We start from the raw sequence: 112,321 nt of genomic DNA, 5'->3' as shown, positions 1-112,321 counted from the left end.
AGGCTCTTGACCGCGGCGTGTGCGACGAGGTGCGCCGTGCCCCCGGCCACCGCGCCGGTCCCCGCCGCCAGCACCATGAAGCCCAGCTGCGCCGAGGTCGAGGCCGCCAGCAGCTGCTTGAGGTCGGTCTGGGCCAGGGCCACGGCCCCCAGCAGCAGCGCCGTGACCGCCCCCGTCCAGGCGGCCACCGGTGCCGCCCAGCCCGTGGCGGCGAGCAGAGGCTGCGTCCGCAGCAGGAGGTAGGCGCCGGCGGCGACCATGGTGGCCGAGTGCAGCAGCGCGGAGACCGGGCTGGGACCCGCCATCGCACGCGACAACCAGAACGAGAAGGGCAGCTGCGCCGACTTGCCGAGCGCCGCGGCGAGAAGCCCCACCGCCACCACGTGCGGCCAAGCCCCGGCGGCCCCTTCCAGCCCGTCGAGGGAGAGCGTTCCGGCTCCGGCGAAAGCCGCTCCCGCGGCCAGGTACAGGCCGAGATCCCCGGTCCGGGTGGTGAGGAACGCGGTGTCCGCCGCGCGCACCCGGGCGGACTCGTGCCACCAGAAGCCGATCAGCGCGTACGACATCGCGCCCATGACCTCCCAGGCCATGAGGAGCAGCAGCAGGTCGGTCGCGGTGACGGTGACCAGCATCGCGGCCGCGAACACCAGCATCAGGCCGAAGAAGCGGCCGCTCGGCGGCATCTCCCCGGCGGCGAAGACCAGGACGGCCAGGGCCACCGCCGCCACCGTCACCACCAGCACCGCCGACAACCCGTCCACGGCCATGCCGACCGGGAGGCCGGCGAGCATCGGGGCACGGACCGAAGGCCGCAGCACCGCCGCCGCGACGGCCAGCGCGGTGGTGACGGCGGCCACCGCCACCGCCACCGCCGGAGCCGGACGGTCGGCGCGCCGGCCGCCCAGCGCCAGCAGCCCGCCCGCCGCCATCGGCAGCGCGGGCAGCACCCATCCCAGCGCGCTCATCCCTTCAGGTCTTCCGCGCCCTCGGTCATGTCGACCTCTCCGGCGCGGAACGACGCGGTGACGACGGCGAAGCCCATCGCCATCTCCAGCGCCATCACGGTGATCGCCACCAGGACGAGCACCTGCCCGTCGGCGGCGTCCGGGGTCACGTGGTACCAGAACGCCGCGCCCGCCAGCACGATCGCGTTGACCATGAGCTCCAGTCCCATCATCACCATCACGATCGACTGCTGGGACAGCGCCCCGTACAGGCCGACGGCGAACAGCGCGGAGGCCGTCAGGAGGAACGCCTGCAGGGTCACGGCGCACCCCTGCCCGGGTCGGCGGGGCGGCGCGCGTCCAGCCGGTCGCCGTAGCGGTCGTAGCGGCCGCGACGGGTCGCGAGCACCACCGAGGAGATCATGGTGGCGAGGATGGCGACGCCGACCAGCATCATCACCGCCATCTTCGGACCCATGACCGCCTCGCCGAGGGCGAAGGTCGTGTCGCCGGCGGGCGCCCCGCGGCGCGGCGGCCAGGGCGTCAGGAACACCCCGGCCGCCAGCGCGGCGAAGACCGCGGCGGAGACGGCCGCCGCGCCGCGGCGGTTGTGCACCATCGCCATCGGCATCAGCCCGGCCGGGTTCATCATGTACATGACCATGAACACCGCCATGACCAGCATCTCCATGATCATCATCAGCACGACCAGCAGGCCCAGATAGGGCAGGTCGACCAGCAGCAGCTCGGCGCCGACGCACAGGAACGACACCAGCAGCGCGAACGTGGCGCGGGCCATGGAATCCACGGCGAACACCGCGATCCCGCCCGCCACGGCTCCCGCCGCGAGCACCCAGAACGCCACCACGTCCACGGACGGCTCCTCACAGGACGACGATGCCCACCACGAGCATCTGCAGCAGCACGGCGGGGATCAGCACCGTCCACGCCGCCTCGGCGAACCTGTCCATCCGCACCACCGGGAACCGGCGGGCCGCCCAGACCAGACCGCCCAGCACCACGGCCGTCTTGACCAGCGACCACGCCCAGGCGGGCAGCAGCGGCCCGGCCCCGCCTCCCAGGAAGAGCGGCACGGAGAACGCCGACGCCACCGCCAGCAGCGCGTACCGGCCCGCCAGGAAGAACAGGCGGTCCGGGCCGGACGGCTCCACCACCGCGCCCCCCGCGGCGTCGTCGGCCACGGGGTGGGCCAGCGGACCCCAGAACGCCATGGCCAGCACCGACAGCAGGTAGACGGCGAAGGCCACCGGCATCCACACCGCGAACCACAACCCCTGCTGGGCCTGCGCGATCTCGCCGACCCGCAACGACTGCGCGCCCAGCGCCGCGGTGATGAGTGCGAACATGTGCGGCAGCTCGTACGCCAGCCCCTGCGCCAGGAACCGGTAGCCGCCGACCAGCCCGAACGCCGAGTTCGAGCCCCAGCCGACCAGCCACACGGCCGCCCAGACCGCGACCTCCATGGCGTTGAACCACACCACCCCGACCGCGGGGTCCATCACCATCACGTCCCCGAGCGGCACCACCATGGCGGCCAGCAGCGCGACGGCCGGAAGCAGCACCACGCCCGCCCGCAGCAGCAGCCGGTCGGCCGCCACCACGGTCCGCGGGGGACGCAGCAGCAGCCGCGCCGCCTCCCGCAGCGGATCGGCGGCGGCCCGCAGGGCACGGGGGCGGCCCGTGTCCCGCGCCGCCAGGACCGAATCCCACCCGGCGGCCCCCAGCGCCAGCCCCGCCATCACCGGCGGCAGCACGACGACCGCCCACACCGCCCCCGGCTCACGCATGGACGGCCACCGCCGCGGGACGGTCGAGATCCGGATCCAGGCTCGCCACGATCAGCCGCGCCGCACCCAGATCGGCACCCGCCAGCAGACCCGGCAGCAACGACACCGGCACGGCACCGGGCACACCGCGGGCTTCGTCCGCCGGATCCAGTGGAGTGGGATCGCCGAGCAGGTCCATGGCGGTCCGCGCTTCGACGAGCAGCGCGTACAGCCGGTCCGCCGCGTCGCCGACGAGTAGCGCGGAGGCGGCATCGATCGGTCCCAGGTCGCGCAACATCCAGCGCAGTGTTCGGGAGCGCAGGACGCTGTCCGACAGCTGTGCGAACCGCGGCGCGAGCCGTTCCGGCGGGTGGTCGGCGAGCAGGTCGTCCCGGAGCCATCGGGCCTGGCCCGCCGCCCGCGGCCAGCCCGCCACGGACAGCAGCCGCCCCAGGGTGTCCAGGCAGCGTGCGGCTCTGCGCCGCTCCGCCGCACCGCGCGCCACCGGCTCTCCGTCCCGGGCCGCCGCCCAGGGCTCCGTCCAGAAGGAACCGCCGCCCACCCCCGCGCAGGTCTCCACCTCGGCCCGCTGCACGACGTCCCCCTGCATCTCCGTCCGGACGACCAGACCCGTCGGCCAGTCCGCCAGCACCGGGCCGAGCTGCACATGGAGCACATCCAACTTCAGCCCGTCACGGTCCGCGCCCTGCCCCGCCATGTCCAACCCGGCGACCTTCCCGCCGTGATGCCCATGCCCGGACTTCCCGTGACCGTCGTGATGTTCGTGTCCGAATTCCTGGTGGCCGCCTTGCTCCTCCGCCAGGTTCTCCTCGGCCCGGAGAACGCGGTGACGGCGGAGGTCGGCCAGTTCGTGTTCCGCCTGTTCGAGGAGCGGAAGAAGATGCTCCCGTTCGGGAGCGACCGCTCGGATCCGGGCACGCGGCGGGGGGACCTCGTTCCACACCCGGTCGATCGCCTGCTCCAGGTCCGGGCCCGGCCGCCCGCAGACCACCAGGACCGAGCACGCCGCCGGAGACGCGACGCTCCGCCAGCCCCGCTCGCGCAGCACCGCCTCGACCGCGAGGCGGACGGCCGTTCCCCCCGGCGCGGTGACGACGAAGACGGGAGGCCGCACGGCGGCGAAGCGCGCCAGCCGGGAGATCACGCCCACCGCAGCGCACCCTCCCGCCAGGCGTAAAGCACCCCGACCAGGATCAACCCCAGAAAGATGAACATCTCCACGACGGCCGTGACGCCGACGGCCGAGACCACCACCGCCCACGGGTACATGAAGACCATCTCCATGTCGAAGGCCAGAAAGACCATCGTCAGCGCGTACCAGCGCGCGTGGTAGCGGGACACGGCGTGCTCCCGCGGCACCCCTCCCGACAGAAACGGCAGAGAACGGTCGGCTCCCGGCAGTCCCGCCGCGGCCGAGAAGGCGTAACCGGCCACCACGAGGACACCGAGCAGCCCCAGATACGCCACGACCACCGCATACGGCTGCACGGCCCTCCCCCCGAAGAGTCACCACCTCCGGGCACTACCCCTCTCCCCGGGAGGAAAACGGCCGGAGCACACCGGGCGGCTTTCATCGGCTCGCAGATGATCTCGCAGCCGTTGCCGAAGATCGCCGCACCAGGGACAAAGCGGACATGGGCGGTGTCGGAGCGGTGGTCCTGCGGGGGGCGGGTCGCCAGGTGGCGACGAGGGCGGCGGCGAGGAGGAGTTCGGCGATGTCGCCGCCGTAGTACATGATCTCGGCGCCGCCGCGGATCTGGGCGATGGGGGCGTGCACGTGGAGGAAGTAGCCGCCGTACATCAGCTGGGAGATGACGGAGTGAGCCGCGATGGCGGCGCCGAGGACGACCAGGCGGGTCCGCACGCCGGGTCGGGCGGGCGCGGGGTCGGGGCCGGCGATGACCCAGGCGAACAGGCATCCCGCGGCCAGGAAGTGGGCGTGCAGCAGCCAGTGTCCGGCCGGGTGGGCGGTGAGGGTCTCGTACAGGGGCGTGAAGTACAGCACGGCGAGGCTGCCGTTGCTCAACGCCAGCGCGGTGAGGGGGTGGGCGAGCAGCCCCATCGGCCTGCCGCGCAGTAGTCGGGTCAGCGTGCGGGCGTCGCGGGCGGGCAGCGCGCGCAGCAGCACGGTGACGGGGGCGCCCAGCACCAGGGCCAGCGGTGCGTACATGCCGATCAGCAGGTGCTGGAGCATGTGGCCGCGGAAGTCCTCGTGGGCCAGGGGAGCCAGGGGCGGGAGCAGGGCCGCGGCGAGCAGGGCGCATCCGGTCAGGAAGGACGCCGTGCGCCGCCGGGGCCATGGACGGCGTCCCGCGCGGGCAGCCCGATGTACCAGAAGCAGGTAGAAGGCCGCCAGCAGCAGCGCACCGGCCGCCGGCAGCAGCGCAGCCCAGGAAACGTCGTGCGCGGGCGCCGAGTGGTCGTGCATCAGGTGTTCCCGTGCCGGGCGGAGACACCTCCGGGATCGGTGACGGGGTCGAACGGCCTGCCCGACCGCTGCAGCAGGTAACCAGCGGCGATCAGCACGGCGCCCAGGACCAGGAAGCCCAGGTCCCACCACAGCTGGTGGGGGCCTGCGAGCACGTGGTGGACGCCCAGCAGGTGGTGGTCGACGATGCCCTCGACGAGGTTGAACAGTCCCCACCCCACCAGAATCCATCCCCACAGCACCCGTGAGGTCCACACCCGGAGCCGCCGGTGGGTCACCCGCGCGTACAGCGTCGCCAGGCCGATCAGCACCGCCAGCCAGCACACCGTGTGGAACAGGCCGTCCCACACGGTGTTCATCTCCAGCCCGGAAACGGTGTGCGGGTTGTAATACCGCACACCGATGTTGTCGGTGTTGGTGCTGCTGAGCATGTGGTGCCACTGCAGCACCTGGTGCAGCAGGATCCCGTCGACGAATCCGCCGAGCCCCACTCCCAGGACGATCCCCGGCAGCCGCAGGCTCACCGGCTCATCGGTGACTCCGCTTCTACCTGTGGCACTGGCCATTCCCGTCCCCCCGAGCATCCCCGGACCCCCGCCCGGAACCGGACATCATTTCCTTCCACCTCTATCCCGGAACCGGCCTCGGCAACCTCGGGGACCTGAACGGGGTTCAGTGGGCGTTCGCTCTCCGGGGCCCCGCGGGCCGGACGAAGGCCGCGCGCCGCCGTTCGGCCTCGGGGCGGATGACGCAGTCCTCGGCGTGGTCGTTGATCAGCCCCATGGCCTGCATGAACGCGAACATGGTGGTGGGGCCGACGAACCTCCAGCCCTTGCGCTTGAGGTCTTTGGACAAGGCGACCGACGCTGGGCAGACGGAGGCGGTCTGGGGCGGGGGGAGATCGGCGGGGGCGGGCTCGTAGCGCCAGACGAAAGCGGCCAGCGACCCTTCCCGATGCAGGAGTTCCTCAGCGCGGCGGGCATTGTTGACGGCCGCTTCGATCTTGCCGCGATGCCGCACGATGCCGCTGTCCTGGAGCAGCCGCTCGACGTCGCGCTCGGTGAAGCGGGCGACGGCGGAGATGTCGAAGCCTTGGAAGGCGGCGCGGAAGTTCTCACGCTTGCCCAGGATGGTGCGCCAGCTGAGCCCGGCCTGGAAGCCCTCCAGGCACAACTTCTCGAACAAGGTGCGGTCGTCCCCGACGGGAAAGCCCCACTCGGCGTCGTGGTAGGCCAGCAGTTCGGGTGCGGAAGTGCTCCACGCACACCGCGGTGGCGCGGAGCCGGTCATCTGCGGGGGACTTCCCATCACGGTCCTCGTGTCATCACTCGTTCTCAACGGATACGAGGACAAGTGTCCTACGAGGCGCCGGCCCGCGGACCGGCTGCTTACCGGTGTCTTACGAACCGCCTTCAGCGGTGGTCCGGCAGGGGAGAGCGCGTGTTGGCTGGGACACGACCGCGCTCACCCTTGTCTGGAGATCCGATGCCCCGTCGTGCTGTCGTTGCCGTTCTGCTGGTCCTGGTGGTCGCCGCCGGAGCCGGGCTCTATCTTTTCCAGCCATGGAAGGCGTTCACCGATACCACGGTGAACGAGGCGCTGCCGGTCGTCTCCGCGCCGGCGACCGCGCCGGAGAAGGACTCGGGACCGATGGAACTCACGGAAGGGAGTTTCGTCACCCACGACCACGACACCAGCGGCACGGCCCGCACGATCCGGCTCGCGGACGGCGGCCAGATCCTGCGGTTGGAAGATCTGCGCACCTCCGAAGGGCCGGATGTGCGGGTCTACCTGTCCACCCGGTCGGCCCGGGCGGCGCGGGAGGGACTGGGAAGCGGAGCGGTCGAACTCGGCGGGCTCAAAGGCAACCTGGGCGATCAGAACTACACTGTCCCGGCCGATACTGATGTGTCCAGGTTCCGCAGCGTCGTGATCTGGTGCGAACGCTTCTCGGTCTCCTTCGGGGCCGCCGACCTCTCCACCGTGAAGAGCTGATCTTTTGACCCTCCGCCCTGTCGCCGCCGGCCCTGTTCTGGTCGTGGAGGACGATCCGACCGTCGCCGAGGTCGTCACCGGCTATCTCGCCCGCGCCGGATACCAGGTCGCGCACGCCGCCGACGGCCTCGCCGCCCTGGAGATGGCCGCGGCGCTGCGGCCCAGGCTGATCGTGCTGGATCTGATGCTGCCCGGCCTGGACGGCCTGGAGGTGTGTCGTCGGCTGCGGACGGGCCACGGGCCGCCGGTGCCGGTGGTGATGCTGACCGCGCGCAACGAGGAGGCGGATCGCATCCTGGGTCTCGAACTGGGCGCGGACGACTACCTGTCCAAGCCGTTCAGCCCCCGCGAACTGGTGCTGCGGGTGGCCTCGGTGCTGCGCCGCGCGGAGGCCCCGCCGCCCGCCCCCGCTTCGGAGGTGCTGCGGGTCGGCGAGCTGGTCGTCGAACCGGCGGCGCGGCGAGCCGAGCGCGGCGGCCGGCGGCTGGCTCTGACGGCGCGTGAGTTCGACCTGCTGGTCTTCCTGCTGCGCCATCCGGGCCGGGTGTTCTCGCGCGAGGAACTGCTGCGGCAGGTGTGGGGGTGGGACTTCGGCGACGCTTCGACCGTCACCGTGCATGTGCGACGGCTGCGGGAGAAGGTCGAGGACGACCCGGCCGCGCCGAAGCTGATCAGCACCGTGTGGAGCGCGGGCTACCGTTTCGACCCGCCCGCGGACAGGACGCCGCAGTCATGACCGAGTTCCTGGTCATCGTGGGTCTGGCGGCGTCGGGCGCCCTGCTCACCGGGCTGCTCGCCGTTCCCGCCATTGCCCTGCTGCGCCGCCGCTCGGTCGTGCTGTCGATGTTCGCGGTGGCCGCGCTGGCCGTGGCCGCGATGGCTGCGGGCACGATCGCGGTGGCGCTGGAGATGTTCCTGTCCGGTCACGACTTCAAGGTGGTGCTGATCGTGGTCGCCGTGTCGGGGGTGTTCTCCCTCGGAGCGGCGCTGCTGTTCGGGCGCCGTATCGCCGCGGGCAGCCGGGAGCTGGCGGAGGCGGCGCGCGCCTTCGGCAGCCGGGCGGGCTTCGTGGCGCCCGCGGACCCGCCCATCGCCGAACTCGCCGCGCTCGCCGCCGCGCTGGAGGAGACCGGTTCCCGGCTGAAGGCGGCACAGGAACGCGAACGGGCGCTGGACGCCTCCCGGCGGGATCTGATCGCGTGGATCTCCCACGACCTGCGCACCCCGCTGGCCGGGCTGCGCGCGATGGCCGAGGCCCTGGAGGACGGTGTCGCCACCGAGCCCGACCGCTACCACACCCGCATCCGCACCGAGGTCGAACGGCTGTCCGGCATGGTCGACGACCTCTTCGAGCTGTCCCGCATCCAGGCCGGGTCACTGGAGCTGACCTTGGCCCGCGTCTCGGTCTACGACCTGGTCGACGACGCCATCACCACCGCCCGGCCGCTGGCCGAACAGCACCGGGTACGGCTGCGCGACGGCGGCGTCACGCCCCTGCCGGTCCGGGTCGACGCGCACGGCATCACGCGCGTGCTGGGAAACCTGCTGGTCAACGCCATCCGGGCGACACCGGCCGACGGCACCGTCGCGGTGAGCGCACGCCGCGAAGGCGACCTGGTCGTGCTCGCGGTCGAAGACACCTGCGGCGGCATCCCCGAACAGGACCTGCCCCGCGTGTTCGACACCGGCTGGCGAGGCGGCCAGGCCCGCACCCCCACCCCCGACCCGGCCACCGCGGCCGTCCCCGCCGCGCACCAGCGCCGACACGGAGACACCGGCGCAGGCCTGGGACTCGCGATCGTCCGCGGCATCACCGAAGCCCACTCCGGCCACGTCTCGGTCCGCAACACCCCCGCAGGCTGCCGCTTCGAACTCTCCCTCCCCACAGCCGACCGACCGGAGAGCGGATGAGGACGCCCGGACAGGCACTGCCCGCGCAAGGCGTAGGCGGGGCGGTCAAGGACCGATGCCCTCGCTCAGGCGGCGGAGGCAGGTGCGGATGAGGTCGGGGAGGGGGAGGTCGGTGGCGCGGCGGGCCCAGAGCTCGGCGGAGGTGGCCAGGGCCGTGGTGGCGGCGCCGGCGTAGAGGCGGGGGGTGAGGTCGCGGGCGGGGTTGGCGCCGGTGCGGGCGGCGATGACCTCGGTGAGGCGCTGGCGGCCGCGTTCGAACATGATGAGGTTCTGGGCGAGCATGGTCGGGCGGTCGTTGACGGCCTGGAGGAGGACGGCGAAGTCGTCGCGGTCGCCCATGATGGCCGGGAGCGCGGCGGGCAGGACCTGCATCAGGCTCTCCCAGACCGGTTCGCCCGGGGGGCGGTCGCCGACCTGGTCGGCGAGGGTCAGGTAGCGCTGGGCGAGTTCGTCGACGATGGCCTCCTCGACGCCGGCGAAGTAGTTGCGGAACGTCCGCGAGGAGACTCCCACCGCCGCGGCGACCGACTCCGGGGACACCGAGTCCAGCCCGTCGCTCAGCATCGACGACCACGCGGCGTGGCTCAGCGCCGCCCGCGTCGCGACTTTCTTGCGCTCCCGCAGGGGAAGTTCAGAGGTCATGTCCCGCACCGAAAATATTTCCAATATTGAAAACTTTCCAAACTGGAAGCTATTGTAGCCGATACGGCGAGACCGGCCGGAACGCGGTGGAAGGCTCACGCGGGCCGGGCCCGCGGCACCCCCCACCGGAGCCGGAGGAGACATGAGCAGCAACGCCGTCTACTGGGACCCCTACGACCCGGCGTTCACGGACGACCCCTACCCCACGTTCCGGCGGCTCCGCGAAGAGGCGCCGCTGTACTACAACGAGAAGTACGACTTCTACGCGGTGAGCCGCTACGACGACCTCGCCGGCGGACTGCCGGACTGGCGCACCTTCTCCTCCGCCCGCGGCGGCATCCTCGAACTGATCAAGTCGGGCATCGAGATCCCGCCCGGCACGCTCATCTTCGAGGACCCCGAGGCCCACGACATCCACCGGCGCCTGCTCGCCCGCGTCTTCACGCCCCGCCGTGTCGCCGAGCTCGAACCGCTCATCCGCGAGTACTGCCGCGGCTGCCTGGACCCGCTGGTCGGCGAGGAGCGCTTCGACCTCGTCGCCGCCGTCGGCGCCGAGATGCCGATGCGCGTCATCGGCATGCTGCTGGGCATCCCGGAGTCCGACCAGGCCGCCGTGCGCGAGTCGGCCGACGAGAGCCTGCGCACCGAGGAGGGCGGGCAGATGGACTTCAAGGGCGGCGCCGTCCTCAGCAACGAGATCTTCGGCGACTACATCGACTGGCGCAGGTCGCACCCCTCCGACGACCTGATGACCGACCTGCTGAACGCCGAGTTCGAGGACGAGAACGGCGTGACGCGCACCCTCACCCGCGACGAGGTGCTCACCTACGTCACGGTCGTGGCGGGCGCGGGCAACGAGACGACCGGACGGCTCATCGGCTGGGTCGGGTCCGTGCTGGCCCGCCACCCCGAGCAGCGGCAGGAGCTCGTCGACGATCCGTCCCTGATCCCCGGCATGCTCGACGAGGTCCTGCGCTACGAGCCGCCCGGCCCGGCCATCGGCCGGTACGTCACCCGCGACGTGGAGTTCCACGGGCGGACCGTGCCGGAGGGCAGCGCCCTCATGTTCCTGGTCGGCGCCGCCAACCGCGACGAGCGCCGCTACCCCGACCCCGACCGCTTCGACATCCGCCGCTCAGTCGGCCACCAGATGACCTTCGGCTACGGCGTTCACTACTGCCTGGGCGCCAACCTGGCACGGCTGGAGGGGCGCGTCGCCTCCGAGGAGATCCTCAAGCGCTTCCCCCGCTGGGACGTGGACTGGGACAACGCCAAGCTCGCCTCGACCTCCACCGTCCGCGGCTGGGAGACCCTCCCGATCGTCATCGGATGACGGGAGGGCTCACCCGGCGCGCAGTTCGGCGAAGGCGTCCTCGGTCAGGGGACGGGGAGCACGGCCCGGTTCGAGCAGGACGACGGTGCAGGCAGCGTCCCGGGTGAGCGCGGTGGTGAGGCTGCCGTCGGCGAACTGCACGAAGGAGCCGCGGAGGGATCTGCCGACCGCGACGAGCTGAGCGTCCATGGCCGCGGCGTGGCGGGCCAGGGCACGGCCCGCCGCGGCGTGGTCGCCGACGCTGGTGAGGATCCTGCCGTCGGCGGCCATGCCGCGGGCGGCGAGCCGGTCGAGGTGGGCCTGGACCGTGGCGCGCGCGGCGTCGGCGATCTCGGCGGCGTTGCCGGTGGCGATGAACAGCGCGTTGCCCAGGTCCCATCCGGCGCGGAAGCCGACGATGCCGTCGATCGAGCCGGACAGGCCCGCCGAAGCGGCGAACAGGACGATGATCGCGAGTCCGGCGACCAGGGTGCGCTTGGCGCCCAGAACGCTGGAGACCCGGCCGACGACGAGCATCGCGACCGCGGTGACGGGCAGGCAGCCGGTGAACAGCAGCGAGACCTGGCTGGGCGTGGCGTCCAGGCCGATGCCCATGAACGAGATGACGTCAGCGGATGGCCCTGACCCAGCGCTCCAGGACGGGAAGCACGCCGCGCAGATCGCCATCGTCCACCGCGACGGCCGCGGCCGCCCGTGCTCCCGGCGAGGCGTTGAACGCCACGCTCAGCCCGACGGACGCGAACAACGGCAGATCGGAGCGGCTGTCTCCGACGGCCCCGCACGAGCGCGGGTCCAACCCCAGCTCCCGTGCCCGGTCCAGAGCGAAATCCCGTTTGTCGTACTCGTCGAAGTGCCGGGCGACACGGCCCGTGAACCGGCCGCCGGCGGTCTCGAGCCCGGGCCCGCAGAACCCGTGGAACCCGAAGCGGCCGGCCAGATGGCCGCCGACCGGCGACCAGGCGAGGGTCGCCAGCACGGGCACCAGCCCGTTCCCCCGGCACCAGGCCAAGGTCTCGGCGATTCCGCCGACCAGCGGAAGCCCGTCGAGCCAGGCGGCCACCCGTTTCTCGGAAACCCCCGCCCAGCCCGCGGCGTCCAGCTCGGAGACCTGCCGGTTGTCCAGGGCTCCGGCGGCGTAGGCGTCCTCGGCTTTGACCAGCTCGTCCCGATGGCCGAGGAAGCCGGCCAGGAAGGCCGACGAACTGGTGCCCGGGACGAGGGTGCCGTCGACGTCGAAGAACACGGCACCCGCGTGACCGGAGGAACGCACCGACCAAGGATGTCATTTCTCCGGGTTTCGGGGTTCAGTCGGCCGTCAGTTTCACGGAGGGCGGGGGTGTTCCCGTTGGGGGGACCTGCAGGGTTTTGAGGGAGAAGCTCAGTAGGTCCTTGAAGACCGGTGCGGCCACGGTGCCGCCGTAGTAGCCCTTTCGGGGGTTCTGCAGGACGATCTGGACGATGACCTGGGGGTCGTCGGCGGGGGCGAAACCGGAGAACATGCCGGTGTAGCCGTCGTAGCCGCCGAGGGAGCCGTCCTTGTTCTTCTTGGCGGGGTCGTAGCGGTTGGCGGTGCCGGTCTTGCCCGCCACGCGGTAGGGACCGAGCCGGGCCTTCTCGGCGGTGCCGTGGTCGACGGCGGCTTCCAGCATCGTGGTGAGGCGGCGGGCGGTCTTCTCGGTGATGACGCGGCGGCTCGCCGGGGGAGGGGCGGGCACGAAACCGTCTCGGTCGTCGTAGGTGCCCGCGATCACCGTGGGCGTCACCCGGACGCCGCCGTTGGCGATCGTCGCGTAGACGCTCGCCATCTGGAGGGAGGTGACGGAGATGCTCTGGCCGAAGGAGATCGGGTAGCGGTCGGTGCCGCTCCACTCCTTGGGGTCCTTGAGCAGGCCCGCGGACTCGCCCGGCAGGTTCACGCCGGTCTTCTCGGCGAACCCGAACGCCCGCAGGTAGTCGTAGAGGTCCTGCTTCGCCAGCGGCTCGCCGGCGAGGATCGTGCCGACGTTGCTGGACTTGGCGATGATGTCCGCGAAGGTGAGCCGCTCGGTCCCGTGGAACTCCGAGTCGCGGAACTCGCGGTCCGCGCGCTGGATCCGGTAGGGCACGGTGAACCGCTGCTCGGGCGTGACCAGGCCCTTGTCCAGCAGCGCCGCCGCCGTGACGATCTTGCCGGTCGAGCCGGGCTCGAACGAGACCTGCACGACCGGGTTGGCCAGCGCGGACGGCTCGGCCTTGGCGTACTCGTTCGGGTCGTAGGTCGGGGCGGAGGCCATGGCCAGCAGCCGCTGTTCGGGGGTCATGACCACCGCGGTGCCCCACTCGGCCTCGTGGTCCTCGACGGCTTGGGCGATCAGCTCCTCGGCCTTCCACTGGACGTCCTGGTCGATCGTGAGCCGGAGGCCCTGCCCGGCGACGGGCTTCTTGGTCCGGCCGCCGGACATCGGGATGCGCTGCCCGCTCCCGCCGAGCTCGACGGCCTGCCAGCCGTCGGTGCCCTTGAGCAGCTCGTTGTACTGGTACTCCAGGCCCTCGCCGCCGTCGCCGTCGGCGTTGACGAACCCGATGAGGTTGGAGGCGACCGTGTCGGCGGGGTAGGCCCGGCGCGACTCGGGGAGGGTGCCGATGCCGCGGAAACCGAAGGAGGTGATCAGCTCCGCCTGCTCCGGGGTCACCCGGTGGGCCAGCTCGACGTACTGCGTGTCCGGTTTCGTCAGGCCGGTCAGGACCCTGCCGGGGTCGAGGCCGAGGGCGTCGGCCAGCCGGTCGGCGATCTCCCGGCGGCGGGACCGGTCGATCTGGGTGGGGTCGGCGAAGACGCCGAAGGCGGCCTGGGTCATGGCCAGCGGAGCGCCGTTGACGTCGGTGATGGTCCCGCGCTCGGCGATGAGGTCGATCTTGTTCATGCGCTGGGCGAGCGCCTGCTCGGTGTATTGCCCCGACGTGATGATCTGGATCCGCGTCAGGCGTCCGGCGAACAGCGACAGGACGAACGCGACGGCCAGCAGGCCCGCGTTGAGCCGCTTCATCGGGTTGGTCAGCCGTATCGGGGGACGGCGCCGGGGCCGGCGGGGGCGCGGCCGCGTCACGGCACGTCCGGCACTCGCCGCCCCGGCGCGGCGGGGCCCGGACGGCCACCTTCCGTATGCGGCCCCACCCATGGTCACGACCTCCTCGTATGCGCGTGTCGTCCATCATGATCTGAAAGATCATCTTCGGGCCGGAGATTCGCCCGAAAGCCAAACCGGCGGGCGGCCGACCGACGGGGTGGTACTCGTCGCACCCGGTTCCACCCGAGCCGGATCTTCGAGATCATCACCGAGATACCGGGACGAACGAACGGGAGCACAATGGCCACGACCGCGACCGACGACGGATACACGCTGTGGTACGAGGCACAGGGCGAAGGACCCGGCATCGTCCTCCCCTCGCGGATGCGCGTCGAGCACTCCGCGCTGGCCGCCGCCCTGGCCGCGCACGGATACCGGGTGGTGCGCTACAAGCCCCGGCAGGTCGTCGGCGCGATGGAGGCCGAGGAGGAGTCCGGCGGCCCCTGGGACCCGACCGCCTGGCGCACCTATCCCCTGGAGCAGGAGGTCGCCGACCTGCACACCGTGGCCGACGCCGCGGGCGTGGGGGACTTCGTCCTGGCCGGCTACTCGGGCATGGCCGCCCTGGCGGGTTTCCTGGCCCCCGCCACCGGGCGGGCGGCGGGCCTCATGATCGGCGGCTTCCCCCTGCTGAGCGACTACGGCTACTGGCTCGGCTACGTCGAAGGCGCCCGCACCGCCTTCCTGCAGGCCGGACGGCGGGACAAGGCAGACGAGCAGCACCTGGGCGTCCTGCTCTACCGGCAGTGGGCGGCCCGCGACGACGTCCCGGCGCTCCGCGCCCTCAAGGGACCGAAGATCCTCTGGTACGGCTCCCGCGACAGCGAACCCGAATGCCGCATGTACGACTACACCGGCGGGAGCGCCATCGCCCGCCGCATCACCGAGCACACCGGAAAGCTGCGCCACGCGGGCTTCGAGGTCATCGAGCTCGAAGGCCTGGACCACATCGCCGGCCTGGCCGCCACCGACGTGATCGTCCCGCGTCTGACCGCCGCCCTGGCCGCGGCGGGCTGGTGAGGGCCGCTCCCGGCGGGAACCCGTCGGTCAGGGGTGGGGGAGGGCGCCGACGAGGCGGAGGGCGAAGTCGCTGTACTGCCAGACGACGGCGTCCTCGCTGAGCTCGCCGCCTTCGCGGTACCAGGCCGAGAGGCCCATGCCGAGGTCGAGGATGGCGAAGGAGGCCAGGCGGGCGGAGGTCACGTGGAAGCGGCCGGCGGCGACGCCGTCGTTGACGAGCTCGCGGAAGCGCCTCTCGTACTCGGCGCGCAGGGCCAGGACCCGGTCGCGGTGGGGTTCGGTGAGGCTGCGGATCTCGCGGTTGCCGACGAAGGCCTCGAGGCGGTGCCGGGCGTGGTAGCGCACGTGCGCCTCGGTGGCGCGGCGCAGGCGCTCGGTGGGGTCGTCGACTCCGACCACGGCGGTCCGGTGGAGGGCGAGCAGCTCCTCCATCGTGGTGGTCATGATCTGGGCCAGCAGTTCCTGCTTGGACGCGACGTGCTTGTAGAGGCTCGGGCCGCGGATGCCGACCGCGGCGCCGATGTCGGCCATGGTGGTGGCCTCGTATCCGCGGCGGGTGAACAGCTCCAGGGCCGCGGCGCGGATGTCGTCGGACCGGCTCAACTTCCCTCCCCTTGTGGCTAACACAAGATAGCCGATGAGGAGGCGGGGGATCCCCGGTCTTGGCTCGGCGAGGGAGGGCCATTAGGATCCAGGCTAATACTCATTAGCCTTTTTGCGAGGTGTCATGGCAGTCGACCTCACCCAGGACCAGCCCGTGGCGGAGCTGGTGCGGCGCACCGCGGAGTTCGTCCGCCAGGTGGTCGTGCCCGTCGAGGAGCGCGAGCGCGGGGTGGCGCGCTCGGAGGAGGTGCGGCTCGAGCTGCAGCGGGCCGCCAGGGAGGCGGGGGTGTTCGCCCCGCACGTGAGCGCCGAGTACGGCGGGCACGGGCTCGACATGCGGAGCCGGGCCGCGGTGTTCGAGGAGGCGGGCTACTCGCTGCTGGGCCCGCTGGCGCTGAACATCGCCGCGCCCGACGAGGGCAACATGCACATGCTGGAGCTCATCGCCACCGAGGAGCAGAAGGAGCGCTACCTGCGGCCGCTGGCGGCGGGGGAGGTCCGGTCCTGCTTCGCGATGACCGAACCGGCCCCCGGCGCGGGCTCCGACCCCGCCGCGCTGAGCACGCGCGCGGAGCGGGTGCCCGGCGGCTGGCGCATCGACGGCCACAAGTGGTTCATCACCGGCGCCGACGGCGCGGGCTTCGCGATCTGCATGGCCCGGACCTCGGGCGAGCCCGGCGAGGCGGGCGGCGCCACCATGTTCCTCGTCGACGCCGACAACCCCGGCATGAAGATGGTCCGCCACATCGAGACCCTCGACGAGAGCCTGTACGGCGGCCACATCGAGATCGTCTTCGACGGCTGCGTCGTGCCGGACGAGGCGGTGCTCGGCGAGGTCGACGAGGGGTTCCGCTACGCGCAGGTCAGGCTGGGCCCGGCCCGGATGACGCACTGCATGCGCTGGCTCGGCATCGCCCGCCGCGCGCAGGACATCGCCGTGGCCCGCGCCGCCGAACGGCGCCTCTTCGGCTCCCGGCTGGGCGAGCTGGGCATGGTCCAGCAGATGATCGCCGACAACGAGATCGACATCGCCGCGGCCCGCGGCCTCATCACCCAGGCCTGCTGGGAGCTCGACCAGGGCGGCCACGCCTCCCAGTCCGTCTCGATCGCCAAGACCTTCAGCGCCGAGGCCGTCTGGCGGGTCGTCGACCGCTCCCTGCAGATCTGCGGCTCCCTCGGCGTCTCCGGCGACATCCTCCTCAGCCGCTTCCTGCGCGAGGTGCGGCCGTTCCGCATCTACGACGGCCCGTCCGAGACGCACCGCTGGGCCATCGCCCGCCGCGTCCTGCGCCGGCACGACAAGGAGGCCGGCCGATGAGCGCCGAGGCGGCGACCCTGGACGGGCTCGACCTGCCCGCGCTCGAACGGTTCTTCGCCGAGCGGGTCCCCGGATTCGGCGGGCGGCTCACCGCCGAGCTCGTCCAGGGCGGCCGGTCCAACCTGACCTACCGGCTCTCCGACGGGCGCAGCACCTGGGTGCTGCGCCGCCCCCCGCTGGGCGGCCTCACCCCCTCGGCCCACGACATGCGGCGCGAGTACCGGGTCGTCGCCGCCCTGTCGGACACCGGCGTCCCGGTGGCCCGCGCGGTGGCCCTGGCCGAGGAGGACGTGCTCGGCGTGCAGTTCGCGGTGGTCGAGTACGTCGACGGCACGGTGATCCGCACGATCGACGAGCTGCACGCCCTCCCGCAGGAGCAGATCACCCGCTGCGCCCACGGCCTGGTCGACGTGCTGGCCCGCCTGCACGCCATCGACCCCGCCGAGGTCGGCCTGGCGGAGTTCGGGCGCCCCGAGGGCTACCTGGCCCGCCAGGTCGGGCGCTGGCACGACCAGTGGCAGCGCGTGCGCACCCGCGACCTCGCCGACATCGACCGGTTGCACGAGCGCCTCGCCGCCGCCTGCCCCGCCGAGAGCGGCGCCTCGATCGTGCACGGCGACTACCGCATCGACAACGCGATCCTCGACCCCGCCGATCCCGGCACGGTGCGGGCGGTCGTGGACTGGGAGATGGCCACCCTCGGCGACCCGCTCGCCGACCTGGCCCTGCACCTGGTCTACGCCGACCCCGCCTTCGCCCCCGTGCTGGCGGGCGCGGCCGCCTCGACCAGCCCCCGCCTGCCCGCCACCGCCGACCTCGCCGAACGCTACGCCCGCACCAGCGGCCGCGACCTCGGCGACCTGCAGTTCCACCTCGCCCTCGGCTACTTCAAGATCGCCGTCATCGCCGAGGGCATCCACGCCCGCCACCGCCAGGGCATGACCCGCGGCACCGGCTTCGAGACCGTCGGCCAGGCCGTCGCCCCCCTCACCGCCGCCGGATTGAAAGCCCTGGACCAGGGCGTGTGAGGGCGGGCGCCGTGCGTGCCGTCACTCCATGGCGGTGATGACGCTCAGATCCCGGGGTCGGCCGGCGGTCTTCGCCGGTTCCTCGGGGTCGAGGCCGAACAGGTCGTGCAGGGCCTCGCCTCCCGCGGGGGTGAGGCGCAGGGCGCGGCTGGAGCGCAGGGGGACGAGCCACTCCTCCCGGGTGAGGTGGTCCAGCAGGAGGCGGCCGGCGAGCCCCGCGAGGTGGGTGCGGCGTTCGGTCCAGTCGAGGCAGGGGCGGGTCAGCGGCCTGCGGGGGCGGGAGGGCAGGTCCTCGCCGAGGAGGCGGGCGAACCAGGCGCGGCCCTGGTCGCTGACGGACAGGTCGTCCCCGTCCAGGGCGCCCAGGGCCACCAGGCGGGTGGTGAGGGCGACGCCGAGGGTTCCGGCGAGGTGGTCGTAGCAGGTGCGGGCGAAGGCCAGGTTCTGTTCGGCCCGGTGGGCGCGCAGCGAGTCGGGCCTGGCCTTCGGGGGAGGGGAGAAGGCGACCAGGCTCTCGACCAGCGCGGCGGCGGACGGGTCGGTGAGCCGGACGTAGCGGTGCCTGCCCTGGCGCTCCTGTGTGAGGAGGCCGCCCTCCACCAGCGCGGACAGGTGCGCGGTGGCCGTCGAGGGGGCGACCCCGGCGTGCCGTGCCAGTTCGCCGGCCGTCCACGCCCTGCCGTCCAGGAGGGCCAGGCAGAAGGCGGCTCTCGTGTCATCCGCCAGGAGCTTGGCTACGGGGATCGTCATGCCTCCATCATCGCCCGACGACACTTCGGCGGGGACCGAAAGGAACCGTGGCTAGCGTTCTCCGCATGAGAGACGTCCCCGGCACGATGCGGCAGAAGAAGACCGGCGAGAATCGGTTCGCCAGGTTCAAGGCGTTGCACCACGCGGCCGAGCCGCTGCTGCTCCCCAACGCCTGGGATTACGCCTCCGCGGCGGCGCTCGAGGCCGCGGGGTTCGCGGCGGTGGGCACGACGAGCCTCGGTGTGGCGGTCGCGGCGGGCAAACCGGACGCCCAAGCCGCCGCCCTCGAGGAGACGATCGCCCTGGCCGGGGTGCTGGCCCGGCTGCCGTGCCCGGTGACGGTCGACCTGGAGGCCGGGTTCGGCGACCCGGCGGAGACGGCGGACCTGGCGGCGAGGCTGGCCGCGCTGGGGATCGCCGGAGTCAACATCGAGGACGGACGGCCCGACGGCTCCCTCTCCGACCCCGAACGGCTCCGCGCCACGGTCCGCGCGGTCAAGGAACGTGTCCCGGACCTGTTCGTGAACGCCAGAACCGACGCGTTCTGGCTGTCGGCACCGCACCCCCTGGAGGCCGCGATCACCCGGATACGGGCCTACGCGGAGGCGGGCGCGGACGGCGTGTTCGTCCCGGCGATCGTCTCCGACGAGCACATCGCCGCGGTGGTCGGCGCCGTGGACGTGCCGGTGAACGTCCTCTTCCTGCCGGACCACCACACGGTCTCCGGCCTCGCGTCCCTGGGCGTCCGCCGGATCAGCATGGGATCCCTGCTGTTCCGCGCGGCCCTGGCCGCCGTCCTCCGAACGGCGAACGCGGTCCGGACCGGAGAGGAGATCACCGAGAAGATCCCCGGATACGCGGAAGTGAACGACCTCGCCGCTCCCCTGGAGAGCCGTCCATGACGAACCCGGTCGACGCGGTGACCAGCCCTGACCCCTACCCCTACTACGCCGGGCTCGTCGCCGAGCGGCCGCTGGCCTTCGATGAGGAGCTGGGCTCGTGGGTCGCGGCCGGGGCGGCCGAGGTCGCCGCGGTCCTGCGGGCTCCGGGGCTGCGGGTACGCCCGCCCGCCCAGCCGGTTCCTCCGGGCATCCGGGGCACCCCGGCGGGCGAGGTCTTCGGCTCTCTCGTGCGGATGAACGACGGGGAGACGCACACCCGGCTGAAGTCCGCGGTCGGTGCCGCGCTGGCGAGGGCCGACGCCGGGTCGGTCCGCGGACTCGCCGACGCGGCCGCACGGCAGACCTTCGGAGCGGCCGGGCCGGACCTCGACGAGCTGATGTTCGCCGTCCCCGCGCGGGTCGTCGCCGGACTGTGCGGGCTGCCGGAGAAGGAAGCGGACGACGCGGCCCGGCTCGTCGGGGACTTCGTCAAGTGCCTGAGGCCGGACGCGGACTCCGCTCGCCTCCGCGAGGCCGACGCCGCGGCGGAGAGGCTGCTGGCGATGTTGAAGCCCGGCACCCGAACCGGGGACGATCTGCTGGCCGCCCTCGTGAGCGCCTCGGCGCACGCCGCGCTGCCCTCGCTCGACCAGGTGGCCGGCAACGCGGTGGGCCTGCTGTCGCAGACCTACGAGGCGACCGCGGGGCTGATCGGCAACACGCTCCTGGCCGCGGCCCGGCAGGAGGGGAGCCCCGGTGCACTGACGCCCTTCGTGCTGGAGGTCGCCCGGCACGATGCCCCCGTCCAGAACACCCGGCGGTTCGCCGCCGAGGCCGTCCGCTGCGGCGGGGCGGTGATCGAGCCGGGGCAGTCCGTCCTGGTGGTGCTCGCCGCGGCCAACCGCGACCCGGCCGCCAATCCCGAGCCGCACCGGTTCGCCCCGGAACGGACGGAGGCCGCCGTGTTCACCTTCGGCGAGGCCGCCCACCGATGCCCCGGCCGGGACCTGGCGGTCGCGATCACCGCGGGGACGGTCGGCGCGCTGCTCGACACGGGCTTCGACCCGGCCTCCACGCTGCCGCCTCGGCCCGCCTACCGGCCCTCACCCAACGCGCGGATCCCCGTCCTGACCACCGGGTGAGCCCGCGGGAGGCGACCTCCGCCTGCCGCGGCCCGCGGGTCACGTCGGGTCGGCGGGTTTCGGGGCCGCCGCGCGGTGGAGGGTGAGGTGGACGACGGAGTCGGCACGGGCGGTCAGGCGGTGCAGGACGCCGGTGTCCAGGTGGAGGGTGGTGCCCGGCTCCAGGAGGTGCCGCGTGGTCTGCGAGCCGGTGATGACGTCGAGGTCGATGGCGCCGGAGACGCCGCTGATCAGGATGGGTCCGGGGGCGCGGTGCTCGTCGAGGACCTGGCCCTCGCGGAAGCTGAGGCGGATGAGGGTCAGTCCCTCGCCGCGCAGCAGCCGCTGGATGTGCGGGACGTCCCCGTCGCGGGGTTCCCAGGCGGTCGTGTCGGTGACGAAGATGCTCATGCGGACGGCTTCCTGTTCGTCGGTCGTTCGGACGGCGCTCGGCCGTGGGGCGGGCGCTCCTACAATCGGGGGGACGGACGCGGGAGGAGCGCGATGGCATCCAGGCAGCGTGACAAGGTGCTGGCACTGGTCCGCGACTCCCTCGAGCCGCTGGACGCGCCGGTCATCGCACAGGCGCTGGACGTCCACGTCACCACGGCGCGCTTCCACCTCAACGCGCTGATCGACGCGGGCCTGGTCGAGGGCGTCGCGCTGCCCTCGGAGACCGTGGGCCGGCCGCGCAAGGGGTACGCGGCCGTCGGTACCGACCCCGCGGCGCCGGTGCTGCGGGCGCTGCTGGCCCAGCTCGGCGACACCGCAGAGGCACGGCGCGCGAAGGCCGCCGCGGCGGGCCGCGCCTGGGCCGACGGCATGGCGGTGGCGGCACCGGACGGCGCCGGCCTGCCGGATCCGGTGACCGTGGTCACCGCGGCCCTGACCCGTCTGGGCTTCCAGGTGTCCTCGACCGTCTCGGCCTTCGGGGTCCACGAGATCCGGATGTGCGACTGCCCGCTGCGCCGGATCGCCCGCGACGCCCCGGAGATCGTCACCGGCGTCCAGCAGGGCATGATCGAACGCGTTCTGGAGCGCTGCTCTCCGGCCCTCGCCGCGCAGTACACCGTCGAGGTCGGCCCCGACGCCGCGGCCGGCGACTGCGGCGTCACCCTCCGCCTGGCCCGCACGACGACACTCCCCGCTCCGCCCGCCACCGAACTCCCTCTCATTTAAATGAGACAGCTTCAGCCGGTTGGGTAAGTCTGTTCTCCGCCTGTACCTGCGATCTTCCACGCCGGGTACGGCAGAGTCAACTGCTGCAAATGTGAGAAAAAAGGAAAACGGTCCCCCGGGTCGGACCAGCTAGTGATCTACAATGTAAAGGCGTCGGGTGGAAATGCGGTGGGAGCAGCGGCGAGATCCGGAGCAAGGCCCAGGGCGTGCAGAGCAAGCGCAGCGGCGCCCAAGGCCGTGCCGTCGGTCGCCGACGCCAGGACGGCCGGACGGTCGATCGCGGTGGTGACGACCTCCTGCCAGAGGGGGGAGCGGAAGGCGCCGCCGGTGAGGAGGACGGTCTGCACCGGGTGGACGCGGTCGAGGTCGGTGACGATCTCGGCGAGGCGGGTGGCGGCGGCCTCCAGCGCGGCGCGGACGAAGTGGGCGCGGGTGTGGCGCGCGGTGATGCCCAGGAAGGCGCCGGTGAGGTCCGGACGCCACAGGGGCGCCCGTTCGGGCAGCAGGTAGGGGAGCATGACGAGGCCGTCGCAGCCCGGAGGCACCCGGGCCGCGAGTTCGAGCAGGTCGGCCTCGCGGCGCGGGTCCGGTGCGCGGTCGGCGGCGAACACCTCGCCCGCCCAGCGAGCCAGGCCGCCGCCGTTGCTCAACGCGCCGCCGACCACCCAGGCCGCGTCCGTCAGGGCGTAGCTGAACAGCCTGCCTTCAGGGTCGGCGAAGGGACCGGGACGCAGGAGGCGGACGGCGCCGCTGGTGCCCAGCGAAAGGCTCGCCACGCCGGGGGCCGTCGCGCTCGTCCCGAGGTTGCCCAGGGGGCCGTCGGCGGCGCCCGCCACGACGGGAGTGCCCTGCGGCAGGCCGGTGGCGCGAGCCGCGTCGGCGGACAACTGCAGCGTCGCGGTGGTGGGCAGGACGGCCGGAAGCTGCTCGGAGCGCACACCGGCCAGCCGTAGAGCCGCGGGATTCCAGTCGCGCCGGTTCACGTCGAGCAGTCCGGTGCCGGAGGCGGACGACAACTCGGTCGCGAGTGTGCCGGTCAGGTGCAGCAGGACCAGTTCCTTCAGCCCGGCCCACCATCGGGCGCGCGCCCAGAGCCCCGGCTCGTTCTCCCGGAACCACAGCAGTTTGGCCAGCGGGGTCATCGGATGCATCGGCGCGCCCGACACGCGCCGCACCGCTTCGGCCTCGCCGGATTCCAGCAGTCGCTGCGCCTGCGCGGCAGCCCGTCCGTCCGCCCAGGTCAGCAGGGGAGTCAAGGGGAGACGGCCGGAGTCCAGCGCGAGCAACCCGTGCATGGCCGTGCTCACGGACACCGCCAGCACCTCGCGGCCCGCGCACGCCGCCGCGCACTCGGCCAGCGCGCCGAGCACGGCCGTACGTAGGAGCTCGGTGTCCTGGGCGGGGCCGGGCGGGCAGTCCCGCGCGGCCGGGTACCGCCACGTCGAGCCCACGGCGAAGGCGACGGCCTTGACGGAGGTCGTGCCGACGTCGAGACCGATGACCACGCCGCTCATGCCGGCTCCGCGGCCCGCGCGGCGACCGCGTCGACCAGTGCGGCGTCCTCGCCCAGCCGCGGATCGAGCGCGGCGAGCACGGTACGGGTGGCCTCGCGCAGCGGTCCGGTCGAGGGCGGCGCGGCGGCGTCGCGCACGGGCGCGCCGTGCCCGCGCAGGTGCAGCAGCCAGGAGGCCAGAACGCGGATCGCGCCGGGCGGCAGTGCGCCTCGTGCGCGTTCGGCGCGCAGCACCGGCAGCAGTCGGACGGGCAGCTTCTGCGTCCCGTCCTCGGCGATCTTGGCGAGGGTGTGGCGGATCCCCGGGTCGGCGAACCGCGTCAGCAGAGATGCCCGGTAGGCGGCCGTCTCGGCCTCGGGGGAGTCGAGATGGCGGGCGGCCTCGTCCCACCACTGCTCCAGCCAGGCATGGCACACCGGGTCGGCTGCGGCCTCGGCGACGGTCGTGTGCCCGCGCAGCGGCCCGGCGTAGGCGAGTAGCGAGTGCCCTCCGTTGAGCAGCCACAGCTTGCGCCGCGCGTACGGGCCGGTGTCGGTGACGAAGCGGGCGCCGGCCTCCTCCCAACGGGGCCTGCCCGCCGGGAAATCACCGCTGAGCACCCACTCGGTGAACGGCTCGGTGACGACCGGCGCGGCGTCGGCTCGTCCTGTCGCCGCCGCCACGGCCTCGGCGTCCCGTTCCGTGGGCGAGGGAGTGATCCGGTCGACCACCGTGGTGACGTAGGAGGCGTGCTCCGCCGCGGCGCGCAGTCGCCGCGTCCCCGTCGCTTCGGCGAGCTCGCGCACGATCCGGGCGGTCAGCTCCCCGTTGCCGGGCAGGTTGTCGCAGGGCACGATCGCCACGGGCCCGCACCCGGCTCTCCGCCGCGCGGCGAGCCCGGCCAGCAGCCGTCCCGCCACCGTGGTGACCGGGGCGGACGGGTCGGCCTCCAGTGCCGCGGCGTCGGCCCGCACGTCCTCCCGGCCGAGGTCCAGGCCGCCGCTGGGCCAGGTGGCGTAGGCCGCCTCGGTGACGGTGAGCGTGACCGCCGCCAGCTCAGGGCGACGCCAGTAGGTCGACCACGCGGCGTGGTCGGTGCCCGCGTGCACGGCGCTGAGCGCGCTGATCACCTCGTGGCGGTCACCGTCCGGGGTCCGGGTGACCAGGGTGTAGAGGCAGTCCTGCGCGGCCAGCCGGTCGGCCGGCTCCCGGCGGCGGCCGGTGAAGGCGGCGACGCCCCAGGCCGCGGCGTCGGGGGAGTGCTCGGTGTACCAGGCCTGGTGGGCGCGGAAGAACCCGCCGAGGCCCAGGTGCAGGATCCGGACGGGGGCCGCCGGGCGTCCGTCCGCGGCCCGGTCCAGCGGCCGGGTCACAGCTTGAACGCCTTCCTGGGGTTGGCGGTGACCAGTTCCACGGCGACCTCCAGCGCCTCGTCCTCCGCCAGCCGGTGCTCGGCGACCAGCTCGGCGAGGAAGCCGCAGTCCAGCCGCCGGGACATGTCGTGCCTGGCGGGGATGGAGCAGAACGCCCGCGTGTCGTCGACGAACCCGGAGGTCCGGGAGAACCCGGCGGTCTCGGTGACGGCCCGCCGGTAGCGGCGGATCGCGTCGGGCGCGTCCAGGAACCACCAGGGCGCACCCGCGTACACCGACGGGTAGAACCCGGCCAGCGGCGCGATCTCGCGGGAGAAGGCGGTCTCGTCCAGGGTGAACAGGACGAGCTGGAAGCCCCGCGCCGTTCCGTATCGTTCCAGGAGGGGGCGCAGGGCGTCGGTGAACTCGGCGCGCAGCGGGATGTCGTGCCCGGTGTCGTGGCCGAAGCGCCGCAGGGTCGGGGTGTGGTGGTCGCGGCGCACCGCCGGATGCAGGGTCATCACCAGGCCGTCCTCGCACGACATGCGCGCCATCTCCAGCAGCATGTGGCGCCGGAACGCGGTGGCCTCGGCGGCGGTGGCCTCCCCGGCGAGGGCGGAGCGGTAGATGCGGGCGGCCTCGGAACGGGTCAGCGGATCGGTGCGCGGGTCGGCGTGGCTGTGGTCGGCGGAGGTGGCTCCGTGCGCGGCGAAGTACCGGCGGCGCTCCTCCAGGGCGCGGATGTAGCCGTCGTAGCCGGAGGTGTCGACGCCGGCCGTCTCGCCGAGGCGGGCGACCAGCCCGGTCCAGCCGGACGGGCCGGGCTCCAGGTAGCGGTCGGGCCGGAAGGTCGGGATCACGCGCGCCGTCCAGGCCGGGTCTTCCGCCAGCGCCCGGTGGGCGGCCAGATCGTCGCAGGGGTCGTCGGTGGTGGCCAGCACCTCGATCCCGAACCTGCGGAACAGGGCTCTGGGCCGGTAGGCGGGGTCGGCCAGGCGCTCGGCGATCCGGTCGTAGCCGCAGTCGGCGGTCTCCGCGGTGAGCGGCCCGGTGACGCCGAAGATCTCGCTGAGCTCCGCCTCCAGCCAGAAGCGCACCGGCGTCCCGCGGAAGACCGTCCAGTGCTCGCACAGCCGCCGCCACACCCGCCGGGCCTCGGGCTCGGTCAGGGGCTCCTGCCCGACGCCCAGCTCCTCCAGCGCGACCCCGGCGGCGTGCAGCAGCCGGGTGACGTAGTGGTCGGGGGAGACCAGCAGGCTCGCCGGATCGCCGAACGGCGCGTCGTCCGCCAGCAGCCGCGCGTCGACATGGCCGTGGGGGGACAGGATCGGCAGGTCGCGCACGGCCTCGTAGAGCCGCCGGGCGACCGGGCGCACGTTCGGATCGGCCGGGAGGAGCCTGTCGGGGTGGAGGTAGGGCGGCATGCCCCGCATCGTCGGCGCTGCGGGATGGCGGCGGCAAACGGTTGCCATGTGTTGCCGCGTGGAATTGCCCGGGGCCGCACGGCCGTGGTCGGCTGCCGGGCATGGCCCAGCACATCGGAGAAGCCGGAACGGTCCTGGCCGAGGACCGGGTACGGGAGTTCGTCGCCGACCAGTTGGCGGCCGAGGACCTCGACGGGCGCAGCGTGTGCCTGGTCGTCCCCGACGCCACCCGCTCCTGTCCGCTGCCGCTGCTGCTCCGGGCGGTGCACGGTGCGCTGCACGGCCGGGTGAGCCGGATGACCGTGCTCGTCGCGCTGGGCACCCACGCCCCCATGGGCGAGGCCGAGCTCGCCGCGCACGTTCCGGCGCTGCCCGGCATGACGGTGCTGAACCACGTGTGGTGGGAGCCCTCGACGTTCGTCTCGCTCGGCGCGATCGGCGCCGGCCGGGTGGCCGAGCTGTCCGGAGGGCTGCTGCGCGAGGAGGTGGACGTGCGGCTCAACCGGGCCGTCGCCGAGCACGACGTGGCGCTGGTGATCGGCCCGGTGTTCCCGCACGAGGTCGTCGGGTTCTCCGGCGGCAACAAGTACTTCTTCCCCGGGGTGGCCGGGGCCGAGATCATCGACCTGTCGCACTGGCTCGGCGCGCTCATCAGCAGCGTGGAGATCATCGGAACCCGGGGCGTCACCCCGGTGCGGGCGCTGATCGACGAGGCGGCCTCCCTCATCCCGAGCCGGAGGCTTGCGCTGTGCGTCGTGGTGAAGTCCGGCTCCCACGATCTGCACGCGGTGTCCTACGGGACGCCGGAGGAGGCGTGGGAGGCGGCGGCCGAGGTCTCCTCCCGCGCCCACGTGCGCTACCTGGATGCGCCGGTCGACCGCGTGGTCTCGCTGATCCCCGCCAAGTACGACGACATGTGGACGGCGGCCAAGGGCTTCTACAAGCTGGAACCGGTCGTCGCCGACGGCGGCGAGGTCGTCCTCTACGCGCCGCACGTGCGGACGGTCTCCGCGATGCACCCGGAGATCGAGGAGATCGGCTATCACTGCCGCGACTACTTCACCGCCCAGTGGGACCGCTTCAAGCACCTGCATTGGGGCGTCCTGGCCCATTCCACCCATCTGCGCGGCGCGGGCACCTACGATCCCGAGCACGGTGAGCGCTGCCGGGTGCGGGTCACCCTGGCCACCGGCATCCCCGAGGACGTCGTCCGCCGGGCGAACCTCGGCCACCTCGACCCCGCCGCCGTCGACATCGGTGCCCTCTCCGCCGATCCCGGCACGCTCGTCGTGCCGCAGGCGGGCGAGGTCCTCTACCGGCTGCGATGAGCAGAAGCGCGTGGGTCGACGCCTCGGGCGGTGTCGCCGGGGACATGCTCCTGGCCGCGCTCCTGGACGCCGGCGCCTCACTGGAGGCGGTGCGGGCCGCCGTCGAGGAGGTCATTCCCGGCGAGGTGCGGATCGTGCCGGAGCAGGTCACCCGTGCCGGGCTTCGCGCGCTGCGCGTCCGGGTGCTCTCCGCCGCCGACGACCATCCGCACCGCGCCTGGCCCGGTCTGCGCGCCCTCCTCACCGGTGCCGGACTTCCCGGCCAGGTCCGCGACCGGGTGCTGTCGGTCTTCACCCGGCTCGCCGAGGCCGAGGCCCGCGTCCACGGTGTCCCGATCGAGGAGGTCCACTTCCACGAGGTGGGTTCGTGGGACTCCATCGCCGACGTCGTCGGCGTATGCTCCGCCCTTCACGACCTGGCCGTCACCGACCTGGCGGCCGGTCCCGTCGCCCTCGGCTCGGGCCGCGTCTCCACGGCCCACGGCCTGCTGCCCGTCCCGGTCCCCGCCGTCGCCGAGCTGGCCGCCGGGCGGCGGGTCCTGGCGGGAGGTGAAGGCGAACTGGCCACCCCGACCGGCATGGCGCTCCTGACCGCCCTGGCCCGCGAACGCCCCCGGCTGCCCCCGATGCGGCTGGAGCGGACCGGGGTCGGCGCGGGAAGCCGGGACACGCCCGGCCGCCCCAACACCGTGCGCGTCTTCCTGGGCGGCCCGGCCGAGGAGGCGGAGGCGCTCGTGCTCGAGACCAACGTCGACGACCTCGACCCCCGGGCCTGGCCGGACGTGCTGGCCTCCCTCCTGCGGGAGGGCGCGCTCGACGCGTGGCTGGTCCCGATCCTCATGAAGAAGGGCCGCCCCGCGCACACGCTGTGCGTGCTGGCCCCGCCCGCCCGCGCCGAAGCGCTGCGGGCAGAGGTCTTCCGCTCGACCAGCACCCTGGGCATCCGCGAGCGGCGCGTCGGCCGCACGGTGCTGGACCGCGGCTGGACCGACGCGGACGTCCTGGGAACCCGCCTTCCCATCAAGATCGGCCACCGCGGCGGTGTGATCGTGCAGGCGACCCCGGAGTACGGGCACGCCGCCCGGCTCGCCGCCGCGGGGGGGCTGCCCCTGCGCGCCGTCCTGGCCGCGGCGGCCGCCGCGGCCCACGCCGCGGGCCTGCTCCCCGGTGCGCCCGTGCCCCGCCTCGCCCCTGACCCTCCCGCCTGACGTACGGTCAGTCCGGCCGGGGAGCGGCGATCTGGGCGGCGAGGTGCCCGGCTCCGTAACCGTTGTCGATGTTGACGACGGCCACGCCGGGGGAGCAGGCGTTGAGCATGGACAGCAGCGGCGCCAGGCCGCCGAAGGCGGCTCCGTAGCCCACCGAGGTCGGCACCGCGACGACCGGAGCGGCCACCAGCCCGGCCACCACGCTCGGCAGGGCGCCGTCCATGCCCGCCGCGACCACCACCGCCCGAGCCGAGCGCAGCAGGTCTAGGTGAGCTAGGACGCGGTGCAGCCCGGCCACTCCGACGTCCACCACGAGAGTGCACGGACGGCCCAGGTAGCGGGCGGTCAGCTCGGCCTCGCGGGCGACCGGTAGGTCGGAGGTGCCGGCGGCGAGCACCACGACGAGCCCGCCGGAGGGCTCAGGCGGGTACGGAGGCCAGGCCACGAGCTGCGCCTGCGCGTCATGGCGGGCGTCGGGGAGTTCGGCGAGGACGGCGTGGGCGTGTGCGGGGTCGGCACGGGTGAACAGCGCCACCGCCGTTCCGTGCTCGCGCAGCTCGGCCGCGATCGCCCCGACCTGCTCGGGGGACTTGCCGGCGCAGTAGACGGCCTCGGGGTAGCCCCGGCGGGCGGTCCGATCGTGGTCGAGCCGGGCGAAGGAAGCCGGGGGGATCCAGCCGTCATCCATGCCGGACCCCCACCAGAGGCAGGGTGAAGGCACCCGACTTGATGCCTTCCAGGTCGACTGAGACCGTGCTGAACCCCGCCTCCCGGACGGCCGCCAGCACCCGTTCGCGCAGGTCGCCCACCAGCATCGGCAGCTCGCCGACCGGCACCTCGATGCGGGCGGTCTCCCCGTGGTGGCGGACCCGGCAGTCGGTGAAGCCCAATCCCCGCAGCGCCCGCTCGGCCCGTTCGACCTGCCCGAGCCTGCCGGGCGTCACCTCGGTGAAGTGCGGGATCCGGGAGGCCAGGCAGGGCGCGGCGGGCTTGTCCGCGCACGCCAGGCCCAGCGCGGCGGCGATCCGCCGCACCGCCGCCTTGTCCAGTCCGGCGTCGGCGAGCGGACGCCGCACTCCGTGCAGCGCCGCGGCCCTGCCGCCGGGCCGGTCGGGCCGCAGGACGTCGTCGGCGTTCTCCCCGTAGGCCAGCGCGGTGATGCCGTGTTTGGCCGCCACCTGCGCCGAGATCCGGGTGAACAGCTCGTCCTTGCAGTGGAAGCAGCGGTCGGGGCCGTTGGCGCGGTAGGCGGGAAGGTCGCCCTCAAGGGTGCCGACCTCCACGACCCGCACCCCGATTCCCTCGGCGACCAGATGGGCCGCCGACCGTTCGTCGCCCGGAAGGCCGGGCGAGACGCCGAGCACGGCGACGACCCGGCCGGCGCCCAGCGCCCGCACGGCCAGGGCCAGCAGCACGGAGGAGTCCACGCCTCCCGAGAAGGCGACGCCCAGCCTGCCGGGCGTGTCCAGGAGCACGGCGACCCGCTCGGCGGCCGCGGCGTCGGCGCCTTTCAACTCCGGGAACATTCAGCCGACGCTCGACGGCTTGCGGCCGCCGAGCTCCTTCCAGCGTCTCCGCAGGGCGTGCGCGGCGCTCTTGGGCCGCCGGTCGCGGGTGAAGACGCCCTTCTTGTTGCCGTCCACCCGGTGGATGCCGTTGGAGGTGGCGAAGTCCGCGAAGTTCCACACGTGCTCGCCGACGAACGCCTCGACGCGGTCGAAGACGCGGTGGTGCATCTCCAGGTAGGCCTGCTGGTACTCCTCGGTCCACGGGACGTCCCACACCGAGTGCAGGCCCGGCTGGGTGTCCGCGCCGTACTCGCCCATGATGATCGGCTTGCCGAACCTCTCGGCCCAGGCGCGCAGGTCCGTCTCCAGGTAGGTCTCGGCCGCGGCGAGGTCACCGGTCGCGACGTACCAGCCGTAGTAGCGGTTGAGGCAGACGACGTCGAAGAGGTCGGCGATCAGGTCGTTCCGCGAGCTGGCGAACATCACCGCCGTGTAGGACAGCGGCCGGGTCGGGTCGAGCTCGCGGGCCAGCGCGACCAGCGGCTCGAAGTACTCGCGCGCGCCCTCCTCGCTGGAGGACGGCTCGTTGGCCAGGCACCACATCACGACGCTGGGGTGGTTCTTGTCGCGGGCGACCAGCTCCCGCAGGTGCCGGGCGTGCGCCTCCCGGGTGGCCGCGCCGAACGTCTCCGGGGACCAGGTGGGGTCGTGCGCCCTGCCCGCCAGGCCGCCCTGGACGGCCAGGTTGAGGCCCACCGCGGCGGTCTCGTCGATGACGACGATGCCGTGCCGGTCGGCGAACTCCATGACCTCCTCGGCGTACGGGTAGTGCGAGGTGCGGAAGGAGTTGGCGCCCGTCCACTCCATCAGCTGGAAGTCGTGCACGAGGTAGGCGTCGTCGTGGCCCTTGCCCCGTACCGGCGTGTCCTCGTGCTTGCCGAACCCGGTGAAGTAGAACGGCTCGCCGTTGATGAGGAACCGCGTGCCGCGCACCTCGACCGTGCGCACCCCGAACGGCTCGGTGTAGGAGTCGGCGACCTCCCGGCCGTCGAGCACCTCGACGACCAGGCCGTAGAGGTAGGCGGCGCCCGGACGCCACAGGGTCACGTCCTCGATCCGCACGGTCCCGCTCGCGCCCTCGCCCGAGGCGACCTCGGCTCCCGCGGCGTCGAGCACCCGCACCCGCACCGGCGCGGGAGCGCTCGTCTCCACCGTGTAGCCGACCGTTCCGGCCGGCCCGTCGACCCCGGTGGTGATCGTGACGTCCGTGACGTGCACCTGCGGCGCGCTGTACAGCCACACCGATCGCGCCAGGCCCGCGTAGTTGTAGAAGTCGTGCAGGTACTTCTGCTGCCGTCGGCCGTCTTGGGCGACGGTGATGGTGCCCGGCGGGATCGTGGTGTTCGTCAGCTCGTTGCCGACCCCGATCGTCAGCCGGAACTCCTCGCCCGCCCGCACATGGCCGGTGATGTCGGCCTCGAACGGCGTGTAGCCGCCGATGTGCTCGGCGACCAGGACGTCGTCGACGTAGACCCGGCCCTCGTGGGTGGCGGCGTCCACCCGCAGGAAGATCCGCTCACCGGCCCAGCCGCGCGGCACCCGTGCCTGCCGCTGGTACCAGACCCAGCCCACGTGGTCGCGGATCGCGGGGTCGGTGAACAGGTCGTTGTAGCTGGCCGGGACGGCGGCTTCCAAAGGGGTGTCGAGCCGACCCTCCCAGGGGTCGTCCGGCACGGTCCCGGCGACGGCGAACCGCCAGAGGCCGTCCAGGCCGACCAGCTCGCGGGTCGGGGTGGAGCGGGGTTTCAACATGGCTGAGCTTCCTTACTTCCGCGACCGGTCACCGGTCGCGAGGGCGGCGGCGAAGGCGGATTCCAGGGCGTCGGGACGGTCGGGGAACCGGTCCAGGACGGTCCGCAGGCTCGTGTCGGGGGAGGCCTTGGCGGCGTGCGCGACCGGCAGGTGCGGGAGGTGCTCGGCGAACACCCGCTCCACCGCCGCCCAGACCTCGGCGTCGGACATCAGGGTCCTGATGGGGGTGGTCAGGGTGTGGCGGCGCAGCGGGTCGTAGCCCTCCGGCAGGTCGTAGGTCCAGGCGTGGGAGCCGGGGGGGACCACGGTCTCCAGCATGTCCGGATGCAGGGGCAGGGCGACCTCCGCCTCGGTGCCGGGCGGGACGGTGACCTCGACCGTCATCCGGCCGCCGGCGACGCGCCAGGAGACGGCGGCCTCGCCGTGGACGGTCAGGTGGCGCAGGGCGGCGTGGGTGAGCCCGATGCCGGGCAGGGGCGCGATGCGCATGCGGCGGTAGCCGGGCTCGATCGGGGTGAGGCCGCCGACGGTGGTGTGCAGCCAGTGCACGGACGCGCCGAGGGCGTAGTGGTTGAAGGAGGTCATCTCGGCCGGGTGCACGGTGCCGTCGGGGAGGAGGGCGTCCCAGCGTTCCCAGACGGTGGTGGCGCCCATCGTGACGGGATGGAGGAGGGACGGGGCGCCGGTCTGCAGCAGCATCCGGTACGCCTCCTCCAGGTGGCCGGTGCGGGTGAGGGCGGGCAGGACGTGCGGGGTCCCCGCGAAACCGGTGGATATCCGGTATCCGGCGTCGGTGACCAGGGCGGCGAGGCGGTCACCGGCCTTGCGCTCCTGGCCGGGATCGAGGAGGCCGAAGGCGATCGCCAGCGCGTAGGCGGTGACCGTCTCGCCGGCCAGGCGTCCGCCGGGAGTGGCGTACTCGCGCCGGAACGCCTCGCGTACCCGGTCGGCGAGCGCGGCGAAGTGGACGGCGTCGGCGTCCTCGCCCAGGATCCGCGCGGTCTCCGCCATCTCGCGGGTGGTCCTGGCCAGGTAGGCGCCGGCCACGAGGTACCTGTCGGTCTTGGCCGCGGCGGCGTTGTCGGCCGGGGCGTCGGGGTCGAGCCAGTCGCCGAACTGGAAGCCGCCGCTCCACAGGCCGTCGGCGTCCAGCCGCGCCTCGACGTCGCGGACGAAGCGGGTCATGGACGGGTAGGCGCGCCGCAGGATCCCGGTGTCGCCGTACTCCCGGTAGAGGGTCCAGGGCAGGCTGACGGCGACGTCCGCCCACAGGGCGGTGGGCTCGCAGGGGTTGTGCAACGCGTCGGGGACGACGAACGGGACGTATCCCAGCTCGCGCTGCTCGGCGGCGAGGTCGGCCAACCAGGAGTCCAGGACGCCGCGCACGTCGTAGAGGAAGGCGGCGGTGGGGCCGAAGGCGTTGATGTCGCCGGTCCAGCCCATGCGTTCGTCGCGCTGCGGGCAGTCGGTGGGCAGGCCGACGAAGTTGCCGCGCATCGACCAGACGGTGTTGGCGTGCAGCCGGTCGACCAGCGGGTCGGAGCAGTCGAACCAGCCGGTGCGCCTCATGTCGCTGTGCACGACGACGGCGGACACCTCGTCGAAGGGGCCGTCGATCTCGGCGTAGCGGAAACCGTGGAAGGTGAAGCGCGGCTCCCAGGTCTCCGTGCCGCCGCCGCGCAGGACGTAGCGGTCGACGGCCGCGGCGCGGCGGAGCGACCGGACGTTCAGCTCCCCGTCGGTGAGGATCTCCGCGTGGCGGATCGTCACGGTCTGCCCGGCCCGCCCGGTGGTGGTGAGCCGCACCCGGCCGGAGATGTTCTGCCCGAAGTCCACGATCGTCCTGCCGGACGGGCTCGTGGTGACGGCGACGGGGGCGAGCTCCTCGACGCGGCGGATGGGCTCGGCGGCGCGCGGGAACAGGGCGGCCGGATCCCAGTCGAACGGGTCGGCCGGAGACCATCGGGAGTCGTCGAACCCGGCCGTGCACCAGCCGTGCGGCTCCAGCCGCGCGTCATGGGTCTCCCCGTCGTACAGGCTGTGGCCGACGACGGCTCCGGGGGCGCAGGTGAAGGAGCCGTCGGTGCCGATGGTCTCGGTGCGGTCGCCGTAGTCCAGCTCCAGTTGGAGGAAGAGCGCCGGCCGGTCCGTGTAGTGGAAGCGGTCGGCGTTCTCACCGGAGCGCATCAGCGACTCGAAGCCGATCCGGCCCGCCGCCCAGCCCTCGCCGACGATCGCCCCCAGCGCGTTCGCACCCGGTTCGATCAGCCCGGTGACGTCGTGAGCGCTGACGGGCAGCCGGTGCCTGTAGGACGTCCAGCCGGGTGAGAGCACCTCATCGCCCACACGGGTTCCGTTCAGGTACGGCTCCACGATCCCCAGCGCGGTGACGTGCAGCAGCGCGCGTTCGGGCCGCCGGTCGACGGTGAACTCGCGGCGGAAGTACGGCGCGCTCCCCTCGGGCTCCCGGGGGAACGACGCCGCGACGAAACCGGCACGGTACTTCTCGTCCATGACCCTCTCTCAAACGTTGATCGCGTCGACCGGGACGGTCGCGGTGCATCGGATGTCGGCGCTGCTGAATCCGGCCAGGAGCGTGACGTCGCCCGCTTCGAGTCCGCGCCGCCCGTCGGGCAGCGTGTGGCACAGCCGCTCGACCGGCGCTTCGAGCACGAGGTCGGCCGACTCCCCGGCGGCCAGGGCGACGCGCTGGAACTGCAGGAGCTGGCGGACCGGGCGGACGACGCCCGCGTACTCGTCGCGGGCGTACAGCTGCACGACGGTCTCGCCGTCCCGCCGCCCGGTGTTGGAGACCCGGACGGGCGCCCGCAGCATCCCGTCGCGCGCCTCGGCCTCACCCGCGTGCCGGAGTTCGAAGGCGGTGTAGGACAGGCCGTGGCCGAAGGCGAACAGGGGGCTCTGGTCGTCCAGGTCGACGTAGGCGTAGGTGTCGCCGGTCGGGTGGTCGTAGCCGCTGCCGTGGCGGTGCCCGTGGTAGATCGGGACCTGGCCGAGGTGCCGGGGGAAGGAGGCGGGCAGCCTGCCGCCCGGGTCGGCCGTGCCGAACAGCGCCGCGGCGACCGCGTCCCCGGCGGCCTCGCCGAGCAGCGGCGCGAGCAGCAGCGCGTTGGACGTCCGCGCGACCCGCTCCAGCAGCAGCGGCCGTCCGGACACCACGACGGTGACGAGCGGCCTGCCGGTCGCGGCCAGCAGGCCGATGAGCTCCTCCTGATCGCCCCGCAGCGAGGGGGAGGCGCTGGAGCGGCCCTCACCGGCGGTGTTGGCGCCGACCCGCCCGGTCCGCTCGCCGACGACGGCGATGACCAGGTCGGCTCCGGCGACGGCGGCCTCGACCGCCGCGGCCGTCGGCGGCTCCCGGAGGCGAAGCTCCCCAGGGGCGCGTATGCGAGCTCCGGGTCGTGCTCGCGCAGCGCCTGAAGGACGGTGCGGGCCTCGGGGTGCAGGGCGCGTGCCATCTCCTCGAAGACCGGCTGGAGGGTGGGCAGGGGGGTGGTGACGATGTCGGTCGCGTCGAACGTCGCCGGGTCGGCTCCGGGGATCCGCCCCGACCGGACCGCCTTGATCGCGGCGGGCATCTCGGCGGCGGCCACCGAGGTGTAGGCGCCGAAGTGGACGCGCAGCTCGTCGGCGGCGGGCCCGGTGACCACGATCCGGCGCCGGCCCGGGGCCAGCGGCAGGACGCCGTCGTTGCCGAGCAGGACCGTGCCGCGGGCGGCGATCGCGCGCCGCACCTCGGCGGCCTCCGCCCGGTCCGGGCGCCGGCGGGGCGCGGCGGGCACGCCGGAACCGGGGACCAGTCCGGCCCTCGCCTTGATCTCCAGCACCCGGGCCACCGCCCGGTCGACCACCCGCTCGTCCAGACGGCCGCTCGTGACCTCCTCCACCAGGTGGGGGAAGTTCCGTGCCTGGGGCAGCTCGGCGTCCAGCCCGGCCGTGAGCGCCTTCGCCGCCGCCTCGCCCGGCTCGGAGGCGATGCGGTAGCGGGTCCGCAGCATGTCGACCGACTCGTAGTCGCTGACGACCAGGCCGGTGAAGCCGAGCTCGCCGCGCAGCAGCCCGGTCAGCAGCCAGTGGTCGGCCGCCGCGGGCACCCCGTCGACGTCATTGTAGGAGTTCATGACGACCGACAGTCCGGCCTCGGCGATCGAGCGGCGGAACGGCTCGGCGTACTCGTCGACGAGCGCGCGCCGCCCCAGCTGGGTGGTGGCCATGTTCAAGCCGCCCTCGGAGGCGCCGAAGCCCAGGAAGTGCTTGCCGGTGGCCAGCAGCCCCGTCCCCTCCTGGATCCCGCGGACGAACGCGACGGAGCACCGCGCGACCAGTTCCGGGTCCTCACCGTAGGTCTCGTGCACCCGCCCCCAGCGGGGGTCGCGGCCGAGGTCCATGACGGGGGAGAAGACGAGCTGGACCCCCAGGTCGCCCATGTGCGCGGCGGTGACCGACGACGCGCGCCGGACCAGGTCCGGGTCCCAGGTCGCGGCCTGCGCCCACGCCGTGGGGAACTGCTCCCCGGCCGCGTGCAGGAACCCGCTGATCCCCTCGAAGTGCACCAGCCCGCCGATCCCGAACGGCGAGACCTCCCGCACCGCCTCCTGGACCCGGGCGAGCGCGTCGCGCAGGCCGTCGGCGTCCTGGCCGAGGAACCACGCCAGCGACAGGTGCCCGACGCCGTGCGGGCACAGCTCGGCGAGCCGCCCTGTGTCCAGCCGCGGCCCGGTCCGCGGGTCGAAGGCCAGCAGGCTCGGCAGGCCGAGGCCGCCGAGCTGGGCGACCTTCTGGTCGAGCGTGAGCCGGGCGACCAGCCGGTCGATGTCGGACATGAAATACCTCAACGGATGCTCTTGATGCGGAACAGGACGGCGCCGCCCGCGACGGTGAAGACGCCCGCCGCCAGGTAGAGGAGGGGGTAGTTCTTCTCCCCGGCGCTCGCGCCGGCCGTCAGGACCACCGTCGCGGCGAAGGGCGCGACGGCGTGGGCGGCGCTGTTGGACAGCGTGTAGATGGCCATGTAGCGCCCGGCGTCGGTCTCCCGGTCCGGGACGAGGTCCAGGGCGATGGCCTGGTCGATGGCCGAGAACGCGCCGATGCCGAGATTGCACAGGGCGGACCCGGCGACGATGGCCGGCAGGTCCGGCGCGGCCGCCATGACGGTCGCGCCCGCCGCGAACAGGACGGCGGAGGCGGCCGCCAGGGGCAGGCGCCTGCCGAGCAGGTCGGAGGCGTACCCGCTGCCGAGGGCGCCCGCCATCGCGGCGAGGACGCCGACGCCGCCGAGCACCGCCACCGGCCCCGCGGCCTCGTCGACCGGCACCTCCAGCCGCCAGGCCAGGAAGTAGGCGGTGAACGCCGTGCTCAGGGTCAGGCCGCACACGAACAGGAACCGGCCCAGCAGGTTCCACGCGAAGTCCGGATGGCGGCGGACGTCGAAGAGGTACTTCCCGGCCAGCTCCCGCACCGTGAGGGGCCCCGGGGCGGGCAGGTCCCGGGCGTCCGGCTCGCCCACCCGCCAGACGAACAGCAGGAGGCCGGCCATGCCGAGCGCGCCGGGCACCAGGAACAGCAGATAGGGGTCACCGGACAGGTTCCCGGCGACGACGGCGCCGAGGATCGGCGCGAGCATCGCCACGAACCCGCCGAACCCGGAGATCCGCCCCCGCTGGGAGACCGGCACCCGGTCGGCCTGCGAGGCGACCAGGAGGGTGCCCGCCACTCCCCAGGTCAGGTACATCAGCACCCAGCCGCAGCCGAGCAGCAGGACGCCGGGCGCCGCGGCCAGCACCAGCAGCGCGGCCGTACCGCCCGCCGCGCCCCAGACCAGGAACGGGCGGCGGCGGCCCCACCTCGTCCGGGCGCGGTCGCTGAGCACCCCGAACACCGGCCCCGAGAGCACGGCGGCGGCCGAACCCGCCCCGGTGATGTAGCCGAGGTACTCCTCGCGGCCGGGCGCGATCTGCTCGAGCCGGATCGCCAGCGAGATCGCGATCGGGGTGACCAGCGCCATCTGGACGCCGAGCGCGGCCAGGACGACCAGCCGCATGTAGGACGCGCCGACCTTCGGCGGCTCCGCCGCCGTGCCGACGGCCTCGGCGACGCTCATCGCCCGGCCCGCACGGTCCGGACGGTGTTTCCCGCGCAGTCGCGGATCCCGGTGGCCACCAGGATCCCGTCGAGGGCGGTGCTCAGCGGTGTGCGGATCATGGGTGCCTCCTCGTTCGCGGCCGGGCCGGGGTCACGGGCGTCCGCGGCGGGCGGTGCGGCCGAGCCAGGCCAGGCTCGGCTTGGGGCGGCGTTCGAAGGTCCGGCGGTCCACGGCGATGAGGCCGAAGGTGGGCTTCCAGTGGCCCCACTCGAAGTTGTCCAGGGCGCTCCAGTGCAGGTAGCCGCGCACGTCCACCCCGTCGTCGACGGCGGCGAACAGGTGCTCCAGGGCTTCGGCGGTGTAGGCGACGCGGCGGGTGTCGTCGTCGGTGGCGATGCCGTTCTCGGTGACCAGGACGGGGGTGCGGCCGGTGCGCTCCCAGGCGTGGCGGACGGCGATGCCGAGGGCGTCGGGGCGGTAGGCGTTGCCGGTGAGGGTGGTGTCGGGCCCCCGGGGATGGGGGACGACGCCGTTCTCGTCGACGTCCTGGCTGGAGTAGGACTGCACGCCGATGAACTCGTCGCCGCGGGCCGCGTCCAGGTAGAGGTCCTCACGGACGTGGCGGATCCGCTCCAGCAGCTCCTCGTTGCCGGGGCGGGCGACGAGCGCCTGGCAGGCGACGGTCCAGCCGACCGCGGCGCCGGTGTGCTCCCTGAGGACGGCGCGGGCGGCGTGGTGCGCCTCGATCAGGCGCCGGCCGACCTCGGGGTCGGGATCGGGCAGCACCGGGCGGGCGGCGCCTTCGACGGTGGGGCTCATCCAGTTCCCGGCACCGCCGCCGGACTCCGCCGCGGCCCTGGCCGCGCGGCTCATCCCGACCATGAGGGCGAGCATGTTCGGCTCGTTGAGCGTGCAGACCCACTCGACCCCGTCGAGGATCTCGGCGGCCTTGCGGACGTAGTTCGTGAACCGTTCGACGCCGTCGTCGGCCATCCAGCCGCCGGCCTGGGCGAACCAGAGCGGGTGGGTGAAGTGGTGCAGCGTGACGACCGGCTTGAGGCCCAGTTCCAGGGCGGTGTCGATCATCCGGCGGTAGTGGGCGAGCTCGGCTTGCGAGAAGTGGCCGGGAGCCGGTTCGATCCGCGCCCACTCGACGCCGAACCGGTAGGCGTTCAGGCCCGCCTCGGCCAGGAGCCGCATGTCCTCGGCGTAGCGGTGGTAGCCGTCGCAGGCGTCGCCGCTGCGCTCCATGCCGGGCATGAGCTGCTCGCGCGCCCACCAGTCGCTGTTGACGTTGTTGCCCTCGATCTGGTGCGGCGCGGTGGAGGCGCCCCACAGGAAGCCGGGAACGGGTCGTGTCATCGGTGGGGATCCTTGCTGGAGGCGCGGGCTCGGCCGCGCGGCGCGGTGCCGCGGGGGTGTGACGGCCGTCTCAGGTGATATGAAAACAGTATTGCAACACTAATTTCAACTGTTGAGGCAGGATGATTTCGTGACAACTCAGACGAGTCGTGGTCCCTACGCGAAATCGGCGGCGGTCCGGCGCCGGGTCCTGGAGGCCTGCGTCGACGCGTTCGCCGAGACCGGCTTCTACGGCGCCACGATGAAGGACATCGCCAGGCGCGCGGGCATCAGCTACACCGGTCTGCTGCACCACTTCCCCCGCAAGGAGGACCTCCTCATCGCGGTCCTGGAGTTCCGCGGCGAGCAGAGCACCCGCCTCCTGGAGACCGCCGACGCGCTCGACCCCGCCGAGTACCCCCTGGAGGTGCTGCGCGGCATGCTCGCGGTGACCGCCGACAACGAGCGGAGCCCCGGCCTGCTGGAGCTCCACTGCGTGATGTCGGGCGAGGCCACCTCACCGGAGCACCCCGCCCACGCCTACTACACCGACCGCTACCGCAAGCTCCGCCGGTTCTACGCGGCCGCCTTCACCGCCCTCGCCGAACGCGGCGAAATCCGCTCCGAGTCCACCCCGGAGGCGCTCGCGGCGATGACGATCGCCCTGATCAACGGCCTCCAGACCCAGTGGCTCTACGACCGCGGCACCGTCGACATGGAGGGCTCCCTCCGCGCCTTCCTGGTCTCCGTCGTTCCCGCCCTGGCCGGGTGAGCGGCGGAGGCGTTCAGACGGTGCCGGTCCGTTCGGCCTCGGCGAGGCGGCGGCGGGCCGCGCGCCGCTCGGCCTGCGCGGCCGGGTCGGCGACGGGCGAGGCGAGCATGAGGCGCCGGGTGTAGGGGTGCCGGGGAGCGGAGGTGACCGGGCCCGCCGGGCCGGTCTCGACGATGTCGCCCCGGTGGATGACGCTGACCCGGTGGCACATGTGCCGCACGACGGCCAGGTCGTGGGAGATGAACAGGTAGGCGACCCCCGTGCGGCGCTGGACGTCCCGGAGGAGGTCCAGGACGCGGGCCTGCGTCGACAGGTCGAGGGCGGAGACGGGTTCGTCGCAGACGATGAGCCTCGGCTCGGGCGCCAGAGCGCGGGCGATGGCCACGCGCTGGCGCTGGCCGCCGCTGAACTCCCGCGGCAGGCGTTCGGCGGCGTCGGCGGGCAGGCCGACCCGGTCGAGCAGGTCGCGCACCCGCTCGCGCGCCGCGGCGGGGGCCGCCCCCTGGACGACGAGGGGCTCGCTGAGGATGTCGCCGACGGTCAGGGAGGGGTTGAGGGAGGAGTAGGGGTCCTGGAAGACCACCTGGATCTCGCGGGCCAGGGCGCGGCCCACCCGGCCCGCGAGCCGGGTGACGTCGCGGCCGCCGAACCGGATGGTCCCGCCGCCGGCCTCGACCAGGCCGAGGACGGCGCGGCCGATGGTGGTCTTGCCGGAGCCGGACTCGCCGACCAGCCCGTGCGCCTCTCCGGCGCCGACCGCCAGATCGACGCCGTGCAGGACCTCGACGGGTCGGGAGCGCCGTCCGCGCCCGGGGAAGGACACGCGCAGGCCGTTCACGTCGAGCAGGGGCGCGGTCACCATGTCGTCGTCCTCCCCAGGGGTTCGTCGGCGGCGACGGGGGCGTCGCCGCGCACGGTGTTCTCGTCGAGGATGGAGTCCAGGAGCATCCGGGTGTAGTCGTGCTCGGCCCCGCCGAAGATCTTCTCCGCGGTGCCGGTCTCGACGATCTCGCCGGTGCGCATGACGGCGACGCGGTCGCAGACGTCGGCCACGACGCCGAAGTCGTGGGTGACCAGCAGGACCGCCATGTCCATCTCCTCGCGCAGGTCGCGCAGCAGGTCGAGGATCTCGGCCTGGACGGTGACGTCGAGGGCGGTGGTCGGTTCGTCGGCGATCAGCAGGGCCGGGCGGCAGGCGACGGCCCCGGCGATGAGCACGCGCTGGGCCATGCCGCCGGAGATCTCATGGGGGCGGCTGCGGAAGGCGCGTTCGGGATCGGGGATGCCGACCCGCTCGAGCAGGGCCAGCACCCGCCTCCTCGCCTCGCCTCGGGAGGCTCCCGAGGCGGCGCGCACGCCCTCGACGAGTTGGGCGCCCACCGTGAACGACGGATCCAGGTTGGACATCGGCTCCTGCGGCACGTACGCGATCGCCCTGCCGCGCAGCCCGCGCAGCTCGGACTCCTTGAGGCCGAGCAGCTCGCGGCCGTCCAGGCGGATCGAGCCGCGGACGACCACCGCCTCCGAAGGCAGCACTCCCAGGACCGCGAACGCCGTCTGGGTCTTGCCGGACCCCGACTCGCCCACGAGCCCGAGCGTCTCCCCGGGCTCCAGGACCAGGCTCACGCCGCTGACCACCTCTTTCAGCTCTCCCGAGGGCGTCGGGTAGGCGATCGTCAGGTCCTCGACGGCCAGCAGCCCGGCCGGCGCGGCGCCCGTCGCGGCCGGGGCCTTCGGAGCGGGGATCCCGGCGGGCCTGCGCCGGGATCCTTCAAGGGCGTCGCGCAGCGCGTTCCCGAACAGCACCAGGCAGGAGGTGAGCGCGCCGAGCACGAGGCTGGGCCAGACGAACTGCAGGGGGGAGAGGTAGAGGTTGTGGAAGCCCTCGGAGATCATCGCCCCGAAGCTGGGGGTGGTGGCGGGCCCGACGCCGAGGAAGGCGAGGCCGGACTGGACGCCGATGGAGGAGCCGCACAGGAACGCGGTGGCGATGATGACCGGTCCGCGTACGGCGGGCAGGACGTGGCGGACCAGGATGCGCCGGTCGGACAGGCCCGAGACGCGGGCGGCGTCGACGAACAGCTCGTTCTTGACGCCCAGGACCTGGTTGCGGGTGATGCGGTAGACGCCGGGGGAGAGCAGCACCCCGAAGATCGCCATGGTGGTGCGGAAGTCGCCGCCGGTCAGGGGCATGAGCACGATGAGCAGGAGCAGCCCGGGGAAGGTCATCACCAGGCTGAACACCCACTCGGTGAGCGAGCGGAGGCGGTCGTGGTAGCCGCCGACCAGCCCGGCGGACACACCGATCACCAGGGCGATGCTCGCGCCGATGAGCGCGGAGACCGTGCTGGTGTTGATGGAGTGCAGCAGCCGTGCCCAGATGTCGCGGCCGCTGCGGTCGCCGCCCAGCGGGTAGCCGTCGGTGCCCGCGCCCGCGTCGATGTGGTCGAGCGAGGCGTGGTTCGGGTCATGGGAGGTGAGCACCGGGGCGAGCAGGCCGAGCACCACGATGAGCAGGAGCACGCTCGCGGTGATGACCGCCTGCGGGTCCCTCAGCAGCCTGCGCGCGGCCGACCTGCGGCGTACGGCGTCCTGCGGGGCGGTGGAGGCTGTCAAAAGATCCTCGCCTTCGGGTTGAGCCAGCCGTTCACGAGATCGACGGCGAGGTTGACGGTGACGACGAGGAGCACGGCGAACAGGGTGATGCCCATGATCGCGGGGACGTCGCCCTGCAGGGAGGACTCGAAGGCGTAACCGCCGAAGCCCGCGATCGCGAAGATGCTCTCGATGACGAGCGCGCCGCCGAGCATCGAGATGAACTCGAACGACAGGACCGTCAGCGCGGGCCCGGCGGCGTTGCGCAGGGCGTGGCGCAGCACCACCGACCGGGCGGACAGGCCGCGGGTGCGCAGCGTGCGCACGTAGTCCTTGCGAAGCTCGTCGACCATGGTGCCGCGCACCTGCGCGGTCAGCCCGGCGATCCCGGTGGCCACCAGCGCGATGACCGGGATGGTGATCGACCCGGCCCACCGGAGGGGATCGGCGGACAGGGGGGTGAAGCCGGTGGCGGGGAGCAGGTCCCCCCTGACCGAGAGCACGTAGACCAGCACGATCGCCAGCAGCAGGCTCGGGAAGAGGTTGCCGGCCAGCGAGGCGCCCTGGGCCACCCGGTCGACCGCGCCGCCGCGGGAGGCCGCCAGCACTCCGAGCGCCACGCTGATCACGACCGTGACCAGCAGCGCGACGACGACGATCGACATCGTCACGCCGAACCGCTGCAGGATCGTGTGCGCCACGGGCTCACCCGTGAACAGCGAGGTGCCGAGGTCGCCGCGCGCCGCGTGCACGAGCCAGTCGAGGTACTGGACGGGCAGCGGGCGGTCGAAGCCCAGCTCGGCCTTGAGCGCCCGGACGGCCTCGGGAGTGGCCGCCGGGCCGAGCCGGTTGCCGGCGATGCCGTCGAAGGAGGGGGCGAGCAGGAGGAAGGTGATCAGGGTGACCAGCACCGCGAGCACCAGTCCGGTGCCCAGGCGGCGCAGTACGTACAGGAGCATGAGCGGTTCGTCCTTCGGGGCGGTCCGGTGGGGGAGGGGACCGGGCGGTCCGCGTGCGGCACGCCCGGCCTCCGCTCAGCCGCCGGTGCCGAAGGCCCGGATCTGGCTGTAGGTGGAGGAGCCGTCGCCGAGGTACACCACGCCCTCGCCGGTCACCCAGGTGGTGCCGATGTAGAAGACCGGGGAGAACCAGCCGTTGTCGACCGCGAACGCGTTGACCTTCCGGTACGCCTCGCCCGCGGCGGCGGGGTCGGCCGCCTTGTTCGCCGCGTCGATCAGCTTCGTCAACTCCGGGTCGGTGCTGCCGAAGGGGTTGCGCTGGGAGCGGGTGCTGAAGAACAGGGTGCTCGTCACCGCGTCGCCGGCCAGGCCGTCGAGGATGAAGTACATCGGGTACTTCTTGGAGGAGAGCGCCGCGGCCTGCTGCTGGGGCGGCAGCGGGGTCCAGTTCACCTTGACGCCGATGTCGGCCAGGCTCTGGGCGATGGTCGGCTCGAACGCCTTGGTGACGGCGAGGCTGGGCATCGTCACCGGGAAGCCGTCGGGGTATCCGGCGTCGGCCAGCAGCTTCTTGGCGGCCGCGGTGTCGTGGGGGTGGGCCTCGTCCAGCCCGGGGTCGTGGGCGCCGCCGCCCTTGGGGTTGAACACCTGGGCCGTGGGCTGCCCGGAGCCGCGCAGGAAGGTCTCGGCGAGCTTGGTGCGGTCGAACGCCATGTTGATCGCCTTGCGCACCCGGACGTCCCCGAGCGGCTCGGCCACCTCGCCCGCGCGGTCGGCGAGGATCAGGCTCGCCACCGCGGTCGCCTTCACCGAGGTGATCCGCATGCCCTTGTCCTTCAGGGGCTGCAGCTGGGTGAAGTCGACGCTGCCGGCGTTGAGCTCGCCCGCCTGCAGGGCGTTGGTGACGGCCGAACGGTCGGTCATCACCCGGACCTTCACCGTCTCGAACGGGTAGGCGGCGGCGTTCCAGTGATCAGCGCGCTTCTTCAGCACGTACGTCGAGCCGGTGACCGTCGCCCCCTTGTCCAGGGTGTACGGGCCGGAGCCGACCGGATCGGCGGCTGCCTCCGGCCGGGTCATCGTCGCCGGATCGGCGATCACCCCGTTGAGGTAGGAGAGGTTGCTCAGCAGGGAGCCGTCGGGCCGCTCGAGCCCGATCACGACCGTGTCCGCGTCGGGCGCCTCGATCGTCTCGACGGCCGTCATGGCGAACTGGTTCGGTCCGGGCGTCCGGAGGAGCCGGTCCAGGCTCGCCTTCACCGCCGCCGCGTCCACCGGGGCGCCCGAGCTGAAGGTCATGCCCTTGCGGAGTTCGAGGGTCAGCGTCCTGCGGTCCTCGGAGTAGGCGTAGCTCTCCGCCGCGTTCGGCTGGATCCGCCCCTGGTTGTCGGTGTAGAGCAGCGTGTCGTACAGGGAGCTCCAGATGTAGGCGGACTGGCCGCCGTTGAGCTGGGTGATCTCGAAGGAGGGCGGGGTCCCCTGGACGGCGAGCGCGAGCTCCGCGGCGCCCTCGGACTTCGCGGACGGGTCCGACCCGCCGCCGCACGCGGCCGTCGTGAGGAGCGCCGTGGCGGCGAACGCGGCGAGGATCCGCGAGCGGTGCCGCACGGAGGGGGAGGGGGTGGTCATGGGGGCTCCTCGTCTGGTGCCTGAGGTGATCGCCCCGCTTTCTGGAGGCGCGTCGGCCATTAACGTTGTGTCCCCCGTCACCCGGCAAGCGGTTGCCATCAGTTGTCACCGCCCGGGAGCGAATCAGCGTTCTCTGCTGTGACATAGCATCTTCTTGTGGAAAAAGAGGGAGAATCCGCACCGGGTCCGGCCACCGGCCGGGCGGAACGGCCGCCGACGATCTACGACGTGGCCAGAGCCGCGGGGGTCTCCGCCTCGACCGTCTCCCGTGCCTTCGCGCGGCCCGGACGGGTCAACGCCGGGACCGTCGAGCGCGTGCGCCTGGTCGCGGCCGAGCTCGGCTACCGGGTCAATCCGCTGGCCTCCGCGCTGCCGAGGGGCCGCACCTCGATGCTCGCGCTGGTCGTCTCCGATGTGACCAACCCCGTCTACGGGGAGATCATCCGCGGTGCCGAGTCGGCCGCCGCGGAGGCCGACCACGTCCTGATCCTCATCGACGCCCAGGAGTCCGTCCGGCTCGAACGCGGCAGCCTGGAGCGGATCCTCCTGGGCGTCGACGGCGTCGTGCTCGCGGGCACCCGCATGTCGGACTCGGCGATCCGCACGGCAGCCCGGCGGCGGCCGGTGATCGTCCTCAACCGCGACGTCGCCGACGTGCCCGGCATCGTGCTGGACGACCGCCACGCGATGCGCCTGGTGGCCGAGCACCTGGCGGAGCTCGGCCACCGCGACGTCCTCTACATCTCCGGACCCGAGGCCTCCTGGGTCAACGGCATGCGCTGGAGCGGGCTGCGCGAGGCCGCCGCCGCACTCGGCCAGAAGGTCCAGCGGGTCGGCCCGTTCGTGCCCACCGTCGAGGGGGGCCGGCGCGCCGCGAGCGCGCTGGACGCCGGCAGGCCGACCGCGATCCTGGCCTACAACGACCAGCAGGCCATCGGCCTCATGCGCGTGCTGCAGTCACGCGGCATCCGGGTCCCCCACGACGTCAGCGTCGTCGGCTTCGACGACATCTATCCCGCGCGGATCGTCACGCCCGGCCTGACCACGGTCGCGGCGCCCCTCCGCGCCCAGGGCGAGGCCGCCGTGACCGCCCTCCTGTCGTCCCGTTCGACCCCGGTCCCGAGCAGGCCGATGACGCTCCCGGTCAAACTCATCGTCCGCGGCTCCACCGGCCGCCGCCGCCCCCTCCGCATCCCGCCCGTCGCGCTGCCGTAGCGGCCGCGCACCCCTTCAGATACAGGTTCTCGCAAGCGAGAATAGCACTCTCATTTTTGGAGATTCTGTGATGGTATCGGGGAGGTGCCGATGAGGGAGGGCTGATGGAGCTGGCGGGGCGTTCGGCGATCGTGGCCGGGGGTGCGGGCGGGCTCGGGAGCGCGACGGTGCGGCGGCTGGTCGCCGGAGGCGTCGGGGTGGTCGTGCTCGATCCGGACGGTGACGGTGCGGCGGCGCTCGCCGCCGAGCTGGGGGAGCGGGTGTCCGTCGTCGTCGGGGACGGCGCCGATGACGATGTCGTCCACGCGGCCATCGCCGCCGCGGGGTCGCTGGGCGTCCTCTCGATCGCCGTCAGCGCCACGGGTGTCGTCATCCGGAGCCCTCGGCTGGTCGGCGCGGACGGGTCGGTGATGGACAAAGAGGTGCTGCGCAGGAACTTCGAGCTCCATGTGATGGGTCCGTTCAACCTCGCGCGGCTCTGCGCCGCCGCGTTCGCCGCCAACGCGCCGGACCGCGACGGGCAGCGCGGTGTCGTCGTGCAGACGGCCTCGATCAGCGCCTTCGACGGGCAGGCCGCGATGGTGCCCTACGCGGCGGCCAAGGGGGCGGTGGTGGGCATGGTCCTCCCCATGGCGCGGGATCTGGCGCCGCTGGGCGTCCGGGTCTGCGCCATCGCGCCGGGCGCGTTCGCCACGCCTCGCCTGTCCTCGCCGCAGGCCCGGCGAGCGCTGATGGGCGACATCCTCTTCCCGGAACGGCTGGGCAGGCCGGAGGAGTACGCGCTGCTCGCCGAGTCCATCATCCGCAACCCCTATCTGAACGGCGAGGTCATCCGGCTCGACGGTGCCGCCCGCCTGGCACCGGAGTTCGGTGGACGGCGCTGACCGGGCCGGCGGCGGGTCAGCCCTCCTCCGGGACGGCCCCGTCGTCGAGGGGAGTCTGGAGATGGCGCTCGATCAGGGCCTGGAGTTCGGCGTGGCCCATGGTGAGGCCCAGGGTGTCCTCCAGGATCAGGGACCGGGAGATCGTCGAGATCAGCACGGTGAGGGCGAGCGGGGACAGGGTGCCGGAGTCGATGCCGCGCTCGGTGAGGTAGCGCTCGACGGCCTCCTTCTGGAGCGTGCGGAGCCGCTCGGCGTGCGCCGCGACCTCGCCGCGGACGGTCTTGCGGTGGTTGGCGAGCGCGATGAACTCCAGGTTCAGCACCGCGCCCTCGGGATGGCTGTTGTGGTCCCACAGCGTCTTCATGAGGCGGTCGGACTCCAGCGCGGTCGTCTGCGCCTGGATCTCCTGCTCGAAGCGCCGGCGCATCGTGGCCAGGAACAGGTCGTCGAGGGTGCGGAAGTAGTAGAGGACCAGCGCCGGCGCCACCCCCGCCTCGCGTGCGACCCGCCGCACGCCGACGGCCGCGTACCCCTCCTCGACCATCAGCCGTTCGACGGTGTCCAGGAGCAGGTGGCGGGTCTTGGAGTTCTCGGTGCCCATGCGGCGGGGAGCGGTCATGCCCCCATTTTCCTTGACGCCCCGGAGGCCCGGTGTTAAACAGTTGTTCAGCACCTGATGTGTCGGCCGTCACGTCGCAGCACGACCCGCGGAGATCCGAGAACGCACCACCGACCACGATCCGGAAGGCACGGCGATGACGACCGACGAGCTCTACTGGGACCCCTACGACGCGAAGTTCGCGCTGGACCCGTACCCGATCTACCAGCGGCTCCGCGAGGAACAGCCGCTGTACTACAACGAGAAGTACGACTTCTACGCCGTGAGCCGCTTCGCCGACTGCGAGCGCGGCCTGCCGGACTGGCGGACGTTCTCCTCCGCCCGCGGCGACATCCTGGAGATCATCCAGCTGGGCCAGGAGATGCCGTCCGGCACCCTGATCTTCGAGGACCCGCCGGTCCACGACATCCACCGGCGGCTGCTGTCGCGGGTCTTCACCCCGCGGCGGATCAGCATGCTGGAACCCCGGGTCCGGCGGTTCTGCACCGACGTCCTCGACCCGCTCGTCGGAACCGACCGCTTCGACCTCATCGAGGCCGTCGGCGCGGAGATGCCGATGCGCGTCATCGGCATGCTGCTCGGCATCCCCGAGGCCGACCAGCCCGCGATCCGCGACATGGCCGACGAGGCCCTGCGCACCGAGGACGGCGAGCGCATGCGGTTCAGCGGCGAGACCCTGACGAACGAGGCGTTCGGCGAGTACATCGACTGGCGCAGGGACCACCCGTCGAGCGACCTCATGACCGACCTGCTGAACGCCGAGTTCGAGGACGAGCACGGCGAGGTCCGCAGGCTCACCCGGGACGAGGTCCTCACCTACGTCACCGTGGTCGCGGCGGCCGGGAACGAGACGACGGGCCGGCTCATCGGCTGGATCGGCGCCGTGCTCGCCCAGCACCCCGACCAGCGGGCCGAGATAGCCGCCGACCCCTCCCTCGTCCCGGGGGCGATCGAGGAGATCCTGCGCTACCAGCCGACCGGCCACTCCATCGCCCGCTACGTCACCCGGGACGCGGACTTCCACGGACGGACGGTCCCGGCCGGCAGCGCCCTGCTCTTCATCGTCGGCTCGGCCAACCGCGACCCCCGCCGCCACACCGACCCCGACCGCTTCGACATCCGCCGCAACGTCGGCCAGCAGCTCACGTTCGGCCTGGGCGGCCACTACTGCCTGGGCGCCTCCCTGGCCCGCCTGGAGGGAAGGGTCGCCATGGAGGAGATCCTCAAGCGCTTCCCCGCCTGGGAGGTGGACTGGGAGGAGGCGAGGCTCGGCCAGACCTCCACCGTCCGCGGCTGGAAGACCCTCCCCCTCCTCCTGCGCTGACCGGAGACCCGAACGGAGGGGTAGGTTCTCGTGCCATGAAACCCCCCTCGGCCGGCAGCGGCGGCCACCTGGGCACCCCCCTCACGCTCCGGTCGGGTCAGGTCCTGCCCAACCGGCTGATGAAGTCGGCGTTGAGCGAGGGGCTCGCCGAGCCCGACGGCGCGCCCGGCACCCGCCTGGAGAACCTGTACCGCAGATGGAGCGGCGGCGGCTACGGCCTGCTGGTCACCGGCAACGTCATGGTCGACCGCAGGCACCTGGGCGAGCCGGGCAACGTCGTCGTCGAGGACGACCGCCACCTCGCCGCGCTGGCCCGGTGGGCCGGGGTCCACCATGAGCACGGCGGGCCGATCTGGGCGCAGCTCAACCACCCCGGCCGCCAGGCCAACCAGCGCACCGGGCGCAACCGCCCGGTCGCGCCCAGCGCGATCGCCGCGCGCGTCCCCGGCGCCGCCAGGCCGCGCGCCCTGCGCGACGAGGAGATCCGCGAGATCATCGAGCGCTTCGGCACGGCCGCCGCCGTGGTCGAGGCCGCCGGGTTCGACGGCGTGCAGATCCACGGAGCGCACGGCTATCTCGTCACCCAGTTCCTCTCGCCCAGGTCCAACCGGCGCGACGACGCCTGGGGCGGCGATCCGCAACGCCGCCGCGCCTTCGTGATCGAGGTCCTGCGCGCCGTCCGCGCGGCCGTCAGTCCCGGCTTCTCCGTCGGGATCAAACTGAACTCCGCCGACTTCCAGCGCGGCGGATTCACCGAGGAGGAGTCCCGCGGCGTCGTCGGCGCCCTCGTCGCCGAGGGCGTCGACCTCATCGAGATCAGCGGCGGCTCCTACGAGGCCCCGGCCATGATGGGCGTGATGGCCGAGTCCACCCGCGCCCGCGAGGCGTACTTCCTGGACTACGCCCGCACCGTCCGCGAGGTCGCCGGCGGGACGCCGATCGCCGTCACCGGAGGGTTTCGCACCCGCGCCGCGATGGAGCAGGCGCTCGCCGACCGCGACTGCGACATCATCGGCCTCGGACGGCCCGCCTGCCTCACCCCCGACGCGCCCAAGGCCCTCCTCGAACACGGCAGGGAACGGCTGGACGTCCCCGCCATCCGCATGGGCGCCCGCGGCCTGCTCGGCCGCGTCACCGACCTGCGCCCCCTGGACAGCGCGGTGAACCTGCAATGGCACGCCGAGCAGCTCCACCGCATGGGGGAGGGCCGCGACCCCGACCCCGCCCGGCCCTGGTGGCGCACCCTCGGCTCGATGGTCAGCAAGGGCCCCGCCGCCCTCCGCCCCAAGCGAAGCTGACCGCGGCGGCAGGGCGCGGCGGGGTCCGCGGCGCGGAGGGCTCCCGGCTCAGCCCGCGCCGAACTGCTTGGCGAGCTGGGGGTAGCGCATGGTGTGGGCGCCTCCGTCGACCAGGATCGTGTCCCCGGTCATCCAGGAGGACGCGTCGGAGGCCAGGAACAGGGCGGCCGAAGCGACGTCGCCGGGCTGTCCGCCGCGGCCCAGCAGGACGTTCTCCAGGTACTCGTCCTCGACCGGTGTGCCCTTGAAGCCGGCGGTGAGGGGGGTGTCGATGAGTCCGGGGGCGATCGCGTTGACCCTGATGCGGCGGGGGCCCAGGTCCATGGCGGCGACCTTGGTGAGCATCTCCACGCCGGCCTTGCTCGCGCAATAGGCGGCGAAACCCGAGGCGGGCTGCCGCGCGTTCAGCGAGGCGATGTTGACGATCGCGCCGCCGTCGGCCATCTGGAGCGCCTCGTGCTTGACGGACAGGAAGACGCCGGTCAGGTTCAGGTCGATGACGCGGCGCCATTCGGACAGGGGCAGGTCGGTGACGGTGCCGAAGGTGCCGGACCCGGCGGCGTTCACCGCGATGTGCAGCGGGCCGAAGGCGTCGGCCGCGGCGGTGACGGCCCGCTGCACCTGGTCCTCGTCGGTCACGTCCGCGGCCAGCCCCTGCGCCTGGCCGCCGATGTCGGCCGCGTGCCGGGCCACCGCCTCCTCGGCGATGTCGACCAGGGTGACGCGGGCGCCCGCCCGGGCCAGCACGCGGGCGCACTCCAGCCCGATGCCCGAGGCCGCGCCGGTCACCAGCGCGTGCCTGCCGTCCAGCCTGTCGCTCATGTGCTCTCTTCTCTCTGTCGGATTCTCGTCGGGAACGGGGGGGTCCGTTCGGTCACTACTTGAGGGGGATGTTCTGGTAGTACGGGACGACGATCTCGTCCGTGGCGTCGACGTCGCCCAGCATGGAGGTGGTCATCGGGTGCACGGCCTCGTTGGAGACGGCGACGTTGATGAGGGCGGGCCTGCCGGAGTCCAGGGCGCGGCGGACGGCGGGGCCGAGGTCGTCGAGCTTGTCGACGCGCTCGCCGTGGGCGCCGAAGGCTTCGGCGACCTTCTCGTACGGGGTGGGGGCCAGGCGGCTGATGATGTCGTTGCCCTTGCCGAACAGGACGTCCTGGCCGTGGATCGACATGCCCCAGGTGTCGTTGGACATCACCACGGTGACGACGGGCAGGCCGTGCCGGACCATGGTGTCGAGCTCCTGGATGTGGAAGCCGATGGCGCCGTCGCCGGTGATCTGCACGACGCGGCGGCCCGGCTCGGCGCGCTGGGCGCCGATGGAGACGCCCTGGCCGATGCCCAGGTGGCCCTGGTAGCCGGGGTTGAGCACGATCTCCGGCGCGGTCGCGGTCAGGGCGGAGTTGGTCCAGCCGGCGGTCTCGCCGCCGTCGGCGACGACGACGGCGCCCGGGTCGAGCGCGGCCATGACCTCCCTGGCGGCGTGGTAGGGGTGGATCCGGCCGTCGATCTCGGTGGGGGCGTCGGCGAACATGAGGTCGACGAGCCCGGCGGCGCCCACCACCTTCTCCGCCCACGCGGAGCGGTCCGCCCAGCGGCCTTCGCGGGCGGCGAGCAGGGCGGCGAGGGTCTCGGCTCCGTCGGCCTGCACCGCGACGTCGACCGGGGCCAGGCGCCCGATCTCCGCGGCGTCGGCGTCGACCTGGACGATCCTGGCGTCGTCGGGGAGGAGCGCCCCGGGGCCTCCGCCGGAGAAGAGGCTCAGCGGGAAGCCGAGCAGCATGACCGCGTCGGGTGAGCCGCCTCCCGTCATGCGCAGCGCGACGAGCGAGGCCAGGCCCCGGGCGTTCAGGGGGTGGTCGGCCGCGAGCCCGCGGGAGGCGGGGCCGCCCGAGAGCACGGGGATGCCGGTGGTCTCGGCGAACTCGGTGAGGACGTCGCGGTCCTGCCACCACAGTGAGCCCTCGCCCACGATGGCGACCGGCCTTTCGGCGTTCTCCAGCAGCGCCAGGGCGTCGGTGAGCGCCTGGCGGCCGGGGCCTGGGCGGGCGCCGATCCGCGGGTGTCCCGCGGGCTTGAGGTGGGCCTCGTTCACCGGGGTGAAGGCCACGTCGATGGGGAGTTCCAGGACGACCGGGCCGGGACGGCCGGACAGGGCGTGGCGGACGGCCAGTCCCACCAGGTCGGGGATGCGCTCGGGGGTGGTGATGCGGTGGGCCCACTTGGTGACCGGGGCGAGGGCGGCGATCTGGTCGAGGCCGCCCTGCAGCTCGCGGGTCTCGACCTCGCGCAGCGGGGGAGCGCCGATGACCACCAGCAGGGGGACGCCGTCGGCGTAGGCGTTGGTGATGCCGGCGAAGGCGTTGGCGAAGCCGGGCCCGCTGGTCACCGCGGCCACGGCGAGCCCGCCGGTGACCCGGGCGTAGCCGTCGGCGGCGTTGACCGCCGCGGCCTCGTGCCGGAAGTCCAGCAGCTCGATGCCGTTGTCCACGCAGCCCTTGAAGAACGAGTCCAGGTGGCCGCCGTGGAGGGTGAAGACGACCTCGGTCGTCTCGGCCAGCGTCCTGGCCAGGAGGGTGCCGCCGTTCAGGTGCATGAGGCTCCTCAGAAGTAGCAGTTTCTTGGCGGGGGGCTTCCGGGAAGGGTCCGCGCGGAACGCGGCGGCCTCGGCGCCTCAGGGAGGCGCCAGGCCTCCGAGCAGCACTTCCAGCACGTCTCCGGTGGCCTGCTCCAGGCTCGTCCCGGTGCGGCCGGTGACCCACCGGCCGGTGGCGGTGGCCATCCCCGTGACGATGAGCCAGGACAGGAACCCCGGCTCCAGCCGCGCGTCGAGCTCTCCGGACCGCTGCCCGTCCTCGACGATCTCCGCCACGAGCGCCAGCAGTTCGGGGTGCACGGGCGCGTCCCCGGCCGCCGAGAACAGGGCGGGACCGGCCTCGGAGAGGAAGGCGCGCAGCATCTCCCGCAGCGCGGGTCCCGTGGCCGTCCAGCTCGCCGCCAGGGTCTGCTGGACGACCCGCAGCCGCTGCACGGCGCCGGCGGCGGGCCGGGCGGCCGCGGCCTCGCGGGCGTCCCGGGCCAGCCGGTGGTTGAACTCCAGCAGCAGCCCGGCCTTGGCCCCGTAGATCCGGAAGAACGAGGCGCGGCCGACCTCGGCGCGTGCGCAGATCTCGTCGATGGTGACCTCGTCGAAGGACCGCTCGGCCAGCAGGTCCAGTGCGGCCGCGTAGATCTCGTCCCGCGCCCGCTGCCTCTTGCGCTCGCGCAGGTTCGGGGTCGGGGAATGCGGTGCGGACCTGCGCATCGGTGTCCCGGCCTCCTCATCGCGGGCGAACGATGATCTTGACGTGCTCGTCGGGGCTGTGCAGGTCGGCGAAGGCCTTCGCGACGCCGTCGAGGCCCACGGCGCCGGTGACGAAGGACTCGGCCTCGACGCGTCCGCTCGCCAGGAGGTCCAGGGCGTGGGCGAACTCGGCCTGGCGGTAGGCGAAGACGAAGGTCAGCGACACCTCTTTGAGGATGGCCGAGACCGGGGTGATCGTGTCGGGCGCGATGCCCACGCCGACGACGACGATGCGGCTGTGGCGGGGCACGCCTTCGATGATCTGCTGGATGAGCCCGGGGGCGCCGACGCACTCGAAGGCGACGACGTTCCCCGCGGGGACGTCGTCGGCCAGCAGGGGGGAGGGGGGCCGTTCGACGACGCCCAGGTCGGCCCACTTCTCGTAGGGGGAGGAGGTGGCCGGGTCCAGCACGACGTCGGCGCCCAGCCGCTCGGCCAGGGCGCGGCGGGCGGGGGAGAAGTCGGCGGCGACGACGGGGCCGTGGCCGTCGGCCTTCAACGCCGCGATGACGGCCAGGCCGATGGGGCCGCAGCCGATGACCAGGGCCGCGTCGCCGGGGGCGGGCCGGGCGGCGCGCACCGCGTGGACGGCCACGGCGAGGGGCTCGGTCAGCGCCGCGTGGTCGTCGGGCAGGCCGTCGGGCACGCGCAGCAGCAGGGACTCCTGCATCACCGCCCGCTGGGCGAACCCGCCGGGCAGCTCCGGGGACAGGCCCAGGTCCACCGGCCCGGCCGCGCCCAGCACGTGGGGCACCGACACCACGCGCGTCCCCGGGGCGAACCGCCCGGCCGCGCCCGGGCCGGTCTCCAGGATCTCGGCGCAGAACTCGTGGCCCAGGACGATCCGGGGGGCCTGGTCGCCCAGGCCGGCCAGCGCGTCGACCAGGTGCAGGTCCGAGCCGCAGATCCCGGCGGACAGCGGCGCGACCAGGACCTGCCCCTGGCCGGGCACCGGTTCGGGAACCTCTCCGACCTCCACGCCGCCGGCGGTGGTGAAAGCAGCGAGCACGGTTCCTCCCGAAGCAGAGATACTCGGGTACCAAGAGATACTGGAGTATCTTTTATATGACAAGAGGTTCGAACCGGCCGCTTCCCGATCTCGCCCGTCGGGTGCGTTTTCGGGGCCTCCGCCCGCCCGCGGCGCGTCCGCGGGCGGGCGGCGACGCTCAGAAGTCCACGGAGGAGGCGGTTCCGCCCGTGATGGGCGACGACCGGTTGGAGGGGAACTCCGGCCGGTGGTAGCCGTCGAAGCGCAGGTCGCCGTCGCGCAGCTCGCGGATGGTGAGGAAGTCGCCCTTGTAGCCCTTGTGGTCCCAGGGGCCGAACTGGATGTAGGTGCCGGGGCCGCCGTTGGTGGCGGGCATCCACCGGATCCGCTCGATGCCGTCCTTGACGTCCTCGGGTGTGGCCATGGCGGCGTTGCCGATGCCGTGGACGCCCGAGCGCGCGGTGTCGTAGGCCAGGGCGATGACCACGTTGCGCGAGACGCGGCCGAAGCGGGCCTCGAACCGCTGGATCATCGCCCGGTAGTTCGGGTTCTCGCCGGCGCCCTCGTGGCCGAGCTGGTCGACGCCGTGCCAGCCCTCCAGGCCCTCGGCCCATTTGTTGGTGTTGGAGTAGAACATGAAGGCGGTGCCCATGACGCGCGGCGGGTCCCAGTCCAGGGCCTTGAAGGCGTCGTGGAAGTGGAAGGTGGAGTAGCCGTAGCCGCCGTAGTAGATGGCCTCGACGCCCTGCTCGCGCATTTTGGCGAGCTGCTCCTTGAGGCCGCGGGGGTTGGGGCCGAGCTTGACCTCCCGCACGATGTTGACGCCGAGGCGGTTGGCCTCCTCGCGGAAGAAGTCGGCGTAGTCGCGTCCCGAGGAGCCCTGCTCCCAGAACATGCCGACCTCGGTGAAGCCCTTCTGCTTCATCCACTGGGCGCACATCACGCCTTCGCTGGGGATGTCGCCGTTGGCGATGGTGAAGTTGTACTCCGAGGCGTAGCGCCAGGCGCCGGTCCAGGCGATGCAGGCGACCTTGCGCTGGTTGACCAGGTTCTGGATGTTCAGCGAGTTGTCCGAGATCATCGGGCCGAGCACGACGACGCAGCCCTGGTCGCACAGCCACTCGTAGCCCTTGCGGACCTTGCCGTAGTTCTCCCGCGGCAGGCCGCGGGCGTCGGCGATGACCAGCTGGACCGGGCGGTCGTAGACGCCCTCGTTCAGCGCGTCCTCGATCGCCAGGATCGTGGCGTCGATCCAGTCGGCCAGGAGCTGGCCCAGCTCGATGTCGATGAGCACGCCGATCTTGACCGGCTCGAACGCGTCCCCCTGGCTCACCAGCCCCCGCGTCGGCGGATAGACGACGATGTTCTGGTACGCGCGCTCACCGACGCGGCCGCCGCCCTCGTACCACCGCTGGTTCCCCCAGTCGCCGGACTCGGCGGTGTCGACACCGGAGTGCACGGTGCACACCGCGCGGTCCTCGCGCGCGATGCCCGGATCCACGATCTCCGGGAACATGCGGTCCACGAGCTCTCCGCCGTGCGCGTCCCGGGCGGTCGCGTCGTCAGACATGGGCTCCTCCTTCGTGTGTGCGGTCAGGCATCGCCTATTTAATAATTTATATAGATGGCGAGTGGGAGAAGGCAAGGGAAGAGGGCGGTCACGGTTTCGATCCGGCGACCTCGGGCCGCAGCGGGCTCTCCTCTATCGAGCCCAGGCCATATGCAATATATGGAGTAGCTTGTCCTCCCGTCGGAGACGAGAACCGAGGAGGCCGGCCGGTGTTCATGATGCGTTTCGACATGCGCGCTCCGTCGACGGGGGCGCCCGCGGCGGAGCTCTACGCCGCCGCGCTCGAGATGGCCGGGTGGGCGGAGCGGCACGGGTGCCTGAACATCATGCTCTCGGAGCACCACGCCTCCGACGACGGCTTCCTGCCCTCGCCGCTGATGCTGGCCGGTGCGCTGGCGGCGCGCACCACGAGCCTGCCGATCACCGTGGCGGTCGTGATCCTGCCGCTCTACGAGCCGGTCCGCCTGGCCGAGGAGATGGCGGTGCTGGACATCATCAGCCGGGGCAGGGTGATGTACGTCGCCGGCGTCGGCTACCGGCCGGCCGAGTACGAGATGCACGGGGTGGACTTCCACCGCCGGGGGAAGCTGGCGGAGGAGAAGCTCAAGGTGCTTCTGAAGGCCAAGACCGGGGAGCCGTTCGAGTACGGGGGGCGGCGCGTCCGCGTGACGCCGCCGCCCGCGACGCCGGGCGGTCCGATGGTCGCCTGGGGCGGCAGCAGCCTCGTGGCCGCCCGCCGCGCCGGCCGGTACGGGCTGGGTTTCTTCGCCCAGAGCGGCGAGCCCGAGCTCCGCACCGCCTACCGGGAGGCCGCGCGTGCGGCCGGGCACGAGCCGGGCATGTGCGTCCTGACGCCGGCGGACACGCCGACGACCGTGTTCGTCGCCGAGGACGTCGACCGGGCGTGGGAGGAGCTCGGCCCGTATCTGATGCACGACGTTCTGAGCTACGCCTCCTGGAACGAGGGCGTCACCGGCACCGCCAGCCTGTCGGCGGCCAGGACGGCCGAGGAGCTGCGCGCCGAGAACCGCAGCCACCGCATCCTCTCGGTGGAGCAGGCGATCGCGTCGGTGCGGGCCGGCGCGCCGCTGGCGCTGCATCCGCTGGTCGGCGGCCTGCCGCCGGAGACCGCATGGCGCTACCTGCGCACGGTCGCCGACAGGGTGCTGCCCGCGCTGCCCTGAGCGGCACGCCGGTCTTCCGTCCTTCAGCCCTTCCGGGTACGGGCCTGCGTGGTCCCTCCTCATGGGACGGCCTTGTGGAATAAAATTAATCATATAAAATAAACATGACGGTTCGCCGATGGGGTGACGCCGCCCCGCTCTCCGAAGGCCCCGGCCCTGCGCCTGCCGGGTGGTTCGGGGGGCGGGGAGGGGTGAACGCTCCCTCCTCGGTTCGGGATCGCGGTGTGGGCACGTGCCAGATGGCGCGTGCCCACACTTGCGTCTTGCTTGCTTAGGCGCAGAGGTATTCATCTATCCGTAAGCCTCATGCGAAAGACATGCTCTTTCCTGATCCAGGAACCCTCTCCAGGAAAGCTATTGCATGATCCGGCGGGGTTGTGGCAGCCTTCGCGATGAGGCGCAGCTCACATCCGATCGCCTGCCCGCAGGCGATCTTCCGGCGTGTCGGAGTCTGACGATGCCTTCGTTCCCTTCCGGTAGAACTTCGAAGATCACCATCGGCCTGGGCGTGCTCTCCCTCCTCACGGCCTGCGCGAGCAACGGCGGCCCCCCTTCCGGGAACGGCGGCTCCCAGGGCGTGACGGACACCTCGATCAAGGTCGCCGGCCTGCTCACCAAGACCAGCTCGATCGGCTACTCCACGGCCGAGGCCGAGCTCGGCGCCAAGGCGCGCTTCGAGCGGGCCAACGCCGGGGGCGGCGTCAACGGCCGCAAGATCGAGTTCCTGGGCGCGGAGAACGACTCGATGGACCCCGCCACGGGCCTGGCCGCGACCCGCAGGCTGGTGGAGAAGGACGGGGTCTTCGCCATCGTCCCCGTCAGCGCGCCGAGCTTCAGCGGCATGGAGTACCTGGAGCAGAGGAAGACGCCGTGGTTCGGCTGGATCACCAACCCCGCCCAGTGCGGCCTGTCCACGGCCTTCGGCTACAACGGCTGCCTGACTCCCAAGCCCGGCGTCAAGCTCGCGCCCTGGTGGGGCGAGCAGATCACCGCCGAGCTCGGTGGCAAGGACAAGTCGGTGTGGCTGCAGGGCACCGACACCACCTCCAGCAAGGCCGGTACGGAGGCGATCCGCCAGACCTTCTCCGACACCGGCTTCAAGATCACCGGGGTGGCGAACACGGTGCCCGCCGGCGCCCCGCCGCAGGACTGGCTGCCCTACGTCAACAAGGTGAAGGCGGCCTCAGGCGGCGGGTGGCCGGACATCGTCGCGTCCATCATGTCGGGCGTCAAACACAACAACGGCTTCTACGCGGCCCTGAAGAAGGCGGGCTTCAAGGGAATGATCACCGACGCGACCAGCTACGACCCCAAGGTCCTGGCCGACCCGCAGAGCGTCGCGGCGCTCGAGGGCGTCTACGTCGGCCTGCAGGTGGCGGCGTTCGAGTCGCGGTCCCCGGAGGTCGAGCTGATGAAGCAGGACCTGCGCAGGACCGGCGGCCAGGACATCGTGTTCAGCCAGCAGATGGCGATCGGCTACTGGTCGGCGGACGTCTTCCTCAAGGTGCTGGAGAAGACCGGCGAGGACGTGACCCGCGAGAGCTTCCTGAAGGCCTCGGACGGCTTCTCCTACGAGAACGCCGGCTTCGGCAGGATCGCCTATCCCCGGAACAAGACGCTCTCCTCCGGGTGCGGCACCCTGGTGCAGATCGTGGGCGGCGGGTTCCGCGTCGCCCAAGAGCTGAAGTGCGTCGACCCCGTCGAGTGACCCCCTCCACTTCTGCCCGTCCGCCGCGGCGCCGGAGACGGTGCCGCGGCCGGCCGCACCCCGGGACTGATGCATGACGGAATTCATCTCTTACGTTCTCAGCGGCCTGGTGACCGGCGCGGTCTTCGCGCTCATGGCCTCGGGCCTCACCCTCACCTACGCGACGACCGGCGTGTTCAACTTCGCCCACGGAGCCGTCGGCTTCACCTCCGCGCTGGTCTTCTTCGAGCTCACCGCGGGAGCGGGCTGGCCCACCTGGCTCGCCGGCCTGGTCGCGGTGGCCGCCGCCGGTCCGGTGCTGGGCGGCCTGCTGCACAAGGTGATGTTCCGAAGGCTGGCGGCGGCCGGCGAGACCGCGCAGATCGTCGCGACCATCGGCCTGAACATCGCGCTGCCCGCGCTCGGCCTCGGCCTCATCGACCTGTTCAACGAAGGGTTCGGCCTCCGCCTTCCCAGCGTCACCGAGGGCGGCGCGGCCCGCGGCCTGGGTCCGCAGCCGGTCGAGACCTGGGAGGTGGCCGGCGTCGTGCTGGACTCCGACCAGCTCATCGCCTTCGCGGTCGCGCTGCTGATGGCGGCGCTGCTGTGGGCGCTGATGAGCCGCACCCCGCTCGGGCTGCGGATGCGCGCCGCGGTCGACCGCCGCGCGCTCGCCGAACTGCGCGGCGTGGACGTCGACCGGGCCTCGGCCCAGGCGTGGATGCTCGGCTCGACGCTGGCCGCGGTGGCGGGCGTGCTCGCCGTGCCCACCCTGGGCCTGGACTCCGCGGCCTTCCTCGTCCTGCTGTTCACCTCGGCGACCGCGGCGGTGTTCGGCCGCCTGGTCTCCATCCCGGTCACCTTCGCGGCCGGCCTCGCGCTGGGCGTCCTGCAGAACCTCGTCGCCGGATACGGGGACTTCGCGGAGAACGTCACGGGAATCCGGACGGCGGTGCCGGTCCTCCTGCTGTTCGTCGGCCTGATCGTCTTCAACCGCTCCCGCGACCGGGTGGCCGGATCCATCGCCGAGGATCCGCCGCCGCCCGACTACCTCGCCGGCCTGCCGCGGTGGCGCCGGATCCTGCCGTGGGGCGTATCGCTGGCGGCGCTGCTGGCGTGGACGTTCACGATCGGTGACTCCTACTGGGTGGGCGTGGTCTCCCAGGGCCTGCTGCTCGCGCTGGTCTTCTGCTCGTTCGTGGTCGTCACCGGCATCGGCGGCATGGTCAACCTCGCCCAGGCCGCCTTCGCCACGATGGCCGCGCTCACCGTGGGGCTGGCGCTCGACCGGGGGCTGCCCCTCGGGCTCGCGATCGTCCTGGGCGTCCTGGCCGCGGCGGCGGCCGGGGTCGTGGTGGCGCTGCCCGCGCTGCGGCTGGGCGGCAAGGTGCTGACGCTGGCCACGCTCGCCCTGGCGCTGCTGGCCGACCAGGTGCTGTTCCAGATCCCGGCGTTCGGCAACGACACGCTCGGCTGGCGGCTGCCCGCGCTCTCGCTGGGCTTCACCGACACCGACGACCCCCGCACCCGGGTGGTCCTGCTGCTGGCGCTGATCGGCGTGGTCGGGCTGCTCGTGCGCAACCTGGAGCACTCCGCGTCCGGCCGGGCGATCCTCGCGGTGCGCTCGGCGCCGTCGGCCGCCCAGGTCATCGGCATCTCGGCGACCCGCACCAAGATCACGCTGTTCGTGCTGTCCTCGGCGGTGGCCGGGCTCGGCGGCGTGCTGTACGGCGTCTTCAACCGGATGATCACCATCACCGACATGCCGGCCGCCGTCGGTTTCGTCTGGCTGGCGGTCGTGGTGGTGCAGGGCGTGCGGCGGGTGGCCGGAGCGGTCCTGGGCGGCATGTTCATGGTGTTCGTGCCGGAGCTCCTGCACACCTTCACCGACTCCCAGCACCTGGCGATGGCGCTGTTCGGCCTGGGCGGCGTCGGGCTGGCCATGCACCCGGACGGGATCCTCTCCCAGGCCGCCGAGCGGCGCTACCAGCGGCGCCGCAGGCGGGAGCGGGCCGAACGCGCCAAGGCCCTGGCGGAGGAGGACGTCGAGACCGTCGACCTGGCCAGGACCCCCGAGACATCCGAGGCACCCGAGGCGCCCGGGGCGTCCGTGCTCGCGGTCGAGGAGCCTTCGCCCATCGCGGCGGAAGCGCCTTCGGCGGCGGACGCATTGCGTCTGGAGGGCGCCGTGGCCGGCTACGGCGACACGACGGTGCTGCGCGGTGTCGACCTGGCCGTGCCCGCCGGCCGCGTCGTGGCGCTGCTGGGCGCCAACGGTGCCGGGAAGTCCACGACGTGCCTGGCCGCGGCGGGCCTCGTGCCGTTGACCGCAGGCCGGGTGCGCATCGACGGAGCCGACGTCACCGGTCTTCCCGCGCACCGCAGGGCGGGTGCGGGAGTGTTCCTCGCTCCCGAGGGCCGCGGCGTCTTCCCCGGCCTGACCGTCGAGGAGAACCTCGCGCTCCTTCTGCGGGAGGACGCCAGGGCGGAGGTCTACGACCGGCTCCCCGTCCTGGCCGAACGTCGCGCGATCGACGCCGGCGCGCTCTCCGGCGGCGAGCAGCAGATCCTCGCGCTGGCTCCCGCGCTGGTGCGCCCGCCGCGCATCCTGATCGCCGACGAGCCTTCGCTCGGGCTCGCTCCGCTGGTCGTCGAGGAGATCTTCCAGATCTTCGACGAGCTGCGCCGGAGCGGCGTCGCACTGCTGGTGGTGGAGGAGAAGGCGGGTGAGGTGCTCGCGATGGCCGACACCGTCGCGTTCATGCGGCTGGGCCGCGTGGTGTGGAGCGGAGCCCGCTCCGAGGTCGACGACGACCTGCTGACGAACGCCTATCTCGGAGCTCTGGAGGCGGCACGATGAGCGAGGGCGTGATGACGCGGACGGCGGTCGAGGTGGCGGGAGTGGGTGTCAACTTCGGCGGCGTCCGCGCCCTGAACGGCGTGTCCTTCGCGGTGGAGGAGGGCCGTACCTACGGGTTCATCGGCCCGAACGGTGCGGGCAAGACCACGCTCTTCGACGTGGTGACCGGGCTGCGCCGCCCCACGGCCGGCACGGTCCGGCTGCACGGGGCGGACGTGACGGCGACCGGCGCGCTCGGCCGTTCCCGTATGGGGATCCGCCGCACGTTCCAGCGTCCCCAGGTGTTCGGCCGCCTGACCGTCCTGGACAACGTGCTCACCGCACTGGAGTGGCACGGCGGCGGGGGAGGGCTGCTCGGCGACCTCCTGGCCCTCCCCTCCCGCAGGGCGCGCGAACGCGAGCGCCGGGAACGCGCGCTCGCCGTGCTGGAGCGGTGCGGTCTGGCCTCCCTGGCCGGCGCCTACGCCGCGGATCTGCCGATCGGCCGGCGCCGCATGGTGGAGCTGGCCCGCGCGATCGCCGACGACCCGTCGGTACTGCTGCTGGACGAGCCGACCTCCGGCCTGGACGCCGACCAGAGCGCCCGCTTCGCCGAGGTGATCGCCGGGCTGGACGTGACGATCCTGCTGGTCGAGCACGACGTCGGGTTCGTGATGGACACCTGCGAACGCCTCGTCGTGCTGAACCTGGGCGAGGTCATCGCCGAGGGCGCCCCGGCCGAGATCAGGGAGGACCCGGTGGTCCGCTCCGCCTATCTCGGCTGAGCACCGGACGAGCGAAAGGGCCACGCTTCAGCGGGGCCCTTTCACCGTTCCCGCGAACGGGTCAGCGCAGCTTCCATTCGACGCGCCTGCCGGACTTGAAGACCTCCTGCCCCTCGGACAGGGTCTCCTCGCTGAGGGACGCCTGCACCAGGGTGTCGCCGACGGCCAGGGCCTGGCGGTATGCCAGTTCCCGGGTGTACCAGATGGAGCGGACGGTGCCCTGGAGGGCGAGCGTCGGCTGCGAGGCGATGGTCTGGGCCAGCTCCAGCGCCTTCTCCTGCAGCTCCTCCGCGGGCACGACCTCCTGCACCAGCCCGATCTGGTGGGCGCGCCGGGCGCTCATCCGCTCGTAGGAGCCCATCAGCGACATGCGCATGACCTCGCCCAGCGGCATGCGCTGGGCCATCATCATCGACTCGTAGACGGTGGCCATGCCGTAGGTGGTGTGCGGGTCGAAGAAGGTGGCGTGCTCGGCGGCGATCATGAACTCGACCTCGCCGAGGAGGTAGAAGGCGCCGCCGCAGGCCATGCCGTTGACCGCGCCGATGATCGGCTTCCACAGGTCGGCGGCGGTCTTGGGCATCAGCCAGTCGCCGGGCTCGTTCTGGTGCATCGGGGTGGCGCCCTGCTGCCCGAGCTCGGGGGTGCGGTCGTCCTCGCCGACGGCGGCGGCGGTGCGGTCCAGGCCGGTGCAGAAGGACTTGTCGCCGGCTCCGGTGAGCACGATCGCCCGGATGCCGTCGTTGGCGCGCAGTTCCCGCCAGCAGGCGTGCACCTCTTTGATCATCTGCATGTCGAAGGCGTTGTGGACCTCCGGACGGTGGAGGGTGACCCGGGCGACCGGCCCGAACTCCTCGTACTTCAGGGTCTGGTAGCGGGACAAGCCGTCTCCTTAGATGAGGTCCAGGGTGCCAAGGTCGCGGATCATGGCGCATGAGCGGCGCGTCATGGCCAGGAACATCCGGTCTCCGCGTTCGGTCGGGGAGCCGTAGACGCAGCCCAGAACGGTGGTCAGCGGTCCCTGGAGGGCGGTGAACCGGTAGTCGTCGAAGCACTCCTCCAGGTCGTAGTCGTCCACACCGTAGGAGACGAGTTCCGCGTGGTAGCGCGCGACGAGGTCGCGTTCGAGGCCCGCGCGGTCGGCCGAGCGCAGGCCGGTGCCCAGGAAGAACGCCAGGTCGCGGAGCGGGTGCCCGAGGCAGAGCGTCTGCCAGTCCACGGCGATCACCTCGCCGCCGCCGGGGTGGAAGAGCAGGTTGTCGGGCCGGTAGTCGCCGTGGACGGGGCCGAACCGCTCGGGACGGCCCCGCACCCAGTCCCCGATCCGCTCGGCGGTCTCGCGAAGGGTGCGCGCGTCCTCCGCGGCGAGCCGGCCGGTGAAGCGCTCGACGAAGGGCTCGACGCAGCCGGCGAAGGCGTTCGCCAGGTCCTGGGCGCTCGTCCCGCCGGGGGCGTCCTTGAGCCAGGGCAGGTCCGGCAGCCTCGGGTCGCACCATCGCGGCCCGTGCAGTCCGGCCAGGTTGACCACGGCCGCCGCCGCCTCCTGCGGGGAGCAGCCGGTGATCTGGTCGCCCTGCTCGGCGGGGAAGGCGTCCTCCAGGAGGAGGGTGAAGGCGGTGCCGTCGTCGGAGATCGCCTGGTGGTGGCAGACGGGCGTGCGCACCGCCACGGTGTGCGCGAGGTCCTGGTAGAAGGACACCTCGGCGCGGTAGGCGGGGACGAGGAGGATCCGGACCTCCTCGTTCTCGGCGGGCAGCTTGGCGACGAGGCTGCGCGGCACCTCCGGGGCGCCCTCCAGCTCCAGCCGGTAGCAGGTGCCGATCTGGCCCGAGCCGACCCGCTGCCGCCGCACCCGGGTGACCTCGCCGTCCAGGACCCCGCTCAGCCAGGACGCGGTCAGCTGCTCGGGCCGGTCCACCACGGCCGTGCGCGTCATCGGGGCGTCCTTCCGGGGTTGAGGTCGGCGCGGACGCCGAAGCCCGCCGGGCGCACCGCGCGGTAGGCGGCCAGGACGGGCTCCAGTTCGGCGGGGGTGGCGCCGTGCAGGATCACGCCGTCGGCTCCGGCGGCGAACTGGTCGAGCACCCGCGCGGCGCACCGTTCGGGCGAACCGGTCGCCGAGGCCTCCAGCCACTCGCCGGGGATCAGCTCGTTCAGCCGCTCCAGCTGCTCGGTGGTGCCGGTCGCGTCGAACGCCCCCCGGAAGCCCGAGACGAGCTCGTCGGCGCGGAAGCGGGCCAGAACCTCGGGGTCCCAGCCGTTGAGCCGGACGAGGAGGTCGCCGTACCCCTGGAGGTAGGTGGCCAGGCGTCCGGTGAGCTTCTTCAACCGCAGGTCGTGGTCGATGTGGTCGCCGACGGTGGCCAGCACCGACCAGACCCGCACCGAGGAGGGGTCGCGCCCCGCCTTCTCCGCGCCGCGCCGCACCGCCTCGACCGAACGGGCCAGGGTCTCGTCGGTGAAGAAGGTGTGCAGGACGACGCCGTCGGCGACGCGTCCGGCGAACTCCAGGGTGCGTTCGCCCATGGCCACCATCATGATCGGGATGTCCTCGTGGAACGAGGGGTCCTGCATCAGGTAGGGGAAGCGGCCGGCCGGGCCGTCGTGGCCGGTGACGGGCTCGCCCCGCCACAGGGTGCGCAGGACGCCGATGACGTCTTCGAGCTGGGCCTGGGTGACGCGGGGCAGGCCCATCACGTCGAAGAGCATGTCGAAGCCGCGGCCGAGGCCGAGGGCGAAGCGGCCGCCGGTGAGGCGGTGCATCGTGGTGGCGAACGTCGCGGTCAGCAGCGGGTGCCGGGTGTTGTGGTTGGTGGCTCCCGTCGCGACGCCCAGCCGTTCGGTGACCGCGCCGACGGCACCGGACAGGGTGGCCGCCTCCTTGGCGTTGAAGCGCTCGGAGAGGAACGCAGCGCCGAGCCCCAGCCGTTCGGCCGAGCGCGCCTGGTCCAGGAGGTCCCGCGGGCTGTCGGAGTGTCCGGCCAGGCCGTAGAAGCCCAGCTCCCAAAGATCATCCATGGTCGTCTTCCCTGTTCAGGAGCGTTCGATCAGCAGCGGCAGTTTCGCCAGGCCGCGGACGTTGCCGGAGTAGTGGCGTTCCACGCCGTCGGGGTCGATGGTGAAGTCGGGGAATCGTTCGAGGAGTTCCTCGAACGCCACGCGGGTCTCCAGGCGGGCCAGGGAGGCTCCCAGGCACAGGTGGCGTCCGAAGCCGAAGCTCACATGGCGGTCGATGTCGCGGTGGATGTCGAAGGTCTCGGGGTCGGGGTATTTGCGTTCGTCGTGCACGGCCGAGCCGGTGATGAGGATGACCCGCTGGTCGGCGGGGATGACGGTGCCGTGCACCTCGACTTCGCGGGTGGTCCATCGTCCTTGGTAGTGCGAAGGAGGGTCCCAGCGCAACATCTCTTCGACGGCGTTGGGGATGAGGCCGGGATCGGCGACGAGTTCGCGGCGCTGGTCGGGGTACCAGGCCAGGGCGATGACGCCGTTGGGGATGAGTTTGGCGACGGTCTCGTGCCCGGCGAAGGCCAGCTCCAGGAACCGTGAGGCGAGCTCGGCATCGCCGAGGGAGCGCAGGTTGCCCTCTTCGTCCTCGACTTCGGTGGTCATCAGCATCGTGATGACGTCGTTTCCGGGGTTCCTGCGCCGTTCCTTGACGAGTTCGGCCAGCAGGGCCCACAGTTCGGCGCTGGCCTCGTAGACGTCGGGGGGCGTGCTCATGTCCTCGTTGCGGGCGGCGACCCGGTCGCTGAGGTGGTGGATGCGCTCGCGTTCGGTCTCGGGGATGCCGATGAGCTCGCTGATGACGTCCAGGGGCAGGCGGAAGGAGAAGGCCTCCACCAGGTCGAACCGGTCGGCATCGCGCATCTTGTCGAGCAGTTCGCCTGCGGTGCGGCGGATGAACGGCTCCAGCTGGGCGATGCGCCGCGGGGTGAACAGCCGGGCGACGATCTTGCGGTGGAAGGTGTGCTCGGGAGGGTCCTTGACGATGAGGAACGGCGCGCCCTGGTCGGCGCCTTCGATGGTGACGCCGTGCGCGCTGGAGAACACGTCGGTGTCCAGGTGGGCGGCGATCACGTCCTCATAACGGGACAGCGCCCAGAACCCGACCTCTTCGTTGTGGTAGACGGGAGCCTCGTCACGGAGGGCCCGGTAGACGGGGAAGGGGTTGTGGACCGTCTGGCGGTTGAACGGGTTGTACTCGACCATCGGAAGTTCCTTGCTGAGCAGGAGGGGAGAGGTGCGTACGGAGAGCGGAGGCCGAACCGCGTGGGTCAGATTTTGAAAACTTGATGATGTATATTATCGACAGATCGGGTGGTGGCCAACGCCCACTCCGGTGTGGCCGCGCCAGGGAGACCCACAGAGGAGGGCGCAGATGCGCTTCGCGGACAAGGTCGCCATCGTCACCGGCTCGGGCCAGGGCATCGGCGAGGCCTACGCCAGGTCCCTCGCCGAGGAGGGCGCCAAGGTCGTCGTCGCCGACCTCAACGAGGAGCAGGCGGTACGGGTCGCCAAGGAGATCGAGGCCGCGGGCGGAGCCGCGCTCGCCGTCAAGGTCGACGTCTCCGACCCCGAGAGCGCACTGGCCATGGCCGCGGCGGCCGAGGAGGCGTACGGCGGCGTGGACTTCCTGGTCAACAACGCCGCCATCTACGGCGGTATGCAGATCGAGTCCCTGATGAAGGTGGACCTCGACTACTACCAGAAGTTCATGGCCGTGAACATGAACGGCGCCCTGTACTGCACGCGCGCGGTGTTCAGGAGCATGCGCAGGCGCGGGGGCGGCGCGATCGTCAACCAGTCCTCCACCGCCGCCTGGATGGCCGGCGGCTTCTACTCGATCGCCAAGACGGCGCTCAACGGCCTGACCGTCAACCTCGCCGCCGAGCTCGGCTGGGCGGGCATCCGGGTCAACGCCATCGCGCCGGGACCCACCGACACCGCGGCCACCCGCTCCGTGGTGGGCGAGATGGTCGACCCCCTGGTCAACGATCTGATGATCAAGCGGATCGGCACGCCTCAGGACCATGTCGGCGCGCTGCACTTCCTGCTCTCGGACGACGCGTCCTGGGTGACCGCCCAGATCCTCGCCGTCGACGGAGGGCACATCGTCCGGCTCTGACCGCGCGACCCGGTCCCGCCTCGGAGGAGATCCGAGGCGGGACCGTCGCTATTTCCGGGCCGCGGCGAGGGCTTGGCGGGCGATGACGACCTGCTGGACCTGGCTGGTGCCCTCATAGATGCGGAACAGGCGAACATCGCGGTAGAGGCGTTCGACTGCGATGCCGCGCATGTAGCCGGCGCCGCCGTGGACCTGGACGGCGCGGTCGGCGATGCGTCCGACGGCTTCGCTGGCGAAGTATTTGGCGCAGGAGGGGCCCATGCGGGTGTCGGTGCCGTCGTCGAAGGCGCGTGCGGTTTCCATGACCAGGGAGCGGGCGGCGTACAGGTCGGTCTGTGAGTCGGCGATGAGGCCCTGGATGAGCTGGAATTCGGCGATGGGGTGTCCGGACTGCTTGCGTTCCAGGGCGTAGGAGACCGTCTCGTCCACCAGGCGTTGGGAGGCTCCGACGCACAGGGCGGCGATGTGGAGGCGGCCGTGGGCCAGGCAGCGCATGGCGGTGATGTAGCCGTTGCCACGCCCCTCGGGTCCGCCGATGAGGGCGTCGGCGGGCACCCGGACGTCGTCCAAGTACACCTCGGCGGTCCAGGCGCCGTGCTGGCCCATCTTCTTGTCCTTGGGCCCGACACTCAGACCCGGGGTGTCGGCGGGCACCAGGAAGACCGAGATGTCGCGGGAGGCCTTGTCGTTCTCTCCGTGGCGGGCGAAGACCATGAAGACATCGGCGACGGGTGCGTTGGTGATGTAGCGCTTGCTGCCGTTCAGGACGTAGTCGTCGCCGTCTTGGCGGGCGCTGGTCTTCAGCCCCGCGGGGTCCGAGCCCGCCTCGTCTTCGGTGAGGGCGAAGGATGCGGTCCATTCGCCGGAGGCCAGGCGGGGCAGGTAGGCCTTCTTCTGCTCCTCGGTGCCGCCTTCCATCAGGACGTGTCCGGCGATGCCGTTGTTGGTGCCGAACAGGGAGCGGAAGGCGGGGGTGGTGTAGCCGAGCTCCATGACCAGGCGCGCCTCCTGGGCCATCGACAAACCCAGGCCGCCGTACTGCTCGGGGATGGCGAACCCGTACAGGCCCATGTCGACCGCGGCCCGGCGCAGCTCGTCGGGCATCTCGTCGCTTTCGTCGATTTCGGTCTCGCGGGGCATGACCTGCTCGCGCACCAGGGCGCGCACCGCCCCGACGATCTCTTTCACATCGTTGTCGTCCATGGCTACCTCGTTCTTCATCCGCCGGTCGAAGGGTCGTGGAGCGGTGCTCAGCCGCGGGGGACCTCGCGCCAGGGTCTTCCTTCCCACGGGTCGTGCTCCTTGGGCAGGCCGAGGACCCGTTCGGCGAGGATGTTCTTGTTGACCTCGCTGGTGCCGCCCTCGATGGTGTTGGCGCGGCTGCGCAGCATGCCCCGCACCTCCGCCGGCATGTGCTCGGCGTAGGCGGCCAGGGGGTCGGCCGCGGCGTCCGGGGAGGGTGCGCCCTCCCAGGCGGTGGCGCCCAGACCGAGCATCCGCGCGGCGGCGGCCTGCATGCGCTGGTTGAGCTCCGAGCCGTGGACCTTGCCGACGGAGCTCTCCGGGCCCGGCGGCAGCCCCGCCTTGAGCCCGGCGCGCACCCGCATGTTCGTCCAGCCGCGGATCTGCTCCTCGCACCACAGGCGGACGAGCTCGTGCCGCACGCCCGCGTCGTCCCAGCCGTGGGGCAGGCCCTGCTCGGCGCGCTCGCGGGCGAGGTTGATGAGGCGGCGGCTGCCGGAGCCGCCGATCCGGTCGACGCCGCCGGAGCCGGATCCGGAGACCATCTGGCGTTCCCCGCTGAGGGTGGCCCGCGCGACCCGCCAGCCGTCGTCCACCTCGCCGATCCGCTGGGAGTCGGGCACGTGGGCGCCGTCGAGGAAGACCTCGTTGAAGTCGACCTCGCCGCCGATGTGGGGGAGCGGCCGGACGTCGACGCCGGGTTGGCGCATGTCGATGAGGAAGTAGGTGATGCCCTTGCGCTTGGGGGCGTCGGGGTCGGTGCGGGCCAGCAGGACGCCGAAGTCGGCCAGGTGGGCCCAGGTCGTCCAGACCTTCTGCCCGGTGATCCGCCAGCCGTCGCCGTCGCGTTCGGCGCGGGTGGCCAGGGAGGCCAGGTCGCTGCCCGCGCCCGGCTCGCTGAAGAGCTGGCACCAGACCTCGTCGTTGGAGACGATCTTCGGCAGGTACCGCAGCCGCTGCTCGTGCGTGCCGTGCGCGAACAGCGCGGACGCCGTCAGGTTCAGTCCCAGCGGGTTGAGCCGGGGCAGGTGGTAGGGCGCCAGGATCCGCTCGGCGGTCTGCGCGAGCTTCCGCGACCAGTCCAGCCCGCCGTACTCCACCGGCCACTGCGGCACGACCAGCCCGCTGCGGGCCAGGGCCGGGTACCACGCCCGGTACTCCTGCGGCGTCCGGACGGTGCGCACCAGGCTGGGTCCGCCTCGTTCGCCCGCCTCCCGCCAGGCCTCGGGGACCTCGCAGGCGACCCAGGCGGTGACGGCGGCCCGCACCTCCTCTTCGCCGCGGCACTCCGCCAGGGACGGGTTCTCGCTCATCTCCTGCTTCCTCTCGCCTCGCTCGGTGTGCGGCCGAGGTGGGGACGGGGCATCACTTCCCGCCCCGCGCCCGGCTCAGTCCGGTCTCCAGGGCGTGCCACAGGGCGCGCTTGGTCGCGGCGACGGCCTCCGGGTCGTTCTCCGCGACGCGCTCGGCCAGGTGCTGGGCGGCGGGGCGCAGCTCCTCGGGCTCGACGACCTCGCTCACCCAGCCCAGGCGCAGGGCTTCGGCCGCGGTGAGGCGCTCGTGGGCGCCCGTCAGGGCCATGCGCGCGACGGGGGAGAAGGACGCGCGGCGGGCCAGCCCGATGGTCTCGAAGGCGCTGACCTGGCCCACCGAGACATGGGGGTCCAGGAACGAGGCGCGGGTCGAGGCGATGACGATGTCGGAGTCGGCCACGAAGTGCAGGCCTCCGCCGGCGCAGACGCCGTTGACGGCGGTGACCACGGGCTTGGCGACGCCCAGGTGCCAGGCCGTCAGTTGGAGGTCGGCGCGCTTCGTCCGGCGGGACATCTCGCGCAGCGCGTCCGGGTCGCGGTTGAGCTGGACGACGTCGAGGCCGGTCTGGAAGGCCCCGCCCTCGCCGGTGACGACGATCGCGCGGACCGCCGGGTCGGCGTCCAGCTCGCGCCACGCCTCGGGGAGCGCGGCCATCATCCGCGCGTCCATGGCGTTGCCCGTCCGGGGGCGGTTGAAGATCAGCCAGCCGACGGGGCCGTGCCGCTCGACCAGCAGGGTCTGGCTCATTCCCGACCGCCTCCAGGTTCCGCGCATAGTTTATATTTGATACCAATATCACAGGAACGCAGGTGGCCGTGAGCCGCGGCGCAGGCCGGCGGAGGCGAGGAGACAGAGCGTGGCAACTGGGCAGATCACCGATGAAGGGGTGGCGCGGCTGCGCTCCCGCATCGGCATCCCGCAGCTTTATCCGGCGCCGCCGCACTACCGGCGGCCGGGTGAGGACGCCTTCCGCACCGTCGCCTGGTCCTACGGCGACGACAACCCGCTGTGGTCGGATCCGTCCTATGCCGCGGGCACCCGGTGGAAGGGCTCCATCGCGCCGCCCGCGCTGGTCGGCGGCGACAGCCTGATCGGCGAGGACGCCCTCACCGAGGCGGAAGAGGCACGGCAGGGCGAGCTGAAGGGCGACCCGCTGCGCGGCGTGCACGCCTTCTACGCCGCCAGCGAGCGCGAATGGTGGGCGCCCCTGACCCCCGGCCACCGGGTCCTCCGGCGCACCGCCCTGGTCGGCGTCGTCGACAGGCCCAGCGAGTTCGGCGGGCGCGGCGTCCAGGAGTGGACGTCCCAGGCCTTCCAGACCGACGACGGCACCCTGCTCGGCGCGCAATACCGCATGATGTACCGCACCGAGCGCGAGAAGGCCCGCGAGCGCAAGAAGTACGACGGCGTCGTCATCGAGCCCTGGACCGAGGAGGGCATCGCCGAACTCGACGCCCGGTACGCGGCCGAGCGGGCCAGGGGCGCCGAGCCGCGCTGGTGGGAGGACGTCGAGGAGGGCCAGGAGATCGGCCCCCTGGTGAAGGGGCCGCTGACCGTCACCGACATGGTCTGCTGGCACGTCGGCATGGGCATGGGCATGTACAACGTCGCCCCGCTGCGGCTGGCCCACCGCAACCGGCAGCGGGTGCCGCGCTTCTACCACCGCGACGAACTCGGCGTCCCGGATGCGATGCAGCGCGTGCACTGGGACCCGGCGTTCGCCCGCAAGTCCGGCAACCCCACCACGTTCGACTACGGCCGGATGCGCGAGACCTGGCTGATCCACGCCTGCACCGACTGGATGGGCGACGACGCCTGGTTGTGGCGGCTGCGGGTGGAGTTCCGCAAGTTCAACTACGTCGGCGACGTCCAGTGGGTCGAAGGCGAGGTCGTCCGCAAGTACCTCGCCGAGGGCGGCCGCCCCGCCGTGGACCTGGAGTTGCGCACCCGCAACCAGCGCGGCGAGGTCACCTCCCCGGCGAGCGCCACCGTGCTGCTGCCCAGCCGCGAGCACGGGCCGGTGCGGCTGCCCGAGCCGCCCGGCGCCTCCACCAACCTGGTGGACGCGTTCGACGCGACCATCGACCGGTTCGCACGGGAGCGCTGATGGACGAGAACGAGCTGAGGCTGCTGCGCGAGTCCGTCCGCGAGGCCCTCACCGACCTGTCGCCCTCCTCGGAGGTCCGCGCCCAGATGGCGGGCGCGAACGGCTGGGACCGCGCGACCTGGCTGCGGCTCTGCCGCGAGCTGGGCCTGTCGGGCTTCATGGTCCCCGAGGAGCACGGCGGGGGCGGATTCTCCGCCGTCGAGCTCGGCGCGGTCTTCGAGGAGGCCGGGCGCGTCCTGCTGTGCGCGCCGCTGCTGGCCACCGCCGGACTGGCGATCCCGCTGCTGCTCGCCCTCGGCGACGGGGAGGCGAACAAGCGGTACCTGCCCGGCCTGTGCGACGGCTCCCTCATCGCCACCGTCGCGACGACCGACGCCTCCGGCCGTCCGCTGCCCGGTAGCCGCGCGGTGGAGGCCGGAGAGCGGGACGGTACGCCCGTCCTCTCGGGGGCCGCGGGCTTCGTGGTGGACGGCGCGGCCGCCGACGTGGTCCTGGTGCCCGTCCGCACCGGGGAGGGCACGGCCGTCTACGCCGTCGGCACGGACGCGCCCGGTGTCACCGTCACCCCGCTGGTGACGCTCGACCAGACCCGCAGGCAGGCCAAGGTCTCCTTCTGGGACGCGCCCGCGGTCCGGGTGGGCGAGGACGACGCCACCGGGGCGGTGGAGACGGCGCTGGACGTCGCCCGCGCCCTGCTCGCCGCCGAGCAGGCGGGCGGCGCGGCCGTCTGCCTGGAGGCGGCCGTGGAGTACGGGAAGACCCGGGTGCAGTTCGGCCGCCCGATCGGGAGCTTCCAGGCCTTCAAGCAGAAGGCCGCGGCCCTGCTCATCCAGGTCGAGTCCGCGCGGAGCGCGGCCGAGGCCGCGGCGCAGGCGGCCGCGGTGGCGCTCGACCCCGGCGCCGCCGTCCGGCTGCCCGGCCTGCCCGGCCTGTCGGTGGTGGCGTCGGTCGCGCAGCTCTACTGCTCGGAGGCCTACGTCGCGGTGGCCGCCGAGAACATCCAGCTCCACGGGGGGATCGGGTTCACCTGGGAGCACGACGCCCACCTGTACTTCAAACGAGCGTGGACCGGCCGGGAGATGCTCGGCCGTCCCGAGGAGCACACCGAACGGTTGGCCGGGCTGCTGGCCGCGCAGGACGCGCGATGAGGGCGGAAGGGCGAAGGACGTGACCGAAGCGACGCGGCCCCTGAAGGACGGCGGCCTGGCCGCCTTCCTACTGGACCACGAGGACCCCGCGGACACGCCGGTCCTGCATTGGAAGGACGGCTCGCGCACGCGCGGCGAGCTCGTCGAGGCGGTGAAGACGCTGGCCGGACGGCTCGGGCCGGTGGCCGGACAGCCCGTCACCTGCCTGGTGGACGACGGCGTGCGCGCGATCACCACGATGTTCGCGACCTGGCTGGCCGGCGGCGTCTACGTCCCGGTCAACGCCCGGCTCACCGACGCCGAGGTGCGCGCGCAACTGCGCGCCACGCGGCCGGCGGTGGTCGTGACCGGGACCACCCAGGCCGCACGGGTGCCCGAGGAGTTCGGGCTGCTGGTGGAGGAGGCGCCCGGCCGCTGGACCTCGCTCCGCCCGGCGACGCCCTCGACGGAGCGCCGGTACGGCGAGGACGAGGCGGTGGTGATGCGGACCTCCGGCACCACCGGGGAGTCCAAGCCCGTGGTGCTCGGCCACAAGGGCGTCCGCGACGGCATCGACACCGTCATCGCCAAGCTGCGCGGCGGCGGGGCGGGGAGCGGCCGCCCGCCGATGCCCAACCTCATCCCCACCTCGCAGGCCCTGTGGGCGGGCGCCTGGAACGCCCTGTTCTCCTTCCGGCTCGGCGCGGCCGTGATCCTCATGGACCGGTTCGACCCCGTCGACTACGCCGGGCTGGTGCGGCGCTTCGGGCTCCGGTCCACGATCCTGGCGCCCGCGATGATGGCGATGCTCGCCGAGGACCCGCGGGTGGAGCACCTGGGCGAGCTGCGGTTCGTCCGCTCGGTGACCGCGCCCCTGGCCCCCGACCAGGCGCGGCGCTTCCGGGAGCGGTTCGGCGTGGACGTGCTGAACTCCTACGGCCAGACCGAGCTGGGCGGGGAGGTCGTCGGCTGGACCGCCGCCGACACCCGCGCGTTCGGCGTCTCCAAGCTGGGCGCGGTCGGCCGCCCCCACCCGGGCGTCGAGGTCCGCGTCCTCGACGAGGCGGGGCGCGGGCTCCCGGCGGACGGGACGGGCGAGATCTGGGTCAGGTCGCCCTTCGCCCACGAGGCGGACCTGCCCGCCGACCGGGTCGTCGACGGCTTCCTGCGCACCGGGGACCTGGGGCGCCTGGACGCCGAGGGGTTCTTGTGGATCGAGGGCCGGGTCTCGGACATGGTCAACCGCGGCGGTCTGAAGATCGTGCCGCAGGAGGTGGAGGCGGCGCTGCGCCGCCACCCGGCGGTCGCCGACGCCTGCGTCGCGGGCGTGCCGGACGCCCGCCTCGGCGAGGTGCCCGTCGCCTGGGTGCGCCCGGCGCGGCAGGCGGGCGGAGTGGAGGCACGGCCGGAGGAGGCCGCGCTGCTGGCCTTCCTGCGCGAGGACCTCGCGGGCTACAAGGTGCCCGTCGCGGTGCGCTTCGTGGACGGCGACTTCCCCCGCACGGAGATAGGCAAGGTGCTCCGACGCGAACTCGTCGCGAGCTTCGACGGGACGCGGTCCCCTGAACAGACGGAGAACCGATGAGCTACCAGACCCTGGAGGTCACCCGCCGGGGCCGCGTCGGCTGGCTGGTGTTCAACCGGCCGGAGGTGCGCAACGCGATGAACAACGCGATGCGCGACGAGCTCCGGCTGGCCTGGACGGAGCTGGCGGAGGACCCGGAGGTCCGGGTGATCGTCAACGCCGCGAACGGCAGGTCCTTCCAGACCGGCGCGGACGTGATGGAGCTGGCCACCGACGGCCTCGGCATGGAGCGCTACCGGGCGTCGGTGGAGGCGTGGGACCTGGGCTTCACCAGCTGGCAGCTGGGCATCGACAAGCCGGTCATCGCCGCGGTGAACGGGGTGTGCGCCGGGGGAGGCCTGCACTTCGTGGCCGACGCCGACATCGTCCTGGCAGCCTCGGACGCCGCCTTCACCGACCCGCACGTCTCCGTGGGGCAGACCAGCGCGATCGAGACGATCGCGCTAATGCGCAAGATGCCGGCCGAGGCCGTCCTGCGCATGGCGCTGGTGGGCAAGTACGAGCGGATGAGCGCGGCGCGGGCGCTGGAGCTCGGCATGGTCAGCGAGGTGGTCGACCCGCCGGAACGGCTGCACGAGGCGGCGCAGGAACTCGCCGAGAAGATCGCCCGCAACTCCCCGGCCGCGATGCGCGCCACCAAGCGCGCCCTGTGGGGCGCGCTGGAGCACGGCCTGACCGACGCCTGCCGAGCGGGTGCGGCGGAGCTCACCGGCCTGTGGGGCCACCCGGACCAGACCGAGGGCCCCGCCGCCTTCGCCGCGAAGCGCGAACCGCAGTGGAAGGTGGACTGAGACGGGCCTGCCGCCCCCGGCCTGCTACAACCCGCGGAAGTCCGGAGAGCGGCGTTCGACGAAGGCCTTCATGCCCTCGCGGAAGTCGGGGCTGCGGGAGCTCAGCTCCATCGCGTAGGCCTCGTCGGCCAGGTGCCTGCGCAGGTCGTGGTCGGGGGCCGCGGCCAGCAGGCCCTTGGTGAGGCCGAACGCCACGGTCGGCCCGGCGGCCAGCCGGGCCGCCAGCTCCTCGGCGGTCTCGGCCACCTCGGGGGAGGGGACGGCGCGGTGGGCGACACCCCACTCGGCGGCCTCGGCCCCGGTGAGCTTGCGGTCGAGCATGAGCAGCTCGCGTGCCCGCGCCGCGCCCACGATCCGGGGCAGCAGCCAGGTGCTGCCGGAGTCGGGGGTGAAGCCGCGGCGCAGGAACGGATACCAGAAGAGCGCGTCCTCGGCGGCGATGGTGAAGTCCGCGGCCAGCGCGAGCTGGGCCCCGATGCCGACGGCCCAGCCGCGCACCGCGCACACCACCGGGAGCTGGAGCTCCAGCAGTAGCGGGATCAGCCGGTTGGCCTGGTTCGGCATCCGCCGCTGGATGCTCCCGGTCCGGGGTCTGGCTTCGTCCCCGCCCCGCTTGTTGCGCCCGATGATGTCGAACCCGCTGCAGAAGTCGTCACCGGCCCCGGTGAGCAGGACCGCGCGCAGCCCGTCGTCGGTGGAGGCCGCCTCCAGTACCCGGATCAGCCCCGTCATGGAGGAGTCGTCGAGCGCGTTGCGCCTGCCGGGCAGGTTCAGCACGAGCCGGAGCACGCCGGAGTCGTCGGTCTCGACGTCCAGGCCGGGCACCGATGCGTAGCGGGTCATGGGGCTCCTCCGGAGGGGCGACTTGTAGTTTTAATATAATAAACAATCCGTTCCCAGGGAGGATCCCCGTGACCCACGCCCCCGCCGAAGGCACCCGGCTGCTCGCCGGCCTCCGGGTGATCGAGTGCTCCATGCTCGGCCCCGGCGCCGTCTCCACCCCCCTCGCCGACCTCGGCGCCGACGTGATCAAGGTCGAGCCGCCGTCCGGCGACTACATCCGCTCCATGAGCTGGCCGATCGTCGAAGGCCGCTCACTGCTGCACCTGCACATCAGCCGAGGCAAGCGCAGCATCGTGCTGGACCTGCGCACCGAGGCCGGCCGGGAGACCTTCCTGGAGCTGGCCGCCCGGGCCGACGTCGTGGTCGAGGCGATGCGCCCCGGCGGCATGGACCGCCGCGGCCTGGGCTACGCGAAGCTGCGCGAGGCCAACCCCAAGGTCGTCATGTTCACCATCTCCGGCTACGGCATGACCGGCCCCTACCGCGACCTGCCCAGCCACGGCATCGCCTACGACGCCTGGGCCGGCACCGTCGCGCCCGTCCCCGGCCCCGACGGGCTGCCGTCGATCCCCGACCACACCTCGATCGGCATCACCGCAGGCCCCCTGTTCGGCACCGCCGCCATCCTCGCCGCCGTCCTACGCGCCCGCGAAACCGGCCAAGGCTGCCACCTGGAAGTCGCCCAGTCCGACGCCGCCGCCGCCTTCGACTGGCTGCGCAGCGAGACACACCGCGCCTACACCCGCCCCGAGGACGAGGTCACCGGCAACCCCACCGACGACTACGAGCGCCGCCCCCCGGGCACCGGCGGCATGGAAGAGGGCGTCCGCTACCAGTTCTACGCCTCCAAGGACGGCCACGTCATCTTCATGGCCTCCGAGCAGAAGTTCTGGAAGAACTTCTGCGAAGCCCTCGGCCGCAACGACCTCTACGAAGCCAACCCCGGCGCCAAGCTCGCCGACCACGCCCGCGGCAACCTCCCCCTACGCCACGAGCTGGCCGCCATCTTCGCCACCCGCACCACGAACGAATGGGTCGAGTTCGGCCTGGCCCACGACGTCCCCCTGGGCCCCGTGAACACCCCCGAGACCATCGCCGCCGACCCCCAGTTCACCGACCGCATGCCCTGGCAGCCCGCCGCCCGCCTCGTGGCCGAACAACTCCCCTTCCCCGTCCGGGTCGTCGGTGAGATCCCGCCGGCCACCGCCCGCCCCGCCCCCGACCCCGGGCAGCACACCGAGGAGATCCTCCGCGACGTCCTCGGCTACGACGAGCAGCGCCTCACCGCCCTCCGCGACTCCGGAGCCTTCGGTTCCTGACACGCCGAGGCGCTTCCCGCCACGCGGGGCGGGAAGCGCCTGGCAGGACGACGGTCCCGGCCGCCGTCTCAGGCGGTGACGTCGTTCCAGTGGTCCCAGACGACGTCGGCGTGGGCGAAGGCCGCGTCGAAGGTGAGGACGAGACTCTCCCGGCACCAGACGGTCGTACCGAGTCCCTCGGCGTTCGGGAGGCTGAAGTCCACCCGCACCGAACGGTCATCCGGGCTGACCTTGATCCAGGCGTCGTCCGGCCACCCGGTCAGCGGCGCCTTGGGACTCGTCAGCCAGTCGACGGCCCTGGCCGGACCAAGCCGCCTCGTGCCGGCCCCCCGGTTCCCGACGATCGTCTCGGTCTCGGTGAGCGTCATCCCCACCGGGCCGCCGTCCACGGTGATCCGGAACGCCGGAGCCCCCGGCTTGGCCTCGAAGGAGACCAGCCGACGCTCCAGAACGCCCTGCGGCCGGTAGCGCACCTGATGGAACGGCCAGGACTCGTCGAGCCAGGTCGCGACCTCGACGTGCAGGATCCGGTCGAGGAAGGCGTGGTCGCTCGAGACCCACGACTTCACCTTGGCGGTCGGCCCGTAGTACGGCACCGGTTCGATGTAGACGCAACCGACCACGCGGTCCTGCCGCAGGACCGTGTAGGCGAACCGGCTGTGCTCGGCGAACTCCCGCCCGTGCCGCTCCAGATCGGCCAGGTTCTCCTCCAGGCTCATCCCACCCACCGGAGGCCATGCGCCATCGCGAAAGCCGGGCAGAGTGCGGATGAACGCGATGCTCGACGTCCACGCGGCATGATCGGACGCGTTGTGCTCACCCCCCAGCGGCTCCAGCCGAAACTCCGGCCGAACAAGAGAACGGGGGACCTCGAAACCAGACGGAATGAACGTCATGTCCCGAACCTATTCCGGCACCCTCGCGAATCACGACCTGTTTTGAGGCGGGGGACACCTTCGGAAGCGGAGGGCCGGGATGGCCCGGTCGTCGGACGACGCGTCGGCTATGTCAATCGGTCGTGCCGGCGTGCACGGCGATGATGCGCCAGCCGTGCGTCTCGTCGTACAGCCAAGTACGGGTGTAGCGCATCCTGGCCGCGAACGGCGTACCGGAGACGGTCCCTTCGACGGTGCCGAGAAACCACGTCACCCCGGTGCGCCCCTCGGCGAACACGGTCAACTCCTCCTCGGCCACCTTCGTCAGCACCTGCGTCCGAGTGCGGTGCAGCTCCAGGTCGTCCGCCTTGGTCGCAACGTTCGCACCGAAGACAAAGATCAGCCGATCATCCAGCAGCCGATCCAGCGCCTCGACATCTCCAGCGAGCTGCGCGGCCTGGAGCCGGCGCTCGGCGTCCCGCAAATCCTCCATCATGCGGCCCACCCTCCCAACCAGCGCCGTGTCCGCGCCAGGACGTTCACGCTCGGCTGATCTTTGCAATCCGATCCGGGGTCTCCGCACCGGGTCCGGCCCCGAGCCTGGGTGCGGCCGAACGCCGCCGTTTCAGGGGTACAGCCAGCGGAACGCGTCGAGGCTTTTGACGAGGTACTTGTCGTGTCCCGGTTCGAGGCCGTACGCGAGGTCTTCCAGGACAGCGCACCTGGCGTAGAACACGGAGCGCGTCCGGAGCTCCTCGGTGCCGTCGGCGGTGGGGCGGTAGGCGAGGAGGGCGGAATCGAGGAAACCGGGGCCGAGGTCGCGGTACAGGAGGCCGAAATCGTAGGCCGGATCGGTGATCGCGGCGTCGCTCCAGTCGATGACGCCGGTCACCTCCCGGGTGGCCGGATCGACCAGGACGTGTTCGATCCCCAGGTCGTTGTGGGAGAACACCAGGGGATTTCCGCCGGAGGGGGCCGCTTCCTCCAGGAACGCCGCGACGGCCGGACGGTGGGCCTTCGGCACATGATCGGCGATCGCCTCGTAGGTCTCCGCCGCCTCGCGCAGCCACGCGTCCTTCGGCTGGTCGTCGATGGGGACCAGTCCGTCCACGACGCCGAGGGGGACACGGTGCAGGGCGTCGAGGAACCTGCCGAGCACGGTGGCGACCGAACCGTCCCGAACCGGCCTCTCCGATGCGGGAAGGCCGATCAGTGGCAGGCCCGGAAGCTTGGAGTAGGCCACGCATCCCGGTTCGGCGGCGACGAAGAGCGGCTCTGGTACGGGGAGCGGTGAGATCTCCGCGACGGCGGCGAGGAGACGTGCTTCATGGTCTATCGAGACCGGATCGGCCTCTTTGGCGAAACGTACGATCAGCTCGCCGTTGACCTCGTATGCGACGTTGTCCTGCCCCTCGCCGAGCAGCGCCACGGAACGGACCCGGTATCCGGGCAGATGCGCGGCCACGACCGCGCCGACGTCCGCGGAGAGGTTCGAGCTTTCTTCGTGCATCAGGCGCTCCCTGGAGGAGGTGAGGGCCACCGGTGGAGGTAGCGGTCCTCGTGGCGGAGAAACGCGTCGCGCAGGGCGCCTTTGCCCAGCAGTCGCTCGAAGACCGTGTAGTAGCGGCGTTCGAGCGCCGCCCATTCGTCGAACTCCTCGAACCCGGAGTCGTCTCCCGCCCCCCACCACAGCTGTCCGGGCGGGCTCTTCGTCCGGTCCGAGCGCCAGGATCCTCTCAGGGGGCGCTTCCACCGCTCGCCGTGGATCGAGGCGAGGATGTTCCGTGGAGTATCGGCGGAGGCCGGCTGGAAGCGGTGGACGAGGCCGTTGTCGTCGTCGATGTACAGGCTGCCGCATGCCTGGCACTGCCACGCCGACCGGCTCCACCCCAGCAGGCGGTCTTCGGGCTCATCCGATGTCCCCTCTTCCGGGCGGAAGGCGTCCTCCCAGTCTTGGTCCGCGATGAAGTAGGCCTTGTACGACAGGCTGTCGGTGTTGTCGACGATGATCTCCCCGCACACGCACCGGAACTTCATGCCGCAAGTCTTCCCGGGCGCGCCCGGCGGGGCAACGGGGTTTCGGTGGGGTCACCCGGTCGTGCGGGCCGTGGCGGTCATGGCGGGCCGGCCGTCGTTGCGGACGAGCTTCAGGTCGTAGGTGTTCTCTTCGGCGGCGGGGGAGCCGGTGAGGGTGAAGGGGAGGTCCACGAAGAGGGGGGCGGTGGCGCGGAAGGAGAAGGCGGTGAGTTCGCGGCCGGTGCGGGTGCGTACGGACTCGGCGAGGGTCAGCGCCGAGAGGGGGCCGTGGACGACGAGGGCGGGGTAGCCCTCTTCGGTGGTGGCGTAGGCGTGGTCGTAGTGGATGCGGTGGGAGTTGAAGGTGATGGCGGAGAAGCGGAAGAGGTCGACGGGGGTGCGGACCAACTCCTCGGTCCAGCCGTTCTCGGGGGCGGGCTCGCGGTGGGTGCCTTCGGGGGCGGGGACGGGGGCGCCCTGGGCGCGGTAGACGAGGTCCTGCTCCTCGATGAGGAGGGTTGCGCCGTCGAGGGTCAGGCGGTGTTCGACGGTGACGACCATCAGGGCGCCCGAGCGTGCCTGTTTGCGGTCGGCGCGCAGGATCGAGGTGGTGCGGACGGGGGTGGTGCCCAGGGTGAGCGTGCCGAGGACGCGGCCGCGGCCGCCCGCCCACATGCGGCGGGGGAGGCCCTCGGCGGGGCCGCCCGGGGGGATGCGCGGGTGGCCGTCGGGGCCCAGGTCGCGGGTGGGGGCGGTGGGGGTGCCGAAGGTCCAGTGCCACAGGGCGGGGAGGGGGTCGCCGTCCTGCGGGTCGAGGGGGCTGTCGAGCACCGCGGCGACCTTGCGGGCGTGCTCGGCGTGCAGCGGCAGCTCGGTGGTCTCCGGGATGCCGAAGTCGGCGGGCTCGAGGTCCAACGCGTTCGTCCTCCTCCTCAGGCGCCGCGGGCCAGGCGGGCGCGCAGCTCGTTCTTCACGATCTTGCCTGAGGCGTTGAGCGGCAGCTCCGGCACGAGGTGCACCTGGCGGGGCACCTTGTAGTTGGCCATGTTCTGCCGGGCCCAGGCGATCAGACCGTCGGCGTCCAGGGTGGCACCCCGGCGCGGGACGACGAACGCCGCACCCACCTCTCCCATGCGCGCGTCGGGGATCCCGATGACGGCGCACTGGGCGACGGCGGGGTGGGCGCACAGCAGCTTCTCGATCTCGGCGGGGTAGGCGTTGAAGCCGCCGACGATGAACATGTCCTTGATCCGGCCGGTGATGCGCAGCCTGCCGTCGGCGTCGAAGGAGCCGAGGTCGCCGGTGTGCAGCCAGCCGTCGGCGTCGACGGTCACGGCGGTCTCCGCCTCTTCGTCCAGGTAGCCCTTCATCACCGTGTAGCCCCGCACCAGGATCTCGCCCTCGGTTCCCGCCGGCGTCGGCTCGCCCGCGGAGTCGACCGTGACGACCTCCAGGCCGGGGAGCGGTCGGCCCGCGGTGGACGTGACGATCTCCAGCGGGTCGTCGTAGCGGCACATCGACACGATCGCGCAGGACTCGGTGAGCCCGTAGCCCGCCACGATGTGGGAGAAGCCCAGCTCCTCCCTGATGCGGTGGAGGATGGCGGGCGGCACGTCGGTCGCGCCCGTCACGGCGAGCCTGAGGCCGGAGACGCCCTCGGGGGTGAAGCTCGGATGCTCCAGCATGGTCTGGTACAGCGTCGGGGTGCCGGGCAGGACGGTCACCTTCTCCTCCCGCACCGTCTCCAGGACCCACGGGACGTCCAAGGTGCGGGCGGGCAGGGCCGTCGCACCGACGAGGAGCGAGGCCAGCCAGCCGGCCTTGTAGCCGAACCCGTGGAAGAACGGGTTGACGATGAGGTAGCGGTCGCCCTCGCGCAGCCCCACGACCGCGGCCCACACCGCGTAGGCGCGCAGCGTCTGGGCGTGGGTGCACATCGCGCCCTTGGGATCGCCGGTGGTGCCGGAGGTGAACAGCATGTCCGACAGGTCGTCGGGGTCGATCTCGGCGGCGCGGGCCTGGACCTGCTCCGCGGTGACCGCCCGTCCGGAGGCCAGGAAGTCCGCCCAGGAGGTATGCCGCCCGGGTGCGCCGTCGCTGAGGATCACGACCTTCTCCAAGTCGGGCAGGTCGGCGTAGGGGCGGCCGTCCTGCGGGCCGCCAGCGGCCTCCTCCAGCGAGGCGGGGTAGTCGCGGCCGAGGAACTCGCCGATCACGCAGAGGATCCTCGCCTTGCTCTTGCCCAGGATGAAGGCGGCCTCCTTCCCCTGGAAGCGGGTGTTGAGCGGGATGAGGGCGCCCCCCGCGCGCTGGAGCCCGAGCGCCGCGACGATCCACTGCGAGGTGTTGGGCGACCAGACGGCGACGCGGTCGCCCCGGTTCAGGCCCGCGGCGAGGAAGGCGCGGGCGGCCTCGGTCACCGCGGCGTCGAGCCCGGCGTAGGTGAGGCGCACGTCGCCGTCGACGACGGCCTCGGCGTCGCCGAGGCGGCGCGCGGCGTCCGTGAGCAGCGCGCTGGTCGTGCCCCAGCGGAGGTCGCCGCGGGGATCGACGAAGTCGTCCTGTTCTGTGTTCGTCACCTGGTTCCTCCGAAAGCGTGGACGTGCAGAAGACTGGGGCAGTATGTTAAATAACATATACATTTTGCAGGCGGGTGCGGTACTGCTTCAAGACCGCCGGCCCGTCGTGTTCCGACGCCCAGGGAGGCAGGCCGTGGCCCGATTGCTCGAGGACAAGATCGCCATCGTGACGGGGGCCGCGCACGGCATCGGCCGCGGGCACGCGTTGGAGCTGGCCGGGCACGGCGCGAAGGTGGTCGTGGCCGACCTGGGCACCAGCGTCCAGGGTGAGGGCAGGGGCGACGACGCCGAAGAGGTGGCCCGGCTGATCACCAAGCGCGGCGGCACCGCCATCGCCGACTTCGCCGACATCGCGGACACCGAACAGGCGAGTGCGCTGGTGGAGCGCACCGTGGCGGAGTTCGGCCGGTTGGACATCGTGGTGAACAACGCCGGCATCGCCCGCGACAAGGTCATCTGGAACATGTCCCCGGACGACTTCGACCTCGTCATGCGGGTCCACGTGCGCGGCACCTGGCTGATGACCCACCTGGCCGCCCGGCACTGGCGCGCCCGGTACCAGGCCGGTGAGCGCTTCACCGGACGGGTGATCAACACGACCTCCGGCGCGGGCCTGGTCGGCAACTTCGGCCAGTCCAACTACGCCACCGCCAAGGCCGCCATCGTCGGGTTGACGCTGACGACCAGCCTCGAACTGGCCCGGTTCGGGGTGACCGTCAACGCCGTCGGCCCCGGCGGCATGACCCGCCTGACCGCGACCATGGGCAAGGACCTCAAGGCGTTCGAGCCCGACGAGCTCGCCGAGGGCGAGTACCACCCGATGGACCCCGCGGGCAGCTCCCCGCTGGTGGCCTGGCTCGCCAGCGACGAGGCGCAGCACGTCAGCGGCCAGGTGATCCGGGCCATCCACGACAAGATCCACCTCATGGAGGGCTGGCGCGAGGGCGCCACGATCTCCAACGCCGAGAAGAAGTGGGACGCCGCCGTGCTCGGCGGGCGGATCGCCACCGACATCTTCCACACCCGCGCCCCCGGGCTGCGCTGACCGGGTCGAACGCGTCGAAGGAGGACGAGTGGAGCTGCAGGACACACCCGAGCTCGCGGCGTTCCGCGCCGAGGCCCGCGCCTGGCTGGACGAGAACGCGCCGGCCTTCTCGGGGCGGGTGAAGCACCGGCTGCACAACGAGTCCGCCGACTCCCCCGAGGAGTACGAGGCGGCCGAACGCGCCAGCGTGGCGGCGGCCGGGGCCTGGCAGGCACGGCTGCGGGCCGGCGGCTGGGCCGCCGTCTCCTGGCCGGAGGCGTTCGGCGGGCGGGGCGGCACCCCGGCGCAGGAGGCGGTCTTCGCCGAGGAGTGCGAGCGGTTCGACGTCTCCGTCGGGCCGCTGATGGTCGGCCTGAAGATGGTCGGCCCCACGCTGATGCGGCACGGCACCCGGGCCCAGTGCGCCGAGCACCTGCCGCCGCTGCTGAACGGCGAGCGCGTCTGGTGCCAGCTCTACAGCGAGCCCGGCGCCGGCTCGGACCTGGCGGGGCTGCGCACGCGCGCCGTCCGGGACGAGGCCACCGGGGACTGGATCGTCACCGGCCAGAAGGTCTGGACGTCCTCGGCCCCCGTCGCCGACTGGGCGATCCTGCTGGCCCGCACCAACGTCGACGTGCCCAAGCACCAGGGCATCACCTACTTCCTTCTCGACATGCGCACGCCCGGCATCGAGGTGCGGCCGCTGCGCCAGATGAACGGCTCCTACCACTTCAACGAGGTCTTCCTCGACGAGGTCCGCGTACCGGCTTCGAACGTGGTCGGTGAGGTGGACGCGGGCTGGAAGGTCGTGCACACCACGCTCGCCGCCGAGCGCGCCATGATCGGCGGGGGCGGCGGCGAGAAGGCGCGGCTCCTGGTCGAACTGGCCCGCTCCCTCGGCCGGCTCGACGACCCGCTCGTCCGGCAGCACATCGCCGAGGTCTTCACCCTGGACGAGGTGCTGCGCTTCCTGGGCCTGCGGATGCGGGCGGCGATCGCGCGGGGGGTGCCGCCCGGTCCCGAAGGCTCGATCATGAAGCTGCTGGTGGCCCGCCGCGCCCACCGCGCGGCCGAGGCGGCCCTGGCCATCGAGGGCGCCCACGGCCTGCTGCTGGGCGCCGACGCCCCGCAGGAGGGCGCCTGGCAGCAGCAGCTGCTCAGCGCCCAGGGCCTGCGGATCGGCGGCGGCACCGACTTCATCCAGCTCAACACCATCGCCGAGCGCATCCTCGGCCTTCCCCGGCAGCGGCACCCCGACAAGGACGTGCCGTTCCGGACGCTCACCGAACAGCGGAACGGAGACGCCTGAGCCATGCCGAAAGCGCACGACCAGCCGATCATCGACACGATGATCGGGTTCCCGATGCGGGACCCGAAGGCGACGTACGGGTTCATCACGAAGCAGACCAAGGACGACGAGTCCGGGAAGCTGAAGATGCCCGCGGGCTACCTGTTCAAGGACGTTCCCGACCAGGCCGACGAGCGGGAGGAGATCGACCCGGTCGCCGTCACGCTCGGCCAGATGGACGCCCACGGCGTCGCCGTCGGCCTCGTCGGCGTCCGGAGCGACGACGGCAAGCGCGCCGTCGTCGACCACCCCGACCGGTTCGCCGGCTGCCTGTCGGTGGACCCGAACAAGGGCATGGACGCCGTCCGGGAGATCACCGCGGCGCACGCCGAGTTCGGCATCAAGGCCGTCGACGTCTTCCCCGCCGGGACGAATCCGCAGGTCGCCATCAACGACAAGAAGATGTACCCCGTCTACGCCAAGTGCGTGGAGCTGGGCCTGCCCGTCTTCGTCTGCGCGGGGATCCCCGGCCCCCGCGTCCCCTTCGAGCCGCAGAAGGTCGAGTACATCGACGAGGTGATGTTCGACTTCCCGGAACTGGTGATGGTCACCCGCCACGGCTGCGAGCCGTGGGTCGACCTGGCCGTGAAGCTCATGCTCAGGTGGCCGAACCTGTACTACTCCACGAGCGCGTTCGCGCCGAAGTACTACCCCCGGGAGATCGTCGACTACGCCAACTCCCGCGGTGCGGAGAAGGTCATCTACGCGGGCTACTACCCGATGGGCCTGTCCCTCGACCGCATCATGAGGGAACTGCCGGACGTCCCGTTCAAGGACGACGTGCGGCCGAAGTTCCTCCACGACAACGCCAAGCGCGTCCTCAAGCTGCAGTGACGGGGACTTCCCCCACCCCACCGGAGGAACTCGTGACCGACACCCTTCCCGACCGCTCCGCCGCCCCCGCCACCCTGCGCTGGACGGCGGACCAGGACCTGAGCCCGGACATGTGGAACATGCTGTGCGGCCCGGGCGGCCCGTTCGAGCGGACCGTCGAGGACGTCCTGGGCGCGCCCGCCGAGGTCTTCGTCCAGCGGCCCCCGCACCTTCCGGCGGTGCTGGTCCAGGCGGCCGAGCGCCATCCCGACGCCGGGTACTGCGTCTTCGACGGGCCCGAACCGGAGACCCTGACCTATGGTGAGGCGCTCTCCTGGACCGCGGCCTACGCCGAGGTCCTGCGCGACGAGCACGGCATCGGCAAAGGCGACCGGGTCGCGATCGCCTCGCCCAACCGCAGGGAGTACCTGCTGACGCTCTGGGCGACGCTCTCGCTCGGCGGCGTCATCGTCAGCCTCAACGGCTGGTGGACGCCCGCGGAGCTGGCGCACGGCATCGAGCTGACCGGGCCCTCGCTCCTCCTGGGATCGGCCCGCCCGCTCGAGCGGCTCGCGCGGACCGAGGCCGCCGGGCGCCTTCCCCTGGTGCCGCTGGAGGAGCTGGACCGGGCCGCGGCGGCCGTCCACGATCCGGCGGCGAGGCTCTTCCCGGCCGGCATCGAGGAGGACGACCCGGCCGCGATCCTGTTCACCAGCGGGACCACCAGCCGGCCGAAGGGCGCGACCCTCTCGCACCGCAACTTCGTGCACTTCGGCATGTTCGGCGGATGCGGCGGCGCCGTCGTCGTCATCAACGGCGGCGGCCGCTACCGGCAGGTCCCCGGCGACGTGCAGCGGACGAGCGTCTGCTCCAACCCGTTCTTCCACGTCTCGGGCGTGGGCCCCGCGCTGGTGACCGCGCCGATGTTCGGCTCCCGGCTGGTCTTCCCCGCGCGGGGCCGCTGGGACGCCGAGCGGGTGCTGGCGCTCACCGAGCGGTACGGGCTCACCCAGTGGCACGGGGTGCCCACCCATTTCTGGCGGATGCTCACCCACCCGGACTTCGAGAAGTACAGCACCGGCCAGGTCGCGGTCATCGGCAGCGGCGGTTCGTCGTTCGCCCCCGAACTGCTGCGCCTCTTCGAGGAGAAGATGCCCGGCGTCCAGATCACCAACGGCTACGGCATGACGGAGACCACCGGCGGGGGGACGTTCCTCAACGGGCCGCAGATGGACGGGCACCCGGCGTCGGTCGGCTCGGCGGCGCCCACCATGGAGGTGCAGGTCCGCGGACCGGAGGGCGAGCCGCTGGGTGAGAACGAGGTGGGCGAGGTGTGCATCCGGGGCGCCGGTGTCTTCCTCGGCTACTGGAACGACCCCGAGGCCACCGCCGCCGCCCTGACGGCGGACCGCTGGTACCTCACCGGCGACTACGGCCGCATCGTCGACGGCGTGCTCTACCTGGAGAGCCGGATGCGCGACCTCATCATCCGCGGCGGCGAGAACATCTACCCGATCGAGATCGAGTACCGCCTCGTCGAGCACCCCGGCGTCGCCGACGCCGCCGTCATCGGGGTCCCCGACCGGATCCTGGGCCAGCAGGTCAAGGCGTTCGTGGTGCCCGAGCCCGGCGCCTCGCTCACCGAGGAGGAGATCCGCGGGTGGGTGGGGGAGGCCCTGGCCGCCTTCAAGGTCCCCGCCTTCGTGGAGTTCCGCGACGCCCTGCCCTACAACGCGACCGGCAAGGTCATCAAACGCGAGCTGGAGGAGGAGTCGGGCGTCTCCTGAACGACGGCCGGCCCGCCGCCCTCGTCCGTCGCGGCGGACGAGGGCGGTCGTGCTTCAGGCGCCCGCCGGTTCGGCGAGCCGCCGGACCAGGGCGTCCCGGTGCAGGTCGGTGGAGCCGAACAGCAGCTGCGAGCTCTTGGCCCGGCGGAAGTACAGGTGGGCGGGGTGCTCCCAGGTGACGCCGATCCCGCCGAGGAGCTGGACGGCCTCGGTGGCCACGCGCATGGCGGCGTCGGTGCAGTAGGCCTTGGCGAGGCCCGCGGCGAGAGGCAGGTCGGGGGAGTCCGCGGCGGCGGCCCACAGGGCGTGGTGCGCCGCGGCGCGGGCCGACTCGACCTCCACGTACATGTGCGCGCAGGCGTGCTGGACGGCCTGGAACGCCCCGATGGGCCGCCCGAACTGCACGCGGTCCTTGACGTGGGCGACGGTGGTGCCCAGAAGGTGCTGGGCGACGCCCACGGCCTCCGCCGCGAGCATGGTGGAGGCGTGGTCCAGCACGCGGGCGAGGATGCGGGTCCCGGCGTCGCCGCGGCCGACGGGGTGCGCGGGGGTCGCGCTGAACTCCAGGCGCGCGAGCTTGCGGGTGGGGTCGAGGGTCCGCGTCGGAGTCCGGGTGAGACCTGCGGCGTCACCGCTGACGGCGTACAGGCCGACGCCCTGCTCACCGCGCGCGGTGACGAGGACGAGGTCGGCGTGGGCGCCGTCGAGGACCAGCTCCTTCACCCCGTCGAGCAGCCAGTGGCCGTCGGCGCGGCGCACCGCGGTGTGCTCGGCGGGCGCGTCCCAGGGGCGGCCCGGCTCGCTGAAGGCGACGGTGGCGGTCGTGACGCCGCAGGCGATGCCGGGCAGCAGCTCCCGGGAGCAGCCCGGGTCGCCGGCGGCGAGGATCGCCTGGACGGCCAGCACGCAGGTGGACAGGAACGGCGCGCCGAACAGCGTCCGCCCCATCTCCTCGGCGACGATCCCCACCTCCAGCGGCCCGGCTCCGGCACCGCCGAGGTCCTCGGGGACGGCCAGGCCCTGCAGGCCGAGCTGGGCGCCCATCTTCGTCCACACCGCGGCGTCGTGGCCGCTGGGCGTCTCCATGAGCCGGCGGACCTCCTCCTGGGGGGAGACGTCGCGCAGGAACGCCCGGACGACGCTCCGCAGCTCCTCCTGCTCGTCGCTGAAGGTCAGGTCCATGTGCTCTCTCTCCCTGGGTGGCGGGCGGCGCCCGGACGGGACATGGCCATAACTTATATATAAAATTCATTTTGCGACAAGTGGTCGCGGCACCGTACGGGACGCCGCGACCGCCTCCGCCCCCGAGGCGTCACATGTGGCGGCCGCCGGTGACCTCCAGGACGGTGCCGGTCATGTAGCTGGACAGGTCGCTGGCGAGGAACAGGGCGACCTTGCCGATCTCTTCGGGTTCGGCCGCCCGGTTCATGGGGACGCCCGCGAGTTTCTCGGCCCAGATGTCGGGGCGTAGGGCTTCGGTCATGGCGGTGCGGACCAGGCCGGGCTGGATGGCGTTGACGCGCACGCCCAGGTGGGCGAGTTCTTTGGCGCCGGCTTTGGTCATGCCAACGATTCCGGCTTTGGCGGCGCTGTAGTTGGTCTGGCCTATCAGGCCGACCTTGCCGGAGATGGAGGAGATGTTGACGATGGAGCCACTGCCCTGTTCGCGCATCTTCAGGGAGGCGTGTTTCATGCCGAGCCAGGTGCCGAACAGGTGCACGTCCATGACCTGGCGGAACTGCTCGGCGGTCATTTTGCGCAGGGTGGCATCCCGGGTGATGCCGGCGTTGTTGACCAGTACGTCCACCGACCCGTACTCGGTGGCGCAGGCCTGCACGAGGACCTCGACATCGTCCTCATCGGTGACGTCGCAGCGCACGGGCAGCACGGTGGCGCCCCCGGCCTCCAGTTCCTCGGCGGCGTCCTTGACGGCCTGGGCGTCGATGTCGCCGATCACCAGGCGGGCGCCCGCTCCGGCGAGGACCCTGGCGATGGCCAGGCCGATGCCCTGGGCGGCGCCGGTGATGATGGCGGAGCGCCCTTCCAACAGGTCCATGGGACCTCCCTTTCCTTCAAGCGTTCTGCGTGGGGCGGGGTCAGTTCGTGAGGCGTTCGAAGACGGCGGTGAGTCCCTGGCCGCCGCCGATGCACATGGTCTCCAGGGCGTAGCGGTCCTGGCGGCGGTCGAGTTCGCGCAGCAGGGTGGCGAGGATGCGGCCGCCGGTGGCGCCGACGGGGTGGCCGAGGGAGATGCCGGAGCCGTGGACGTTGGTGCGCTGCCAGTCGGTCTCGGTGAAGTTCCATTCGCGGGTGCAGGCCAGGACCTGTGCGGCGAAGGCCTCGTTGAGTTCGATGAGATCGATGTCGGAGAGCTTCAGCCCGGCCCGCTCCAGGGCGAGGGCGGTGGCGGGGACGGGTCCGATGCCCATGGTGCGCGGCGGGACTCCTGCCACCGCCCAGGACACGAGACGGGCCAGGGGGCGTAGTCCGAGGCGTTCGGCGTTGTCCCGGTGGGTGATGATGCAGGCCGAGGCGCCGTCGTTCTGTCCGCTGGCGTTGCCGGCCGTCACCGTGGCCTGCGGGTCTTGGCGGCCGAGGACGGGCTTGAGCTTGGCGAGGGCTTCCAGGGAGATGTCCGGGCGGGGGTGTTCGTCGGTGTCGATGACTGCTTCGCCTTTGCGGGTCTTCACCGTCACGGGGATGATCTCCTGGGCGAACACCCCGGAGCTTTGGGCGGCCACGGCTCTCTGGTGGGAGCGCAGCGACAGTTCGTCCTGCTCGGCGCGGGAGATGTCGTATTGGGCGCGGAGGTTCTCTGCGGTCTCCAGCATCCCGCCGGGCACGGGGTGGTGTTTGCCGCCTGCGGTGATGCGTCCTCGGGCGAGTCCGTCGTGGAGTTCCAGGGAAGGGCTGCGAACTCCCCAGCGCATGCCGGTGGTGTAGAAGGCGGCCGAGCTCATGCTCTCGGCTCCTCCGGCGACGATGAGTTCACTGACCCCGGTCTGGATCTGCATGGCGGCGTTGAGGACGGCCTGCAGTCCCGAGCCGCAGCGCCGGTCGATCTGCAGTCCGGTGACCGAGACGTCCAGCCCGGCGTCCAGGGCGGCGACGCGTCCGATGGCGGGTGCGTCGGAGTTGGGGTAGCACTGCCCCAGGAACACCTCGTCGATGTCGGCGGAGGTCAGCCCGGTGCGTTGGAGGAGTCCGCGCAGCACGGTGGCGGCCAGGTCGACGGCGGGGGTGTCCTTGAAGGCCCCGCCGTAGCGGCCCACGGGCGTGCGGACGGGCTCGCAGATGACGGCCTCACGCATGTCGTCCCCCTCTCAGACGGAGTAGCGCAGCAGCATGGAGGCGACGCAGGCGGGCTTGGCGGCGCCCTCGACCTCCCAGGTGAACCGGAGCCGGACGAGGATCCCGCCGGTGACGTCCTGAACGTCCTCGATCTCGGCGCCGACCCTGACCTTGGCGTCGACGGGAACGGGAGAGGGGAAGCGGATCTTGTCGTAGCCGTAGTTGACGCCCATCCTCACGCCCTCGATCCGGTAGATCTCCCGGACCAGCCTCGGCCCGAGGGACAGGGTGAGCAGGCCGTGGGCGATGGTGCCCCCGAAGGGCCCCTGGGCGGCCCGCTCCGCGTCGACGTGGATCCACTGGTCGTCACCGGTCAGCTCGGCGAAGACGTCGATGTCCCGCTGGGTGACGGTGCGGTAGCCGCTGTAGCCCAGATGCAGGCCGATGGAGGCACGGATCTCGTCCACACCGTTGAGCACGCGCATGGGAACTCCTCTCATCAAATATTTAAGAGAATGTATCAAGTCGCGTTCGCGAGGTTAGGGTGCGGTCGTGACTTCCCGATTCCTCGCGCACGGCGGAACCCTCCCCGGCGTCCTGGAGCGCGCTCCCCGCACCGCCCTGTCCCTCCTCGACGACGGCACGCGCCTCACCTACAAAGAACTGCTCGACGCCGCCCGAACCATCGCGAACGCCCTGACCTCCGCAGGAATCGGCGAAGACGAGACCGTGGGCGTCCGGCTGCCCAACGGCGGAGACTGGGCGATCGCCGCCTACGGAATCCTGTGCGCCGGAGCCAGAGTCGTGCCGATCAACACGCGATACACGGATTCCGAGGCCGCGGACATCATCACCCGCTCCGGCTGCCGCCTGGTCATCACGGAGAAAGCGGCCGCCACCCCTCCACCGCCCGCCCTCCTCGGGCCGCCCGCTCCCTCCAAGCCGACCGCTTCCTTCGAGCCGCTCGCGGTCTTCGAGGCGGCGGCGGTGCCGGAGGTGTGGTCGGTTTCCGAGTTGCTGGCTTCGGGCGGTGGCGGCGCGGAGACCGACCGGCGGATGAGGGGGCTGCATCCTGGCCGGATCAGCCACGTTCAGTACACCTCGGGTGCGACCGGGCTGCCGAAGGGTGTGCTGCTGCGGCACGGAGGGCTGGTGGAGACCACCCGTGGCTGGGTGGCGAACACGGGCCTGCGCGGTGGTGACCGGTACCCGGTGGTGGCGCCGTTCGCGCACATCGGAGGGCACAAGACCGGCCTGCTCGCCTGCGCGGTGGCGGGTGCGACGGCGCTGCCCCAGCCCGTGCTGGACCCGAAGGCGCTGGCGCGGACCGTTGCGGAGCACGGCGTCACGGTGCTCCAGGGGCCGCCCGCCCTCTTCCAGGCCCTGCTGGCGGAGCCGGACATGCCCGTGGGCCGGGTGCGGGTCGCCGTCACCGGGGCGGCGGTCGTGCCTCCGGCGCTGGTCCACCGGCTGCGCGAACAGCTGGGCATCCCGCACGTCTTCACCGGCTACGGGCTGACCGAGGCGTCGGGTGTGTGCACGATGACGCGGTGGGACGACCCGGTGGCGGCCGTCGCGGAGACGTCCGGGAAGCCCGTCCCCGGCGTGGAGGTCAGGCTCGCCGCCGCCGACGGGCCGGGCGAGATCCTGGTGCGGGGCCCCGGCCTGATGGCCGGTTACCTCGACGACCCGGAGGCGACCGCCGCGGCGTTCACCGACGGCTGGCTGCGCACCGGAGACCTGGGGGAGTGGGACGGCGAGGGCAGGCTGCGCGTCGTGGACCGGCTCAAGGACCTGCTGATCGTCGGCGGGCTCAACGTCTCCCCGGCGGAGGTGGAGCACGTCCTCACCGGGCATCCGGGAGTGGGCGCCGCCGCCGTGGTGGGCGTCCCGCACGAGCGCCTGGGCGAGGTGCCCGCCGCGTTCGTCGTCGGCGACGCCGGGGCGGAGGAACTGGTGGCGTACTGCGCGGAGCGTCTGGCGGGCTTCAAGGTGCCGCGCACCCTCTGGCACGTGGCGGAGCTGCCGCTCAACGGCGCGGGCAAGGTCGACAAGCCACGGCTCAGGCGGGAGGCGGGACGGCGCTCGTCGGGCACGGTTCCGAACCCCCGGCCTTGAAGCCAGCTCCCATCTAATGTCTATTATATCAATGATTATTTTTAAGTTCCTTGAGGAGAGGCGGATACCCCATGGACGCAGCGAAGAAGGTCGCCATGATCGTCGGCGGTGGTTCGGGGATGGGCCGTGCCACCGCCGAGCTGCTGGCGGGCCAGGGCGCGACGGTCGCGATCGTGGACCTGCCCAACGGCAGAGGAGCCGAGGCGGCCGAGGCGCTGGGCGCGTCCTTCCACCCCTGCGATGTGACCGACGAGCAGGGCGTCGACGCGGCCTTCGACGCCGTCCTGGAGACGCACGGCTCGGTGCACATCGCGGTCAACACCGCGGGCGGCGGCGTCAGCAAGCGCACCATCAGCAAGGACGGTCCGCTGCCGCTGGCGGAGTTCCGCAAGCTCATCGAGCTCAACCTGGTCGCGACGTTCAACCTGAACCGGCTGCAGGCCTGGCACATGAGCAAGAACGACCCGGACGACAACGGCGAGCGGGGCGTCATCATCAACACCGCCTCCATCGCCGCGTTCGAGGGCCAGATCGGGCAGGTCGCCTACACCGCCGCGAAGGCCGGCATCGCCGGGATGAGCCTGACGATGGCCCGCGACCTTGGCAGCCTGGGCATCCGGGTGATGGCCATCGCCCCGAGCCTGTTCGCCACCGGCCTGCTGGAGGGCGCGCCCGAGAAGATCGTCAAGGTGCTGACCAAGGACGCCGCCTTCCCGCGCCGTGCGGGCCTGCCGATCGAGTTCGCCTGGTTGGCGGAGTCGATCATCAAGAACCCGATGCTCAACGGTCAGACCATCCGCCTGGACGGCGGTCAGCGCTTCGCCCCCAAGTAGCCGCCGCCCGATGCGCGGTGCTCGCGAGGAGAAGGAGAGAAGATGAGTGAAGCGGTGATCGTCGCCGTCGCCAGGACGCCGATCGGGCGGGCGAACAAGGGTTCGCTGGTGGACGTGGACGCGTTCGCGCTGGCCCGTACCGTGGTGACCGCCGCGGTCGAGCGGTCGGGGGTGCCGGTCGGGGACATCGACGACCTGGTGCTGGCGGAGTCGTTGCAGGGCGGCGGTGTCATCGGCCGGTACGTGGCGGTGGAAGCGGGGCTGGAGCACGTGCCGGGCCTGGCCGACAACCGGCACTGCGCCGCCGGGCTGAGCGCGGTGCAGATCGCGGCCGGTTCCATCCGCGCGGGCATGGACAAGGCCGTCATCGCGGGCGGCACCGAGAGCCTGAGCTCGATGCCCCAGGTGCTGAAGTCGACACCCGCATCGGCGCGCGAGTACAAGCGGTGGATGTCCCTCAGCCACCCGCCGACCCCGCAGGCTCCGGCCACGGACATGGCGCTGACGGTGGGGGAGAACGCCGCGCGCCTGGCCGGAGTCACCCGGGAACAGGCCGATGAGTGGGCGATGCACTCCCATCTGCGCGCCGCCGCCTCAGTGGCGGAAGGCCGTTTCACCGACGAGATCGTGCCGGTGACGCTGCCCGACGGCTCGCTGTTCACCACCGACGAGCACCCGCGTGCCGACACCACGATGGAGCGGCTCGCCTCGCTTCCCGTCCTGCACCCCGAGATCGAGGGCGCGGTGGTGACCGCGGGCAACTCCGCCGGGCTCAACGACGCCGCCGCGGCGGTCGTGGTGGTCTCCGGCGACTACGCCCGTACCCACGGGCTGACGCCTCTGGCGCGGGTCGTGTCGTGGGCGTCGGTGGGCGTGGCACCTGAGCGCACCGGCTTGGCTCCGACGCTGGCCATCCCCAAGGCGGTCGAGCGCGGCGGCCTGAAGGTCTCCGACATCGAGCTGTTCGAGATCAACGAGGCGTTCGCGACCATGGCGGTGGCCTCCAGCCGCGAGCTGGGCCTGGACCACGGGATCGTCAACGTCAACGGCAGCGGCTGCGGTCTGGGCCACCCGATCGCGGCGACCGGCGCGCGCATGGTCGTCACGATGATCGGGGAACTCCACCGCCGCGGGGCGTCCCTGGGGTGCGTGTCGATGTGCGCGGGCGGCGGCATGGGCTCGGCCCTCGTCCTGGAAGCCCTCTGAGAACGAGGGGATCCGGCCGGCTCACCGTCCGGCCGGGTCCCCGCCGTCCGCGGCCGTGCGGCCGAGGAACAGGCCGCGGCTCTTGAAAAGCTCGGCGACCAGCTCGCCCTGCCGCTGGAGCATGCTCGCGTAGGCCTCTGCCGAGCCCTTGCCGTCACCGGCGGCGATCGCCGCCAGGACGCGGACGACGCCCTCCCGCTGCACCTCGGTGGCGCCGGGCACCAGGGCGAAGAAGTTGCCGGGCACGATCCCGACCATGGCGCGCAGCACGGCCCGCAGCCGGGGCGAGCTCGCCGTCTTCAGGATGAGCCCGTCGAACTCGCGGTTCAGGCGCGCCACCACCGCCGGATCGTCCTCGCCGTCGAACCTGCCGCACACCGCGTTGAGCCGGTCGACCATCTCCGGGGTGCGGCGCTCGGTGGCACGCTGCGCGGCGAACCCGTAGATGAGCCCGTAGAGCGCGTAGTGGTCGCGCACGGCCGCCTCGTCCAGGGAGCCGATGAACGCGCCGCGGTGCGGCCGGATCGTGACCCAGCCCTCCCGCTCCAGGGAGAGCAGCGCCTCGCGCACCGGGATGCGGCTGACCCCCAGCCTCCGGGCGATCTCGTCCTGGGGGACGCGGTCGCCCTGGCGCAGCCGTCCGTCGAAGATCAGCCTGCGGATGTAGAGCGCGGCCTGCTCTCCGCTGCTGCGGCGCACCATCGCCTCCCCGGGGGGAGGCAGCGGCGTGCCGGCCGCCGTCTCTGCGGTCACGTCAACACCTCATCCGTCTGGAAAATAAAATCTGCAGTATTCACTTCTCTACGTGAGAGCCGCGGCGTTCGGCCAGCCTGCGCTGGAGGGCGCGGACGGTCTCGGCGAACTCGGGCCTCTCCACCGACCACTCCTGGGCGGCCAGCTCCAGCTTCGCCGCCTCCTCCGCGGTGGTGAGGGCGAGGCACTCGAGCAGCGTCCGCTTGGTGCGGCGCACCAGCGGCGCGGAGCGGCCCGCCGCGCGTCCGGCCAGGCGCAGCGCGGTGGACTCCAGGTCGTCCTCCGGCACGCACCGCCAGGCCAGCCCCCGGGCCGCGGCCTCCTGGCCGGTGAGCAGGTCGCCGCACAGGACGAGGGCGGCGGCGCCCTGGGCCCCCACCCGTCCGGCCAGCCGCCACAGATGCCCGCCGCCGGGGTGGATGCCCACGTCCAGGAAGCGCGGGTCGAACCGCGCCGCGGGCGAGGCGAGGATGACGTCGCAGGCCAGGGGGAGATTGACGCCCGCTCCGATGGCGGGGCCGCCGACCGCGGCGATGGTGGGCACCGGGGCCGCCGCGAGGCGCTCCATGCCCGCGTACATCTCCGCCAGCGGCACCGTCCGGTTCAGCAGCCCGTCGAGGGAGCCTCCGGCGCAGAAGACGGGTGGCTCGGCGGTGAGCACCAGGGCCCGCGCCCCGTCGGCCAGCGCGGTGTCCACGGCCTGCGCCAGGTCGTCGCTCATCCGTTTGGACAGGGCGTTGCGGTGCTCCGGGTCGGCCAGCACCAGCACGCCCACCCCGTCGTCGACCGTGACGCGCACGAGCCGGGGCTCCGCGGATCCGCCCATGGTCCTCATCTCTCCTCACTCGACATCAAGATGCTATTTTATACATAATCAAATTTGATGTGCCGGATCGATGCCGATCGAGGAGTGAGATGCAGCCGCTGGCGGGAATCGTCGTGGTCGCCGTGGAGCAGGCCGTGGCGGCTCCCCTCTGCACCCGGCACCTGGGCGACCTGGGCGCCCGGGTGATCAAGGTGGAGAACCGCCGCGGCGGCGACTTCGCCCGCGACTACGACGAGGCCGTGCACGGCATGGCCGCGCATTTCGTGTGGGCCAACCGCAACAAGGAGTCCCTCGCCCTGGACCTCAAGCACCCCGAGGGCAGGGCGATCCTGGCGCGGCTGCTGGCCGGCGCCGACGTCATGGTGCAGAACCTGGCGCCCGGCGCCGCCGCCCGTCTCGGGCTGGACGCGACGGAGCTGCGGGCGCGCCACCCCCGCCTGATCACCGTGGACATCTCCGGCTACGGGCGCGGCGGCCCCTACGCCCTCGCCCGCGCCTACGACCTGCTGGTGCAGTCCGAGGCCGGTTCCTGCGCCATCACCGGCACACCCGAGGACCCCGCCAAACCGGGCATCCCGCTCGCCGACATCGGCGCCGGCATGTACGCGCTGACCAGCGTGCTCACCGCCCTGTACGCCCGCGAGCGCACCGGGCGGGGCGCCTCGGTCTCGGTCGGCCTGTTCGACGCGGTCGCCGAGTGGATGGGCTTCGCGCTCAACCAGGCCCGCTACGGAGGCTTCGACGTGCGGCCCAACGGGCTCAGCTCCCCGATGGTCTCGCCGTACGGCGCCTACCGGACCGCCGACGGGCAGACCCTCGTCCTGGGCACGACCAACGACCGGGAGTGGCAGCGCCTGGCCGTGCACGTGCTGGACCGCCACGACCTCGCCGCCGATCCCCGGTACGCCACCAACAGCGACAGGGTGGCGCACCGCGCCGAGCTCGACGAGGCCATCGCCGCCTGGGCCGCGGGCGTCACGCTGGCCGAGGGCCGCGCGCTCGCCGAGAAGGCCGGGCTCGGGCACGCCAGGCTCAACACCCCCACCGAGGTCGTGGCGCACCCGCAGCTGGCCGAGCGGAACCGTTGGCGTGAGGCCGACAGCCCCGTCGGGCCGGTCGCGGTGCTGCTGCCGCCGCCCGAGTGCGACGACTGGGACTGGCGCCTGGACGCCGTCCCCGCCCTGGGCGAGCACTCCGAATCCATCCTGCGCGAGCTGGGCCACGGCCCGGCGGAACTCGAACGGCTGCGCGCGGCGGGCGTCTTCGCCACGCCGGACCGCCCGGCCGCGCCCTAGAGAGGAACCCCCACGGTGCTCGAAGTGGATCTGGCCGCCCTGCTCCTGCGGGTGACGGTCGGCGGAACGATGATCGCGCACGGCTGGAACCACGCGTTCGGCGGCGGCAGGCTGCCCGGGACGGCCCGCTGGTTCGAGTCGATCGGCATCCGGCCCGGCCGGGTGCACGCGCTCCTGGCCACCCTCACCGAACTCGGCGCGGGCCTGCTGCTGGTGCTCGGCGCCCTCAACGCGCTGGCCGCGGCCGGGGTCGTCGGCACCATGCTGGTCGCCCTGGTCTCCAACCACCTGAAGAACGGCTTCTTCATCTTCCGGCCCGGCGAGGGCTGTGAGTACGTGCTGATGATCACGATGGCCGCCGCCGCGCTCGGCGCGCTGGGCGCCGGCAGGTTCTCCCTGGACCACGTCCTGGGAACCGAGCTGGACGGCCTCGCGGGCCTGGCGGTCGCGGCGGGCCTCGGCGCGCTGGGCGCGGCCCTGCTGCTGGGGCTGTTCTGGCGGCCGGGCGGCGCCGGGGCGGCGGAGGAGAAGGCCTGAGAAACCCCGCGCACGCACCTGGTGGCGCCCATCGCCCCCTGCTATCTTCCCATTGAAGAGTTCTTTTAAAGAGAGTTTTCAAACCCGGCACGGAGGGCTGACATGTCCCGGTTCCCCTTCCCCATCCCCAACGGCTGGTTCGCCGTGGCACGGACCGGCGAGGTCGCGACCGGCCAGGTCGTGCCGGCCCGCTACTTCGGCCGCGATCTGGCCATCTACCGCACCGCCGACGGCGAGGCGCGGGTCGTCGACGCGCACTGCCCGCACCTGGGCGCCCACCTCGCCCACGGAGGCCGGGTCGCCGGGCAGCTCCTGGAGTGCCCCTTCCACGCCTGGCGCTTCGACGGCGTCTCCGGCCGCTGCGTGGAGGTGCCCTACAGCGACGCCGAACCCTCGGCCAAGGCGGTCGTCCGCGCCTACCCGGTCGTCGAGCGCTTCGGCATGGTCTTCGCCTGGCACCACGCGGGTGGTGCCGCCCCCTACATCCCGATGCCGGAGATGGCGGAATTCGAGGACGAGGACTGGGTCGACCCGGTCTTCCACGAGTTCGAGATCGCCACCTGCGTCCAGGAGATGGCCGAGAACAACGCCGACTACGTGCACTTCAAGTACGTCCACGGCATGGAGACGGTGCCGGGCGGCGAGGTGGAGTACGACGGCTTCGTCAAGACCGTCACCGAGCGGCAGGAGTTCAAGAACAAGGAGGGCAAGGTCTACGCGCTGGACTTCGTCCGCAAGTCCCACGGTCTCGGCCTGGGCGCGCTGCGGCTCAAGGGCGTCATGTCCTTCGTCTCCTCGGTGACCCCCGTGGACGAGGAGAACGTGCACATCCGCTGGGTGTTCGTCTTCCCGAAGTCCATGGAGAAGTTCTCCCCGCGGATGATCGGCGAGTTCGTGAAGCAGGTCGGCGAGGACGTGCCGATCTGGGAGAACAAGGTGTACGTCGAGAAGCCGCTGCTGATCAAGGGCGACGGGCCGATCATCGAGTTCCGGCACTGGGCCCGGCAGTTCTATGGTGAGGAGGTCCCGGCGAGCGCCTGGATCCCCAACCGGGTGAAGCGACTTGAAGGCAGTGGTGTCTGAGCGAGCGAACGGCGGGCGCGGCGTCGAGACCAGGCAGCGGATCCTCGACGCCGCGGAGCGGCTCATGGCCGAGCGGGGGATCGAGGGCGTCTCCCTCAACGAGATCAACAGCGCGGCCGGCCAGCGCAGCACGGCGTCCCTGCACTACCACTTCGGGGGCAGGGAGGGCCTGGTCCGGGCGATCATGCAGCGGCACGGCCCCTGGCTGCGCGCCCGGCACGAGGAGCTCTACGCGCGGCTGGTCGGCGACGGCCGGCAGGAGGACGTCCGGGCGCTGGCCGAGGTGATCGTCCTGCCGCCCGCGGAGTACCTGGAGCTGGGTCCCAGCCCCCGCGCCGCGATCCGGATCTGGGTGTCGGCGCTGAACCGGCCGCAGCTGGACATCGAAGAGGTCTCGCATCTGGTCGACCCCGTGCTGACGGACGTCGGCCGGCGGATCGTCGCGCTCGTGAGCCGCTCGATGCCCCGCGAGCTGGCGGTCGAACGGCTCTTCCTGGCCTCGCAGGCCGTCCTGCACCTGCTGGCCGACCGCGCCGCGCTGGAGGACGCGTCCGACAACCGGCGCCGTCCGCTGCCGCTGCCGCTGATGGCGGCCAACCTCGTGGACATGACCGTGGCCGCGCTGACCGCCCCGGTGGGCGCGGCGACCGCCCGGCTCGCGGAGACCGCCTTCGACCGCGCACCCGCCTGACACCGCCTTCCCCGGGCTCGCCCCGGGGAATCTCGTCACGTACTCTGTATATAGAATCCAATATTTAGGAGGGTCTCGTGACGGAACACATCATCCGTCCGGACGTGCTCGACGACCGGCTCGCCAAGATCCCGCGGCTCATCGACGTGGACGCCCACGTCGTCGAGCCGCCGGACGTGTGGACCTCCCGGCTGCCCGCCCGGCTGCGTGAGCGCGGGCCCCGGATCGTCCACGCCCCGGCCGGCGAGGTCAAGCTCGTCGACGGCAGGTACGTGGAGACGCCCGGCGCCGAGGGCCGCGATGTGGCCTGGTGGAACTACGACGGCGTCATGACGCAGATCAAGAAGTACATCGCCGCCGCCGGGGTGCCCGCCGACGAGGTCACCAATGAGGGGATCACCTACGACGACATGCGTCCGGGCTGCTACATCCCGTCCGAGCGGCTCAAGGACATGGACGTCAACGGCGTCCAGGCGCAGATGTGCTTCCCCAACTACCCGCGCTTCTGCGGCCAGATCTTCCTGTGGGGCGAGGACCGCGAGCTCGCCGAGCTGTCGGTGCGCGCCTACAACGACTGGATGGTCGAGGAGTGGTGCGGCTCCAGCGGCGGCCGCCTCATCCCGCTGTGCATCATCCCGCTGTGGGACGTCGACCTGGCCGTCGCCGAGGTCCGCCGCAACGCCGCGCGCGGCGTGCGCGCCGTGGCCTTCAGCGAGCTGCCCGCCTACCTGGGCCTGCCCAGCATCCACTCCGGCCACTGGGACCCGTTCTTCGCCGCCTGCGCCGAGACCGGCACCGTCGTGTCGATGCACATCGGCTCGGGGACGAAGACCCCGCAGACCTCCGCGGACGCCCCGCCCGCGGTGGGTGCGACGATCATCTTCGGCAACAGCGTCGCGAGCATGGCCGACTTCATGTTCTCCGGCGTGCTGCACCGCTTCCCCGATCTGAAGCTGCTGTACGCCGAGGCCCAGATCGGCTGGATCCCCTACCTGCTGGAGCGCATCGACGACGTCTGGGAGACGCACCGGGGCTGGGCGCAGGGCCAGGAGAACTGCCCCGAGCGGCCCTCGACGTACTACTACCGGCAGATCACCAGCTGCTTCTTCAAGGACGCCGTCGGTGTCGAGCTGCTGGACAAGGTCGGCCTGGACAACGTCACCTTCGAGACCGACTACCCCCACCAGGACGGCACCTGGCCGCGCTCGCGCGAGGAGGCCGCCCTGCAGTACGGGCACCTGGACCAGAAGAGCATCGACAAGATCGCCCGGGGCAACGCCATCCGGCTGCTCGGGCTGGACTTCGCCGAAGAGTGAGAGGTCGCACAGGGCGGGCGGGGCCGGAGGCGATCAGCCCGGTTCCGTCCTCCTGATATCTTATTCTTGAGATGGGTGACGGAGGGTCACCCGGTGAGTCGAGGAAGTGAACGACATGGCACGCCGCCAGGGGGCCGCAGCGGCCGACGTTCTGTCCGCTCCCCAGGAGCAGGCCACGCTGCCGGGGGAGAGCCTGGCCCGGATGAGCAGCGGGGAGCAGGTGCGCCTGTACGTCCGCAGGCTGATCTTCGACGGGGTGCTCAAGCAGGGTCAGCGGGTGCCCCAGGACGCCATCGCCCAGGCACTGGGCGTCTCGCGCATCCCGGTGCGCGAGGCGCTGATCGCGCTGGAGCGCGAGGGCTGGACGACGATCATCCCGCACCGCGGCGCCTTCGTGAACGCGCTCGATGAGCCGTCGGTCCGCGACCACTACGAGCTGTACGGCCTGTTCTACGGGTTCGGCGTGCGCCGCGCCGTGGAGCGCAAGGGCACCGACCTCGCCGAGCCGCTGCGGGTGCTGCAGCAGCAGATCGCCGAGACCACCGACCCGGAGGTCCTGCACCGGCTCACCCTGGCCTTCCACCGCACGGTGATCGACGCGGCCCAGTCGCCGCGGCTGCGCACCATGCTGCGCCAGATGACCGACATCGTGCCGGGCAACTTCTTCGCACTGGTCCCCGACGCGGACGAGGTCGAGCGCGAGGGCGTGGCCGCCATCGTCACCGCGATCGAGCGCGGCTACCCCGAGCTCGCCGAACGCGAGTACGCCACCATGCTGCGCCGCCAGGGCGACCTGGTGGTCGAGCTCTTCCGCGCCCGCGGCATGTTCGACGCCGACGACGCCGAGGACGGCTCCGCCCCCACCGCCTGAGGCGCGGCGGGCCGGCGGAGCCCCTTCGTCCGGATCCCGGCGGGCGCCCTCAGTCCTTCGGCGCGGCCGGGGGCCGCCGGTCCGCCAGGACGAGGCGGGTGACCTCCTCGAGGTTGCGGATCGCCTCGGCCACCGTGATGCGGCCCGTGGTCCAGAAGGTCAGCCCCACGGCCAGGGTGGAGCCGATCGCCGTTCGCGCGGGCCGGGCCACCTCCTCGGGCAGGCCGTCCATCAGCGCGGCCATCACGCGCTGGTTCTCCTCGCCCAGTTCCACCAGCGTCTCGCTGACGTAGGGATCGCTGCGCGACTCCAGGTACACCACCAGCCGGGCGAAGTTCGGGTTGTGCTGGAACGCGCGCATCTCGCGCAGGACGAAGGCCAGCACCCGCTCGCACACCTCGTCCGCCGCGGAGGCGCCGGAGGCGCCGGCTGGCGCGCGCCCCGCGGCCCGGCGGTCGACCTCGCCCATCACCTTGTCGGTGAGCCTGCGGTGCCAGTCCGCCCAGGCCGCGGCCAGCAGGTGGTCCTTGGAGGCGAAGTACCGGTAGGCGGTGCCCAGCGCCACCCCGGAGCGCTCGGACACCTCCCTCATCTGGAGGTTCTCCGGCCCGGCCGCCGAAACGATCTCTATGACCGCCTCGGTGAGCCTGCGGCGGCGGGCGAGCTGGTTGGGGGTCATGGTCTCGACCGTGGCGCGGAAGAAGTCGTGGCTCACCCGGCCGATTCTACGGCAACAAGGTTCAGTCCTCCGAAGAAGAGATTTCGTCTTTTCACCCGTGGTCAGACGCGGTGGACAGCGGGACGCCTTGACTTATTTAGAACCGGGTTTCAAAATTTGGTTCCACATCGACTCCGAGCCACGGGCCTTCGGCGGGCCGCGCGCCCGCCGCCCGGAGAGGACCCGCCATGACCTTCCCCGCGGACGCACCGGTCATCGACACGATGATCGCCTTCCCGCAGAAGGACACCGCCCGGTACGACTTCATCCGCGCGCAGACCAAGGACACCGCTTCCAAGGAGGAGATGGAGTTCCCCGCGGAGTACATGTTCAAGGAGGTGCCCAAGGACCTGCCGACCGACGACCCGATCGGCGTCACCCTGCGCGAGATGGACCGCTACAACATCGAGCGCGGCCTGATCAGCGTGGGCGACGAGGTCTCCCGGCTGGCGCTCGAGCGGTATCCCGACCGGTTCGCGGCCTCGGGCACCATCGACCCCAACACCGGTATGGACGGCATCCGCAGGATGGTCCGCGAGTACGAGGAGTTCGGGATCCGCGCGGTCGGGGTGTTCCCCGCAGGCACGTTCCCGCAGGTGGCCATCAACGACAAGAAGATGTACCCCTTCTACGCCAAGTGCGTGGAGCTGGACATCCCGATCTTCGTCTGCGCCGGGGTGCCCGGTCCGCGGCTGCGCATGGAGCCGCAGCGCGTCGAGCTCATCGACGAGGTGATGTTCGACTTCCCCGAACTGGTCATGGTGACCCGGCACGGGTGCGAGCCGTGGACGGACCTCGCGGTCAAGCTCATGCTCAAGTGGCCCGGCCTGCACTACTCCACCAGCGCCTTCGCGCCGAGGTACTACCCTCAGGCGATCATCGACTACGCCAACAGCCGCGGCGCCGACAAGGTCCTCTACGGCGGCTACTTCCCGATGGGCCTGTCCCTGGAGCGGATCTTCACCGACATGCCCCGCGTGCCGTTCCACGACGAGGTGTGGCCCAAGTTCCTGTACGGGAACGCCAGCCGCCTGCTCAAGCTCGACCGGTAGGAGCGTCCGCCGCCGCGGGACGTACCGGGCGGCGTCCCGGCACGCCCCGAGGCGGAGGGGCGGGTCAGGCGGTGGCGTTCTGGGCGAGCTTGCCCATCTCGATGCCGACGGTCTTCTCGAAGCGGCCCTTGTCGGTGGAGCGGATGCTCACGTCGTGGTCGCCGGCCTCGGCGCGCAGCGCGCCGACGGTGGCGTTCTCCTTCGTGCGGCCGCCCACGAAGGGGTCGAAGGAATACCAGCGCATCGCGTTCTGATAGGTGATCTTGTCGAGTTCGTCGTCGGGCACGTCGGCGGCGACGGCGGCGAGCTCCTCGGGGGCGTTCGGCCAGGAGGAGTCCGAATGCGGGTAGTCGCACTCCCAGGCGATGTTGTCGATGCCGATCATGTTGCGGAGCTGGACGCCGACCGGGTCGGAGATGAAGCAGGTCAGGAAGTGCTCCCGGAAGACCTCCGAGGGGAGCTTGTCGCCGAAGTCCTGGCCGGTCCACAGGTGGTGCATGTCGTAGGTGCGGTCGATCCGGTCGAGGAAGTAGGGGATCCAGCCGGTGCCGCCCTCCGACAGGGCGAACCTGATGTTCGGGAACTTCTTGATCACCCGGGACCACAGCAGGTCGGCGGCGGCCTGGCAGACGTTCATCGGCTGCAGGGTGATCATGACGTCGACGGGTGCGTCGGGCGCGGTCACCGACAGCTGGCCGGACGATCCGAGGTGGATGGAGACCACGACGCCCTCGTCGGAGACGGCCTGCCACAGCGGGTCCCAGTACTCGTTGTGGAAGCTGGGGTAGCCCAGGGTGGCGGGGTTCTCGGTGAAGGTCAGGGAGCGGCAGCCCATCTTGGCGACCCGGCGGACCTCGCGTGCGCACTCCTCGGCGTCCCACAGCACCGGCAGGGCCATCGGGATGATGCGGCCGGGGTAGGTGCCCGCCCACTCCTCGATGTGCCAGTCGTTGTAGGCGCGCAGGACGGCCAGGGCGAGGTCCTTGTCCTCGGCGTTGGCGAAGAGCCGTCCGCTGAAGCCGGGGAAGGACGGGAAGTTCATCGACGCCAGGATTCCGCCGGCGTTCATGTCCTTGATGCGCTCGTGGATGTCGTAGGTGCCGGGGCGGATCTCGTCGAAGGCGGTCGGCTCGATGCCGTACTCCTCCTTCGGCCGGCCGGCGACGGCGTTGAGCCCGATGTTGGGGATGATCGACCCGTTGAAGCTCCAGACGTCCGAGCCGTCCTTCTTCGTGATGACCCTGGGCGCCGCGTCCCGGTACCGCGCCGGGATGTGGTTCTTGAACAGGTCCGGCGGCTCCACCACGTGGTCGTCCACGCTGATCATGATCATGTCTTCGGCGTTCACGGTGCTCCTCGGATGCGGCGGAAGGGCGGTGATCAAGGACTGAACTACCGTTCGGAAAAAGTGAACAGCAGTTCGGTGCCGGACACAAGACCCCATTGCGGGCTTGTTGGAGAAAGTAGATTAGATAATATATCTATCTCACCGCCGCCTGAAGGAGAGCTGATGTCCGACTGGGTGAACGTCGAGCAGAGCACCCTGCTCGAACTGCTGGACCGCCGCCTCGAAGGCGACCCGGACGGACCGTTCCTGGACTGCTGCGGCACCCCCTACACCGCCGCGGAGATGGACCTGGAGGCCAACCGGGTGGCCAACGCGCTGGCCGGGCTCGGGGTCGGGCACGGGTCCACGGTCGCCACCATGCTGGAGAACGGCTCCGCCGCCGTCGTGTCCTGGTTCGCCATCCACAAGCTCGGCGCGATCGCGGTCCCGGTGAACACCGCCCTCAAGGGCCCGCTGCTGCGCCATGTGCTCTCCGACGCGATGACCTCCGTCGTCATCGTCCAGGACGACCTGGCCGAGCGCCCGCTGGAGGTCCTCGACACCATCGACTCCGTGCGGCACGTGGTCGTCGTGGGCGAGCGGGGGACCGCCTCGACGGCCGGTGCCCGCTGGGCGCTGCACGGCTGGGCGGAGCTGCTCAAGGCCGACGATTCCCGGCCGGGTGTCCTGGTGCGCCCCGCCGACCTGGGCACCATCGTCTACACCGGCGGCACCACCGGCCCGTCCAAGGGCTGCGCGCTCAGCCACAACTACCACCTGTCCATCGCCCGGCAGATCATCTCCTCCTGGGGCCGCACCCCCGAGGACGTCGTCTGGTCGCCGCTCCCGCTGTTCCACTTCAACGCCATCTCGTGCATGCTCACCGGCACGCTGATCAACGGCGGGCGTGCCGCGCTGTCCCGCAGGTTCTCCGTCTCCGGCTTCTGGCCCGAGATCGACCGCACCGGCGCCACGATCGCCTCACTCCTGGGTTCGCTGGCCGTACTGGTGGCCAAGGCCGACGACCACCCGCAGGCGCGCGGCTCCGGCACGCCGGAGGCCAACACGACACTGCGCCTGGTGACCGGCGCGCCGATGCCTCCGGAGATCGACGAGATCTACCGCGAACGCTTCGGCGTCACCACCTTCAGCAACGCCTACGGCACCACCGAGGCCTCCCTCATCTCCTGGCTGCCGCCCGGCCGGGAGGGCAGGCCCGGATCGGCGGGCATCGTCAACGCCGAGACGTTCGACGTCAAGGTCTTCGACGACGAGGACCACGAGGTGCCCGCCGGCGAGATCGGGGAGATCGTGTGCCGGCCCAGCGCGCCGCACGTGATGTTCGAGGGCTACTGGAAGCGCCCTGAAGCGACCATCTCGGCCTGGCGCAACCTGTGGTTCCACACCGGTGACATCGGGCGGATCGACGAGGACGGCTATCTCTTCTTCGTCGACCGCAAGGCCGACTACATGCGCCGTCGCGGAGAGAACATCTCGAGTTGGGAGTTGGAGAAAGTGTTCCACGAACATCCTGAAATCAAGAACGTGTGCGTGCACGCGGTGGCGAGCGAGGTCAGCGAGGACGACGTGAAGGTCGCCGCCGTCCTCAGGGAGGGGTCGGAACTCACCGAGGAGGCGCTGTGCCGCTGGTCGATCGACCAGCTCCCGTACTACGCGGTGCCCCGGTACTTCGAGTTCCGCGACGAGCTGCCGCTGAGCCCGACCGGCCGGGCGACCAAGAGCCTGCTCCGGGACGAGGGCATCACGCCCGCCACCTGGGACCGCGAGGCCGCCGGCGTGAAGTTCGAGCGCCGCTGATGAGCGCCGAGCCCACGGGGCTGAAGGGCGACGACCTCGGCACCCCCTACCTGCGCTTCGAACGCCGCGGCCCGCTGGCCTGGTGCGTCGTCGACCGGCCGGAGGCGCGCAACGCGCTGACCGCCGCCATGTACTTCGGGATCCGGCGCGCGGTGGACCTGCTCAACCGCGACCCCGGCCTGGCCGCCCTGATCATCACCGGGACCGGCGACGTGTTCATGCCGGGCGGCGAGCTGCGCGGCCGCGAGCCCGACCGCTGGCTGGACTTCCCCGACCTGCTGGGCCTGGACGCCACCCCGTTCGAGGCGATCCGGCGCTCGCCCAAGCCGGTCGTCTCGGCGGTCAACGGCATCGCGCAGGGCGGCGGGCTGCTCATCGCGATGCTCTCGGACGTCGCGGTGGCCGGGGAGAGCGTCACGGTGCGGGCGCCGGAGCTGTTCCGCGGCATCGCCGACACCGGTTACGCGGCCTACCTGCCCGCGCAGATCGGCATCGCGCGGGCGCGGGACATGCTGCTCACCGGCCGGGTCGTGACCGCTCGGGAGGCCGAGGACTGGGGCATGTTCACCCGTGTCGTGCCCGACGACCAGGTGCGCGCCGTCGCCGAGGAGGTGGCGATCCAGATCGCCCGCACCGCGCCGCAGGCCAGGATGCAGGTCAAGCGGATCGTGAACGACAACTACGACCGCGTGGACCGCACCACGTTCGACGCGCTCCTGTACAACGAGGAGATGATGGAGGGCGGCCGCGCCTTCGCCGAACGACGCGACCCGTCCTGGGTGCCGGAGGAGTTCCGCACCGGAGGCAGGCTCTGACGGGGTGCCCGGCACCGGTCACCTTCGGCCCGGGTTCTGATCTCCCCGAACCGGAAGGAAACCCCATGGAGAACGTCGACTCCCCTGATGCCGTCCATCCCGTGCTGGAAGGCAGGAAGGAGGGCTCGGCTGAGCTCGCCGACGTCGTCCGCAGGCTGATCGAGCTGACCACCGCCACCACGGCGCCGGAGGAGGTCACCCGGGCCGCGGCGCGGGAGCTGCACGCGCTCGCGGACGTGCTGGAAGGCCACGTGCCCGACCCGCCGCTGCCCAAGACCTTCCTGCATCCGCCGGCCGAGGGCCCGGTCGACCTGGCCGGACGGATGCCGTTCGACGTGGTGGTGGGGGCGCACAATCCGCTGGCGCTTCCGCTGGAGGTCAGTCTCGAACCGCCGAAGTCCGTGCTCAGGGGCGTCTTCACCCGCCCGTACGAGGGCCCTCCCGGTTGCGTGCACGGCGCGGTCATCGCCGCCTCGTTCGACGTCGTGCTCGCCGCCGCGAACGTCATCGCGAAGGCGCCGGGTCCGACGGCGCGCCTGGAGATCACCTACCGGCGGCCGACCCTGCTGCACACGCCCTGCGTCTTCGAAGGATGGGTGGAGCAGCAGAACGGGCGCTCGGTGCGCACGGTCGGCCGCCTGATGCAGAACGGCCGCGTCACCGTCGAGGCCGCGGGCGATTTCGTGAAGCTCGACCAGGAGCAGCTGGCGAGGATGGCCGGGCGGGCCAGGGACTCCCTTTCCTGACCGTTCACCTGGGGCTCCCCGCCCCGGCCCGTTCCGGGTGCGGGGAGGCCGTCAGGAGATGACCTTGCCGGCGCGCAGTTCGGACAGTTCGGCGCCGGTGAGGCCGAGCTCCGCCGCCAGGACGGCGTCGGTGTGCTCGCCGAGCCACGGGGGGCGGATCTCCGCCGCCGGGGCGACGCCGCTCAGACGGACGGGGTTGCCGGGGATGAGCACGGGCTGCTCGACACCGTCGGTCCGGGGCAGTTCCACGAGCATGTCCCGGGCCCGGACGTGGGGGTCGGTGACGACTTCGGCGTCGCTGAGGCAGGGGCCCGCGGCGACGCCCGCCCTGCCGAGGAGGTCGCAGGCCTCGACCTTGGTGAGGTGCGCGGCCCACTCCTCGACGGCGGGGCGCAGGAGCGTCTCGAGGTGGTCGACCCACCCCTGGCGGGTGGCCAGGCGGGGGTCGTCCTTCCATTCGGGGTGGCCGACGAGGTCGGCGAGTTTGGCGAAGTGCTGCTCGCGGGCGACCTGGAGGACGAACCAGCCGTCCTTGGCGCGGAACCCGTGCATGATGAGCGGGCCGGTGTCGCCGTCGCGCAGTCCCATGGACCAGAAGTTGGTGACGACGTCGGTCATGGCGACCATGGCGTCGAACATGGCGATGTCGACGTACTGGCCGCGTCCGGTGGCCTCGCGGTGGCGCAGCGCGGCGAGGACGCCGATGGCGGCGAAGAGGGCGGCGCCGATGTCGCCGAGCGCGCCGACCGGCGCGGGGCGGGGCGGCTCGTCGCCGGTGCGCTTCATCTCGTAGATGCCGGACATGGCCTCGACGATGGGGGCGAAGGCGGGCCAGCCGCCGTAGGGCGTGGGCACGGTGTTGCCGAAGCCCGAGACCGAGACGTAGATGCCCGCGGGGTGCACGGCGGCGATGTCGGGGTAGCCGAGGCCGAGCCGCGCCATCGCGCCGGCCTTGGAGTTCTCGGCGATGACGTCGAACCTCGGGGCCAGCTCCAGGACGAGCTCACGGCCGCGGGGGTTCTTCAGGTCGACGCAGATGCTGCGCTTGCCGAGGTTGTTGCGCAGGAAGGTGGCGCCCACGCGCCTGCCCTCCGGGTCGGTCATCGCGGGGAGCGAGCCGCGGCCCGAGTCCCCGGTGGGCGGTTCCACCTTGACGACGTCGGCGCCGAGCCGGGCCAGGAGCTGGGTCGCGTAGGGGAGTGCCTGCATCTGTTCCAGCGCCAGGACGCGGATGCCGTCCAGGGGCCGGGTTCCCACCTGAGTCATGGGAGGAGTCTAATTGCAGATTAGATCTTTTATGCAATCTACGATTAGGATGCGTGGTATGCGCGGAATCTTGTCCTGGGGCGCCTACCTGCCCCACCGGAGGCTCGACCGTCAGGCCATCAGGGCCGTGGCGGGCGCGGGCGGCGGCAGGGGCACCCGGACCGTCGCCTCCTACGACGAGGATGCGATCACCCTGGGGGTCGCGGCGGGGCGGCTCGCCCTGCGCACGGCCCCCGCCGAACCGAGAGCCCTGTGGTTCGCCACGACGGAGCCCCCCTACCTCGACCGCACGAACGCCACGACCGTCCACGCGGCCCTGCGCCTGGGCCGCGACGTGCCCGCCTACGACGCCGTCGGCTCGGTCCGCTCGGCCCTCGGCGCGCTGCGCGCGGCCTGCGACGCCGCCGCCCCGGCGCTCGTGGTCGCCGGAGACCTGCGCGGCGGGCTGCCCGGCGGGGCCGACGAGGCCGCGGACGGCGACGGCGCGGCGGCCCTGGTCGTCGGGTCCGACGCCGACGGGCCCGTCGTCGCCGGAC

103 protein-coding genes and 2 pseudogenes (1 of these 105 cut by a window edge) are annotated in these 112,321 nt (G+C 72.2%); 45 read left to right on the top strand and 60 right to left on the bottom strand.

Translation table 11 applies throughout. The features are described 5' to 3' along the window. The 9 genes from ABD140_RS23225 to ABD140_RS23185 form a co-directional block, all read right to left on the bottom strand. A protein-coding gene (locus tag ABD140_RS23225; protein ID WP_344243047.1) for an NADH-quinone oxidoreductase subunit 5 family protein crosses the window boundary here: on the bottom strand, positions 1–965 show its 5' portion. Its footprint begins 958 nt before the window's first position; the window shows 965 of its 1,923 coding nt (coding positions 1–965); its start codon is at positions 963–965; its stop codon lies off the left edge, out of view. Then, a complete protein-coding gene (gene nuoK, locus ABD140_RS23220; protein WP_344243046.1) occupies positions 962–1,267 on the bottom strand; it encodes an NADH-quinone oxidoreductase subunit NuoK in 306 nt (101 codons plus the stop codon). The genes ABD140_RS23225 and nuoK overlap by 4 nt, the downstream gene beginning before the upstream one ends. Next, positions 1,264–1,818: an NADH-quinone oxidoreductase subunit J gene (locus ABD140_RS23215; RefSeq protein ID WP_344243045.1), complete on the bottom strand. Its 555-nt coding sequence runs from the start codon at positions 1,816–1,818 to the stop codon at positions 1,264–1,266. The genes nuoK and ABD140_RS23215 overlap by 4 nt, the downstream gene beginning before the upstream one ends. A gap of 10 nt (positions 1,819–1,828) precedes the next feature. Beyond that, positions 1,829–2,752 carry a complex I subunit 1 family protein gene (locus tag ABD140_RS23210; RefSeq protein ID WP_344243044.1) on the bottom strand — a complete coding sequence of 308 codons (924 nt, stop codon included), beginning with the start codon at positions 2,750–2,752 and terminating at the stop codon, positions 1,829–1,831. Then, on the bottom strand, positions 2,745–3,902 hold the full coding sequence (locus ABD140_RS23205) for a hypothetical protein (RefSeq protein ID WP_344243043.1): 1,158 nt from the start codon (positions 3,900–3,902) through the stop codon (positions 2,745–2,747). Before ABD140_RS23205 ends, ABD140_RS23210 begins: the two co-directional genes overlap by 8 nt. Next, positions 3,893–4,240, bottom strand: a complete 348-nt coding sequence (locus ABD140_RS23200) for an NADH-quinone oxidoreductase subunit A (RefSeq protein ID WP_344243042.1) — start codon at positions 4,238–4,240, stop codon at positions 3,893–3,895. The genes ABD140_RS23205 and ABD140_RS23200 overlap by 10 nt, the downstream gene beginning before the upstream one ends. Positions 4,241–4,322: 82 nt before the next feature. Then, positions 4,323–5,180 carry a cytochrome c oxidase assembly protein gene (locus ABD140_RS23195; RefSeq protein ID WP_344243041.1) on the bottom strand — a complete coding sequence of 286 codons (858 nt, stop codon included), beginning with the start codon at positions 5,178–5,180 and terminating at the stop codon, positions 4,323–4,325. After that, positions 5,180–5,704, bottom strand: a complete 525-nt coding sequence (locus tag ABD140_RS23190; protein ID WP_344243040.1) for a DUF2243 domain-containing protein — start codon at positions 5,702–5,704, stop codon at positions 5,180–5,182. Before ABD140_RS23190 ends, ABD140_RS23195 begins: the two co-directional genes overlap by 1 nt. A gap of 148 nt (positions 5,705–5,852) precedes the next feature. Next, the gene (locus ABD140_RS23185) at positions 5,853–6,488 is read right to left on the bottom strand and encodes a DNA-3-methyladenine glycosylase I (RefSeq protein ID WP_344243039.1); all 636 of its coding nucleotides are present in this window, start codon (positions 6,486–6,488) and stop codon (positions 5,853–5,855) included. Between the two features lie 216 nt (positions 6,489–6,704). On the opposite strand from ABD140_RS23185, the gene ABD140_RS23180 reads away from it, so the two are divergent. Genes ABD140_RS23180 through ABD140_RS23170 form a run of 3 tightly spaced genes read left to right on the top strand, consistent with a single transcriptional unit; the run spans position 6,705 to position 9,086 of the window. Next, positions 6,705–7,175 (top strand): DM13 domain-containing protein, encoded by a 471-nt coding sequence (locus tag ABD140_RS23180; RefSeq protein ID WP_344243038.1) that lies wholly within the window; start codon positions 6,705–6,707, stop codon positions 7,173–7,175. A 4-nt stretch (positions 7,176–7,179) separates the two neighbouring features. Further along, complete coding sequence (locus ABD140_RS23175) at positions 7,180–7,911, top strand: response regulator transcription factor (RefSeq protein WP_344243037.1); 732 nt, start codon at positions 7,180–7,182, stop codon at positions 7,909–7,911. Beyond that, the gene (locus ABD140_RS23170; protein ID WP_344243036.1) at positions 7,908–9,086 is read left to right on the top strand and encodes a sensor histidine kinase; all 1,179 of its coding nucleotides are present in this window, start codon (positions 7,908–7,910) and stop codon (positions 9,084–9,086) included. Before ABD140_RS23175 ends, ABD140_RS23170 begins: the two co-directional genes overlap by 4 nt. A gap of 45 nt (positions 9,087–9,131) precedes the next feature. Here ABD140_RS23170 and ABD140_RS23165 read toward each other — a convergent pair whose 3' ends face one another. Beyond that, a complete protein-coding gene (locus tag ABD140_RS23165; protein WP_344243035.1) occupies positions 9,132–9,728 on the bottom strand; it encodes a TetR/AcrR family transcriptional regulator in 597 nt (198 codons plus the stop codon). 142 nt (positions 9,729–9,870) lie between these two features. Here ABD140_RS23165 and ABD140_RS23160 point away from each other — a divergent pair, with 142 nt between their 5' ends. Continuing rightward, on the top strand, positions 9,871–11,061 hold the full coding sequence (locus ABD140_RS23160) for a cytochrome P450 (RefSeq protein ID WP_344243034.1): 1,191 nt from the start codon (positions 9,871–9,873) through the stop codon (positions 11,059–11,061). A 9-nt stretch (positions 11,062–11,070) separates the two neighbouring features. On the opposite strand, the gene ABD140_RS23155 is transcribed toward ABD140_RS23160, so the two are convergent. Genes ABD140_RS23155 through ABD140_RS23145 form a run of 3 tightly spaced genes read right to left on the bottom strand, consistent with a single transcriptional unit; the run spans position 11,071 to position 14,087 of the window. Further along, complete coding sequence (locus tag ABD140_RS23155) at positions 11,071–11,655, bottom strand: universal stress protein (RefSeq protein WP_344243033.1); 585 nt, start codon at positions 11,653–11,655, stop codon at positions 11,071–11,073. A gap of 13 nt (positions 11,656–11,668) precedes the next feature. Further along, the gene (locus tag ABD140_RS23150; RefSeq protein WP_344243032.1) at positions 11,669–12,331 is read right to left on the bottom strand and encodes an HAD family hydrolase; all 663 of its coding nucleotides are present in this window, start codon (positions 12,329–12,331) and stop codon (positions 11,669–11,671) included. A 34-nt stretch (positions 12,332–12,365) separates the two neighbouring features. Beyond that, positions 12,366–14,087 carry a peptidoglycan D,D-transpeptidase FtsI family protein gene (locus ABD140_RS23145; protein WP_344243031.1) on the bottom strand — a complete coding sequence of 574 codons (1,722 nt, stop codon included), beginning with the start codon at positions 14,085–14,087 and terminating at the stop codon, positions 12,366–12,368. A gap of 321 nt (positions 14,088–14,408) precedes the next feature. Here ABD140_RS23145 and ABD140_RS23140 point away from each other — a divergent pair, with 321 nt between their 5' ends. Further along, the gene (locus ABD140_RS23140) at positions 14,409–15,188 is read left to right on the top strand and encodes an alpha/beta fold hydrolase (protein ID WP_344243030.1); all 780 of its coding nucleotides are present in this window, start codon (positions 14,409–14,411) and stop codon (positions 15,186–15,188) included. Between the two features lie 27 nt (positions 15,189–15,215). On the opposite strand, the gene ABD140_RS23135 is transcribed toward ABD140_RS23140, so the two are convergent. Continuing rightward, positions 15,216–15,791, bottom strand: a complete 576-nt coding sequence (locus ABD140_RS23135) for a TetR/AcrR family transcriptional regulator (protein WP_344243029.1) — start codon at positions 15,789–15,791, stop codon at positions 15,216–15,218. Positions 15,792–15,915: 124 nt separating this feature from the next. Here ABD140_RS23135 and ABD140_RS23130 point away from each other — a divergent pair, with 124 nt between their 5' ends. Together ABD140_RS23130 and ABD140_RS23125 are read left to right on the top strand one after the other, a co-directional pair. Next, a complete protein-coding gene (locus ABD140_RS23130; protein ID WP_344243028.1) occupies positions 15,916–17,109 on the top strand; it encodes an acyl-CoA dehydrogenase family protein in 1,194 nt (397 codons plus the stop codon). Further along, positions 17,106–18,137, top strand: coding sequence for a phosphotransferase family protein (locus ABD140_RS23125; RefSeq protein WP_344243027.1), 1,032 nt, complete (start codon positions 17,106–17,108; stop codon positions 18,135–18,137). Before ABD140_RS23130 ends, ABD140_RS23125 begins: the two co-directional genes overlap by 4 nt. Positions 18,138–18,158: 21 nt before the next feature. On the opposite strand, the gene ABD140_RS23120 is transcribed toward ABD140_RS23125, so the two are convergent. Continuing rightward, positions 18,159–18,887 carry an ArsR/SmtB family transcription factor gene (locus tag ABD140_RS23120; protein ID WP_344243026.1) on the bottom strand — a complete coding sequence of 243 codons (729 nt, stop codon included), beginning with the start codon at positions 18,885–18,887 and terminating at the stop codon, positions 18,159–18,161. A gap of 65 nt (positions 18,888–18,952) precedes the next feature. Between ABD140_RS23120 and ABD140_RS23115 the strand changes: the two genes are divergently transcribed. Together ABD140_RS23115 and ABD140_RS23110 are read left to right on the top strand one after the other, a co-directional pair. After that, positions 18,953–19,789, top strand: coding sequence for an isocitrate lyase/PEP mutase family protein (locus tag ABD140_RS23115; protein ID WP_344243025.1), 837 nt, complete (start codon positions 18,953–18,955; stop codon positions 19,787–19,789). Further along, positions 19,786–20,910, top strand: coding sequence for a cytochrome P450 (locus ABD140_RS23110; protein ID WP_344243024.1), 1,125 nt, complete (start codon positions 19,786–19,788; stop codon positions 20,908–20,910). The genes ABD140_RS23115 and ABD140_RS23110 overlap by 4 nt, the downstream gene beginning before the upstream one ends. Positions 20,911–20,949: 39 nt before the next feature. Here the strand turns inward: ABD140_RS23110 and ABD140_RS23105 are convergent, their stop codons facing one another. Continuing rightward, on the bottom strand, positions 20,950–21,300 hold the full coding sequence (locus ABD140_RS23105) for a cupin domain-containing protein (RefSeq protein ID WP_344243023.1): 351 nt from the start codon (positions 21,298–21,300) through the stop codon (positions 20,950–20,952). A gap of 93 nt (positions 21,301–21,393) precedes the next feature. Between ABD140_RS23105 and ABD140_RS23100 the strand changes: the two genes are divergently transcribed. Continuing rightward, complete coding sequence (locus tag ABD140_RS23100) at positions 21,394–22,068, top strand: helix-turn-helix domain-containing protein (protein ID WP_344243022.1); 675 nt, start codon at positions 21,394–21,396, stop codon at positions 22,066–22,068. 137 nt (positions 22,069–22,205) lie between these two features. On the opposite strand, the gene ABD140_RS23095 is transcribed toward ABD140_RS23100, so the two are convergent. From ABD140_RS23095 to uxaC, 3 genes are read right to left on the bottom strand one after another with little or no spacing between them, the layout of a single operon-like run. Next, a complete protein-coding gene (locus tag ABD140_RS23095; RefSeq protein ID WP_344243021.1) occupies positions 22,206–23,582 on the bottom strand; it encodes a gluconokinase in 1,377 nt (458 codons plus the stop codon). Next, entirely contained in the window at positions 23,579–24,934 is a 1,356-nt protein-coding gene (locus tag ABD140_RS23090; RefSeq protein ID WP_344243020.1) for a mannitol dehydrogenase family protein, read from the bottom strand. Before ABD140_RS23090 ends, ABD140_RS23095 begins: the two co-directional genes overlap by 4 nt. Then, entirely contained in the window at positions 24,931–26,337 is a 1,407-nt protein-coding gene (gene uxaC / locus ABD140_RS23085) for a glucuronate isomerase (RefSeq protein ID WP_344243018.1), read from the bottom strand. The genes ABD140_RS23090 and uxaC overlap by 4 nt, the downstream gene beginning before the upstream one ends. A gap of 101 nt (positions 26,338–26,438) precedes the next feature. On the opposite strand from uxaC, the gene ABD140_RS23080 reads away from it, so the two are divergent. After that, complete coding sequence (locus tag ABD140_RS23080) at positions 26,439–27,665, top strand: lactate racemase domain-containing protein (RefSeq protein WP_344243017.1); 1,227 nt, start codon at positions 26,439–26,441, stop codon at positions 27,663–27,665. Then, entirely contained in the window at positions 27,662–28,873 is a 1,212-nt protein-coding gene (larC, locus tag ABD140_RS23075) for a nickel pincer cofactor biosynthesis protein LarC (RefSeq protein WP_344243016.1), read from the top strand. Before ABD140_RS23080 ends, larC begins: the two co-directional genes overlap by 4 nt. A gap of 7 nt (positions 28,874–28,880) precedes the next feature. Here larC and larB read toward each other — a convergent pair whose 3' ends face one another. The 8 genes and pseudogenes from larB to ABD140_RS23035 all read right to left on the bottom strand — a co-directional run bounded on the left by larB (position 28,881) and on the right by ABD140_RS23035 (position 39,655). Beyond that, complete coding sequence (gene larB, locus ABD140_RS23070; RefSeq protein ID WP_344243015.1) at positions 28,881–29,561, bottom strand: nickel pincer cofactor biosynthesis protein LarB; 681 nt, start codon at positions 29,559–29,561, stop codon at positions 28,881–28,883. Next, positions 29,554–30,399 carry an ATP-dependent sacrificial sulfur transferase LarE gene (gene larE / locus ABD140_RS23065; RefSeq protein WP_344243014.1) on the bottom strand — a complete coding sequence of 282 codons (846 nt, stop codon included), beginning with the start codon at positions 30,397–30,399 and terminating at the stop codon, positions 29,554–29,556. The genes larB and larE overlap by 8 nt, the downstream gene beginning before the upstream one ends. Further along, complete coding sequence (gene uidA, locus ABD140_RS23060) at positions 30,400–32,193, bottom strand: beta-glucuronidase (protein ID WP_344243013.1); 1,794 nt, start codon at positions 32,191–32,193, stop codon at positions 30,400–30,402. 12 nt (positions 32,194–32,205) lie between these two features. Beyond that, positions 32,206–34,707, bottom strand: a complete 2,502-nt coding sequence (locus tag ABD140_RS23055; RefSeq protein WP_344243012.1) for an alpha-L-rhamnosidase — start codon at positions 34,705–34,707, stop codon at positions 32,206–32,208. A 9-nt stretch (positions 34,708–34,716) separates the two neighbouring features. Continuing rightward, positions 34,717–35,598, bottom strand: coding sequence for a glycoside hydrolase family 3 C-terminal domain-containing protein (locus ABD140_RS23050; RefSeq protein WP_344243086.1), 882 nt, complete (start codon positions 35,596–35,598; stop codon positions 34,717–34,719). A 491-nt stretch (positions 35,599–36,089) separates the two neighbouring features. Further along, positions 36,090–37,034, bottom strand: a pseudogene (locus tag ABD140_RS40195) (glycoside hydrolase family 3 protein); the annotation flags it as partial. Between the two features lie 8 nt (positions 37,035–37,042). Further along, positions 37,043–38,311, bottom strand: coding sequence for an MFS transporter (locus tag ABD140_RS23040; protein WP_344243010.1), 1,269 nt, complete (start codon positions 38,309–38,311; stop codon positions 37,043–37,045). Between the two features lie 132 nt (positions 38,312–38,443). Then, positions 38,444–39,655, bottom strand: coding sequence for a glycoside hydrolase family 1 protein (locus ABD140_RS23035; protein ID WP_344243009.1), 1,212 nt, complete (start codon positions 39,653–39,655; stop codon positions 38,444–38,446). 130 nt (positions 39,656–39,785) lie between these two features. Here ABD140_RS23035 and ABD140_RS23030 point away from each other — a divergent pair, with 130 nt between their 5' ends. Next, the gene (locus ABD140_RS23030) at positions 39,786–40,406 is read left to right on the top strand and encodes a TetR/AcrR family transcriptional regulator (protein ID WP_344243008.1); all 621 of its coding nucleotides are present in this window, start codon (positions 39,786–39,788) and stop codon (positions 40,404–40,406) included. A gap of 13 nt (positions 40,407–40,419) precedes the next feature. On the opposite strand, the gene ABD140_RS23025 is transcribed toward ABD140_RS23030, so the two are convergent. The 4 genes from ABD140_RS23025 to ABD140_RS23010 all read right to left on the bottom strand — a co-directional run bounded on the left by ABD140_RS23025 (position 40,420) and on the right by ABD140_RS23010 (position 45,589). Beyond that, complete coding sequence (locus ABD140_RS23025; protein ID WP_344243007.1) at positions 40,420–41,268, bottom strand: ATP-binding cassette domain-containing protein; 849 nt, start codon at positions 41,266–41,268, stop codon at positions 40,420–40,422. Then, complete coding sequence (locus tag ABD140_RS23020; protein ID WP_344243006.1) at positions 41,262–43,022, bottom strand: ATP-binding cassette domain-containing protein; 1,761 nt, start codon at positions 43,020–43,022, stop codon at positions 41,262–41,264. Before ABD140_RS23020 ends, ABD140_RS23025 begins: the two co-directional genes overlap by 7 nt. Continuing rightward, positions 43,019–43,960 carry an ABC transporter permease gene (locus ABD140_RS23015; protein WP_344243005.1) on the bottom strand — a complete coding sequence of 314 codons (942 nt, stop codon included), beginning with the start codon at positions 43,958–43,960 and terminating at the stop codon, positions 43,019–43,021. The genes ABD140_RS23020 and ABD140_RS23015 overlap by 4 nt, the downstream gene beginning before the upstream one ends. 75 nt (positions 43,961–44,035) lie before the next feature. Beyond that, positions 44,036–45,589, bottom strand: a complete 1,554-nt coding sequence (locus tag ABD140_RS23010; RefSeq protein WP_344243004.1) for an ABC transporter substrate-binding protein — start codon at positions 45,587–45,589, stop codon at positions 44,036–44,038. 156 nt (positions 45,590–45,745) lie between these two features. Here ABD140_RS23010 and ABD140_RS23005 point away from each other — a divergent pair, with 156 nt between their 5' ends. Continuing rightward, positions 45,746–46,804 (top strand): LacI family DNA-binding transcriptional regulator, encoded by a 1,059-nt coding sequence (locus tag ABD140_RS23005; protein ID WP_344243003.1) that lies wholly within the window; start codon positions 45,746–45,748, stop codon positions 46,802–46,804. Positions 46,805–46,908: 104 nt separating this feature from the next. Next, the gene (locus ABD140_RS23000; RefSeq protein WP_344243002.1) at positions 46,909–47,688 is read left to right on the top strand and encodes an SDR family NAD(P)-dependent oxidoreductase; all 780 of its coding nucleotides are present in this window, start codon (positions 46,909–46,911) and stop codon (positions 47,686–47,688) included. A gap of 16 nt (positions 47,689–47,704) precedes the next feature. On the opposite strand, the gene ABD140_RS22995 is transcribed toward ABD140_RS23000, so the two are convergent. Continuing rightward, complete coding sequence (locus tag ABD140_RS22995; protein WP_344243001.1) at positions 47,705–48,307, bottom strand: TetR/AcrR family transcriptional regulator; 603 nt, start codon at positions 48,305–48,307, stop codon at positions 47,705–47,707. Between the two features lie 136 nt (positions 48,308–48,443). Between ABD140_RS22995 and ABD140_RS22990 the strand changes: the two genes are divergently transcribed. Further along, a complete protein-coding gene (locus ABD140_RS22990; protein WP_344243000.1) occupies positions 48,444–49,631 on the top strand; it encodes a cytochrome P450 in 1,188 nt (395 codons plus the stop codon). A gap of 35 nt (positions 49,632–49,666) precedes the next feature. Further along, complete coding sequence (locus tag ABD140_RS22985) at positions 49,667–50,929, top strand: NADH:flavin oxidoreductase/NADH oxidase family protein (RefSeq protein ID WP_344242999.1); 1,263 nt, start codon at positions 49,667–49,669, stop codon at positions 50,927–50,929. Positions 50,930–50,977: 48 nt separating this feature from the next. Here ABD140_RS22985 and ABD140_RS22980 read toward each other — a convergent pair whose 3' ends face one another. From ABD140_RS22980 to ABD140_RS22960, 5 genes are all read right to left on the bottom strand, one after another. Then, positions 50,978–51,751 (bottom strand): SDR family NAD(P)-dependent oxidoreductase, encoded by a 774-nt coding sequence (locus ABD140_RS22980; protein ID WP_344242998.1) that lies wholly within the window; start codon positions 51,749–51,751, stop codon positions 50,978–50,980. A 55-nt stretch (positions 51,752–51,806) separates the two neighbouring features. Next, positions 51,807–53,525, bottom strand: a complete 1,719-nt coding sequence (locus ABD140_RS22975) for a thiamine pyrophosphate-binding protein (protein WP_344242997.1) — start codon at positions 53,523–53,525, stop codon at positions 51,807–51,809. A 78-nt stretch (positions 53,526–53,603) separates the two neighbouring features. Beyond that, positions 53,604–54,233, bottom strand: coding sequence for a TetR/AcrR family transcriptional regulator (locus ABD140_RS22970; protein ID WP_344242996.1), 630 nt, complete (start codon positions 54,231–54,233; stop codon positions 53,604–53,606). A 16-nt stretch (positions 54,234–54,249) separates the two neighbouring features. After that, positions 54,250–55,281 carry a zinc-binding dehydrogenase gene (locus ABD140_RS22965; RefSeq protein WP_344242995.1) on the bottom strand — a complete coding sequence of 344 codons (1,032 nt, stop codon included), beginning with the start codon at positions 55,279–55,281 and terminating at the stop codon, positions 54,250–54,252. Between the two features lie 157 nt (positions 55,282–55,438). Further along, on the bottom strand, positions 55,439–56,830 hold the full coding sequence (locus ABD140_RS22960; protein ID WP_344242994.1) for an ABC transporter substrate-binding protein: 1,392 nt from the start codon (positions 56,828–56,830) through the stop codon (positions 55,439–55,441). A gap of 215 nt (positions 56,831–57,045) precedes the next feature. On the opposite strand from ABD140_RS22960, the gene ABD140_RS22955 reads away from it, so the two are divergent. From ABD140_RS22955 to ABD140_RS22940, 4 genes are all read left to right on the top strand, one after another. Beyond that, entirely contained in the window at positions 57,046–58,014 is a 969-nt protein-coding gene (locus ABD140_RS22955) for an LLM class flavin-dependent oxidoreductase (RefSeq protein ID WP_344242993.1), read from the top strand. A gap of 457 nt (positions 58,015–58,471) precedes the next feature. Continuing rightward, complete coding sequence (locus ABD140_RS22950; protein WP_344242992.1) at positions 58,472–59,722, top strand: ABC transporter substrate-binding protein; 1,251 nt, start codon at positions 58,472–58,474, stop codon at positions 59,720–59,722. Between the two features lie 73 nt (positions 59,723–59,795). Continuing rightward, positions 59,796–62,561 carry an ABC transporter permease subunit gene (locus ABD140_RS22945; protein WP_344242991.1) on the top strand — a complete coding sequence of 922 codons (2,766 nt, stop codon included), beginning with the start codon at positions 59,796–59,798 and terminating at the stop codon, positions 62,559–62,561. Next, positions 62,558–63,325: an ABC transporter ATP-binding protein gene (locus tag ABD140_RS22940; protein ID WP_344242990.1), complete on the top strand. Its 768-nt coding sequence runs from the start codon at positions 62,558–62,560 to the stop codon at positions 63,323–63,325. Before ABD140_RS22945 ends, ABD140_RS22940 begins: the two co-directional genes overlap by 4 nt. Positions 63,326–63,386: 61 nt before the next feature. On the opposite strand, the gene ABD140_RS22935 is transcribed toward ABD140_RS22940, so the two are convergent. The 4 genes from ABD140_RS22935 to ABD140_RS22920 are packed head-to-tail and all read right to left on the bottom strand — an operon-like array spanning position 63,387 to position 67,537. Next, positions 63,387–64,208, bottom strand: a complete 822-nt coding sequence (locus tag ABD140_RS22935; RefSeq protein WP_344242989.1) for an enoyl-CoA hydratase/isomerase family protein — start codon at positions 64,206–64,208, stop codon at positions 63,387–63,389. A 9-nt stretch (positions 64,209–64,217) separates the two neighbouring features. Next, complete coding sequence (locus ABD140_RS22930; RefSeq protein WP_344242988.1) at positions 64,218–65,261, bottom strand: phosphotransferase family protein; 1,044 nt, start codon at positions 65,259–65,261, stop codon at positions 64,218–64,220. After that, the gene (locus ABD140_RS22925) at positions 65,258–66,343 is read right to left on the bottom strand and encodes a TIGR03857 family LLM class F420-dependent oxidoreductase (RefSeq protein WP_344242987.1); all 1,086 of its coding nucleotides are present in this window, start codon (positions 66,341–66,343) and stop codon (positions 65,258–65,260) included. The genes ABD140_RS22930 and ABD140_RS22925 overlap by 4 nt, the downstream gene beginning before the upstream one ends. Positions 66,344–66,358: 15 nt before the next feature. Next, positions 66,359–67,537, bottom strand: a complete 1,179-nt coding sequence (locus tag ABD140_RS22920) for a cytochrome P450 (protein ID WP_344242986.1) — start codon at positions 67,535–67,537, stop codon at positions 66,359–66,361. Between the two features lie 169 nt (positions 67,538–67,706). Between ABD140_RS22920 and ABD140_RS22915 the strand changes: the two genes are divergently transcribed. After that, complete coding sequence (locus tag ABD140_RS22915; protein ID WP_344242985.1) at positions 67,707–68,453, top strand: SDR family oxidoreductase; 747 nt, start codon at positions 67,707–67,709, stop codon at positions 68,451–68,453. A 48-nt stretch (positions 68,454–68,501) separates the two neighbouring features. Here the strand turns inward: ABD140_RS22915 and ABD140_RS22910 are convergent, their stop codons facing one another. From ABD140_RS22910 to ABD140_RS22900, 3 genes are read right to left on the bottom strand one after another with little or no spacing between them, the layout of a single operon-like run. After that, positions 68,502–69,656 carry an acyl-CoA dehydrogenase family protein gene (locus ABD140_RS22910; protein WP_344242984.1) on the bottom strand — a complete coding sequence of 385 codons (1,155 nt, stop codon included), beginning with the start codon at positions 69,654–69,656 and terminating at the stop codon, positions 68,502–68,504. 47 nt (positions 69,657–69,703) lie between these two features. After that, positions 69,704–71,008, bottom strand: a complete 1,305-nt coding sequence (locus ABD140_RS22905) for an acyl-CoA dehydrogenase family protein (RefSeq protein ID WP_344242983.1) — start codon at positions 71,006–71,008, stop codon at positions 69,704–69,706. 52 nt (positions 71,009–71,060) lie between these two features. After that, positions 71,061–71,756, bottom strand: a complete 696-nt coding sequence (locus ABD140_RS22900) for an enoyl-CoA hydratase/isomerase family protein (RefSeq protein WP_344242982.1) — start codon at positions 71,754–71,756, stop codon at positions 71,061–71,063. A gap of 109 nt (positions 71,757–71,865) precedes the next feature. Here ABD140_RS22900 and ABD140_RS22895 point away from each other — a divergent pair, with 109 nt between their 5' ends. Genes ABD140_RS22895 through ABD140_RS22880 form a run of 4 tightly spaced genes read left to right on the top strand, consistent with a single transcriptional unit; the run spans position 71,866 to position 76,619 of the window. Continuing rightward, positions 71,866–73,116 (top strand): hotdog family protein, encoded by a 1,251-nt coding sequence (locus ABD140_RS22895; protein WP_344242981.1) that lies wholly within the window; start codon positions 71,866–71,868, stop codon positions 73,114–73,116. Continuing rightward, positions 73,116–74,264, top strand: coding sequence for an acyl-CoA dehydrogenase family protein (locus tag ABD140_RS22890; protein ID WP_344242980.1), 1,149 nt, complete (start codon positions 73,116–73,118; stop codon positions 74,262–74,264). The genes ABD140_RS22895 and ABD140_RS22890 overlap by 1 nt, the downstream gene beginning before the upstream one ends. A gap of 19 nt (positions 74,265–74,283) precedes the next feature. Next, the gene (locus ABD140_RS22885; protein WP_344242979.1) at positions 74,284–75,828 is read left to right on the top strand and encodes a class I adenylate-forming enzyme family protein; all 1,545 of its coding nucleotides are present in this window, start codon (positions 74,284–74,286) and stop codon (positions 75,826–75,828) included. Next, entirely contained in the window at positions 75,825–76,619 is a 795-nt protein-coding gene (locus ABD140_RS22880; RefSeq protein ID WP_344242978.1) for an enoyl-CoA hydratase/isomerase family protein, read from the top strand. The genes ABD140_RS22885 and ABD140_RS22880 overlap by 4 nt, the downstream gene beginning before the upstream one ends. Positions 76,620–76,643: 24 nt before the next feature. On the opposite strand, the gene ABD140_RS22875 is transcribed toward ABD140_RS22880, so the two are convergent. Then, entirely contained in the window at positions 76,644–77,462 is an 819-nt protein-coding gene (locus ABD140_RS22875) for an enoyl-CoA hydratase/isomerase family protein (protein ID WP_344242977.1), read from the bottom strand. Between the two features lie 68 nt (positions 77,463–77,530). On the opposite strand from ABD140_RS22875, the gene ABD140_RS22870 reads away from it, so the two are divergent. Further along, positions 77,531–78,781 (top strand): CaiB/BaiF CoA transferase family protein, encoded by a 1,251-nt coding sequence (locus tag ABD140_RS22870; protein ID WP_344242976.1) that lies wholly within the window; start codon positions 77,531–77,533, stop codon positions 78,779–78,781. Positions 78,782–78,849: 68 nt separating this feature from the next. Here the strand turns inward: ABD140_RS22870 and ABD140_RS22865 are convergent, their stop codons facing one another. From ABD140_RS22865 to ABD140_RS22840, 6 genes are all read right to left on the bottom strand, one after another. Next, complete coding sequence (locus ABD140_RS22865) at positions 78,850–79,500, bottom strand: hypothetical protein (RefSeq protein WP_344242975.1); 651 nt, start codon at positions 79,498–79,500, stop codon at positions 78,850–78,852. Positions 79,501–79,789: 289 nt separating this feature from the next. Next, positions 79,790–80,152, bottom strand: a complete 363-nt coding sequence (locus ABD140_RS22860) for a nuclear transport factor 2 family protein (protein ID WP_344242974.1) — start codon at positions 80,150–80,152, stop codon at positions 79,790–79,792. 129 nt (positions 80,153–80,281) lie between these two features. After that, positions 80,282–81,166, bottom strand: coding sequence for a phosphotransferase family protein (locus ABD140_RS22855; RefSeq protein WP_344242973.1), 885 nt, complete (start codon positions 81,164–81,166; stop codon positions 80,282–80,284). Next, on the bottom strand, positions 81,166–81,693 hold the full coding sequence (locus ABD140_RS22850; RefSeq protein WP_344242972.1) for a hypothetical protein: 528 nt from the start codon (positions 81,691–81,693) through the stop codon (positions 81,166–81,168). Before ABD140_RS22850 ends, ABD140_RS22855 begins: the two co-directional genes overlap by 1 nt. 51 nt (positions 81,694–81,744) lie before the next feature. Continuing rightward, entirely contained in the window at positions 81,745–82,587 is an 843-nt protein-coding gene (locus ABD140_RS22845) for an HTD2 family dehydratase (RefSeq protein ID WP_344242971.1), read from the bottom strand. A gap of 17 nt (positions 82,588–82,604) precedes the next feature. Beyond that, entirely contained in the window at positions 82,605–84,251 is a 1,647-nt protein-coding gene (locus ABD140_RS22840; protein WP_344242970.1) for a FadD3 family acyl-CoA ligase, read from the bottom strand. Between the two features lie 133 nt (positions 84,252–84,384). Between ABD140_RS22840 and ABD140_RS22835 the strand changes: the two genes are divergently transcribed. The 4 genes from ABD140_RS22835 to ABD140_RS22820 are packed head-to-tail and all read left to right on the top strand — an operon-like array spanning position 84,385 to position 89,223. Next, the gene (locus tag ABD140_RS22835; RefSeq protein ID WP_344242969.1) at positions 84,385–85,296 is read left to right on the top strand and encodes an SDR family NAD(P)-dependent oxidoreductase; all 912 of its coding nucleotides are present in this window, start codon (positions 84,385–84,387) and stop codon (positions 85,294–85,296) included. A gap of 28 nt (positions 85,297–85,324) precedes the next feature. Beyond that, positions 85,325–86,584 carry an acyl-CoA dehydrogenase family protein gene (locus ABD140_RS22830; protein WP_344242968.1) on the top strand — a complete coding sequence of 420 codons (1,260 nt, stop codon included), beginning with the start codon at positions 85,325–85,327 and terminating at the stop codon, positions 86,582–86,584. A 3-nt stretch (positions 86,585–86,587) separates the two neighbouring features. Then, entirely contained in the window at positions 86,588–87,457 is an 870-nt protein-coding gene (locus tag ABD140_RS22825; RefSeq protein ID WP_344242967.1) for an amidohydrolase family protein, read from the top strand. 32 nt (positions 87,458–87,489) lie between these two features. Then, on the top strand, positions 87,490–89,223 hold the full coding sequence (locus ABD140_RS22820) for a class I adenylate-forming enzyme family protein (RefSeq protein ID WP_344242966.1): 1,734 nt from the start codon (positions 87,490–87,492) through the stop codon (positions 89,221–89,223). A gap of 54 nt (positions 89,224–89,277) precedes the next feature. Here ABD140_RS22820 and ABD140_RS22815 read toward each other — a convergent pair whose 3' ends face one another. The 4 genes from ABD140_RS22815 to ABD140_RS22800 all read right to left on the bottom strand — a co-directional run bounded on the left by ABD140_RS22815 (position 89,278) and on the right by ABD140_RS22800 (position 92,999). After that, entirely contained in the window at positions 89,278–90,405 is a 1,128-nt protein-coding gene (locus ABD140_RS22815; RefSeq protein WP_344242965.1) for an acyl-CoA dehydrogenase family protein, read from the bottom strand. A gap of 130 nt (positions 90,406–90,535) precedes the next feature. Next, the gene (gene fabG / locus ABD140_RS22810) at positions 90,536–91,279 is read right to left on the bottom strand and encodes a 3-oxoacyl-ACP reductase FabG (protein WP_344242964.1); all 744 of its coding nucleotides are present in this window, start codon (positions 91,277–91,279) and stop codon (positions 90,536–90,538) included. A 40-nt stretch (positions 91,280–91,319) separates the two neighbouring features. Beyond that, entirely contained in the window at positions 91,320–92,534 is a 1,215-nt protein-coding gene (locus ABD140_RS22805) for an acetyl-CoA C-acetyltransferase (RefSeq protein WP_344242963.1), read from the bottom strand. A 12-nt stretch (positions 92,535–92,546) separates the two neighbouring features. Then, on the bottom strand, positions 92,547–92,999 hold the full coding sequence (locus ABD140_RS22800) for a MaoC family dehydratase (protein WP_344242962.1): 453 nt from the start codon (positions 92,997–92,999) through the stop codon (positions 92,547–92,549). 67 nt (positions 93,000–93,066) lie between these two features. Here ABD140_RS22800 and ABD140_RS22795 point away from each other — a divergent pair, with 67 nt between their 5' ends. The 3 genes from ABD140_RS22795 (at position 93,067) to ABD140_RS22785 (ending at position 96,671) form a co-directional block, all read left to right on the top strand. Further along, a complete protein-coding gene (locus ABD140_RS22795; RefSeq protein ID WP_344242961.1) occupies positions 93,067–94,632 on the top strand; it encodes an AMP-binding protein in 1,566 nt (521 codons plus the stop codon). A 71-nt stretch (positions 94,633–94,703) separates the two neighbouring features. After that, complete coding sequence (locus ABD140_RS22790; protein ID WP_344242960.1) at positions 94,704–95,465, top strand: SDR family NAD(P)-dependent oxidoreductase; 762 nt, start codon at positions 94,704–94,706, stop codon at positions 95,463–95,465. Positions 95,466–95,507: 42 nt separating this feature from the next. Beyond that, positions 95,508–96,671: a thiolase family protein gene (locus ABD140_RS22785; RefSeq protein WP_344242959.1), complete on the top strand. Its 1,164-nt coding sequence runs from the start codon at positions 95,508–95,510 to the stop codon at positions 96,669–96,671. Between the two features lie 21 nt (positions 96,672–96,692). Here ABD140_RS22785 and ABD140_RS22780 read toward each other — a convergent pair whose 3' ends face one another. Both ABD140_RS22780 and ABD140_RS22775 read right to left on the bottom strand, forming a co-directional pair. Then, positions 96,693–97,424 carry a GntR family transcriptional regulator gene (locus ABD140_RS22780; protein ID WP_344242958.1) on the bottom strand — a complete coding sequence of 244 codons (732 nt, stop codon included), beginning with the start codon at positions 97,422–97,424 and terminating at the stop codon, positions 96,693–96,695. Between the two features lie 40 nt (positions 97,425–97,464). Next, complete coding sequence (locus ABD140_RS22775; protein WP_344242957.1) at positions 97,465–98,250, bottom strand: enoyl-CoA hydratase-related protein; 786 nt, start codon at positions 98,248–98,250, stop codon at positions 97,465–97,467. An 89-nt stretch (positions 98,251–98,339) separates the two neighbouring features. Between ABD140_RS22775 and ABD140_RS22770 the strand changes: the two genes are divergently transcribed. From ABD140_RS22770 to ABD140_RS22745, 6 genes are all read left to right on the top strand, one after another. Further along, the gene (locus ABD140_RS22770) at positions 98,340–99,545 is read left to right on the top strand and encodes a CaiB/BaiF CoA transferase family protein (RefSeq protein WP_344242956.1); all 1,206 of its coding nucleotides are present in this window, start codon (positions 98,340–98,342) and stop codon (positions 99,543–99,545) included. 15 nt (positions 99,546–99,560) lie between these two features. Further along, a complete protein-coding gene (locus ABD140_RS22765; protein WP_344242955.1) occupies positions 99,561–100,082 on the top strand; it encodes a DoxX family protein in 522 nt (173 codons plus the stop codon). Positions 100,083–100,184: 102 nt separating this feature from the next. After that, positions 100,185–101,165, top strand: coding sequence for a Rieske 2Fe-2S domain-containing protein (locus ABD140_RS22760; protein ID WP_344242954.1), 981 nt, complete (start codon positions 100,185–100,187; stop codon positions 101,163–101,165). After that, positions 101,158–101,856 carry a TetR/AcrR family transcriptional regulator gene (locus ABD140_RS22755; protein WP_344242953.1) on the top strand — a complete coding sequence of 233 codons (699 nt, stop codon included), beginning with the start codon at positions 101,158–101,160 and terminating at the stop codon, positions 101,854–101,856. The genes ABD140_RS22760 and ABD140_RS22755 overlap by 8 nt, the downstream gene beginning before the upstream one ends. A 77-nt stretch (positions 101,857–101,933) precedes the next feature. Then, the gene (locus ABD140_RS22750) at positions 101,934–103,172 is read left to right on the top strand and encodes an amidohydrolase family protein (protein WP_344242952.1); all 1,239 of its coding nucleotides are present in this window, start codon (positions 101,934–101,936) and stop codon (positions 103,170–103,172) included. A 115-nt stretch (positions 103,173–103,287) separates the two neighbouring features. After that, positions 103,288–104,043 (top strand): GntR family transcriptional regulator, encoded by a 756-nt coding sequence (locus tag ABD140_RS22745; RefSeq protein WP_344242951.1) that lies wholly within the window; start codon positions 103,288–103,290, stop codon positions 104,041–104,043. Positions 104,044–104,092: 49 nt separating this feature from the next. On the opposite strand, the gene ABD140_RS22740 is transcribed toward ABD140_RS22745, so the two are convergent. Continuing rightward, a complete protein-coding gene (locus ABD140_RS22740; RefSeq protein ID WP_344242950.1) occupies positions 104,093–104,758 on the bottom strand; it encodes a TetR family transcriptional regulator in 666 nt (221 codons plus the stop codon). Positions 104,759–104,949: 191 nt separating this feature from the next. Between ABD140_RS22740 and ABD140_RS22735 the strand changes: the two genes are divergently transcribed. After that, entirely contained in the window at positions 104,950–105,813 is an 864-nt protein-coding gene (locus tag ABD140_RS22735) for an amidohydrolase family protein (RefSeq protein WP_344242949.1), read from the top strand. 64 nt (positions 105,814–105,877) lie between these two features. Here the strand turns inward: ABD140_RS22735 and ABD140_RS22730 are convergent, their stop codons facing one another. Beyond that, positions 105,878–107,161, bottom strand: a complete 1,284-nt coding sequence (locus ABD140_RS22730) for an amidohydrolase family protein (protein ID WP_344242948.1) — start codon at positions 107,159–107,161, stop codon at positions 105,878–105,880. 162 nt (positions 107,162–107,323) lie between these two features. Between ABD140_RS22730 and ABD140_RS22725 the strand changes: the two genes are divergently transcribed. The 3 genes from ABD140_RS22725 to ABD140_RS22715 all read left to right on the top strand — a co-directional run bounded on the left by ABD140_RS22725 (position 107,324) and on the right by ABD140_RS22715 (position 110,519). Next, a complete protein-coding gene (locus tag ABD140_RS22725) occupies positions 107,324–108,958 on the top strand; it encodes an AMP-binding protein (protein WP_344242947.1) in 1,635 nt (544 codons plus the stop codon). Continuing rightward, a complete protein-coding gene (locus tag ABD140_RS22720; RefSeq protein WP_344242946.1) occupies positions 108,958–109,773 on the top strand; it encodes an enoyl-CoA hydratase/isomerase family protein in 816 nt (271 codons plus the stop codon). Before ABD140_RS22725 ends, ABD140_RS22720 begins: the two co-directional genes overlap by 1 nt. Positions 109,774–109,838: 65 nt before the next feature. Continuing rightward, positions 109,839–110,519, top strand: a complete 681-nt coding sequence (locus tag ABD140_RS22715; RefSeq protein WP_344242945.1) for a PaaI family thioesterase — start codon at positions 109,839–109,841, stop codon at positions 110,517–110,519. A 51-nt stretch (positions 110,520–110,570) separates the two neighbouring features. Here the strand turns inward: ABD140_RS22715 and ABD140_RS22710 are convergent, their stop codons facing one another. After that, on the bottom strand, positions 110,571–111,785 hold the full coding sequence (locus ABD140_RS22710; protein WP_344242944.1) for a CaiB/BaiF CoA transferase family protein: 1,215 nt from the start codon (positions 111,783–111,785) through the stop codon (positions 110,571–110,573). A 58-nt stretch (positions 111,786–111,843) separates the two neighbouring features. On the opposite strand from ABD140_RS22710, the pseudogene ABD140_RS22705 reads away from it, so the two are divergent. Beyond that, a pseudogene (locus tag ABD140_RS22705) lies at positions 111,844–112,321 on the top strand (hypothetical protein); the annotation flags it as partial.

It is taken from the genome of Actinocorallia libanotica, from assembly GCF_039525175.1.
GTDB lineage: Bacteria > Actinomycetota > Actinomycetes > Streptosporangiales > Streptosporangiaceae > Actinocorallia > Actinocorallia libanotica.
This window is presented reverse-complemented; position numbering and strand designations above follow the sequence as displayed.

Excerpts from the sequence above, each read along its gene's own strand:
- ABD140_RS23210 (WP_344243044.1), bottom strand. The coding sequence starts at position 2,752 with ATGCGTGAGCCGGGGGCGGTGTGGGCGGTCGTCGTGCTGCCGCCGGTG.
- ABD140_RS23195 (WP_344243041.1), bottom strand. The coding sequence starts at position 5,180 with ATGCACGACCACTCGGCGCCCGCGCACGACGTTTCCTGGGCTGCGCTG.
- ABD140_RS23185 (WP_344243039.1), bottom strand. The coding sequence starts at position 6,488 with ATGGGAAGTCCCCCGCAGATGACCGGCTCCGCGCCACCGCGGTGTGCG.
- ABD140_RS23170 (WP_344243036.1), top strand. The coding sequence starts at position 7,908 with ATGACCGAGTTCCTGGTCATCGTGGGTCTGGCGGCGTCGGGCGCCCTG.
- ABD140_RS23165 (WP_344243035.1), bottom strand. The coding sequence starts at position 9,728 with ATGACCTCTGAACTTCCCCTGCGGGAGCGCAAGAAAGTCGCGACGCGG.
- ABD140_RS23160 (WP_344243034.1), top strand. The coding sequence starts at position 9,871 with ATGAGCAGCAACGCCGTCTACTGGGACCCCTACGACCCGGCGTTCACG.
- ABD140_RS23155 (WP_344243033.1), bottom strand. The coding sequence starts at position 11,655 with ATGGGCATCGGCCTGGACGCCACGCCCAGCCAGGTCTCGCTGCTGTTC.
- ABD140_RS23145 (WP_344243031.1), bottom strand. The coding sequence starts at position 14,087 with ATGAAGCGGCTCAACGCGGGCCTGCTGGCCGTCGCGTTCGTCCTGTCG.
- ABD140_RS23140 (WP_344243030.1), top strand. The coding sequence starts at position 14,409 with ATGGCCACGACCGCGACCGACGACGGATACACGCTGTGGTACGAGGCA.
- ABD140_RS23130 (WP_344243028.1), top strand. The coding sequence starts at position 15,916 with ATGGCAGTCGACCTCACCCAGGACCAGCCCGTGGCGGAGCTGGTGCGG.
- ABD140_RS23125 (WP_344243027.1), top strand. The coding sequence starts at position 17,106 with ATGAGCGCCGAGGCGGCGACCCTGGACGGGCTCGACCTGCCCGCGCTC.
- ABD140_RS23120 (WP_344243026.1), bottom strand. The coding sequence starts at position 18,887 with ATGACGATCCCCGTAGCCAAGCTCCTGGCGGATGACACGAGAGCCGCC.
- ABD140_RS23115 (WP_344243025.1), top strand. The coding sequence starts at position 18,953 with ATGAGAGACGTCCCCGGCACGATGCGGCAGAAGAAGACCGGCGAGAAT.
- ABD140_RS23110 (WP_344243024.1), top strand. The coding sequence starts at position 19,786 with ATGACGAACCCGGTCGACGCGGTGACCAGCCCTGACCCCTACCCCTAC.
- ABD140_RS23105 (WP_344243023.1), bottom strand. The coding sequence starts at position 21,300 with ATGAGCATCTTCGTCACCGACACGACCGCCTGGGAACCCCGCGACGGG.
- ABD140_RS23100 (WP_344243022.1), top strand. The coding sequence starts at position 21,394 with ATGGCATCCAGGCAGCGTGACAAGGTGCTGGCACTGGTCCGCGACTCC.
- ABD140_RS23095 (WP_344243021.1), bottom strand. The coding sequence starts at position 23,582 with ATGAGCGGCGTGGTCATCGGTCTCGACGTCGGCACGACCTCCGTCAAG.
- uxaC (WP_344243018.1), bottom strand. The coding sequence starts at position 26,337 with ATGCCGCCCTACCTCCACCCCGACAGGCTCCTCCCGGCCGATCCGAAC.
- ABD140_RS23080 (WP_344243017.1), top strand. The coding sequence starts at position 26,439 with ATGGCCCAGCACATCGGAGAAGCCGGAACGGTCCTGGCCGAGGACCGG.
- larC (WP_344243016.1), top strand. The coding sequence starts at position 27,662 with ATGAGCAGAAGCGCGTGGGTCGACGCCTCGGGCGGTGTCGCCGGGGAC.
- larB (WP_344243015.1), bottom strand. The coding sequence starts at position 29,561 with ATGGATGACGGCTGGATCCCCCCGGCTTCCTTCGCCCGGCTCGACCAC.
- larE (WP_344243014.1), bottom strand. The coding sequence starts at position 30,399 with ATGTTCCCGGAGTTGAAAGGCGCCGACGCCGCGGCCGCCGAGCGGGTC.
- uidA (WP_344243013.1), bottom strand. The coding sequence starts at position 32,193 with ATGTTGAAACCCCGCTCCACCCCGACCCGCGAGCTGGTCGGCCTGGAC.
- ABD140_RS23055 (WP_344243012.1), bottom strand. The coding sequence starts at position 34,707 with ATGGACGAGAAGTACCGTGCCGGTTTCGTCGCGGCGTCGTTCCCCCGG.
- ABD140_RS23040 (WP_344243010.1), bottom strand. The coding sequence starts at position 38,311 with ATGAGCGTCGCCGAGGCCGTCGGCACGGCGGCGGAGCCGCCGAAGGTC.
- ABD140_RS23035 (WP_344243009.1), bottom strand. The coding sequence starts at position 39,655 with ATGACACGACCCGTTCCCGGCTTCCTGTGGGGCGCCTCCACCGCGCCG.
- ABD140_RS23025 (WP_344243007.1), bottom strand. The coding sequence starts at position 41,268 with ATGGTGACCGCGCCCCTGCTCGACGTGAACGGCCTGCGCGTGTCCTTC.
- ABD140_RS23015 (WP_344243005.1), bottom strand. The coding sequence starts at position 43,960 with ATGCTCCTGTACGTACTGCGCCGCCTGGGCACCGGACTGGTGCTCGCG.
- ABD140_RS23010 (WP_344243004.1), bottom strand. The coding sequence starts at position 45,589 with ATGACCACCCCCTCCCCCTCCGTGCGGCACCGCTCGCGGATCCTCGCC.
- ABD140_RS23000 (WP_344243002.1), top strand. The coding sequence starts at position 46,909 with ATGGAGCTGGCGGGGCGTTCGGCGATCGTGGCCGGGGGTGCGGGCGGG.
- ABD140_RS22995 (WP_344243001.1), bottom strand. The coding sequence starts at position 48,307 with ATGACCGCTCCCCGCCGCATGGGCACCGAGAACTCCAAGACCCGCCAC.
- ABD140_RS22990 (WP_344243000.1), top strand. The coding sequence starts at position 48,444 with ATGACGACCGACGAGCTCTACTGGGACCCCTACGACGCGAAGTTCGCG.
- ABD140_RS22985 (WP_344242999.1), top strand. The coding sequence starts at position 49,667 with ATGAAACCCCCCTCGGCCGGCAGCGGCGGCCACCTGGGCACCCCCCTC.
- ABD140_RS22980 (WP_344242998.1), bottom strand. The coding sequence starts at position 51,751 with ATGAGCGACAGGCTGGACGGCAGGCACGCGCTGGTGACCGGCGCGGCC.
- ABD140_RS22975 (WP_344242997.1), bottom strand. The coding sequence starts at position 53,525 with ATGCACCTGAACGGCGGCACCCTCCTGGCCAGGACGCTGGCCGAGACG.
- ABD140_RS22970 (WP_344242996.1), bottom strand. The coding sequence starts at position 54,233 with ATGCGCAGGTCCGCACCGCATTCCCCGACCCCGAACCTGCGCGAGCGC.
- ABD140_RS22960 (WP_344242994.1), bottom strand. The coding sequence starts at position 56,830 with ATGTCTGACGACGCGACCGCCCGGGACGCGCACGGCGGAGAGCTCGTG.
- ABD140_RS22955 (WP_344242993.1), top strand. The coding sequence starts at position 57,046 with ATGATGCGTTTCGACATGCGCGCTCCGTCGACGGGGGCGCCCGCGGCG.
- ABD140_RS22950 (WP_344242992.1), top strand. The coding sequence starts at position 58,472 with ATGCCTTCGTTCCCTTCCGGTAGAACTTCGAAGATCACCATCGGCCTG.
- ABD140_RS22945 (WP_344242991.1), top strand. The coding sequence starts at position 59,796 with ATGACGGAATTCATCTCTTACGTTCTCAGCGGCCTGGTGACCGGCGCG.
- ABD140_RS22940 (WP_344242990.1), top strand. The coding sequence starts at position 62,558 with ATGAGCGAGGGCGTGATGACGCGGACGGCGGTCGAGGTGGCGGGAGTG.
- ABD140_RS22930 (WP_344242988.1), bottom strand. The coding sequence starts at position 65,261 with ATGACGCGCACGGCCGTGGTGGACCGGCCCGAGCAGCTGACCGCGTCC.
- ABD140_RS22925 (WP_344242987.1), bottom strand. The coding sequence starts at position 66,343 with ATGGATGATCTTTGGGAGCTGGGCTTCTACGGCCTGGCCGGACACTCC.
- ABD140_RS22920 (WP_344242986.1), bottom strand. The coding sequence starts at position 67,537 with ATGGTCGAGTACAACCCGTTCAACCGCCAGACGGTCCACAACCCCTTC.
- ABD140_RS22915 (WP_344242985.1), top strand. The coding sequence starts at position 67,707 with ATGCGCTTCGCGGACAAGGTCGCCATCGTCACCGGCTCGGGCCAGGGC.
- ABD140_RS22910 (WP_344242984.1), bottom strand. The coding sequence starts at position 69,656 with ATGGACGACAACGATGTGAAAGAGATCGTCGGGGCGGTGCGCGCCCTG.
- ABD140_RS22905 (WP_344242983.1), bottom strand. The coding sequence starts at position 71,008 with ATGAGCGAGAACCCGTCCCTGGCGGAGTGCCGCGGCGAAGAGGAGGTG.
- ABD140_RS22900 (WP_344242982.1), bottom strand. The coding sequence starts at position 71,756 with ATGAGCCAGACCCTGCTGGTCGAGCGGCACGGCCCCGTCGGCTGGCTG.
- ABD140_RS22890 (WP_344242980.1), top strand. The coding sequence starts at position 73,116 with ATGGACGAGAACGAGCTGAGGCTGCTGCGCGAGTCCGTCCGCGAGGCC.
- ABD140_RS22880 (WP_344242978.1), top strand. The coding sequence starts at position 75,825 with ATGAGCTACCAGACCCTGGAGGTCACCCGCCGGGGCCGCGTCGGCTGG.
- ABD140_RS22875 (WP_344242977.1), bottom strand. The coding sequence starts at position 77,462 with ATGACCCGCTACGCATCGGTGCCCGGCCTGGACGTCGAGACCGACGAC.
- ABD140_RS22865 (WP_344242975.1), bottom strand. The coding sequence starts at position 79,500 with ATGAGCCTGGAGGAGAACCTGGCCGATCTGGAGCGGCACGGGCGGGAG.
- ABD140_RS22860 (WP_344242974.1), bottom strand. The coding sequence starts at position 80,152 with ATGATGGAGGATTTGCGGGACGCCGAGCGCCGGCTCCAGGCCGCGCAG.
- ABD140_RS22855 (WP_344242973.1), bottom strand. The coding sequence starts at position 81,166 with ATGCACGAAGAAAGCTCGAACCTCTCCGCGGACGTCGGCGCGGTCGTG.
- ABD140_RS22850 (WP_344242972.1), bottom strand. The coding sequence starts at position 81,693 with ATGAAGTTCCGGTGCGTGTGCGGGGAGATCATCGTCGACAACACCGAC.
- ABD140_RS22825 (WP_344242967.1), top strand. The coding sequence starts at position 86,588 with ATGCCGAAAGCGCACGACCAGCCGATCATCGACACGATGATCGGGTTC.
- ABD140_RS22815 (WP_344242965.1), bottom strand. The coding sequence starts at position 90,405 with ATGGACCTGACCTTCAGCGACGAGCAGGAGGAGCTGCGGAGCGTCGTC.
- fabG (WP_344242964.1), bottom strand. The coding sequence starts at position 91,279 with ATGGACCTGTTGGAAGGGCGCTCCGCCATCATCACCGGCGCCGCCCAG.
- ABD140_RS22805 (WP_344242963.1), bottom strand. The coding sequence starts at position 92,534 with ATGCGTGAGGCCGTCATCTGCGAGCCCGTCCGCACGCCCGTGGGCCGC.
- ABD140_RS22800 (WP_344242962.1), bottom strand. The coding sequence starts at position 92,999 with ATGCGCGTGCTCAACGGTGTGGACGAGATCCGTGCCTCCATCGGCCTG.
- ABD140_RS22790 (WP_344242960.1), top strand. The coding sequence starts at position 94,704 with ATGGACGCAGCGAAGAAGGTCGCCATGATCGTCGGCGGTGGTTCGGGG.
- ABD140_RS22785 (WP_344242959.1), top strand. The coding sequence starts at position 95,508 with ATGAGTGAAGCGGTGATCGTCGCCGTCGCCAGGACGCCGATCGGGCGG.
- ABD140_RS22775 (WP_344242957.1), bottom strand. The coding sequence starts at position 98,250 with ATGGGCGGATCCGCGGAGCCCCGGCTCGTGCGCGTCACGGTCGACGAC.
- ABD140_RS22770 (WP_344242956.1), top strand. The coding sequence starts at position 98,340 with ATGCAGCCGCTGGCGGGAATCGTCGTGGTCGCCGTGGAGCAGGCCGTG.
- ABD140_RS22760 (WP_344242954.1), top strand. The coding sequence starts at position 100,185 with ATGTCCCGGTTCCCCTTCCCCATCCCCAACGGCTGGTTCGCCGTGGCA.
- ABD140_RS22745 (WP_344242951.1), top strand. The coding sequence starts at position 103,288 with ATGGCACGCCGCCAGGGGGCCGCAGCGGCCGACGTTCTGTCCGCTCCC.
- ABD140_RS22735 (WP_344242949.1), top strand. The coding sequence starts at position 104,950 with ATGACCTTCCCCGCGGACGCACCGGTCATCGACACGATGATCGCCTTC.
- ABD140_RS22725 (WP_344242947.1), top strand. The coding sequence starts at position 107,324 with ATGTCCGACTGGGTGAACGTCGAGCAGAGCACCCTGCTCGAACTGCTG.
- ABD140_RS22720 (WP_344242946.1), top strand. The coding sequence starts at position 108,958 with ATGAGCGCCGAGCCCACGGGGCTGAAGGGCGACGACCTCGGCACCCCC.
- ABD140_RS22715 (WP_344242945.1), top strand. The coding sequence starts at position 109,839 with ATGGAGAACGTCGACTCCCCTGATGCCGTCCATCCCGTGCTGGAAGGC.
- ABD140_RS22710 (WP_344242944.1), bottom strand. The coding sequence starts at position 111,785 with ATGACTCAGGTGGGAACCCGGCCCCTGGACGGCATCCGCGTCCTGGCG.